Here is a 115,343-nt window from a genome sequence, read left to right on the forward strand (position 1 = left end):
ATAAGGTAGAAAGTGAAAGGGAATCATTTTTACATTCTACAAATCATGTCCATATTGAGGAACTTCATAAACTAGAACCACAATCAATGAGCAATTCTATTCATAGATATAAATTAATTAAAGAGTATATAGAAAGTTCTAAAAAGATTGGTGAGAAAGATTTAATCAATTTATTGACTTCAAAATATCCACAAGGTCTATCTTGTAATTATTATAATGATTTTTTTGGAACTTTAAAAAGTATAGTTATGGACCTAACTATGGGAAAATTTAATATTTTATGGGGTGGATTGGAAGACAATGGTTGGAATAGTTACTATTTAAATGATAACTTTAAGCATACAACACAACTTGTAAATATAAATATAGAGAAATCACCATCAGATTTTTTTAAATTAATTGAATAAGAAATACTCTGATTATCCTATGTAGTTATATATACAAAATAAAATGAAAGTGCTACATAATGTTGAATTGTTTATGATATTTTAGTATAGTAAACAAAATAGTGTTACTTAAAATATTATAATACTTGAGAATATTAAAGAGAATAGGGGTATAATCTTGGATTACTTAAAGTATTTTGAAAAAGCTATAATATATATTGAAAATAACTTAAAAGAAGATATAAGTGTAAATGATGTAGCAAAAGAATCTGGATATTCTTATTATCATTTAACACGTTTATTTAAATCTATGTTTGGTGAGAGTGTAGGAAGTTATATAAAAAAAAGAAGATTAGTTAATAGTTCTAAAGAACTTTTATACAGTGATAAAAAGGTACTAGATATAGCAATTGATAGTGGTTTTGAATCTTCAGAAGCATTTAGTAGAGCATTTAAATCTATATACAAGGTCAGTCCCATAGAATATAGAAAAAATAGAATAGATGTATTTGTTGGAAAGAAGAAAAAACTAGAATTAGATTTTATGAAACATTTAGTTGAAAATGTAACAATCAAACCAGTTATAAAAGAGATAGATTCAATAAAAGTAATTGGTATAAAAGAAAAAGTAACACTAGAAGATGAGTCATTACCTAGTTTGTGGGAAAAATTTAGAGAAGTATACAATATGGTGCCAAACACTTTGCCATCAAACAGAGCATTTGGAATTTGTGAAGCAACTCCACAAATACATCTACTTAGCGAAACTATGGAATTTAACGAAATAATAGGGCTTGAAGTTAGTAGCTATGAAAATATACCAAGTTTATTTGTTTCAAAAAATATTGATGGAGGAAAATACGCTGTATTCACTCATACTGGTAGCTTGGACAAGCTAGATAAAACTTATGAATATATATGGGGAACTTGGTTCTTAAGCACAAAGGAAAAAATTGATATAAGAGATGATTTCGAGATATATGATGAAAGATTTTTAGGACCTGATAATGTAGATTCACAGATTGATATTTGTATACCTATAAAATAACTGTAGATAAAACTAAAAATAAGCTGAAATAGAAAGTAGATGCTCAGAAAAGAGCATCTATTTTTTTATTTATAGTAGCTATCGACAATTTCGATAATAAAATAAATAAAAACAAGTTCTTAAATTTCTAAGAAAAATTTAAAATATAGTCATAATAAAATTTGTATATTTCTGAAAATTCTAATTAGTACAACTTTTTCCTTTGCAAAGTTGAAAAAAGATGTATTAATTTATCAAAAATATTATATTAAAATGATATTAATCAAAGAAAAACATTTATAATAATAGTATATCTTACAGAAAAAGGATACAATTTGTAGAATTAAAGCTAGTCAATAAAATTAAAAATTTAAAGAAATTATAGGGAGGTTATAATCTTATGGAAAACGTTATTACAGGTCTAAGTAAAGGTGCAGAGTGGTTTATTGGTTTATTTCAAAAGGGAGGAGAACAATTTGTAGGTCTTATATCAGGGACTCTTCCAACATTAATCGTTTTAATGGTAGCTATTAACTCATTGATTAAAATAGTTGGTGAAGAAAGAGTAAATAAATGGGCTTCTAAACTTGGAAGAAATGCTTTTACAAGATATACTTTGCTTCCATTAGTGTCAGTATTTTTCTTAGGAAATCCTATGTGTTATACATTTGGTAGATTTCTAAAAGAGGAACATAAAGCAGGATTTTATGATGCAGCTGTTTCATTTGTACATCCAATTACAGGACTTTTCCCACATGCAAATGCAGGAGAACTTTTTGTATGGCTAGGTATATCAGCAGGTTTAACTACATTAGGTAAGGAAACAACTACATTAGCATTATGGTATTTTATAGTTGGTCTAATTGTGATTTTTATAAGAGGTGTAGTAACAGAAAAAATGTACGCATTTTTAACAAGAAAAAATAAAGCAACAAATAAGGCTTAGGAGGGGTTTAAAATGGATGAAAATAGAGTATTAAAGATAGAAAAGGGAACTTCTGGTTGGGGAGGACCTTTATACATAAAAAAAGAAGCAACTAGAAATAAAATATTGTCAATGACTGCTGGTGGTATTCATGAAGTGACATTAAAAATAAAAGAATTATTGGATTGTGAGGTTATAGATGGATTTAAAACTGGGATTCCTGATGAAGAGGTGGCAGTAGTTATTATTGATTGTGGTGGAACAGCAAGGTGTGGGGTTTATCCAAAGAAGAAAATACCTACAATTAATGTAAATCCAGTGGGAAAAACAGGGCCTTTAGCAAAATTTATAACTGAAGAATACTATGTATCAGATGTTAATATTAATTGCATAAGTATTTTAGATGGTGAAGAAACACAAAAAAAATCTCAAGAAAATAAAAATGAAAGTCAAAGTTCTATTAGAAAGCCTGATAATTATAATGAAGTAAAATCAAAAGCTCAAGAAGAATATGCGAAGAAAAACATAATACTTTCTATTGGGCAAGGAGCAGGACAAGTAGTATCAAAGTTTTATGATGCGGGTAGAGATACCATCCAAATGATAATGAATAATGTAATACCATTTATGGCATTTGTAAGTATGCTTATGGGAATTATTTTGGCATCTGGGTTAGGTGATTGGATTGCAAAGGTAATATCGCCACTTGCAGGAAACATTGGTGGTTTGTTAGTTATATCAATAATTTGTACACTTCCATTTTTATCACCTATATTAGGCCCTGGAGCAGTTATAGCACAGGTAGTAGGTACTCTTGTAGGAACACAAATTGGTCTTGGTGCAATACCAGCATATTTAGCACTTCCTGCTTTATTTGCAATAAATGGGCAAGCTGGCTGTGACTTTGTCCCAGTAGGATTAAGTTTAGGAGAAGCAGAACCAGAAACCGTGGAATATGGCGTACCAGCATTATTTTACTCTCGTTTAATAACTGGGCCAATATCTGTAATTATTGCGTATGGCGTTGCAATATTTGCATTAAGATAGTATTTTATGTTGTTATGAGATTTAAACTTAATTAATAAAATTGTAAATGTAAACTTAAGCTAGTCAAAATTTTAGTTAATGAAAGACTAGCTTTTGTAGTATTAATTAGGAGTGATTATTGATTTGGATTAATACTAAATTTTCCTCTAGCAAAGTGAAATTTTATGTATTAATTTGGTTTCAAGTTTGTACTAGAATGAAATCAAGGAGGAGATGCAAAATGAATGTAACTGAGAAAATTCCTTCTATTGACCGTAAAATATTCAAGATATTGATTATGTGTAGTAAAAAAGAGTTTGTAAGTATTGATTCAATAGCAGACGAATTGAATGTTACAACCAGAAGTGTCAGAACATATATAAAGCAATTGAATAAAGATTTAGGAAGTAACATAGCAATAATAAAATATATAAAAGGTCAAGGCTATAAACTAGAGATAAAAGATAAGCAAATACTCAATAAGATTATTGATGTGAATAAAAAAAGTGTATTTTCATTAAATTCAAAGGAAGAGAGGGCAGAGTTTATACTAAATTATTTGATAGAACTAGATGGATTTATTACACTGGATAGTCTAGCAGATGAGATGTGTATAGGAAGAACTACGCTAGTAAATGACTTTCAATATGTAGAAAAGGTATTAAATTCTTATAATTTGAATTTAGTAAAAAAGCAAAATACAGGAATGAAATTGCATGGTAGTGAACTTGATATTAGGTTACTTATATTAAATCAGTTGTATAAAGATTCAAGAAAAGATTTAAATAATTCTAAGTACTTTAAATGTATCAAAAAAGAAGAAATTGCAAGTTTAGAAGAAGAATTATTGACTTTATTTAAAAATAATAATTTTTATGTTACAGATGAAATGCTCAGAGAAGTTTTTAATTACATAGTAGTTTTGATGTATAGAGTAAAAGAACAGAAGATAGTAAAAGAGTATGATGTAAAATTTGATTTACTTAAGTCATATGATGAGTATCTTATTGCTGGGGAAATAAAGAATATTTTATCAGAAAAATTTGAATATATTTTAAATGATGAAGAAATTATTTATTTAACTATACCATTAGTAAGTGGAAATGCACCAGCATCAGAATGTGCTTTAAATAGTAGTAGAATAAATAAAAATATTGATGATTTAATGGAAAGCATATTCAATCAGATATATGTTGATATGGGTATTTTTATAAATGAGGATGAGTTAAGGGTAGGACTTGGATATCATCTTAGTTTTACACTGAACAGGCTATTATTTAATATAAAATTAAAAAATGTATTGTTAGAAGAAATCAAACAAAACTATATACTTCCATTTAAGCTGGCACAAATAGCAGGAAAAGTAATAGAGAAAAAATATAATCTAGAAGTTTCTGAGGATGAAATTGGTTATATAGCAATTCATTTTAGTGGATACTTAGAAAGAAATAGTAGTAGATTTTATTCAATTAGGAAAATAGCAATTATATGTGGGACAGGTCTTGGAACAGCAAAACTATTAAAAATAAGAGTTGAAAAATTGATAGGAAATAATCCTAAAATTGATACTCTTTCAAGTTTTAATTTGAGAAACATTAATTTAGATGAATACGATATAGTTTTTACAACTATTGATTTAGATACATCAAATATAAATACAATAGTATTAAAAATCAATACAATATTTGATGAAAATAAATTGAGGGAACAATTAAAGACCGTATTATGTTTAAGAGAAGGCAACATAGATACTACTGATTCTCCAAATTTACTAATAAATAATTTGTTAAATGAAAATAAATTTATGATATTAAATGAAAAAACGATACTTGATTCATTAGAAAAAATGATGGACAATCTTATGGATTTGGGATGTATTGATGATAATTTTAGAAAAAATATAATCAAAAGAGAAGAAAAATCTCCTACAGTTTTTGATAAAGGTTTATTATTTCCTCATGCTGTAAATGAAAAGTCAGATAAATTTTTAATGGCAGTTGGGGTTTTAGAAGAGCCAATATTTTATGCAAATAGAAGTATAAAAATAATACTTATGACAATGTTTCCATGTGAGGATAAGGTGGATTCAGATTTATTGGTAAAGATTTATGAAGAAGTTTTAAAGATAGGACAAAATGTAAAATTAACAAATAAGATAAGTAAATGTAGAAGCTTTGTAGAATTTAAAAAAGTATTGATTGAGAATATTATATAGGTTTTGTATAGGACTAAAAAAACAAATTAATTTATGAAAGGTGTGTAAATATGAAACTACTTATAATTTTATTTGTTGTTTATGTTTTAAATACTTTGTTTGTAATGAATCAGAATAAACTATATTTCAAAGCCTTAAATAAAGCTAAAAAAATGGGCGATATAGTGTCTACAGGAAAAAAGAAAAGTTATTTTTCTAAAGGAAGTATAGCTATTATATCTTCAGATTCAGAGGGATTTATAAAGTGTGGAGAAATTTTAAAAGGTCGCACAGTGATGGCTAAGTTTAAAGAGATTGAAGATATAAAAGGATTGGACATATATAGTGCAGAGCAAAAATTTAAAGATGAAGAAAGTATTGTACAAGCTATAAAATTTATAAAAGAAAAAATAAATGTTTCTTTTAATTAATCTAATATAAATTATCAGGAGGGATATCATGAAGTATGAAGTTAAGATAAGTGGGATAGGCAGTTTAGTTGAAGAATTAATAAATGAAAGCAACTGTCTTATTATATACGATGAAACTATTAATGATGAAGATTTGAAAGATATATCTGTAATTCATTCAATATCAACATTAAAAAGTAATGTTGAAATAGGGGATACACTTACAATAGGAAATCGAGATTATTGTATAGTTTCAGTTGGTGATATTGCTCAAAATACTCTTAGAGAAATTGGTCACTGTACAATTAAATTTGATGGAGAAGATAAAGTAAATTTACCTGGAGAAATACATGTAGAAATTGGAAAACCAGATATAAAGATTGGAGATTTAATAACTATTTATTAATTTGAAAAATAAAATTATTATAACAGGAGGAATTGATATGTTAGATTTAAACAGAAAACTTGCAAAGCTAGAAGAAGAAGGTAAAAAAATAAAAGTAGCTCTTATAGGTGCTGGTCATATGGGTAATGGAATGGTAAGTCAAATGGCAAATATGAAAGGAATGGAAGCATCTATTGTTGTAGATATAAATCTAGAATTAGCTCGTAAAGCATTTACTGATGCAGGTATAGAAGAAGAAATCATAGATAATGTAACAAATGAAACAGATGCAGAATTAAAATTACAAGAAGGAAAAGTATTAACATGTAATGACTTTCTTGTGGCTTGCAAAACAAAGTCAATAGATGTAGTTATAGATGCAACAGGAGGTATTGCAATTGGTGCAGAAATAGCACTAAATGCTATTTTAAATAAAAAACATATAGTAATGTTAAACGCTGAAACTGATTGTGTTGTTGGTCCAATACTTAAAAAATTAGCAGATGACGCAGGAGTAATATTTACAGGTTCTGCAGGAGATGAACCAGGGGCAGTAATGGGTCTATTTGATTTTGCAGATGCAATGGGATTTGAAGTTAGAGTAGTAGGTAAAGGTAAAAACAATAAACTAGATTTAGACTGTAATCCTGATACTGTAAAAGAAGAAGCAGAAAGAAAAGGAGCTTCACCTCATATGATAGCTTCTTTTAAAGAAGGTACTAAAACAATGGTAGAAATGGCTTTAATGTGTAATGCAACTGGATTTGTACCTGATGTAAGAGGTGGGCATGGTATTGAAGCTACAGTTAATGAAGTACCTAAGAAATATGCATTAAAAAGCGAAGGTGGAGTATTAGATAATTATGGTGTAGTTGATTTTGTAAATGGTATAGCACCTGGTGTTTTCGTTGTAGTTGCTCATAAATTAAAAGCAGTTAATGATGAATTAAAATACTTAAGTATGGGTGATGGACCTAATTACATATTATATAGACCATATCATTTATGCAGTTTAGAAACTCCTTTATCAGCAGCAATGGCAGTTTTAGAGCATAAGGCTACAATAGTGCCTAAAGCTGGATTAGTTGCAGAAGTTATGACTATAGCTAAGAAAGACTTGAAAAAAGGTGAGTATATGGATGGATATGGTGCATATACATGCTATGGCACTATAGAAAAATATGATGTTGCAAAAGAAATGAATGCTGTACCTATTGGTTTAATCAGTAAAAAGACTAAAGTTATTAAAGATATTAAAAAGGGTGAAGTTATAACATATGATATGGTAGAGATAGAAAAAGATACTACTTTATATCATTTAAGACAATTACAAGAAAAAATATTTGGATAAAATTTATTGTATAATAATATAATATAGATGTTATTTAAAAGAGGGTTGATGGTTATTTTAAAATCAGCCCTTTTAAATTTTTTTATATTTTTTGAGAGAGTGTTTTGATAAATCTTATTTTATAGTTTGTTTACAGTTAAAAATCTTACTAGTAGGTTTAATTTAAATTAATTCTGCAATTTTATATTCATATTTAAGATAATATAATTAAAAATTTTAATATAAAATGAATTAAAATAGCCAATTATGTATTATAATATTAACTGTAATACTAATATAGTTCTATTAATTAAAGAAATATCCCCCATTAATATACAATAAATATCTTTAAGCAAAAGAACTTGGTAAAAAATATATCGTATTCAATAAAAAATCTGTTTACAGAATGGTATATATAGTTATATAATATACTATATAAGATACGAAAAGATAAAAAGTATAGCACAATGAAAGAAGGTGATTATTATTCAGCTTAATGAAAGACAACTAAAAATAATAGATATAGTTAAGGAAAATGAACCAATAACGAGTGAAAGTATTGCCTCCAGCTTGAATGTGACTCGTGCTACACTTAGATCTGATTTAGCTATATTAACAATGACAGGAATACTAGACGCAAGACCAAAAGTTGGATATTTTTATTCAGGAGTTAGTGAAATTAATTTAATTGGTAAAAGTATAAAAGAAAAAACAGTAGAAGATATAATGAGCATGCCTGTACTAGCTAAGAAAGACGAAAGTATATATGATGTAATAGTCACTATGTTTTTATCTGATGTAGGGAGTATAGTTATTATAGATGAAAATGAAGAATTATGTGGAGTTGTTTCTAGAAAGGACTTATTAAAAGCAACTATAGGAGGTTCTGATATAAATAAGATGCCAATAGGTATGATAATGACAAGAACTCCAAATGTAGTTACTTTGACTAAGGGAGCAAGTGTTTTATTGGCTTCAAAAAAAATAATAGAACATGAAGTAGATTCGATTCCAATTGTTGAATATAAAGAAGAAGACAAAAACCATATGAGAGTTGTTGGGAGAATATCAAAAACCAACATAACTAAGCTATTTTTAGAAATAGTTGACAATTAAGGAGGTATGCTGGTGAAAAACCTAATTATATATGCAGTATCAGACTCAGTAGGAGAGACTGCACAACAAGTTGCAAAAGCATGTATGTCACAATTTTATGTAAATGAAACTTATGAAATAAAAAGATTTCCATATATGATTAATAAGGGAGTATTACTTGAAACACTAGAAAATGCAAAAGCTGAAAACGCTTTGATTGTATATACATTAGTTGATGAAGAGCTATGCAGTATTGTTGAAAGATATTGCGAAAGAGAAGGTCTTAGTTGTATAGATTTGATGACAGATATATTAAGGGAAATAAGTAAAAGAACTGGAAGAAAACCAAAAAGAGAAGCTGGTATAATCAGAAAATTAGATGAATCTTACTTTAAGAGAGTTGAGGCTATAGAATTTGCAGTAAAATATGATGATGGAAAGGACCCTAGAGGAGTTCTTCAAGCAGACATAATTTTAGTGGGAATATCAAGAACATCTAAAACTCCTTTAAGTATGTATTTAGCTAATAAAAATATAAAAGTAGCTAATGTACCATTAGTTCCAGAAATACCAATTCCTAAAGAAGTATTTGAAATAGAAACTAAGAAGATAATAGGTCTTACTAATTCACCTGAAAAGTTGAATGAAATAAGAACTCAAAGATTAAAAGCTTTAGGGCTATCTAGTAAAGCTAATTATGCTAACTTAGAAAGAATACTTCAAGAATTAGACTATTCAGAAGAAATAATGAAGAAAATTGGATGCCCAGTAATAAATGTTTCAAATAAAGCAATTGAAGAAACTGCAGGTATAATTTTAGACATAATGAAGGAAAATGGTCTAAAAATATATAAAGAAATAGAAATTTAATAAAATGTTTAATAATAAAAATGATATAAATTAAAATAAAAAAGATTAATGGGGGATTTAACAATGGAAACTAAGTATGTTTATAGTTTTGGTGAAGGAAGCAAAGACATGAAATCTTTACTAGGAGGTAAAGGTGCCAATTTAGCAGAAATGACTAAGATAGGCTTACCTGTCCCTCCTGGGTTCACTATAACAACAGAGGCATGTAATGACTACTATGTTAATAATGAAAGTATAAGAGCAGAAATAATAAAAGAAATAGAAGCACATCTAGCTACTTTAGAAAAAGATTTAAACAAGACATTAGGATGCAATAAAAATCCACTACTAGTATCAGTTCGTTCTGGTGCAGTATTCTCTATGCCAGGAATGATGGATACAATACTTAACTTAGGTCTTAATGACAATAGTGTTATTGGTCTAGCAGAAGCTACACAAAATGAAAGATTTGCATATGATAGTTACAGAAGATTCATACAAATGTTTTCTGATGTTGCTATGGAAGTGCCAAAATACAAATTTGAAAATGTACTAGATAGAGTAAAAGAAGCAAAAGGATACACAGTTGATACAGAACTTACAACTGATGACTTAAAAGAAATAGTAAAAGAATTTAAAGCAATATACAAAAAAGAAATAAAAAGTGATTTTCCACAAGACCCAAAAGAGCAATTAATGCTTGCTATAGAGGCAGTGTTTAGATCATGGAATAACCCTCGTGCAATCGTATACCGTAGATTAAATGATATAGCTCATAATTTAGGAACAGCAGTAAATATTCAATCAATGGTATTTGGTAATATGGGAGAAACTAGTGGTACAGGTGTTGCATTTACTAGAAATCCAGCTACAGGAGAAAATAAATTATTTGGTGAATTCTTAATGAATGCTCAAGGTGAAGATGTTGTTGCAGGTATAAGAACTCCTCAAAATATATCAACTCTTGCTGAAGTAATGCCAGCTGTATTTGATGAATTCGTAAAAATTACTCATATACTTGAAGGTCACTATAAAGATATGCAAGATATAGAGTTTACTATAGAAAATGAAAGATTATATATATTACAAACTAGAAATGGTAAAAGAACAGCAGCAGCAGCAATAAATGTAGTAGTTGATTTAGTTGAAGCTGGAATAATAGATGAAAAAGAAGCTATAATGAGAATTGAGCCTAATCAATTAGACCAGTTATTACATCCAAAATTTGAAGATAAAGCTTTAAAAGAAGCTAAAGTTATAGCAAAAGGTTTACCAGCATCACCAGGTGCAGCAAGTGGTAGAGTTTACTTCAATGCTGATGATGTAGTAAAAGCAAATGAAAAGGGAGAAAAAGTAGTTTTAGTTAGACTAGAAACATCTCCAGAAGATATAGAAGGTATGGTTAAGGCTGAAGGAATTCTTACAGCTAGAGGTGGAATGACATCACATGCAGCAGTTGTTGCTAGAGGTATGGGTAAATGTTGTGTTGCTGGATGTGGAGAAATAAAAGTTGATGAGTTTAATAAAGAAGTAAGAGCTCTTGATGATATAGTTATAAAAGAAGGAGAGTACATTTCTATAGATGGTTCTACAGGAAATGTTTACTTAGGAGATGTTAAGAAAACAGAAGTTTCTTTAACTGGAAACTTTGAAAAATTAATGCAATGGGTAGATAAGCATAAATGTATGATGGTTAGAACTAACGCAGATAATCCTAGAGATGCTCGTGCAGCTATAGAATTTGGTGCTGAAGGTATAGGTCTATGTAGAACTGAGCATATGTTCTTTGATGAAGACAGATTACCAGCAGTTAGAGAAATGATATTGTCTAATACAGTAGAGCAAAGAGAAAAAGCTCTTGAAAAAATATTACCAATGCAAAGAGAAGATTTTGTAGAGTTATTCAAAGTTATGGATGGAAAGCCAGTTAATATAAGATTACTAGATCCACCACTACATGAATTCTTACCTCATGATGATGAAACTATAGAAGAACTTTCAAAAACTATGGGAATAAAAGTAAGTGATATTAAGAAGAGAATAGTTGATTTAGATGAATTTAACCCAATGCTTGGGCACAGAGGATGTAGACTTGCAATAACTTATCCTGAAATATGTGTAATGCAATCTAAGGCAATAATACAAGGTGCTATAGAAGCAATAAGAGCAGGTGTTAAAGTTTCTCCAGAAATAATGGTTCCATTAATTGGAGAAGTAAATGAGTTAAAGATAATAAGAAAAATGATAGTAGAAACTGTTGATGCTATAATCAAAGAAGAAGGAGTAGAAGTTCCTTATACTGTAGGTACTATGATAGAAATACCTAGAGCTTGTTTAACAGCTGATGAAATAGCACAAGAAGCAGACTTCTTCAGTTTTGGTACTAATGACTTAACTCAAATGGCATTTGGATATTCAAGAGATGATGCTGGTAAATTCTTAGGTCAATATGTAGATGAAGAAATATTAGAAAAAGACCCATTCCAAGTACTAGACCAAAATGGTGTTGGTAAGTTAGTTAAGATGGGAGTTAAATTAGGTAGAGAAGTTAAACCAGAATTAAAACTAGGAATATGTGGAGAACATGGTGGAGAACCATCTTCAGTAGAGTTCTGTTATAATGTAGGACTTAACTATGTATCTTGTTCACCATTTAGAGTGCCAATTGCTAGACTTGCAGCAGCTCAAGCATCTATAAAAAACCCTAGATAATAATATATTATAAATATATATAATTAAACTAAAATATTTATATCTCCTATACATCAATGTATCAAATAGAGTATTTGTAAATTGAGTATAGGGGATTTTTATTTTATATTATTATAAAAAAACTAATTTATATTATAGTAGGTGAAACGTATTTAATTATGTTGCATACATTATTGTAAGAGAGAAATTTCAACTAATAATTAAATTGAGTTTACTGGAGGGGATAAAGTTGACAAAGTGTCCTAAATGTGGAAAAGAAGTATCATCACGTCCAGGTAGTATATGCCCACGATGTGGATTTAAAGTAGTAGAAGAGAGTCTTAAAATGAGATGCCCAGAACCTAGCTGTAGAGCATTAGTATCTAGGAAGTTGGACTATTGTCCTAAATGTGGATGTAAGCTGAAAGGATATAATATTTCAGAATTTGTTAATATGGTCAGATGTAAAATAGATGAAACATTTGATAAAAAGTAATTAAATTAAGCTTTAGACTTTATTTTGTAGTGAAGAATATATGTGTTCTTAGAATCAATAATATTTTAGTAAATAGAAAAAGAGTTGAACTAATAATAAGCCAACTCTTTTTCTATTTTATTGAGCAAATTTATTTTAGTAAATAAATGCTTTTATACAACAGTATTATTTTTTGCCTCCATCGCTAAGTATCCATGGCTTTTCTATACCATTTTTTAATGAATTATAGTTTACAATAAGTGTATCATAGCTATTTTTAGCATCTTCATTGCTTACTACTTGTTTTTTATAGTCAGTTAGAGTAATCAATCCTAAGTCATATCTTAGCTTAGTATTTTTTAATTGCTTTTCCGATAATTCAAGCTGTTTTTTAGTTGTTCCAATTGTATCTTCTAAAGCAAGTAATTGTGCATAGCTATCAATCAAGCCTTTTTTTAGAGCTTTTTTACTATCCTCTAGTGTAACTAAGCCATTTTCAGTATTATATTTTTGTTGAAGATAATTTGCATATGTAGTAAGTCCAGATGCATAAGTCTGTCTTTCAAGATTGTATGCTTCAACTGCTTTTTCATATTGCTCATAATCTTTATCATATTTCTTCTTAAGAACTTCATATTCAGCATCAGTTAAACTACCTTGTTCTGGTTTTGTAGGAGCAACTGGTCTTGTAAGATTAGGTCTATCTGGTAAATCTGCCTTATTTTCATCATCATCATTAAAACTTTCTTCTGTACGTTCTAAAATCAATTGGTCATACTTTAAGTATTCATTAACCTTACCTTCCATGTATGAATCAACTGAACCACCTACTCTAAAAGACTCAAAACGGTATTCTTTATCTAATTGATAGTTGTCTAAATTTATATTAGTCAACAACTTAAAATAATCTTGATTATTTTTTAGTTCTTGAAGTTTAGATTTTTGAGTATTTTGTAGCGTCTGAAGTTCAAGCTCAGCTGACTCAGTTTCCAATGATGTCACTAGACCTAAATCCTTTTTTAGCTTCATATCTTTAATTTCTTTAGTTTTTATCTCAAGATTATTTTTTATTTTATCTAATTCATTTTCTCTTGATACTAAATCATTGTACTTATTAGTAATATCATTTGCTATTTGGTCTTCCATAAAATATTTTGCCTGTTCGCTTTGATTTTTAAGAAGTCCAATTTGGTCATATGGAAATGAGTTGTCACTTCCAGTAAAACTATCAAATTCATCCTGTACTTCTAGTTTTTCTTTTAACATTTTTATTTCTTCTGATTTCATTTTTAATTTTTCACTATTTTTAATTGCTGCACTGACAGCATCTCTAGCAGTTAAAAGTTCTTTTTCAGCCGTTCTTTTAGTCGAGTCACTTAAGGTAGCATTATCAACTTTATTTATAGAAGAAGTATTATCATTTGCATAGGCTGGCATTAAATTAGCTGTTATTATACCAACACCACATCCAATTGCAATTATTTTACTAACTTTTTTCTTCAATACAATCGCCCTCCATTTATATTTAAATTTTAGCTTTTAATTTTGGTTTCTTAAATATTTTTCCTTTTATATCTCCTATTTTATCTGTTATTTTACCAAATATTTTAGGCATCCTATCTGAAAACTTATTTTCCCACTTATCAAATATTAAATATATAGTAGGGATAAGTACTAGTGTTATTAGTGTAGATACAGTAAGACCACCCATTATAACTACGGCTAGTGGTTGCATTGTTTCTCCACCTTCACCAAGAGATAATGCTGTTGGTAACATACCTAGAATTGTTGTTGCAGTTGTCATTAAAACGGGTCTTAGTCTCGCAGCACAACCAATTGAAACCAATCCAATTAAATCATTACTACTATTTGCTTTTCTAAGTTGTTCTATGTAGTCAATAAGAACTATACCGTTGTTAACAACGATACCGATAAGTAAGATTATACCTAACATACCTACAGTACTTAAACTTTGACCAGTTACCAAAAGAGAAAGTACAACTCCAACAAATGCAAATGGCACACAGAACATTATTATAAATGGTTTACTAAATGATTCAAATTGAGCTACCATTACCATATAAACAAGTGCTATGGCTATAACCATTGAGAATCCAAGACTGGCCATAGATTCATTCATCATTTCTGTTTCTCCACCAACACCAATAGAGTAGTCTTTAGGGATTAACATCTTATTAGTTTTTTCTAATGCTAATTTTGTAGCTGTACCAGCATCTAAATTATCAAGTGTTGCAGTTATATTTACAGAAAAATCACCATCAGTTCTTGATATGGACTGTAAACCATCTACCATTTTTATGTCCGAGAAAGCTCCAAGAGGTACTTCATTTCCAGTTGTAGAATTTACTTTTAACTGTTTTATATCTTCTAGATTATCGATACTATCTGCTTTAAACTTTAGATTTACATCGACTTTGTAGTCATCAATAGTAGCAGTAGTAACTGAATCACCATTTATTGCAGTACGCAATAATCCTGCAATTTCTGCTGTATTTACACCGTATTCTTGAGCTCTATGTTTGTCTATTGTAAATTGAGCTTCTTGTGTTGTATCTGTAAGGGAAGTCTCTACATTTCTAAATCCTTTTATAGAACTGAATTCTTTTTCAACTTCTTTTCCTAATATCTTTAATACATCCAAATCAGGGCCCTTCATCTCTAATGTGAAGTCTGCTCCTGAAGTTCCACCCATAACACTACTATTTTGACTTACATTTATTTTACAATCCGGAACAGTAGCAACTCTATCAATTATTTCTTTCTCTATTTCATCAGTAGTTCTTTTTCTATTTTTTTGAGATTCCAATTCAATTGCTATACTTGCACTATTATTATTTGAGTCTGATGTCAAACTTGTTATCAATGTCTTGATTTCTGGAATATCTGAAACTTTTTTCTCTGTCATAGAAACATAATAATCATTAGCTTCTAAGCTAAGCCCCTTTGGAAGTTCTATAGAAATAGCCAATTCTCCTTTATCTGCTGCAGGCATAAAGTCCATACCTATAAAGCTCATTCCGAATAGAGAAGCTACAAATATAAGTAAACTTGATATTACTACTAATTTCTGATGTCTCAAGCATACACTTAGTAATCTTTTATATCCTTCACTTACCTTATCAAATATAGGGCTATCTTTTTCCTTCATTTTTTCACTACTTTTACCTCTACTTAGTTTTGCAAATACACTAGGAACAAGAGTAATTGCGCCTATAAAAGAGAAGGCTAGAGAAGCTATAAGTGTTTTACCTAAAGCCCCAAATGTTATTTTGGCTATACCTTCTGTAAACATAATAGGTAAGAATATAGCTATAGTAGTCAATGTTGATGCTAGTATTGCATTGGTGACAGTTCGTGTACCTTCAATAGCACAATCATCAATGCTCAAACGACCACTTTTCCTGTATTTAAATATGTTTTCAATTACAACTGTAGCATTATCAACGACCATACCAACTGAAATTACCAATGAACTTGCAGTGATAAGGTTTAAACTTTCGCCTGTAAAATAGAGAACAGCTATTGCTCCTATTATAGAAATTGGTATTGCCACTGCAACAACTAATGAAGCTCTTACACTTTTTAAGAAAGCAAATATTACTACAAATGCAATAACTGCACTTATAAGTAAATTGCTCATTACACTGTTTATTGATTCGCTTATGTAAGCACTTGTATCATTGGCAATTTTAATTTTAAATTGTGGATTTTCTTTATTCAATTCATCTACATATTTATATGCATCTTGCATAACTTTTACAGTATTTGCATCTTGTTGCTTAGAAATATCTATTACTAAACTGCTTTTTCCATTGTATCTATAAATACTATCTTTGTCTGCAAATCCATAATCTACACTACAAAGAGTATCTAAGTTAACAGTGTTTCCTCCTTTTACAGGAATTTGAATCTGTTTTATATCATCTAAAGATTCTAATTTATCAATTGATCTTAAGACTATCTTATCTTCACCTTGAGTAATTGAACCATAAGGGAATGTTTTATTACTAGATGATAAAATACCTTTTATAGTTGATAAACTAACTCCATAATTTGAAAGAACTGATGGGTCAGCTATTACATTAACTTGAGCTTTTTCTCCACCTTTAATGTCTGCTGATGTAGTACCATCTATAGATTCTATTTTAGGCTGAATTACATCTTCAGCGTATTTTCTTAGTGCTTGTGCATTATTATTTCCACCAGATATAACAAGCTGACCTATAGCTTGTGCATTCATATCTAATTTTAGTACTGTTGGCTTAGCTGCATCATCTGGTAAACTAGTTTGTAATGCATCTACTTTAGATCTAACATCGTTCATTATTTCATCTAGGTTGGTTCCAAATTCAAATTGAGCTACGACCATAGAAACACTTTCTTGTGAACTTGATATAGTTGAGCTTACATTTGAAACAGATGATAAACTTTCATCAACTTTTTGGCTAACTTGTTCGTCAACGTCTTGAGGACCTGCACCTGTCCAAGTAGTCATAACCATTACAACAGGTATTTCTATATCAGGCATTAGATTTATTGACATTTTTTTATATCCAATACCACCAAAAACTATTAATACTAAGAAGACCATTATGATTGTGAGAGGACGCTTAACGGAAGTATGTGTTAAATTCATAATACTATTTCTCCTTTTCTACAGGAAATATCTTAGTTCCATCAGAAATAAGACTTATCCCCCCAATAACCACTGTATCTTTTTCACTTACACCACTTTTGATTGCTATTTTATCCTCTGTTACAATTCCAGTTTGAACTAATGTTTTCTTTGCTATGTTATCTTTAGTTGCTATGTATACATATTTTTTTCCATTTTCTTCAAATATTGCTTTTTTAGGTACTGTAACAGCTCCATTTTCTTTTTCAACGCTTAAGTTTACTTGTGCAGACATTCCTGCTTTAAATTTGTTGTTAGTATTAGTAACAAGTATTTTAACAGGATATAAAGATGTCTGAGGGTCAACTACTGAAGGAACATAATCTATCTTTCCTAAAACTCTTTGGTCTTCAATAACAACATCTACATTACCATCCTTTTTAAATTTAGCTATATCTGCTTCTGCTACATTTAAGCCTACTTCTAATATATTAGGATTAGAAATCACAAAAGCTGGTTGTGATTGTGTTATCATCTCTTTTGAGTCAAAGTTTTTGGCTGTGATTGTTCCATCCACTGGAGCTTTTAATGTCAGCTTATCTAAGTTACTCATTGCTAAGTTATATGATACTTGAGCTTGGTCAAGTTGTTTTTTAGCAAGTGATTTAGCTTGAGGTATACTTTTTGAAGTTGCTGTATTGTATGCTCTTTGTGCAGAATCTAGTTGTTGTTTTGATTGTTCTAAAGCAACTTCTATTTTTTTAAATTGGTCTAAACTAATTACTTCCTGCTCATAAAGAACCTTGTTATTGTCATAATTTCTTTGGGATTCATCATATTGAAGTTTTGCGCTATCAAGAGCTGTTTTTGCTTGATTCACTTGAGCTTCTAATGCACCCCCAGTAGCACTTGCATAACTTGCTTTTGCTAAATCTAGTGATGCTTTAGACTGTTTTACACTGTTTTCTAAATCTTCACTAGTTATACTCAATAAATCATCACCTTTTCTTACATTTTGGCCAAGTTTCACATAAACTTCTTGAACTGTGCCAGCAGTTTGAGCAGTAACTGATGTCTCATCTTTAACTTTTGTAGTTCCTGAGAAAGCATTTGTATTTTCTATTTCTCCACCTACTGCCTTTTGAACAGAGACTGCTATAGGTTTTTCTGGTTCAGGTTCATCTGTTTTTCCACATCCAACTAAGAACAGTGAACTACACATTAAAAAAACTACTAAATATCTTTTCATATCTCCTCCTATTATATTTTACACTAGCTTGTTGTAGAATTTAAAGTGTCTTATAATTTAAGTTTAGTTTTAGGCTAATTAAAAAACTTCCCTTTTTTGGCATTTTATAATTCTCTAATTTGATTATAAATTTATAATTATTATGAGTCAATAACTTTTTCTTGTTTTAAATTTATTAATAGTTTATAATTTATACTATAATAAGTAATGAATATTTTATTACAGTATTTATTGAAGGGATGTTACAAATATGGATAACGATAATATACTTAAAATAGCAGACTCTTTTTTAGACTTTTTATTTGTACTTCAAAATAATATATTCAAAGAAAACGATTTGTTAAAAAAATTTCAAAACAACTCAGATATGATGAAAGAGTATTTTGGAGAGTGTCCAATGGCTCCATCACATGCAAAGGTAATTCTTTATCTTATGACATCAAACTCATCATCAATTTCTCAAATAGCTTCTAATTTAGGAATACTAAAATCAAATATGACACCAATTATTGATAGATTAGTAGAGCATAATTTAGTAAATAAATTTCCTGACCCAAAAGACAGAAGAGTTCTTAGAGTTGAATTGACAGATAAAGCATTTGAATTATTTGATATTGTACAATCTATTCTTAAAGAGTCTATAGTAAAGAAACTATCAAATCTTTCTGATGAGGAACTAACTTTATTAGATGAACATACACTTAAACTATCAGAAATAGTAAAAAAATTAGTTTAAATGTACATATGAGAAGTTATTATATAAAGTTAAATTTTTACACAAAGCAGAAATAGCAGTAGTATAATATATTTAATATTATACTACTGCTATTTCTGCTTTTATGAATATTATTTAATTCTCAAATTCTATTTTCCAGTTGAAGTAGCCAGTATCTGGATTTTTATTATATTTTAATGTAGCATCAAACTTGTTTCCATTTTTAGAAGTTAAAGATTTTACTTTTGTCTCACCTTTTTTTAAAATATTTTTGACCATAGTTTTATTAACTTTCTTTTTGTAGAGGCTTAAGTATTTGTCATTTTTCCAAATAACGAACTTACACTCTTTATGATTTTTACAAGCAAATCCTTTATCAAACTCAAGAACATCACCTTGACAAATAGGACATTTACCAAGAGACGTATTTTCATTATTGGTTTTATTTTCTTTTTTAATATCTGTATCTTTTGATACAGCAATTTCCTTTTCAGAATCAGTTAAACTTTTTTTGGAACTATTTTTTGAATCCTTTGCTTTTACCTTAGTAAATTTTTTAGTTTTTGAATCAAAAGTATAAGCCTCTGTATTTATATTTTTTGAAGCATCCTGTTTTATAATATTAACATTTTGATATATAAAACTAATAATATGAGTAAGATATTCTTTTCTAGTGTATTTACCTTTTTGAATATCACTTAAACTTTTTTCAAGTTTACCAGTGTAATCTACATCAAATAAGTCCTTAACAGGAAAAATTTCAACTAAATTTTTTCCAAGGTCTGTTATAAAGTAAGATTTGCCTTTTTTCTTTACATAGCCCACTTGACTTATTTTTTTTAGTACATCAGCACGTGTGGCTGATGTTCCTATTGAATACCCTGAAAGTACAGTTGTGTCTTCTTCAGGTACATTTTTACCACAATTTTTCATAGCTTTTAAAAGTGTATCTTCAGTATATGATTTAGGTGGTGTTGTTTGTTTGGTTAATGGCTTTATCTCTAAGACATCAACAATATCATCCTTGTTTACAAATGGAAGTAAATCGTTTTTTTCTTCCTTATTATACACCTCAAGGTATCCCTTTGATTTAAGTACTTTTCCTTTTGTTAAAAAAGTGCAATCATCTACTTTAGTCTTAATTTCTGTATTCTCATATTCAGCAGGAGGCATAAAATTTGCTACAAATCTATCTTTTATAGCATCATAAACCAATTGTTCATCTTTAGATAAATTTTTTGGTATTATGTAAGTAGGAATTATAGCACTATGTGAATCTACTTTGGATGAATCAAAGACCCTTTTTGTTTTGGAGAATTTAATTTTATTTTCATATTCAAGACCGACTTTTAATTTTTCTAAAGTTTGAGAAGCCTTTGAAGTTAAACTTTCTTCTAAAAAAATAGAATCGGTTCTTGGATAAGTTATATACCCACCTTTACCATTACCCTCATAAAGAGATTGACATACATTTAAAACTTTATCAGAGGTAAAATTAGAGTACTTAGAAGTTATATATCCTTGAAGTGATGTTAAACTAAAAAGTTTTGGTGCATACTCTTTTGACATAGTAACTTTTTTATCTAGTATTTTACCAGTTTGAGATGTAATTGAAGCTATGATTTTATTTGCATCTTCAAGTGTGTCAAATTTACTTTCTTTACCTTTAATATATTTACCTTTATATTCACCATTTTCAGCTTTAAAATGACCTTCTACTTCATAATAAGTTTTGGGAACAAAATTCAGTATTTCCATATCCCTATCATAGACTAATTTGACTGTTGGAAGAATTACTCTACCTATATTTAATAATTTTCCATTTCCATATTTTAATGTAGCAACGGAAGTGAAGTTTATTCCAATTAACCAATCAGTAATAAGTCTTGTATATCCAGCAGCTTGAAGATTTCTCATTTCATCTTCATCTTTTAAGTTTTTTATACCTCTCGTAATGTCTTCTGGAGTCCATTCATTTACCAAAATTCTTTTTACTGGTTTCTTATTTTTTGCAAGTAAAAATATTAAAAATGCTATAAGTTCTCCCTCTCTGTCATTATCAGTGGCATTTATTACATATTCCACATCTTTTCTGTTTAAAAGTTTTTTTACAGTATTGAATTGTTTGGTTTTAGAACTATCAATTTTGAATTTAAACTTATTTTCAGGCACAAATGGAAAGTTATTCATTTTCCAAGAGCCAGAATACTTATCTTTATCATAATCTTTCATATCATATAATGATACTAAGTGTCCAACTGCATAAGTAATTATATAGTCATTTCCTTCAAAGTAACCATCTTGTCTAGTCTTTGCACCTAAAAACGATGCTATAGTTTTTGCAACAGATGGTTTCTCAGCAAGTACAAGTTTCATAAAAAATCCTCCTTTAAAACACTAATAATTATATTACCACAAAAAAATAAAAAACTTCAAGAGGCTGAAATTTAAGTTATAATATTTATAGGAAATTGAAAGGAGATAAAAAATGTACAATTTAAAAGTAAAAAAATTAAATGACGACGCTATAATACCTAATTTTGCTCACAAAGGTGATGCTGGTATGGATTTGTATTCTATAGAGGAGGTTGTAATACCTTCTGGAGAGACTAAACTTATTAAAACTGGAATATGTATAGAACTTCCTGTTATGACAGAAGCGCAAGTAAGACCTAGAAGTGGACTTGCTTTAAAACATTCAATTACTGTGTTAAATACACCAGGAACTATTGATGAGGGATATAGAGGAGAGCTTAAAATCATATTAATAAATCATGGAAAAAATGATTTTAAAGTTGAAAAACATATGAAGATTGCTCAAATGGTAGTAAAACCTATATATGAGATTAATATAGAAGAAGTTAAAGAATTAAGTGATTCCGAAAGAGGAAAAGGTGGATTTGGTTCAACAGGGTTATAAAAGTTACAAAAAAGTTAAAAAATATAAAATTGTTTAATAAGATATAGTTTGGCTATATAACTGAGTTTTAACCTCTCTACGATTAAAAAATATTTATGGTAATTTATGGTATAGAATTATTACTATAGACAAATAGTTACAAATTTGTAATAATATTAATATAAAAGAAATAATTGATATTTAAAAATAGTGTCAATTATTTCTTTTATGTTAGAAATAAAAAATAAATCTACTAGAAAAGAGGAGATGAGTGGAAAGTTATGAATTTTAATCAAAAGAGAGTAGCAGCCAGTATAATGGCCACAGCGATAATAATGCCTACAATGGGGAATTTAGCATATGCTAATGAGTCTGAAATAGAAAGTTCAACTGTAGAAAGTAGAACAATAACAGGGAATGCAGTAAATTTTAGAAAAGGACCAGGTACAAATAATGCATCTATAGGAAAGTTCTACAAAGGTGATAAAGTTGAGTACATAGGAAAAGATGGTTCTTGGGTAAAAGTTAAATATAATGGGAATACAGGTTATGTACATGAAAAATATTTATCAATAAATAGCCTAGGAAATAGTAATGAAAGTAATGATGTTTCAGTAAAATCAACAAAAGTTGTTACAGCAAAGGGATTAAATTTTAGAACAGGTCCAAGTACAGGAAGTTCTAAAATATCTACTTTGGGATATGGTACTGAAGTTGGATACATATCTGAATCAAATGGATGGTCAAAAATAAGTTCTAATGGTAGAGTTGGTTATGTTTCAAGTAAATACTTAGGAACTAACTTAAGTGATTCTGCAAATGGAAATGATGGAAGCAGTTCAAGTGATATTGTAAAGGATACAAAAGTTGTAACAGCAAAATCATTAAACCTTAGAACAGGACCAGGAACAGGACACTCTAAAGTGGCTACGTTAAGTTATGGTACTGAAGTTGGAAGTATCTCAGAAGATGGTGGATGGACAAAAGTAAATCATGATGACCAAACAGGATATGTATCAAGTCAATATCTTGCAGAAAAAGGTTCTGTTGATACTTCAACTCCATCCGATTCAACTAATTCTCCAAGTCAGGGAGCTGATAGTGTAATAGGCTTTGCAAAGACACTACTTGGAAAACCATATGTATGGGGAGCAGAAGGTCCAAATAGTTTTGACTGTTCTGGATTCACACAATACGTTATGAAAAAATCTGCTGGAGTTAGTATACCAAGAGTATCTAGAGACCAAAGTAAGTATGGAGCATATGTAAATAGAGGAGACCTTAGAAGCGGAGATTTAATATTCTTTGATACACAAGGTTCAAATAATGGCTCTGTAAGTCATGTTGGAATATATATGGGAAATGGAGAGATGATACACGCATCTTCAGGTTCATCAAAAAAGGTAACAATATCTAATATAAATAGTAGTTACTATTCAAGTAGATATGTAAATGCAAGAAGAGTTTTATAATCATTTAAATTTAATGATAAAACTTTATAAATAGATATTTCTTTATTGCTTATAAAATAAAAGCAGGTATGGTGTCAATAGTATTGTAGATTACTATCTATTATTACTGTTGATTCAGTACCTGCTTTTTGTTGTTTATTTGTTCTATCTGCGTATAGAAAATGGACAGTTCTTTATAGTTTTTTATATTTTTAAGCTAATTTAAGCGAAAAAGTAAGTTAGTAAATTAGTAAATAATTGTAGTTTTATATATAAAGAAGAATTTTAGAATATTTTTTGACATTCCTCTAATTCATAAGCATCCATTAAAGCTTCACCAAATCTTTGATAGTGAATTATTTCTCTTTGACCTAAGAATTTTAGTACGTTTATAACATCAACATCATCTGTTAAGTTTATAAGTTGATAATATGTTGCAAGTGCTTTTTGTTCAGCAGCCATATCTTCATGTAAATCAGTTACAGGATTTGACATAACTGCGATAGGTCTTACATCAAATGGAACCCCATTTGAATCTGTTGGATAAATTCCATATCCATTTTGTGCATAGTTTGAGCCAAGACCAGCAGCTTTTAATTCTTCTGGGCTTACATCAGAAGTTAACTGATAAACCATAGTACATATAAGCTCAACGTGAGCTAGTTCTTCTGTACCAATATCTGTTAAAAGTGCACGCATATTACCAGTAGGCATTGTATATCTTTGACTTAAATATCTTAAAGATGCAGCAAGCTCTCCATTTGGTCCTCCAAATTGAGTTATAAGAAACTTAGCCATTCTTGGGTCACAAGTTTTTATATTAACTGGGTGTTGTAAAGTTTTTTGATATATCCACATGAATTTTCAATCCTCCAATACTTGATGTCTAATAATTAAATTCTCTGTCCCAAGGCCAAGGTTGCTCAGCCCATTGCCAAGGGCATCTACTTGGAGCATACCCAAAGTTAGTTAAAGGACCATATTTATTTTCGTAAGCATATCTAGCCTGTGCAAATTGGTTACATAATGAATTGTAAGTGTTGATAGCATTTTTATCATCAGGATGAGTGTCTAAATATAAGTTCATATCAACACATGCAAAAGATGTTTCCTGAATTTTTCTCATAAGTTCAGCTCTAGATGAATCTTTCATTATCTTCTACCTCCTCTTAATTTTTTTGGCTTAGCATATAATTCTTTGTTGTACATTTCAGATTCTAATAAATTTAGTTCTGGAAATATAGTTCCAAATTTTAATGCATCAGAAAGGCAGTACATTTCTGTGAAAATTTGATTATTAATATATGGTCTAGCCAAAGATGAACCACAATTTTTTTTAATATCTCTAGTTTTATTTTCCAAGATGAAAACCTCCTTGTTGTAAATAGATAGGTAAGTCTATCTAGTGTATAATATTCATACATTTAAAAATCGTTACTCATAATAAAATATTAAATGAGAAAAATAAAAAAGATAATAAAAGAAAGGCTTTATTTATGTTATTATAAGTTTATGTGTTATTGTAAACTATAAAGTATTTATTAAAATTAAAGTAAAACTATAGTATTTTATAGAAGTATGTAGACTTTTTTGTAAAATATTATTAACATAAATATACGAGGTGATTAAATGAGTGAGCTATCAGGAAAAGGCTGTGAAATTATAGTTCCTTTTGAGGAAAGACTTTCACTAAGGGATATAGAAAAAAGTATTATAAAAAAATATAGAAAACATTTATGGTCTAAGTTTATAAAGGCAATAAGAGATTATAAACTAGTTGAAGAAGGGGATAAAATAGCTGTAGCAATATCTGGAGGAAAAGATAGTATTCTTATGGCTAAAATGTTTCAAGAATTAAAGAGACATGGACAAGTTAATTTTGATGTTGAATTTATTGCTATGGACCCTGGATATCATGCAAATATAAGGCAATTACTTATAGATAATTGTGAGTATTTAAATATTCCAATACATTTATTTGATTCAAGAATATTTGAAATAGCTGATGAAATTGCAAAAGATTATCCATGTTATATGTGTGCAAGAATGAGAAGAGGAGCATTATATTCAAAAGCAGAAGAATTGGGGTGTAATAAACTTGCATTAGGTCATCATTATGATGATGTAATAGAAACAACTATGCTTAATTTGTTGTGTGCAGGAAATTTTAAAACTATGCTTCCTAAGCTTAATTCTACTAATTTTGAAGGAATAAAAATTATAAGACCACTTTACTATATAAGAGAAGAACACATTATAAGATTTATCCAAAATAGTGGTATATGGCCTTTAAATTGTGCGTGCATGGTTGCTGCTAAAAAAACTGGAAATAAAAGATATGAAATAAAAGATTTAATAAAAAGTTTAGAGCCAAATTTTAAAAATGTAGAAAAATCCATATTTAAAGCAGCAGAAAACGTAAATCTTGATTCGGTACTAGGGTGGCAAAAAGATGGGGAGAAACATTCTTTCTTAGAAAATTATGAATAAAAGTAATTAAAAGAATCACTATAAACAATTGGAAAGGGTGTTTATATTGAAGAGAGTATATATAGATTTTGAGATGAATATGCCAAATTCTAAATCAAAGAGAGATATATTAAATTCAGATATAATTGCAATTGGAGCAGTTATGTATGATGAAAAGACAAAAAATATTGATAAGTTTAAATCTTTAATAAAGCCAGTAAGTAATGCCCAGTTGTATCCTCATATACAAGAGTTGACTCATATATCTTCAGAAGAATTAAAGTATGCACCAAGCTATGAAGAGGTCATGAGAAAGTTTAAAAAGTGGTTAGGCATATTTTCTGAGATTGAAGGAATATATACTTTTGGTAATTTAGATTTAACATGTTTCAATAACACTGATATGAGAAGTTCTAAAAAAAACAATCATCCAAGGTTCGTAAACAACATTAGAGAGTTATTTGTGGATATAAAAGAGAAATATATAGAGTGTGGTATAAAATGTATGAACTATATATCACTAAAAAATTTACTTGAATTTGCTAACTTAGAGTTTAGTGGAGATGCACATGACCCATTAAATGATGCATATAATTTATTTATTTTGGATGAGGCAATTACAAATAATGTAGATATACAAAATCTTTTAATAATGCTAGATATAATAAGACCTCCATTTAATAACATAAATCCAGATTTAAATGATTGTTTTGATAAATTTAAAGAATCACTTTATAAAAAAGAAGGAAATTATGATATTGTAGATTTTTCTATTGAGATAATAAAAACTGTGAGAATGTACTTATTGACAATTATAAATATAAACATACAAAACATAGAAGTTATAAAAGATATAGATAAAAAATTGGATACTATAGATAAATTAAAGAATATAGAAGATGGATATTTTTATTTATTAGAAGATGTGTATTTTGATATAAAAGATTTATTAGAAGATTTAATGCTTTATAGAGTACATGAAGATGAATACAAAAACGAAATAGAAAATATAATAAAGATGTTTGATGAAGATTTAGATAGTGAGAAAATATATATTGATAAGAATAATAACTTAAATGTTATTAATAAAGTATAAAAAGTTACAATTAATAGAACAAAATTTGGTGATTATGATAGTTTTTGAACAAAACTAGATTTAAATGGAACTAAACTACTATAAAAATATATAAAATAGTAATAAGTGTAGAAAGTGTATATACTTTCTACATTTTTAATATTATAGTATTCTAAATTTAATAAATGTATTATATATTTTATAATTAATATATTTTATTGACATTTTATGATTAAAAAATATAAAAACTACTTCTTGCGAAAGTAATTGATTTGTTGTATTATAATTTACATGAATATGGAAAATAATCTTGAAAGCTGTATTATAAAAGTGCATATATTTAAATTTTTAACAAATGACTTATTTATTAAAAGATGAAGGGTAGGATGATGTTATGGGATTTAAAGAAGTAAAAATTGAAGAACTACAGTTTAATCCATTCACTAAAATTGGTAAAGAGTGGTTACTTATAACAGCAGGAAACTCAGCTAAATTTAACACAATGACTGCAAGCTGGGGTGGTGTTGGAGTGTATTGGAGTAAAAATGTTGTAACAACTTACATAAGACCACAGAGATATACAAAAGAGTTTGTAGATAATAATGACACATTTACAATTGCATTTTTTGATGAAAAATACAGAGAAGCTTTAAATATTTGTGGTACTATTTCTGGTAGAGATACAAATAAAGTAGAAAAAGCAGGACTTACACCATATTTTATAGATGATACAGTAGCCTTTGAAGAAGCTAATATGATTATGGTTTGTAAAAAATTATATCATGATACAATGCCACCAGAAAACTTTGATGCTAAAGAAAATGATGAAAAGTGGTATCCAAAGAAAGATTATCATACTATGTATATATCAGAAGTTGTAAAAGTTCTTATAAAAGAATAGATAAAATAAATTAAAAAATATTTTTAATAGTAAATAGGTATTTTCTTTTAATTACTATTAAATAGATATTTTTTTATTAAAAGATGAACTCTGTTTTTTGGGGTTCATCTTTTTTATTTCTTTGTATAGAAATATTTATATGAAGTATTCAAGGATATTTCATACGTATCTATTAATTATCTGTGTTTATTGTACTTAGTTTATTTTAAGAGAGATTCTTTTAAAGTGAGATTTACTTAATATATAGTCTTAAAAGTATAAATGCCAACTAATAAAAATATATATTATATTAGGTATTTTAAATAAATTTTTATAGTAAAAGGGTGATTTTTATGGAAAATATAACTAGTTATTTTAGAACAATAGTATGTGTGTTTATATGTTTATCATCTGCATTTATATTTATTCAATTAGCTAGAGTTTTTATTAATAAGAAAAAAACTAGTATAAAAAATAAGTCAAAAAAAGGTTTTCGTTATGATAGAGATTTAATTGAGACAAGGAGAGAAAAAACATATACACAAGATAGAAATAGCGATAAAAATAAGAATATTGATAAGAAATTAAAGGGAGAAAAAGTATTCAAATATGATAATGGAGACTTATATAAAGGAGAGTTTATTGATGGGAAGAAAAATGGATTTGGAACATATATTTTTTCAAGTAAGGAAAGGTATGAAGGGTTATGGAAAGATGATAAGATGCATGGAATAGGTAAATATACTTATAAAGATGGTTCAATATATACAGGGGAATTTAAAGATGGTTTTAAAAATGGTCTAGGAAAATTAACTTATCCAAATAATGATATATATAAAGGTTATTTCTTAGATAATAAGAAAAATGGCAAAGGTGTATTATATAAAAGTGATGGAAATAAGCAGGCAGGAATATGGGAAAATGATGAACAATGTAAAAGTTTAGATTTTAAAGAATTAAGCAATAAAAAATTAAATAATGATGTTTATCAAAATAGATTAAATGATAATAAGATAAAAATTTAATTATTATAGTAAAATAATCTTTATTTATAATGGAATATCTGCTGTATATTTAGTAAAATTTGTAAAAATTTCATATATCATATAAAATTAAGTATTGATTAGTATATTGCATAAATATAGAATATAAATATATCCATTTGATAATAAGGAGAAGAGACATGAGAGAATATGTAGTTGTAGATTTAGAAACTACAGGATTAGATCCATATAAAGGTTGTGAAATAATAGAGATAGGTGTAACAGAAATAAAAAATGACGAAATTGTAAAAAACTATTCAAGGTTAATAAAACCTAAGGGTATAATCTCTTCATTTATAACGGAATTGACACACATAAGTAATGAAATGGTAGAAAAAGAGGAGTCTTTAGAGTTGGTTTTACCTAGATTTAGAAAATACATAGGTGATAGAACTATAATTGCACATAATGCAAAATTTGATTTAAAGTTTTTAAATTACTATCTTAGAAAGTTGGATTTAGAGCCAATAAATAATTATATATGTACACTAGAATTATTAAAAAAATGTAAAAGTTATAAAGGAAAAAATAAGAAGCTTGAAACAGCTTGTGCTTATTATAATATAGAGAATATAAATGCTCATAGAGCTGATAGTGACACTTTAGCAACTGCAAAGCTATTTTTAAAAATAAAAGATGAATATTAATCGCAAATATAGAGAAAATTAGTGAAAATATCCTTTATAAAATTGACCCTTAAACTTACAATTTTGTTCTTTGATTTATTTTGTGGAACAATGTATAATGTACCTTATATAAAGAAGGGAGACTAAAATGGGTTATTACAATGATGATGATAATAATAAAATAAGACGTAAAAAAGTTAGTAATAATAAAGATAGTAATAAAAAATCTAAACATTCTTATACTTCAACAAGTAAAAAAAATAAAAATTCTCAGACAGCCTCTAGTAAAAGAATGAGTGAAAAGGTAGATTCACAAAATATTATAAAAAGAGATAGTTTTACAAGAGATAATGTAAGACCTTTAAATACAGATTATAGTCAGAGAGATAGACGAAGAGTTGAGTACAAGCAAAGAGATAGAAAATTAAAAAGCAAAAAAAGAAGAAAGCAAAAGAGAATTAAAATAGCTAGAGCATTATTATCTGTTATGTTAGTGGCACTTATTATATTTTCAGTGGCAGGTGCAATTTTTACAGTTTCAGCTATAAAAGGTTCACCTGAAGTCACTAAAAAATTAATTAAGTCTAAATATATAAGTAGTGAGGTTGTCAGTATAAAACAAATGCCAAAGGACTTAAAACAGGCTATAGTTTCAATAGAAGATGAGAGATTTTATAAGCATAAAGGAGTAGATGTTATTTCTTTAGCTAGGTCAGTACTTAATAATGTGTTTACAGACACAACACAAGGTGGAAGTACTATAGATATGCAAGTTTCAAAAAATCTGCTTACAAGTGATGATAAAACTATGAAGAGAAAAATAAGGGATATGTATAATGCAAAGCAGATGAATAAGATTATGAGTAAAGATGAAATCCTTGAAGCGTATCTAAATAATATGTACCTAGGAAAAAATGCATATGGAGCTGCAAAAGGAGCTGAAGTGTATTTTGGTAAAAAAGTTGGAGAGTTAAACCTAGCTGAGTGTGCTATGCTTGCGGGGATGACCAATAATCCTGCGAGGTATATTGACCATGGAGAGGCTAAAAAGAGACAGTTGACTGTGTTGTACAAAATGCATGAACTTGGTTATATAACTGATAAAGAATACAGAATAGCAAAAGCTGATGACACTCCATTTAAGTCAGAAATTGATTAAAAAATAAAAAAACTAGTGTTTCCAATATATAGAATATAACAAAAGTTTGATTTGTCACCATATTGCTACTAGTAAGTTGTAATTTGGTGGCAAATTATTTTATATATTCTTGAAAATATTTATAGTTTTATATTCTACAGTCAATCTATTAATAAGAAATGAACTGGAGAAATGAGGGAATTTTTATTTAGAGTGTTATTTTAAGAGCTAGATTTATATACATTTATTCTTTCTTAAGAAATATATATTATTTCTCAAAAAGTAAAAAGTCACTCTGTGAAAGAGCGATTTTTAGCTTGATATAAAAATTGAGTGTTATAAAAAATAACTTACTATGATTGATTATGAAAATTCACTCTAGAGCAATAGATTGTAGTTTCTTTTTTTGTTTTTGATATTATTTTGTATTTTTATCCTATTGGATTTTATAAAAAATAAAACCATAACGATTATAATACAAAAAAGAAATATATTTGAATTAAATTCGTATCATTTATTATAAGATTATTTAAAAGTAGATAAAACTAAAAAGGATTTTCTAGAAAATAAAATCTATCTAATTATACTTATTTACCAAGACCATCACTTGATATAAATATGATTCTACTACATTTTCTCCGTACTCTAGCATAAAATCATCTAGCTGTGTATCTATAAAATTACAATAATCATGTGAACTACTAATATAAGCAGTTAATACATGTGTACACGTATCTATTTTCTCTATAAACATTTTACATCCCCCTAAAAAACTTTCATAAAAACAAAAAGAAAATATCTTTTTGGCAACTGGCTGACATAACTCATAAGATACTTTATAAGTCTTAGTCCCTATAGCTTTGCGTCACTAAATTTCTCTAGTTTTGCCGATTTAGTTTTATTCTACACCTATATAATACTAGAATATAATCCATTATTCAATATTATTATGAGAAAATAAAAAAGATTTTAAATTATGAAATAAATTTTGCTTAAAAAAATAAAACGAATGCATAAATTATATGGAAATACTTCTATGTGGTTGTTTGTTAAAAGGTGCCTATTATTGACTTAGGCTAGAAAAAGCTTTAGGAAACGATAGGATATGAAAAAAGAAGAATTTTAAAAAACTTATATGGTAAAAATTGGATGAAAAGGTTTGCTTTAATTCTCTTGCATATAAGACTCTATTGAGATAGAATTTATTTATGCATAAATTGACTTACACTATAGTGTGGTAATAAAACAAAGAAAGTATTTTAGCTTTGAAACAAAAGCTTTTTAAAAAATATACATAAAAATTTAATATCAAAAGCGATTTAAAGATTAGTCTAGTTTATTTCCCCAAAAAGTATTATAATGTTCTTTGCATGTAAAAAAGAATATTCATAATTAGGTACTACTCAAGATAAAAAATATTAATATATTGTCGTTATTAATAATATAATAAAAAATTTAATGAATTGTATTATTAAATCTAACTTATAATATTTTAAAAAAGATTAGAAAATTAACATAAAATGTAAAAATTCACAATTTTTTCATAAAGTATTTGACTAAAAAATTCTCTTGTTGTAGAATTATGTTAGAAAGAGTTTTGGGGGAGGTGTAAATCATGATAAAAAAAATACCACAAGCAGAACTAAAAGTAATGAAATTTATTTGGAGAGTAGATGCTACAGTGACATCAAAAGATGTTATTGAAGCAATGGAGCAAGAATATGGATGGAAACAAACCACAACACTGACACTTTTATCAAGACTAGTAAAAAAAGAATTCTTATATGCTCAAAAAATAGATAGATATACACATTACACAATAGTGGTTAAGCAACAGGAATACTTAAACTTTGAGACAAAGGATTTCCTAAGTAATATACATAATGATTCTTTGGTAAGTTTAATTTCAGCTTTACATGAGGATGAAGCTATAGATAAAAATAAGCTGGATTTTCTAGAAAATTACTTTGATAATTTAAAGGATGAATAGTTATATGATACAAGTTTTTGAAAATCTTATACAGACAACTATTGTATGTAGTCTTGGTATTTGTCTATTATTATTTTTGAAAAGATATTTATTTAAGAATTTTAGTAAAAAGTTCAATTATTATATTTGGTTAGTAATAGTCTTTAGAATGTTGCTTTTTCTTTTTAATTATACAATAGTGTATGAAGTAAAAGAATCAAAAAGTAATAATGTAGTAGGAAATAATATTACAGAAATCACTGTTCCTACAGATAATAATTTTATGTTGTATTTAGCTTGTTTATGGATATTTGTCGCTATAGTTATTGCAGTATATACTTTTGTAAAATATACAAAATTTAAAAATCTTGTTGTTGATGTATCTTATGATATAGAAGATGATGATGTTAACTGTATGTATAAGGATTTACTGAAAGAATTAAAAATAAGAAAGAAAATTGAATTAAGAGGTTCTGATGAACTGATAAGTCCAGCAGGTATGGGATTATTTAAATCGTACATATTTTTACCAGATTATCCTTATAGTAAGGATGAGTTAAATTGGATTTTAAGACATGAATTGATGCACTTTAAAAACAAAGATCTTTTAATAAAGTTTGCAGTGTTATTTGTGAAAATAATATATTGGTTTAATCCACTTGTTTATATAATGAGCAATAGAGTAAATATCGATTGTGAATTATGTTGTGATGAAAGTGTTTTGAATGACTGTTCTTTAAAAGAGAAGAAAGAATATGCATTAGCACTTATAAAGTCAATTAAGTTAAGTAAAAATTATCAGAGTGGAATTTTGACAACAGAGTTTAGTAAGACAAATTTAGAAAAAAGACTAAATAGTATTGTTAAGAAGAAAGGTAGAAGTGGAATACTAATTGCTATTTTGGTATTTATGACTTCGATAACATCTTTTATTGAAGTTGATGCTCAGATTAAAATTGATGAGAGTAATAATGGAATGAATAACAAGATTAATGAATTTTTATTGAATAAGAAGACTGATAAAATTATAGATATTTATTATAAAGATGCGCCAAGTAAAATTAGAAAATTTTATGAAGATAAATGCAAATTACAAGGTAAAATACCTAGAGACTATGACATAATAGAAATGAATATAAAAGATTACAATCAATTAATAAAATAATTACAAGGAGGATTTTATGTTAAAAAAATCAAAAAAAACATTAGCGATTATGTGTTGTTTAATGCTTACTTTTACAAGTGTAGCATTTGCTGACACAGGTAAAGGAGGAAGTAAGGAAGTTGTTTCAGAGAAAAATATAGATTCTTTTACTCTTTCTGGATACATATATACATATGAAAATGCGCCACAAGAAATAAGAGATGAACATAAACAGAATTGTGAAGATGCAAATATAGAACCTAAGCCAGATGATGAGATATTTGTTCCAGAATCGGCTAATCTAATGAATGATGATAATAGTAAAGGTGTTTATGCACGTTATACTGTTTCTTATAACATAGATGCTAAAACTATAACAATTATGGGTAATGAATATCTGACTATAAGTACAACAAAAGTTATACGTAAAGATGATAGTGGAAAAGAAGTTAAAGCTGCACAAATTATGTTATCTTTACTTGGTTATGGTTTAAGTATAGATAGTGTTTTTGGAAGCGATACATATAATACAATTGTACGTTTCCAAAAAAAATACGGTTTATCTGCAGATGGAGTAGTTGGACCAGCTACTTGGGATAAGTTGGGTAGACTAACTGACCCTACTCTTTCATAGGATTAAAATCTAAAAAACATATTAAATAGTGTCTCAATGTAATTTTTTAATTTAAATGAGACACTATTTTTACATGTGAAATAATATACTATTTAAATATATATGCTATAAAACTATTTTACAATCACTTCCATATAACCCTACCATCAATATCCTTAACCTCTTGACAACCAGTCAAAATCATAGTCTCACATAACTCATTCCTAACCTTATCTATAAAAAACTCAACACCATCAAGACCTCCACCAAAAGAAGCAGTAACAAAAGGTCTTCCCATCAAAACAGCATCAGCACCCAAACCTAACATCTTAACCACATCAACACCAGTTCTAACACCACCATCAGCAAGTATAGTTATCTTTCCTTTTACAACCTTAGCTATATCTGGAAGCACCTCACAAGTACCAGGCGTGTAATCAAGCACTCTTCCACCATGATTTGAAACAACAATAGCACTAGCTCCAGACTCTACAGCCATCAAAGCATCATCCACAGTCATAATCCCTTTTATTATAAAAGGCAATTTAGTCGCTTCAACCAACTCTCTAATCTCTTCAACTGTCTTAGGTGAAAAAGGATTTTCTTGAAGCTGATTATTAATTAATCCACAAGCATCAAGGTCTACACCAACTGCAAAAGCACCAGCCTCTTCAGATAATCTAATTTTTTCTATTATCTTTGAATTTTTCCAAGGCTTTATAAATACAATTCCATCTCCAGCATTATCTTTTAAAACGTCTAAATTATCCAATAAAAAAGTATCTACATTGGTATCTCCAACCATGGCATAGATTCCAGAGTTAGAGCAACCTCTAACAACAGGTTCTATGTATTCTTTTTCAGAAATCTTACCACCCATATTTAACATAGTACCTGATACAGGTGCAGCAAATATAGGAGCACTCATTTTTTTACCAAATAACTCGATAGTAGTATCTGGATTTGAAACATTATGTATTACTCTCATATTTATTTTTACTCTTTCCAAGCTTCTTCTATTTTCTATAAAAGAAGAGCCACTTCCTTTTCCTCCCATGCCAGGAACATTTCCAGCACAAGCTAATCCATTACAAATCTTACAGACTTTACATTTTCCATTAAAGTTATCTCTAGCAGATTCTAATAATTCATTATAGTTCATATCAAATTCTCCTTTTCATTATATTAAAATTGAGTATTACTATATTGAAAATATCTTAATTGTAAATGAAGAGATGATATTGTGATTAGTTAAACTGAATAATACATATTAGATATTTTTATTATTGTAGGTAAGTAAATTATAGCATATTAGATAAATAAACTTAAATTGTTTTTGTTGATATAGTATATATATAGGATATTTATTAAAATTCAAAAAGGCCATATATAGATTTTTTTAATCTATATATAGCCTTTAAATTTATGTCAATTTCTTTTTTATCAATGAATAAATAATATAGAATACAATATACAAAAAAGTTGCTCGAAATGTTAGGCTAATCCCCATTTACAAAGCAACATCATTATGCTATGTAAATTTGAATCAACAATGTTTTCACCATACTTCACCATAAAGTCATCTAATTGTGTGTCTATAAATGAATAATATCCACTTATGCTATCAATATATGCAGTCATTAAGTGTATACATTCATCACTTTTATCTTTATACATCTGTATCTCCCCCTATACAATATATAAAATTTGATACTAAATCGTATCTTATAAAATAGTTAAGTGTGTTACATCTATATCCAATCTCTGTATTCATATACTTATATTAATAGGTAAAGTGAATTTTGACAATAGGTTTTGAAAAACTGGATGTTCAAAACGTAAAGTTGGGTTTTAAGATAATTAAGTAAATTATATGTATACAATATATGTATATAACTTACTTAATAAGAAATATTATAAAATTATATAACAATTACTTTTATTAAGAATGTTTAAGTGGTAGAATAACTTGGGAGATTAATAATTATTAGGAGGATATAATATGAGTTTGTACAAGTTTATATATGAAGACAAGGAATATTTATTAAAAGAAGATAATTGCAGTGCTTTAATAAATGATGAAGAAAGTCCAATTCAAGAAATAAGCATTCCAAAAATAATTGAGATACTTAATGAATCAGAAGATGTTGATTTTGATATAGAATACTATCAAGAAGCATGCCCATTATGCTTGGAGGGTGTAAAAGAAAAGAAAAAATTCTTTCCGTTTTTAGAATATCATTTTTATATTTTTAGTAAGGATGGAAAATATGTAATAAGTAATATATCTAGTGATTATAAAGGGATGTCTTTTAATAAATTATCAAGAGCAAATAAAGTTGATAATAGTTACATTGTAAGTGTGATAATTTGCGAAAATTGTCAAGATTATATAATTCAAATAGAAAATTGTATAGTTTAGTGTAATTTATGTCTTAATTTAGGAGAAATTTCTAAATTAAGACACCGACTTTTTTTAAAAATAGTATGGAAAATTACTAAATTTATGAGATAATGAAAGTCGGAGGTGGGTTACAATATATAATAAATATTTGGAAGATATAGATAGTATAATTTTAGATTCAATGTTTAAGCTGACCTTGAATGAAAAACTATTAAATAATGATAACTTTTTTGAAAAAAGAATTGATGAAATTAACAATTCAATTAATTCCTACAAAACTGAACAAAGTAGTTTAATGTTATTAAAATTAAATTTTTTGCTAGCTTTACTGTATGGTATTCAAGGATTTAGTGAAAAAATGAAAAAGTATATTTTGATTTCCTGTAAATATATTGAACAATACTTACCTAAAGATTATGTGTTTTTAGCACGATTTTATTCACAAATAGCCATTTTAAGTTTAAAGAATGAAGATGTAAATAGAGCAGATCTATATATAGATAAATTTAATCTTATTTGTAAGGGGAGCAATTTTTTAGTGGAAGAAATTATCTTTGAATCTCAATTGATTTATATTAAAGCAAGTAAATGTATTGATTCTTCTATAATAATTAAGGAAATAGAAGACTTATATATAAAAGTAAAAGAAACTAATGATTTTAATTGTAAAAAAATATATTTTTTTATAATTGGTAAGATATATTTTTTGTTTTTAGATGATGCATTAATTGCTAAAATGAATTTCTTAAAAGCAAGAAAATATGCAGAGTTATCAAAAGATATAGAAGTATGCTCACTATGCGATATAAAGCTAGGGGAATGTGAATGTTCATTTGAAAATTATGAAGGAGCAAGAGGATACTTTAATGAAGTAATAAAGAATAAGAAATATACAAACGTAAATATAATTCAAAAGTATAGAGCATCAAATAACATAACTAAATTATTAATAAAAACTAAAGACTATTCAGGTGCTATAAATAATTTAGCAAAATCTGAAGTATATTTGGAAAAATTTAAGAATCAAGATTTAAAAGAAGTAGAAAAATTAGACTTATGTATAAATCTAGCTATGTACTATGCAGAAAGTAATGAAAAATCATTTGAGAAATCAACTTGTTATTTAAATCGGGCTAAAAGTTTATTAAATAACATAAATAATGTAGAAGAGTATATAATATATGATTTAGAAGTGATTTATCATCAGATTAATATATATTATATATTTGAAGATTATGAAAAGTCCTTGATTACAAGCAAAAAACTTCTTGAAAAGGCTAAAGAAGCTAAAAATTATAATTATGTGAAAGAAGCATATAAAACTATACACATGTGTTTTGAGAAGATACAAGATTATGAAATGAGTATGAGATACTTTAAAATGTACTATGAGTTAAAACAGATGTATATGAAAGCTAGGAATAGAAATTATATAGACTCCTTAAATTATAGACATGAACATATCGAAAAAGAAATAAATAATATGAAAAAAATAAAACTCGATTTAGATAAGAAAAAATACATCGACCCTTTGACAAATGCTTATAATAGAGCATATTTAAATAATTTCTTAGAAAAACAAGAGATTAGTGAGTACAGTTCTGCATTTATGATAGATGTAGATTATTTTAAGGAATACAATGACACTCATGGTCATTATAATGGAGATATTGCTCTTAAAAATATAACTATGATAATAAAAAAATATTTAAAAGAGGACATGTCTGTTATAAGGTATGGAGGAGAGGAATTTTTAATATTGTCTATATGCAAAGATTATAGAAAAAGCAAAGTATTTGGAAAAAAGTTATGTAAGGTTGTAAAAAAATTCTTAAATGATGATTTGACGATTAGTATTGGTATTGATACTTGTAAAAATAGTAGTATAGATATAAGTGAAATAATTGAAAATGCGGATAAAGCCTTATACAAAGCAAAACAAACTGGAAGAAATAGATGTTTGCATTATTATGATTTTAAGAATTTTTAACTCTTGAAATAGGATTGGTGATTTACTTGAAAGGGAGTTTAATAGAAGATTTAAAGAGAAATATAAAAAAGATAGAATATGATATGTTGACTAAGTTCTATCTGAATTTGACCGATTTAAACTACATCTTGGATTATCACAAAGACCTTTTAAATACAAAAATAGATGCTAAAGATAGAGTCTATATTTTATATTTAATTAGTCTAATAAACTATGTAAAAAAAGATAGAGAAGCATCGTATAATTATTTGATAGTTTCACTAAAAGATATTAAACAATTATCACTAAAAGATGATGCAGATATAATATCTAAGATTTATATTTATCTTACTCTATCTGCTATTTCTATAAAAAAATACGATAAAGCAAATCATTTTTATTTTTTAGCCAAAAAAATTATAAAACAACAACGTTTGAATGAATTATTGGTTTTGTTTAATATGAGTTTATGTGTAGAAATAAGTGCACTATATAAAACTAAATCTGAAGTAGTACTATTAGTAGAGGAAGTATCCTTTTTTAAAAAATTAAAAAATAAAGTTCTTGTAAGTAGAGCAAATTATATATTTGGTAGGGTATATCTATACTTATTTAACAACTTTATAAAAAGTATGGAGTATTTGATTGAATGTCTAAGATTAGCCCAGGAAAATAATCTATATTCTATAGAAGCTTTTTGCAAATGTATAATAAGCCTTTGTTATTTAGAAAGTGGGAATAACAGAGAAGCCATAAAGTATATAAAAAATGCACTAGATGTTGCACATAATAATAATTCAGTATGTTCAACTGAAAGAGTAGCAATAAAAATAGACCTTATATGGGCATATTTAAAAGAAGATATGAATAAAGAAGCAGAAGTTGTTTTAGAAAAAACTATAGAACTGATGGATGTTGTTGAAGGCGTATATAAAGATTATTTGTACTCATTCATATTTTTATATTCAGCCGAAATAGAGTTAAAGAAAGATACTTGTAATTTTGAAAGAGTAAATGCATATTTGATTTTATCAAAAAACATATATAAAAGTTTTGGAGATGTTTTTATATATAATTCTAAATTAGATTATATTTATAAGTTATATGGAGATTTATATATAAAATTTAACAATGTAGATGAAGGAATAAGATATTATTTGAAAGGTTTAAACTTAGTTAAAAAAAGTTCATTAAATCCTAAAAAACTGTCGATATTTTATGGCCTAATAGCAAAAGGATATGAATTGAAAAAAGAGTTCAAACTAGCAATTGAATATTATAAAAGTATGGATTGGTATTCAGATAAGTGGGAAAAAAACAATTCTTATAAAACATCACAAGGTATTCATAAACAATATGAATTAAGACAAAAACAAGAAAGTTTAAGATTACTTGTAGATAATAATAAGAAATTGGAAAATGATATTCTAACTGATGGACTAACTCGACTATATAATAGAAGATACTTAGAACAACAATTGAATTTATTCAATGAAGATAGAGATAAAAATATGATGGCAATATTGATTGATATAGATTATTTTAAAAGCTATAATGATAACTATGGTCATCCAGCAGGAGATAAAGTTATAATTAAAGTAACTGACATTATAAAAAATGTATTTATAGATATTACTGAACACATAATTAGATATGGAGGAGAGGAAATCTTAATACTAGTAGATTCTATAAAATCAATAAATGTTGAAGAGATTGATAAGATAGAAATATATATTAAAAGAATTTTTAAACTTCTTGAATTTGAAGGAATTGAACATATATACTCTAAAGTAGAAAACTATGTGACTATAAGTGCTGGAGTAAGTATAAAAAGATGTCGTAGTAGAAAAGATGTCGAGATATTAATTGAAGATGCAGACAAAAACCTATATAAATCAAAAAAAGCAGGTAGAAATCAGTATATACTATAATTTAAAATTGAGGTGATTTTATTGCAAAAGAAGATAGGAATTATAGCCTCTGATATTGAATTAAAAGAAAGAATAGAAGAATTATATAGAGAAGATGTAGAAAATGGAACTATAATAATCGACATACTTAATCTTGATTTAATGGAAAATCAAGGACGTATACTTGTTGAGAAAGGTGCTCAAGCTATAATCGGTAGAGGAGGAGGTTATAGTTTAGTAATAGACACAGTAAGTGTACCTGTAATACCCATGAATATGAAATCAACCGACCTTCTAAGAGCAATAGAAATGGCAAAGCGATATTCTAAAAAAGTAGTATTAATACTTGGAGATAATGAAGTTTCTTTTGATTATGTTGGTTGGAGAAATGTCATAAGTACTGAAATAACTGAAGAATGGTTTGAATCTAAATACGAAATAAGAAGTAAGGTTGTAAAGTATATAGACCAAAAAGATGAAGTTGTAATAGTTGGTGGAGGTCTAGCGTGTTCTTTTGCGAGACAATATGGTATTGATAGTGTATTTGCAACTGCCAGTGACGAATCTATAAGAGAAGCTGTTGAGTATTGTAAGAAATTATTAGATACATTAGGCGAGGAAAAATTTAATAATGAAGTATTAAGAAATATATTAGATGGCATAAAAGATGGAGTAATTGCTATAGATAGTAATGGAAGTATAATTTTGTACAATGAAAGTGCAAAAAACATGCTTAAAGTAGAAAGAAAATGCGCGCTTAATAAATATATTCTAGATATATTTCCAAAAATGGGATGGCTATTAGATTGTCTACATGAGAAAGATGATGTAGAAGATAGGAAGATAAGAAATATAAACAACTTGATTGTTAATACTAGAACAACATTAATAAAAGTAGATGATAGCACTTATGGAGTTTTAGGAATAATACAAGATATAACTAAGCTACAAAATTTAGAAAGAAAAATAAGGTTTGATTTAAATCAAAAAGGTCTATATGCTAGATATACTTTTGATGATTTTTTATTTAAAGATAAATTAACAAAGGAATTTATTGAAGAAGCTAAAAAAATTGGGAAAAGTGATTACACAACACTACTTTATGGAGAAAGTGGGTCTGGTAAAGAAATTATAGCCCATAGTATACATAATATAAGCAAAAGAAAAGACAGGCCTTTTGTGGCTATAAACTGTGCTACTATAGCAGAAAATTTACTTGAAAGTGAGCTTTTTGGATATGAAGAAGGTGCATTTACAGGTGCTAGGAAAGGTGGAAAAAGAGGGTTATTTGAACTTGCTCATGGAGGAACTCTTTTTCTTGATGAAATAAACAGTGTCTCATTTAATATTCAGACAAAACTATTAAGAGTAATAGAGGAGCGACAAATAATGAGAATTGGCTCTGACTACATAATACCTTTGGATATTAGAATCATAGCAGCTACCAATGAATCTTTAACAGAAAAAATAGTTATGGGTACATTTAGAGCTGACTTATTTTATAGATTAAGTAGTTTAGAGATAAATATCCCTCCTTTAAGAGATAGAAGAGAAGATATAATACCATTGTTTAATAATTTTGTAAATGAAGTTTTAAAGGATGATGGTTTACATGGAATAAACAGTATAGATGAAAATTTTGCTCTAACTAAGGATGAGATAAATGCGCTATATAATTATAGTTGGCCTGGAAATGTTAGAGAGCTAAAAACAATAGCTCAAAAGTATGTTGTGACAGGGAAAATTAAATTAAGAAAAGAGCAAAACTTTAAGGCTAAAGAAGTAGTACCTAGTTCTAGTGTAGAAGAATTTAATGTTGAAACAACAGCAAGTATGGAAACTACAGATAAAGTCATAGATATAAGTAAGATAAATGATGGTAAGGTAAGTATAGATATAAAAGAAGTAAATAAGTATGTTGAAGAAAAAATAATAAGCATGCTTTTTGCTCAGGGGCTTTCCAAAAATGAAGTTGCACAAGTTCTTGGAATAAGTAGAACATCTCTATGGAAAAAGTATAATAAAAATATTTGACATAATTACATATAAATTATTTTGAAGTGATGTTAATTTTTCAAAACGAATGTTAAGAAAAATTAACATTATTTTTTTGTAGAATTTTATTTTTTCAGACAAGCACATAGATTTGTAAGAAAAATAACTTAAACACTTAATTTTAGTAGTGAAAAAAATCAGAATTCTAAACAAAAGTAGTTTTACATAAAGTTAAATTTGTTGGCATGCTAATTGCTTAATATAAATGTGAGAGTAAATACAATTTTAGGGGTGATGGTATGAGTCAAAGTATGGTTGGTAAGCATGCAATGTGGCCAAAAGAAAATGATGTTATATTTAGCTTATCTGGAAGAGCTCAAGCAGCAGAAAAAGCTTTAGGTATGGATAATGTAATAAATGCAACAATAGGCGCTCTAATGGATGACTCAGGAAAATTAATAACAATGAAAACTGTATATGATGAATATAAAGCATTAGATAACTGTGATATAGGTGCATATGCAGCCCTTGAAGGTCAGCCAGACTACTTAGAAGCAGTTAAAAAAGTATTTTTTAGAGATTACTTACCAGAAGGACATATAAGAGTATTAGCTTCACCAGGAGGAAGTGGTGCAATAAAACTAGCTGTATGGAATTATACAAATGAAGGTGACGAAGTTTTAACATCTGATTGGTTTTGGAGTCCATATGTTAGTATAGCTGAAGAAGCTAATAGAAAAGTAGTAAACTACCAATTGTTTGATGAAAATAGAAAATTTAATTTTGATTCATTCAAAGAAAATTTTGTGAATATAGCAGAAAAACAAGGAAGAGTTTTTACAATTATAAATACACCAGCTCACAATCCAACAGGATATAGTGTTGCAGATGATGAGTGGGATAAAATATTAGACTTATCAAAAGAAGTTGCACAAGATAAAGACAAAAAGATAATATTTTTCGTAGATTCAGCATATATTGACTTTGCAGGTGATGATGATGTATGTAGAAAATTCTTTAAGAAATTTTCTAACTTGCCTGAAAACGTTCTTATATTAGTTGGTTTTAGTATGTCAAAAGGATTTACAGCTTATGGAATGAGAATGGGAGCTATAATTTGTATATCTTCAAATGAAGATGTAGCAGAAGAGTTCCATTATTCATGTGTTCATTCATGTAGAGCAAACTGGTCAAATTGCAATAGAAGTGCTATGGCAGTTCTATCTAATATTGTAAATGACCCTAAAAAATTCAAAGAATATGAGGAGGAAAAAGAAGTATACAAAAAAATGCTGACTAGAAGAGCAGATGTATTTGTAAAAGAAGCTGAAAGAGTAGGATTAGAAATTCTTCCATATATAGCAGGTTTCTTTGTAAGTATACCATGTGATAATCCAAGAGAAGTATGTGAAGAATTAACTAAACACAATGTATTTGCAATTCCATTGAAGATGGGATTAAGATTTGCAGTTTGTGCAGTTTCAGAAGAAAAATGTAAGAAAGCACCAAGTATTATAAAAGAAGCACTTGAAAGTTTAGAAGTAAAAATAAATAATTAATTTCATTGAACAAATTGGGTGGACTATGAATTTAATAATTGTAGATGGAGGGAATTTTATATGAAACAATTGATGACAGGTAATGAGGCAATTGCACGTGGAGCCTATGAGGCTGGTGTTAAATATGCATCTGCATATCCAGGTACTCCAAGTACAGAAATACTAGAAAATTTAGCAACATATAAAGATGCAATAGTTGCAGAATGGGCTCCAAACGAAAAGGTAGCACTTGAGGCTGCTATAGGGGGTTCAATTGCAGGAGCAAGAACTATGGCTTCTATGAAACATGTTGGTGTAAATGTTGCAGCGGATCCAATATTTACTTATGCATATACAGGCGTAAATGGTGGTATGGTACTTATTACTGCAGATGAACCTGGAATGCATTCATCTCAAAATGAACAAGACAATAGAATGTATGCAAAGTTTGCAAAGATACCTTTATTTGAACCATCAACTAGCCAAGAAGCTAAAGATATGATAAAAGAAGCTTTTGAAGTAAGTGAAAAATATGATACACCAGTTTTATATAGAGTTACAACAAGACTCTGTCACTCAAAAGGTTTAGTAGAGTGTTATGATAGAGAAGAAGTTGAAATTAAAGAGTATGTGAAAAATGCTAAAAAAATGGTTACTGTTCCAGCAAATGCTCAAATAAGAAGAGGCGTTGTTGAAGAGAGAATGGAAACTCTTAAAAAATTCTCAAATGAAACTGACTTAAACTACTATGAAATAAATGATACAAAAATAGGTGTTATAGCTTCAGGTATGTGTTGTAATTTTGCTAAAGAAGTATTTGAAAAAAATGCATCATATATGAAGTTAGGATTTACAAATCCATTACCTTATGAAAAAATAAAAGAATTTGCAGACAAAGTAGATAAAATATATGTAATAGAAGAAAACGACCCATTTATAGAAGAACAAATAAAAGCGTATGGAATAGATTGTATTGGAAAAGATGTAATACCTCCATATGGAGAAATGACACCAGATGTTTTAAGAAAAGCTATATTTGGAAAAACAAATGACACTATAGAATATAAAACTGAATTAGTAACACCAAGACCACCAAGTTTCTGTGCAGGATGTCCACATAGAGGATTCTTCTATGAACTTGGAAAGAGAAAAAATTTAATAGTTGGTGGAGATATAGGATGTTATACTCTTGGATTTGCTCCTCCATATAATGGAATAGATTATGTTGTTTGTATGGGTTCTGCCTTTGGAACTGCACATGGTGCTCAAAAAGTTCTTAACATGAAAGAAGGAAATGAAAAGAGATTAGTAGGTGTACTTGGAGATTCAACTTTCTTCCATACAGGAATAAATGGTCTTTTAGATGTAGTTTACAATAGAGGTAATTCTATATCAGTAATATTAGACAATAGAATAACTGGAATGACAGGACATCAAGAAAATCCAGGTTCAGGATATACTTTACAAGGTGATAAAACTAAAGATGTTGACATAGAAGGATTAGTCAAAGCTTGTGGAATAGAACATGTAAGAGTTATAGACCCTAATAATCTAAAAGAAGTAAATGAAGCATTAGATTGGGCTTTGGCTATAGAAGATGAACCATCTGTAATAATCACAAGATGGCCATGTGTACTTAAAAAATTCTCTAAAGAAGATATAGAAGAGTTTAATAATCCATTTAAAACTAAGTGTAAGGTTGACCATGATAAGTGTATAGGATGTAAATTATGTTTAAAAACTGGATGTCCAGCACTATCATTTGATAAAGAAAATAAATTATCAAATATAGATAGAAATCAGTGTGTAGGATGTGGAGTATGTTCACAAGTTTGTCCAAAACAAGCAATAGTTAAGGAGGAAAAATAATATGACTAAAAGTATACTTTTGGTAGGTGTAGGAGGTCAAGGAACTATACTTGCTAGTAAATTATTAACTATGGGATTGATGGAAGCTGGATATGATGTAAAAATGAGTGAGATACATGGTATGAGCCAAAGAGGAGGTTCAGTTTCTTCACAAGTTAGATATGGAGATTGTGTTCATTCTCCAGTTATAGAAATTGGAGGAGCAGACATTTTAGTATCTTTTGAAAAGATGGAAGCTTTAAGATGGTTTAATTATCTAAAGCCAGAAGGAAAAGCTTTAGTAAATAATCATAGAATAGACTCTATGACTGTTTTAATCGGAGGAGCTGAATATCAAGAAAATGATATAGATGCAGAATTAAATAGATTAAATGCAAAAGTGATAAATGCAGCAGATAAAGCTGAAGAATTAGGAAATGCAAAGATAATGAATGTTATTTTATTAGGATGTCTAGTTAAATCTATGGAACTAGAGTCTATTGACTGGGAAAAAATTATAAGTGAAAATGTTAAACCAAAATTTGTCGAGTTAAATATAAAAGCTTTCCATGAAGGTATGGAAATGGTTGGCAAATAGTTTATAATATATATAAGATAAACTATAGAAATTAATGCGAAAGGAAGAAAAGTATGACTTATAGAATATTAGCCATAAATCCAGGTTCTACTTCTACAAAAATAGGAGTATATGATGGAGAAGAACAAATTTTTGTGAAGACGATAGACCATCCAGCAGAGGAGATTGCAAAATATAATACAATTCAAGACCAATTTGAAATGCGTAAAGAGGCAGTTTTAAGTATTCTTGAAGAAAACAATATAGATTTAAAATCTCTTAGTGCAATAGTTGGAAGAGGTGGAGTTTTACCACCAGTAAAATCAGGGGCATATTTAGTAAATGAAGAAATGATTGATGTACTTAAACATAGACCAGTACTTGAGCATGCTTCAAATTTAGGAGCAGTTGTTGCACATGCAATATCAGAACCACTTGGAATAAATTCATATATCTATGATTCTGTTGCAGTAGACGAACTCATAGATATAGCAAGAGTATCTGGGCTTTGTGGAATGGATAGATCAAGTGCAGGGCATGCACTAAATACTAGAGCAATGGCTTTAAAATATGCTAAAGATAGAGGTAAAGATTACAAGAGTTTAAACTTAATAGTAGCTCATATTGGTGGAGGAGTAAGTATTTATCTTCATGAAAAAGGAAGAATGGTTGATATGTTATCTGATGATGAAGGGCCATTTTCACCAGAAAGATCAGGAAGAGTTCCTGCTACAAAATTAGTAGCTGCTTGTTATTCAGGTCAATGCTCAGAAAGAGAAATGACTAAAAAGATAAGAGGTAAAGGTGGTATAGTTTCATATTTAAATACTGTAGATGCTAGAGAAGTTGAAAAGATGATAGCAGAAGGAAACGAAGAAGCCAAAATTATTTATGAGGCAATGGCATATCAATTGGCAAAAGGAATTGGAGAATTAGCAACTGTAGTAGATGGAAAAGTTGATGCTATAATTATAACAGGTGGAATTGCATATTCTGAAATGTTTACTTCAATGGTTAAAAAGAGAGTTGAATTTATAGCGCCAGTAGAAATTATGGCAGGAGAAAATGAGTTAGAATCACTTGCTTTTGGAACTCTTAGAGTGCTAAATGGAGAAGAAGAAGCTAGAATTTATAGTGAAAATTAATTAAATTAACTAAAAATGTTTAAATATTAGAAAAGTGGTATATCTATTTTTACACTAAAGCTTAGAATATAGGTGAAGACGTGTAAAATATGGATTGCCACTTTTTTTATAATTGAAATTCTATATTAAAATGATGAAAAATTTTGTAAAACTTTGTACTTATATATATATTTTATTGGTATTTATTGTTATTATTATTATGAGGAGTGATTTTTAATGGGAAAAATTAATTTAAAAAGTATGATAAGGTTGTTTTCAGGTTTTTTTATATTTGCAATTTCTTCTGTGCTTATGGTTAATGCACATGTTGGTCTTATGCCTTGGGATGTGCTTCATCAAGGTTTATCTATAAAATTAGGTATAACTATAGGTCAGGCGTCCATATTGGTAGGTGTTATAATCGTTATATTGGATGCAGTTTTTGGTGAAAATATAGGATGGGGTACATTGCTAAATATGACATTTATAGGAATTTTCATTGATTTAGTAATATTTTCAGGTGTGATACCTCATGCAAGTAATACTTATATAGGAGTATTCATGGTTGTTATAGGAATCATCTTAGCTGCTATAGCTAGTTTTTTGTATTTAGGAGTTTGCCTTGGAAGTGGGCCAAGAGATGGTCTTATGATTGCTCTTCAGAAAAAAACTAATAGGTCTGTACGTCTTGTTAGAACAGTTCTTGAAATATTAGCACTCGTTGCTGGTTGGTTATTAGGTGGTTCTGTAGGAATTGGTACACTTGTAAGTGCTTTAGGTTTAGGGTATGTATTACAAATAGTGTTTAGAATGTTTAAATTTGATACAAAATCTCTTAAACATAGATTCATTATAGATGATATAAAAGAGTGGAAAGAAAAGAAAAATGATGAACATAAATGTAAATCAAGCATTGTAATAAAAAATGAACAAAATTAATTATACTAAAATGTATCTATATTTTAGTTAACTTTATAAGGAAAGTAAGGAGATTTGAAAGTGGAATTATGGGATTTGTATAATGCTGATGGAATTAAAACAGGAAATGTTATAGAGCGAGATAATTCTATTGAAGAAGGATATTATCATTTAGCAGTTGAAGTGTGGATTGTAAATAGTAATTTTCAGGTTTTAATTCAGAAAAGGTCTGAAAATAAAAAGACACTGCCAAATATATGGGGGATGACAACTGGATGTATTGTTTCTGGAGAAGAAAGTTTAGATGGTGCAATTCGTGAGGCTAAGGAAGAAATAGGAATTGATATATCCAAAGATGAGATAAAGATTTTTAGAAGTATGATTCATGGAGATACTTTATGGGATGTATATTTAGTTAAAAAAGAGTATGATGTATCAAATGCAATTTTACAAAAAGAAGAAGTAAGTGATATAAAATGGGTAAGTACAGGTGAAATAAGACAATTATTAAAAAAGGGCTTATTTTTTGAATATCCAGAGATATATGATTTACTATCTGATATAGATAATAATGATTTAAATATATAATGTAGGCAGAATTAGATATAAGTATGTATTATCTAAAATTATCTTCTCTAAAATTTAATGTTGTATTAGGAAGAATTAATGCATTATTTTTAATGTTCTCCTAATTAGATTTTAGAATTAGAGTAATAAGTTTGATTGTTAAGTAGTAAAAATCTGGGGAGGATTACGCTGTGGAGAATAATAAAGAATTGACACCCGATAGTTCAAAATATAAGATTGTTTCTATATCTGTGGTAGTGATTATTTTAATTACATTTTGGTATATGTTAAATATGGTGCTTTTAACATTTATAATGACTTTTGTTTTTTATAATTTATTAGTTTCCATAAGAAAAAGAATTAGGAAATTATTTTCTTTCTATGTTCCTGATTCATTAATAATTATAGTATTATATTCGTTATTTGCTATATTATTAGTACTAATTAGTTATGCAGTTGTGCCAATAATTATAGTTCAACTTACAGAGTTAAGCAGGATTTTAAGTAATTTTGATGTAAATCAATTTGCTCAATCTTTAGGGCCAAAGATTTATCCTATTGTTTCAAAGTTGGATTTTAATAAATATATTTCACAGGCAGGATTGTTAATAGCATCAGCAGCAACTAAAGTTGGAAGTTTTGGGATAAATATATTACTAGCTTTTTTACTTAGTTTACTGCTTTTACTTGAAAAAAATGATATTAAAAAATTTGGAAATAAACTTGCAGAAAGTAAAATTTCTTTCATCTATAATTCTCTTGTATTTTTTGGAAAAAGTTTTGTGAAAAATTTTGGTGATGTAATGAAAGTACAAGTAATGATTGCATTTATAAATTCTATTGTTTCTATGATTTTTTTAGGATTTATGGGTTTTCCTCAAATATGGGCTTTAGGGCTTATGATTTTTGTTTTGGGTCTTATTCCAGTAGCTGGAGTTATAGTGTCTTTAATTCCATTAACAGTAATAGCCCTTAATATAGGAGGAATAGCAAAAGTATTTGGCGTTTTGGCCATGATTTGTATAGTGCATGCAGTGGAAACATATATATTAAATCCTAAGTTGATGTCAAATAGAACAAAACTTCCAGTTTGTTTTGTTTTCATTATTTTACTTGTAGGAGAGCATTATTTAGGTGTATGGGGATTATTAATTGGAGTTCCAATATTTATGTTTCTTATGGATATATTTGGTGTAAAATTTAGTTCAAGATGATAACTTATAATTACATTTACTTCCTAATACATAATGCTTTAATTGTAAAAAAGAACCTATAATAGATATCTTTTAAAAGGTATCTGTTTTATAGGTTCCATTTTATTTTTTATAAATACTAAATAGTTAAGTATCAATGAAATTATTTCATTTCAAAAGTTTCACAGCTTGCATTTCCTGAGTTTATATGAACTTTTTCAGCCTTGCAAAGTTCATTTTTGTTGTATTTACATTTTACAGCTTCACAATGAATATTATCTGTATCAACTTGGTTAGTGTCATTAGAACGACTAGTTATACCAGATGTATATTTGTCTTCAAAAGAAGCACAGTAAGTATTTCCTGTAGTAGTTGCTTGCATTCCATCTACTTTTATGCTACCAGCATAACAATATCCACTAGTATTATAAGCACAGTTAGTAGCATCACAATTTAAATTATTATTTTTCATAAATAACCTCCTAAGTTTTTTATTTAAACTTATTATGTGAAGTTATTTGAATTTTATACACTTATTTACAATTACATTTCTTACATTTAACAATTATATCTTCAGAAGTTTCTCTTCCTAAATTTTTATTAATATGATACACATCAATATTTTCAGTTGAACCACATATAGAACATTTAAAGTTGTTCTCTAGTAAAGTTCTTTCTCTAAACAACTTCCAGTACATAGAATTAATATAATCATTATAGTTTACCTTAAGGCATGTCTCAAGAAAGTTTATGTATAGATTGTCTAAATCTCCTGTATTTAAGTCTGTATATTCTGGCTCAAAATATTCACAACATCCTCTAAAATCAGGTTTGGTATCTGAAATAACACATTTAATATCATATCTGTAATCTAGGCTAGGCCCCTTCAATGAAAGGTGTGTACAAAAAGAACAAGATGTTTCTGGTAAATTTTTTTCTAGTTCATGTAATTTATTATTCATAAGTATTCCTCCAAAAAATTATTTTGAGTATATAAACAATGTAGATTATTTTAAATCTTTTATTTATTTATATTAAATATATAGGATAAATATTCCAATAAAAGGTGGATGTTTATTTATTAATGTATTTAATAAGAAAGAGGCTAATCTCTATTTTGAGACAGCCTCTTTTTATTGAGTTATTTAAAATTAAAAGTTTTAATAAAAATCTAATAATATTTATATTTAGCTAGCTAGATTTGTATCCGTTTTGCTTTTTAGTTTTCTGCCATAGTATACAGTTAAAACAGCATACAAAACAGTAAAAATGGTAGCTAAAATATATGATATATTTATACTTAAGTTAAATCCAATTTGAGCATTGAATATATAACTAGAAATTACAAAAGAATAAAACATACCTGGGATTAAGCTTATGATATAATTTTTTTCTTTTATTATAAGATAAACTGTAATCATAGCAAAGGCGAATATAGCAATAGTTTGGTTACTCCAAGAGAAATATCTCCATAATATATTAAATCCAGAAGTGCTAAGTTTTGCAAATATAAGGATGGCTATAACAGGAATAAATATACAGATTGATAATATAACACGATGTTTCTTTTCTTTTTGGTCATAATGGAAATAATCTGCAAGCATTAATCTTAAAGATCTTAAAGCTGTATCTCCAGAAGTTATTGGTAAAACAATAACACCTATTATAGCTATAATACCACCAACAGAACCAAGTAAGTCTCTAGCAACTAAACCTATTACATCAGGAGAACCTATTAATTCACTAGGTATTCCTTTATTGTAAATACCCATAGCAGCTGCCGCCCAAATCATGGCAATTAAACCTTCCAAAATCATCATATTATAAAAAGTGCTTCTACCTTCTTTTTCATTTGAAACTGATCTTGCTATAAGAGTAGCTTGAGTTGAGTGGAATCCAGAAACAATACCACAAGCAACTGTAACAAAGAATGTAGGGATAAGAGGAATTCCATTAGGATGGATACCTTTCCAATTTGCTAGGCTTAAATTGGCTAAGTCATAACCCTGTGTAAATATTCCAATTCCAACACCAGCAGCAGATAAAAGTAGAATGGCTCCAAATATTGGATATATTTTTCCTATTATTTTATCAATTGGAAATAGTGTTGCACATAAATAATATACAAAGATGATTCCATAAACTATCCAAACGACTGGATTATTGATAGTTGATTTCATATTTAGAATTTGAGTAACTACCAAATCTCCAGGTGTATAAATAAAAACTGCACCAACCAAAAGCATTAATAAGCAAAGGAAGATATTATAAACTTGAAAGACCTTATTACCTAAAAATCTGCTGATAAGAGAAGGCATCTGTGCTCCTTTTTCTCTTATACTAATCATTCCACTCATATAGTCATGTAAAGCTCCTCCTAATACACAACCAATAGGAATTAGTATAAACGCAATTGGACCAAATAAAATACCTTGTATAGGTCCTAAAATCGGTCCTGTACCAGCTATATTAAGCAACTCAATAAGACTATTTTTCCATTTTTTCATTGGAACATAGTCTACTCCATCACTCTGAGCAAGTGCAGGTGTTTTTCTGTCATCTGGGCCAAATACTTTTTCACAATAAGCGCCGTATAAAGCACCTCCTATTAGTAAAATAGCCAAACCAATTAAGAATGTTGTCATAACATCACCCCATTTATAATTTTTTTTGGATTCTGTATACATATTGTCTGAATGTGTAAGTTTTTATAAGATTTTATACTTAAAACACTTACAAATTCTATAAAGTATTAAAACTAATATAATTTCAGAAATAAATACATATACATAATCATGCACTTAGTATACAGGTATTTGGAAAAAAATTCAATATTATAACAAGAAAGAATATAAAAAATATTCTGATAATATTCTACAAAAAATTAAAAAATACAAAAAAAATAATTTAAATAGAGGTAAAAAAATGATAAATTAATTGATAGTGTAAGTGTCTATATCTTAACAATATTAAGAGGTCTAAAATTCTTGAAGAAAAAATAGTCAAGTGATATAATGAATTTACAGGTGTATATACACTAGTACATATAGAAAGCGGTGCAATTATGGATAAAGATTTAACATATCAAATCAAAGAGCTAAAGAAAGAAAAAAATGCAATAATACTTGCTCATTTTTATCAACCACCAGAAATACAAGAATTAGCAGATGCAGTTGGAGATTCGTATTACTTAAGTGAAATTGCTAGAGATTGTAAAGAAGAAGTGGTTGTATTTTGTGGTGTGAGATTTATGGGAGAAAGTGCTAAGATATTATCACCTGAAAAAACTGTATTGATGCCAGTAAGTAACGCTGGATGTGCTATGGCAGATATGGTAGATGAAGAAGGCGTGATAAAACTAAAACAACAGTATCCAAATGCTTTGGTTGTATGTTATATAAACTCTACAGCTAAAGTTAAAGCACATTGTGATGTTTCAGTTACATCATCTAGTGCAATTAAAATATTAGAAAACATAGATAATAAAGAAATTATATTCCTCCCAGACAAGAACCTAGGAGGATATATTGCAGAAAAATTCCCTAATAAAGAATTTATATTTTGGGATGGATATTGTAAATATCACAACAATATAAAAGTTGCAGAAATAATTGAATTAAAAGAAAAGTATAAAGATGCAGAAGTATTGGTACATCCAGAATGTAAAAAAGAAATAAGAGACTTAGGTGATTATGTAGGTAGTACATCAGGAATAATAAAATATGCTACTGACAGCAAAAATACAGATTTTATAATAGCAACTGAAGAGGGTATCTTACATGAATTAAAGAAAAACAATCCTAATAAAAATTTTTATATTCCTGGTGGAAGAATACTATGTACAGATATGAAAAAAACAACATTAGAGAATTTGTATAGTACTCTTAAAAATATGGAAAACGAAGTTATTGTAGAAGATGAAATTATGGAAAAGGCTTTAAATTCACTGCTTAATATGCACAGATTAGCAGAAGGATAGAGGGATAGACTTATGAATTTAGAACAGGATGTTTTAATAATTGGAAGTGGTGTTTCGGGACTATATTGTGCATTAAATTTGGATAAAAATTTAAATGTGTTAGTAGTATCAAAATCTACAATTGAAAACAACAATACATATCTTGCACAAGGAGGAATTTCAACTGCTAGAAATATTGATGATATAGAATCTTTTGTAGAAGATACAATGAAGGCTGGTCAGTATAAAAATAGGGTTGAAGCAGTCAAAGTTCTTGCAGATGAATCTATAGAAAATGTAGGTCAAATAGTAGACTATGGTATGCCTTTAGACAAAGAAAATGGAGAGATAGACTATACAAGAGAGGGAGCTCATAGCGTAAATAGAATAGTTCATAGCAAAGATAATACAGGAGAAGTTGTTTTTAAGACTCTATTAAAAGAAGCTAAAACTAGGGAAAATATAACTCTTATAGAAGATGCTTATCTTTTAGATATATTAAAAGATGGTAATAAGTGTATAGGAGCTAGAATTTTTAAATCTCAAAAAGAAATTCATATCTTTTCAAAGGTAGTAGTTTTAGCTACAGGAGGAATTGGTGGACTTTTTAAAAATTCTACGAATCAAAGACACCTTACAGGAGATGGAATTGCTATAGCATTAAGAAATAATATTAAAATAGAAAATTTAGAATATATTCAAATACACCCAACAGCTTTCTATGAAGAAAATAGTGAAGGTAGAAGGATGCTTATATCTGAATCTTTGAGAGGAGAAGGGGCTAAACTTTTAAACAAAAACAAAGAAAGATTTGTAGATGAACTTCTTCCAAGAGATGTAGTTTCAAAAGCTATTTTTGAACAAATGGAAAAAGATGATTTGCCTTATGTATATTTAGATGCAACACACTTAGATAGTGAATATTTAATTAATAGATTTTCTTTTATATACAATGAATGTTTAAATAGAGGAACAGATATAACCAAAGAATATATAAAAGTATCTCCTGCACAACATTATTTTATGGGAGGGATACATGTTGATTTAGATTCAAAAACATCTATGGAGAACCTATATGCAGTGGGTGAAATTAGTTGTACAGGTGTTCATGGAGCTAATCGACTAGCAAGTAATTCACTACTTGAAGGTCTTGTATTTTCAAAAAGAGCAGCTAAAAATATAAACTCAGTTATAGGTAGTATAGAAGTGAAGTTTATAGAGGTAGCAAATATAGAGGTGGATGTAGAAAAAATAAAGGAAGAGAATAAAATATTAGTTATAAAAGAAATAGAAAGAACAAGTGAGGATTTTGGCGATGAATTATTTGATTATTGATAAAATGATACAAGATGCTTTAATAGAAGATGTTCCAAGTGAGGATATAACAACTAATTCTATTGTAGATGAAAATTCTAAGTCTACTGTAGATTTAATTTGTAAACAAGATGGTATAATAGCGGGTTTAGGTGTGTTTAAAAGGGTTTTTGAAATACTTGGAGATGTAGAGGTAGAGTTGTATAAAAATGATGGCGATAGGGTAAATAATGCAGAAAAGATAGCTGTATTAACTGGAAATACTAGAAACTTACTTGTGGGAGAACGTGTAGCGTTAAATTATTTACAAAGAATGAGCGGAATAGCTACTGCTACAAGTATGTATGTGGAAAAACTTGAAGGTACAAATACTAAACTATTGGATAGTAGAAAAACAATACCTAATCTTAGAATTTTAGACAAATATTCTGTAAAAGTAGGTGGAGGATGCAATCATAGATTTAATTTATCTGATGGAATATTACTTAAAGATAATCATATTGGAGCTGCAGGTGGTGTTAAAAACGCAGTTGAATTAGCTAGAAAAAACACATCTTTTGTCAGAAAAATAGAGGTAGAAGTGGAAACTCTAGAAATGGTAAAAGAAGCTATAGAAGCTAAAGCAGATATAATAATGTTAGATAATATGAATTTGGAGACAGCAAAAAAGGCTATAGAAATGATAAATGGGAGAGCAGTTGTAGAGTTTTCTGGAAATGTAAATTTAGATACAATAGAATCTATAGGAAAAATTGGTGTTGATGTTGTCTCTGTGGGAGCGCTTACACACTCAGTGAAAGCACTTGATATAAGTATGAAAAACTTAAGAAATATATAAGACAGGACTAAAATAAATTTAATAAAAAAGTATTGAATAGATTTAATTTAATAATGTGATAAATAATTAAAATAGATTACTTAAATAAGCTAGATAAATTTAAGTAATCTATTTTTTATTTATTAAAGTTAACCAAAATGATGAAATAATCAAAAAATAATTAAATAAATATAGAAAAACACTATATTTCTATTGGATAATATTGTTATTATCTATTTTACAGATAAATACGAATAAACTTATAATATAATTACATATGTAAAATTTTGTATAAAATTTAGATAAAAAAGTATAGGGGGAATAAAAATGAAAGTAGCTTATATTTTTAGTAGTACTAACGCACATAAAATTCTAGACAAAATGATAATACCACAATTAGAACAAGGAACTCATGGAGTAGATGTCCTAGGTATGTTTTTCTTTATGGATAATACCTTATTTTTGTCTAAAGGTAACCCAGTGGGAGAAAGATTAAGTAAATTACATGAAAAGACAGATATGATAATAATGGCTTGTGACCAGTGTGCTATGGAAAGAGGGATAGAGGATAATTTGGTCGATGGAGCTACAATTGGATGTTTCCCAAATTTATATGCTTGTTTAGGTGGTGCAGGTGTAGACCAAGTTATAACATTATAAAATCTTGCGGAATACAATCCATAGAAAAAATTTTTCTGTGGATTATTTTAAGTAAAAGATAAATTATTTTAAGTAAAAGATAAATTGTTTTAAGTAGGTGATGAACAAATGTCTAAAATTTTAGTTGAATTCATAAATACTTGACCATCTTGTGATGAGCATGGAGTGTTTATAAAAAAAATTTCTGAGAAGTATACTAACAAGTTAGAAGTAAAACTTTACCAAGCAGGTAAAGATTTCTCATATGTCAAGAAGTATGGAATCATAACAAAAGGAACCTTAATAATAAACCAAAAAAAGAAGTATGATAGATTAAACAAAGATACCATTGAAAAAGCAATAGTAGAAGCTATAAATAATAGTTAAAAGTTTAAAAATTAGGAGCAGTAAAAATGAATATATTAGAAATTGTTTTAAGTGGAGTGAAAAACACTGTGGTAGCTTCTATAGTTACACTAAATGGAGCATCAGGATGGCTTATGATAAGTTTTATATTGGCAGGAGTTCTTCACAATGTTTTAACACCAAAAAGGTTTCAAAAGCAACTTGGAAATAAGAAGTTTTCTTCTCTGATTAAAAGCACTATTTCAGGAATGTTTTTACCAATTTGTAGTTGTGGCGTAATACCATTGGGCATAAGTATGTATTATTCTGGAGCATACTTAGGGCCAGTACTTGCCTTTATGACATCAACTCCAATAATAAATCCAATAGCTGTAGTTCTTTGTTTAGGTCTTTTGGGACCTAAAATTACAATCATTTATCTTATATCTGGATTTTTAGTACCATTTTTAGTAGGAGTTTTGGGGAATACCTTTGGAAAAGAAGAATTATTTTTGCAAAATGACTCAGATGAAGAAGTTATAGAATTAGAAGAAGAAAAGAGAAGCTTTATAGAAAATATGGTTGATGGGCTTAAATGGTCCTTTGGAGAGTTAGCACTTACTATTAGTAAATATGTAATAATGGGAATGCTTTTTGCGGGATTTATAACAACAATTTTTCCAAATAGTATAATTCAAAAATACTTAGGAAATCCAGGTTTACTATCTCTTGGAAGTATATCAATACTTGCATGTGTTATGTATGTATGTGCTGTAGGACATATTCCATTTATAGCAGCCCTTGTTGCAAGTGGAGCATCTCCTGGGATAGCGATAACATTTTTGATAGCTGGTGCAGCGACAAACTTACCAGAACTTATAAGTATGTGTAAACTTATTGGAAAAAGAACTGTTGTTATATATTCAGTTACACTAACACTCTGTTCAATAATAATAGGTTATATAACCAATTTACTTTTGGCAAACAACAATACTGTGAATTTAGAGACAACAAATTCTTCAATACAATTAGCAAATAAACTAATGTTAAATATACCAGATAGTTTTGAATATATATGCACTATTTTGATTATTTTATTTGCACTTAAAGCAGTAATACCAAAGATGAAAGAGGTCATAGGAAATCATGCTTAAAAAGGTAGTTATAATATCATGTGTAGTAATTGCATTAATAGTCTTATCAAGGGTAGTAGATGATAACCTTAAACAAAATGACTCTATTCCAAATGTAAATCAAGAAACATTAACATATTTCAAGAAAAATCATAAGGAAGATATAATAAGCTGTGCTGAAGAAGACTTAAATAATGATGGAAAAAAAGATTTAGTAGTTATATATATAAAAGGTAATAATTCAAATGAAATGGCAGTGGTAGTTTCTGATGAGGAGAGCCATTATATAACAAAACCAATACCAGCACCTATAGAGAATCAAACTATAACTTTTAAAAATATTGATGAGAAGCCACCAATAGAAGTAATAGTGTCAGGTTCTAAAAATGGCAATGTAGGATACGCTATTTATAGAGTAGAGGGTAAAAAACTTGTCGATTTATTTGGAGAAGATATGGACAAGTGTTGCTAAAAATAAAAATAATACATAAAAGAGGGGAAATTGAAATGAAAGTATCTAAAAAGATTCAAGCATTAATCTTAGTTAGTGCAGTGGGGGCATCTATATTAACTGGATGTAGTAGTAAACCAAAGGAAGAGGGGAAAAAAGCTGGAAAAGATGATTATGCGATAACAGTAGGGTATTATAATTGTGACCATATGACAGCTGGACCAGTAGCAGAAGCAGCAGGAATATATAAAGATTTAGGTCTTAATGTAAAAACTGTTGGGAATGGTAAAGTTCCTGAAGCAATGGCAGCAGGTAAGATGGATGCTGGTTATATAGGAACAAAGGGTCTAGTAGGAGCTATACCTAAAGGTTCACCAATAACAATAGCAGCAAATAATCACACTGGTGGGTCTGAATATTTAATAGTTTCAAATGATATAAAAGAACCTAAGGATTTAGTGGGCAAAAAAATTGCAACAGATATGAGTGATTTCTTATGGATAAGTGATTATGGTCCAGAAACAGGTTTACCAACTGACCCATCAAAATATGAAGTTGTAAATATGGATTCAGATAAAGATAAATATTTAGCTCTTAAAACTGGAAAGATACAAGCATTTACATCTTGTGACCCTTGGGGTTCTGTAGCTGAAAATGATGGAGTAGGAAAAATAATAGCATCAACTCAATATAAAGAAAAAGCTAATAATAAAGAATACAACTGTTGTTCATTCTCATTAAATAAAAACTTTATAAAAGAGCACCCAGACTTAGCAAAAAAATTGGTTTTAGCTCATACTAAAGCAATAGAATATATATATACAAATCCAGCAGAAGCAGCTAAAATATTTGCAAAATATTATAATGTAGAAGAAGAAGTTGCACTTAGAACTATTTATAAAAAGACAGTTGGAGAAGGTAGAACGCTTACTTGGAAAGTTACAGGAGAAGAATACAAAAACAATTTACAAATGTATAAAGATTTAAAGGCATTAGATGAGATACCTAAATATGAAGATACAATTGATACAAGCTTATTAGATTCTTGTGGGGCAGACGACTTTGATAAGTTTATAAAAGAAAAAGTTAATCTCAAATTTCCAGAAGGTATGAGTTATGAAGATTGGAAAGCAAAGGTATTATAAATAAATGGAGAGAATAAAAAATATAATAATACTTTTTGTCATTATTTTAGGAAGTATATTTATAATATTTTTTAATTTTGAAGATAAAGAAGAAATAAAAGGAAAATTAAGAATAGGGGTATCTGATGATACCTCTGGTTTTGTAATAAATTATATGATAAACAAAGATTACTTTGAAAGCATAAAAGTAAGTGATGTAATGGAGACTTTTACAATTAATGATTGCTGAGCAAGTACAATGCAATGGGCTCTGAGTTCAGAGGAAATAGATATAGCAATCATATGTAAAGATGCAGCAAAACAGTATATAAATGCAACTAGTGAGTTTGAAATTGTTGGTACAGTAGTTCAAAATTCAGATATATTTTTATTAAAGAAGAACAATCCTCAAAAAATAGGAATAATTCAAAATAGAAATTATCAATCTGAATTAGTAAAAAAATACTATGAAAATATAAAAGTTTCTCCATTATTAGGGACAGCACTAGCATATGGGCTAGAAAGTAATTTAGTAGATGGTGTTGTAATAGACTGTATAAAAGCAATTGGATTAGAAGGCGAAAAAAAATCTACAGCTAAATTAGGTGACTATGATACCTATGTATTAGTTGTGAATAAGGAGTTTGAGAAAAGCAAGTCGTATAGTGATTTTATAAAACTATACAATAAAAGTGTTGATAATTTAAGGAAAGAAACTATATTTAAAAAAGCATTAAAAGAGTATAAGAATATAAGAAATATAGATATGGAGGAAATAAGAAGTTGGAAATTAAAATTTCTAAAGATAGAGGAGATACAATAGCTAAGAAAAAATCTAAAAGTAGTATGGACATTTTATATAAAATAATACTTTTAGTTAGTATATTTTTAGTCTGGCATTTTGCAGCAAAAGATATAGGGAGTTCTTTATTGCTCCCAATGCCAGTAGATGTAATAAAAGGTTTCTTTTACTGTGTGACAGATGTAGAGACAGTGACTAATCTGTTTATAACATTGCAAAGAGTGCTTAAAGGATTTATGTATGCATTATTGTTTGGACTTCCAATAGGATTTATTATGGGATTTTCTAAGACTTTTGAAAAGCTTTTATCTCCAGTAGTAGATTCTGTAAGACAAGTTCCTATAATGGCATGGGTTCCTCTTACAATAGTATGGTTTGGTATAGGGGATGGTCCAACAATATTTTTAATAGCTTTTTCAGGAATTTTTCCTATAATTTTAAATACTATTCAAGGTGTAAGAGCAATATCAAAGGATTATTATAATGCAGCTAGAAGTATGGGGGCATCGCCAATTGTAATATTTGCAAATGTAATAGTACCAGCATCTCTTCCAGATATATTGACTGGTTCAAGAATTGCCATAAGTACAGGATGGATGTCTGTTATATGAGCCGAGTTCATAGCTACGAGTGCCGGTCTCGGTTACTCCATGGTACAAGCTCAGACATTGATGCATACAGATGTATTAATTGGGCTTATGATATTTGCAGCTTTAATAGGATTTATAATAGATAGAGTACTAAAATTTATAAATAAAATCCTTTGTAGATGGAGGTTTGCAGATTAATGAAATTAAGTGTGAGAGATATAAATAAAACATTTGTAAATAGCAAAATACATACAAAGGTTTTGGAAGATATAAGTATAGATATAGAAAATGGTCAATTTGTTTGTCTTTTAGGACCATCAGGATGTGGAAAAACAACTTTACTTACTATAATAGGTGGATTTCAAAAGGCAGAAAGTGGAGATGTCTTTATAAATGAAAAAATAGTTAAAAAACCAGGTATAGATAGAGCTTTCATATTTCAAAACTACGCTCTATTTCCTTGGAAGACTATAAGGGGCAATGTTTTATTTCCTATGAAACAGCAGAAAATACCAAAAGAAAAGAGAGAAGAAATGTTGGAAGAGCTTTTGGTTATGTCTGATTTAAAAGGGAAAGAAAATCTGTATCCTCATCAATTGTCTGGAGGAATGAAACAAAGAGTTGCTATGATAAGAGCTTTAGCATGTAATCCTGAAGTATTATTAATGGATGAACCACTAGGAGCAGTTGATTTTCAAATGAGACAAAACTTACAAGAAGAACTTGAAAGAATATGGACAAAAAAGAAAATAACTGCATTAATGGTAACTCATGATGTTGATGAAGCTGTATATATGAGTGATAGAGTTATAGTAATGTCAAGGGATAAGGGAAGAATTCTTGACGATATAAATATAGACATTCCAAGACCTAGGGCTAGAGGGAGCCAAGAATATGAAGAATATAAGAATAAATTAACTGACATTTTGTCAAAATGTTATGATGTTTAAAGAGGAGTAGAAATGAGTCAAATAGAAAAATACAATAGTTTAAATGACACACAACGAAAGATAAGAATATCTATTATGGATATGATAATAGATAATTGTTCTAGTGTTACACTTAAAGAAGTAATTGAACATATAAGTATAAATTTAAGCTTAGAAAAAGAATATCTAGAAACTACACTAAACCATTTTATTGATAAAAATATAATGGTTGTTGATGGAGATAGCATAAATTTTATATATCCAGTATCAGCATTACCTACTAATCATAAAGTTACATTAAGTGATAATAGAAGCTTCAGTGCAATGTGTGCTATAGATGCAATAGGAACTTCTTGCACATTTAATCAAGATGTAAGAATAAATTCTATTTGTAGTGCCACAGGTAAAGAAATAGAAATATTTATAAAAGATGAAAAAATTGAATATGTAAACAATCCAGATTTAAGAGTGCTTCATATAAACCTTGATAAGCATTCAAATTGGGCAGCAAGTTGCTGAAATGTAATGAATTTCTTCTGGACGAAGAATGATTTTGATGCATGGACAAAAGAAGCTGGATTATCAGATGATGAAGATATATATTGCTTGGACATTAATGAAGCAATAGTAGAATCGTATAAAATATTTAAACTTGAACAAAAAGTATTAGTATAGGAATGTAACTATCAAAAACTAAAAATATCCTTTAGACAAAATATCCATACAATATACACTATTAGTATTTAACATATATATGAGATGGATTTAAATCTAAAGGGATATTTTTAGTTTTTATAGATATTTAGATAGCTTTATTAAGTATATATTTGTTTATAACCTTTGCAACTCCATTTTCATTGTTGGTATCAGTAACATAATCAGCAATTTCTTTTATGCTACTACGTGCATTTCCCATAGCCACACCAAGCCCTGCATATTTTATCATATGTTGGTCATTTTCTTCATCACCAACAGCAATAGCATTTTCTATAGGTATATTTAGATTATTACATAATGTTTGAAGTGCAGTACCCTTATTAGTAGTTTTACCTAAAAATTCTAAATAAAAGGGAGCAGACCTTACTATAGTATATCTATTGAATAAATTCTTAGGAAGTTGTTTTATAATTTCTTCTAATCTTTCTGGTTCATCAACTATCATAACCTTACAGATTTTAATAGATTTATCAATTTTATCTTTATGTATATATTTAACTTCTATATCATTCAATTTAGCTTCATGAAGTGTGTACTTACCAGGAATTTCGTTTGGAGTAACTAAATTTGTCATGGTATTTATGTGTATTTTGGTATTATATTTTTTGCAAACATTGTTGTATATAAAATCAAAGTCGTCTAAAGTCATCTCTACATTATGTATTATTTTTTCACTTTTAACCTCTTGAATCATAGCTCCATTGAAGCATATAACATAATCACCTTCATCTGTTAGATTTAATTGATTTAAAAGTCCTTTGACACCAGGAAGGGGTCTACCTGTTGTTATAACTACTTTAGCTCCAGCTTTCTTTGCTTCTTGAATAGATTCAAATACTTCAGGAGTAACTTTTCTTTTTGTATTTAATATTGTTCCATCAATATCTAGTGCGATTAATTTGTACATATCAACCTCCAGTAATTTATATCCTCAATTTCCTAATGAAAACGTTGACACAACTAGTGTTGAACAAAATTTCAGTAGAAAATTTAATGTGTATATTATTATACCAAGAGATAAGCAATTTAGAAAGTTTAATAGTATTAATTTTTTGATAAAATTATTACTTATATAACATACTTATGTAAAATTGTATCTTTTATGAGTGTATAAAAGTTAACTATAAAAAATGGCATCGTTTGCATTTTGATGTAGAGATAAGCTTATACTATAAAGGTTAATAGTTTTATATGAAAGCTTTATTAAAGTTTGTATAGTAATTAGTTTTATTCTATAAAATATTGTAATTACAATAATCATATGTTATTATTCAACATGATTATAATGTAAATATTACTCAAAATAATAATTTATAAAGTCATAGTAGTATGTAATACATGTAAATAATAGCATGTAATGCATATAAAACTATATTTATAAATAAAGAACAAATTTATAAAGGAGAGTTTTAAATGAAGTTTTCAGAGTTTAAGTATGAAAGACCAAATTATGATAGTATAAAAAAAGAGTTTTTAAAGTGTGTAGAGGAAATAGATAATTCTTGTTGTTATGATGAACAACAAGAAAATATACATAAAATTAATTTTTTGAGAAATAAAATAGAAACGTTGTCAAACATAGCATCTATAAGATACAGTATAAATACTCTTAATAAACTCTATCAAGAGGAAAAAAAATATTGGGACGAATACATGCCTTTATATGAAGAATTAAATTCATATTTTTATAATGTTATAGTAAATTCTAAATTTAAATCTAATTTAAAAAAAGAATTTGGAGAACAATTTTTTACAATAGTGGATTATTCTTTAAAAAGTTTTTCTAAAGAGATAATAAAGGAATTACAAGAAGAAAATAAATTGTGTTCAGAGTATACTAAACTTTTAGCATCTGCACAGATAATGTTTGAAGGAGAAGAAAGAAACTTATCTGGAATGGGAATGTTTATGTGTTCTAAGTCTAGAAAAACAAGGGAATTAGCGAATAAGGCATATTATAATTTCTTTGAAGAAAATGAACCTAAATTTGATGATATATTTGATAAATTAGTTAAACTGAGAGATAAAATAGCAAAAAAACTAGGTTTTAAAAACTTTGTAGAGCTTGGATATATTAGAATGATGAGAAGTAACTACAGAGAAGATAGGATTGAAAATTTTAGAAAACAAGTATTAAAATATATTGTACCACTGGCTGATGAACTTTATGAAAAGCAAGCTAAGAGAACCGGTCTAGAATCTTTGAGTTACATAGATGAAGGCTTAGAATTTTTAACAGGAAATCCAACGTTAAAGGGCAATTCAGAATACATAATTGAAAATGGAAAAAGAATGTATGCTGAATTATCTAAAGAAACTGGTGAATTTTTTAATTTTATGTTAGAAAACGAACTTATGGATTTAGAAACAAAGAAAGGAAAAGGGGCTGGTGGGTACTGTACTTATATACCAGACTACAAGGCGCCATTTATTTTTTCTAACTTTAATCAAACATCTGATGATATAGATGTATTGACACATGAGGCAGGTCATGCATTTCAATTGTATATGTCCAGATGGATTGAAATGCCAGAGATTAATTTTCCTACACTGGATAGTTGCGAAATTCATTCAATGAGTATGGAATTTATAACATGGCCATGGATGGAGTTATTTTTTAAGGAAGACACAGATAAATACAAGTTTACTCATTTATCATCTGCAATTAAATTTATACCTTATGGAGTAGTTGTTGATGAATTTCAGCATTATATTTATAAAAATCCTAATATTGACAAATCAAAAAGAAAAGAAATATGGAGGTTTTTAGAGAAAAAATACTTACCACATAGAAAGTATGATGATAATTCTTTTTTAGAACGAGGTTGCTGGTGGTTTAAACAAGGTCACATATTTAAAAATCCTTTTTACTATATAGATTATGCATTAGCTCAAATTTGTGCATTACAATTTTGGAAAAAAATGATTAAAGACAAAGACTCTGGATGGAATGACTATATAAACATCTGTAAAGTAGGTGGAACAAAGTCATTTTTAGATATTGTAAGTATAGGAAATCTATATTCTCCATTTGACAATGATTGTATAAAATCTGTTATAGGTGATGTGAAATCATGGTTTGATGAAATAAATGACATCAATTTGTAAAAAATTATGAGAAATTTGTTCTCCCAGCTTAAGAATTAAAAACATATATCTTTCTTACAAAAATGATTATGTTTTTAATCAATATGAAATAATAAACCAAAAAAGATTTGTACTTAAAAAAAAAAGAAAATACAGGAAATATGTAATATCAACATTTGGAAAAAAAAGTAAAAATGTATACAAAATACATATAAAAAAACTATTGCAAATTTTATAGAATGTTTATATACTTAAGTCAACAGAGATAGAAAAAAGCTATTTATAAAAATAAAAAGATAAATTGCTAACTTTTCAATTTTCTGAAAATATAATAATCCGGGGGAAGAGTATGGGAGACTGCTTTATAAAAAGCGACCGAAGGGACAAATTTAATCTTACATACCCAGAAGATTAAATGAAATTCTCAGGTAAAGATGACTGTACTTGGACGGGTCTCTGAAAATGATTTTAACAGGGAAGACAAATTGGGAGATTTGTTTTTCCTGTTTTTTATTTATCGAGCAATAAATAAAAATTTGAAAGAGAGTAAAAAAATGATAATAATCACAAATAATCCAAAAGTAAAAGAAGAAGTTCAAGACAGAGAAGTTTTATTTAAAGATACAACTTATATTGGAATCTTAGAAACAAGTAGAGATTTGATACATGAAGGATATGAACTTTTATCTCATCCACTATATGGGAGTGTAAAACCAAATGAGACACCTTATAGAACAGTTATACTAAAACAAGGAAATCGTTTGGATATAAACTCTTTAACCTTAATTGAAGAAGCAATCATAACTGCAAGTAAATTTCAGAATAATAAAAAGACTCCAGCATGGACAGAAAGCGTTCAAGATGATTTTAGAGTAATCGATTATGACATATTTTATAATACAATACAAAGAATGCAGTATGAATAAATGAATTTGTTAAAAAGTTATTAAAATAGCATAAATATTAAATCTGATTTAATATTAAATAAAAATTAAGAAATTTAATTGGGGAGGATAAGTCAAAATGGAAAATGTGTATGACTTAGTAATAATTGGTTCAGGACCAGCAGGGCTTGCAGCAGGTCTTTATGGAGCAAGAGCAAAGTTGAAAACTCTAATCCTAGAAAAAGATAAGACTGGTGGGCAAATTGTAATAACACATGAAATTGCAAATTATCCAGGGTCAGTTCCAAATGCAACAGGACCAAGTCTAATAGCTAGAATGGTTGAGCAATGTAAAGAGTTCGGAGCAGAAATGTTAAGAGACAACATTGTAGATACTGAACTAGATGGAGATATAAAAGTTTTAAAAGGACAAAAGGCAGAATATAGAGCAAAAGCAGTAATAATAGGAACAGGAGCAACACCAAGAAAAATTGGTTGCCCAGGAGAAAAAGAACTTACTGGTAAAGGGGTTTCATATTGTGCAACTTGTGATGCAGATTTCTTTGAAGACTTTGAAGTCTTTGTTGTAGGTGGAGGAGACAGTGCATTAGAGGAAGCAATGTATTTAACTAAGTTTGCTAGAAAAGTAACAATTGTACATAGAAGACAAGGATTTAGATGCGCTAAAAGTGTTGAAGAAAAAGCAAAGGCTAATCCAAAGATAGAGTTTTTACTAGATACAGTAATAGAAGAAATAAAAGGTGATGGAATATTAGAATCAGTTGTATTTAAGAATAAAGTTACTGGAGAAACTCATGAATACTTTGCAGATGAAGAGGATGGAACAATGGGAGTATTTGTTTTCGTTGGATTAGATGCTCAAACTGATTTATTCAAAGGCAAAGTTGATATGGATGAAAAAGGTTACATAATAACTGATGAAGACATGAGAACTAATATACCAGGTGTATTTGCAGCAGGTGATTGCAGATCTAAGACTCTAAGACAGGTTGTAACTGCAACTAACGATGGAGCAATTGCATCTATAGTAGCTGAAAAATATATTGATGAAAAGTTTGAAAACTAAAAAGCTATAAAGTAAAGTTAATGAATAATATTTAAAATATTAAAATAAAATAAAAATTTCAAGGGGGAACATGAAAATGTTAGATTTAGATAAAAGTACTTTTGATGAAGAAGTTTTAAACGCAGAAGGTTTTGTATTTGTTGATTTCTGGAGTGAAGGTTGTGAACCTTGTAAAGCTTTAATGCCAGATGTTCATAAATTAGCTGAAACTTATGGGGATAAAATAAAATTCTGTAAAATGGATACAACAAAAGCTAGAAGATTAGCGATAAAACAAAAAGTATTAGGACTTCCAACTATGGCTATATACAAAGATGGAGAAAAAGTAGACGAAGTTACTAAGGATGATGCTACAATTACTAATATAGAAGATATGATTAAAAAATATCTTTAATATATTGATACAATATTAACAAAAATAAAGAAAAAATCGATTTAAGTCTAGAAGTAAAATAAAAAGGATTTTTATGTCTTAGTTTGTTAAAAAAATAATTTTGGATAAAATATTTTTTTTACGATAAAGAATTTTTAGTAATAAAACAAATATCAAGACATAAAAACACAATATGAAAACATCTTTAAAATAAGTTAGAAAATATTGATATAACTTTGAGAAAAACTCAAATGCATATATACAAAATTAAATAACAGGAGGTGCAAGTATGCGTCTTGAATTAGGGAAAATCTTTATAAAAGATATTCAATTTGGTGATGTAACAGAAGTGAAAGATGGAGTATTATACATCAATAAGCAAGAGATGCTACAAGAAATTGGTGGAGATGAGCATATTAAGTCTATAGATATAGAATTAGCTCGTCCAGGTGAAAGCATAAGAATAACACCTGTAAAAGATGTTATTGAGCCAAGAGTAAAAGTTGAAGGTAATGGGGGAATATTCCCAGGTATCATGTCTAAGGTTGACACTGTAGGAGAAGGAAAAACTCATGCTTTAAAAGGTGTAGCTGTTGTAACTACTGGAAAGATAGTAGGTTTCCAAGAAGGTATAGTAGATATGACTGGAGAAGGGGCTAAATACACTCCATTTTCTAAATTAAATAATGTAGTAGTAGTAGCTGAACCTATTGATGGTTTAAAACAATACGCTCATGAGAAAGCTGTTAGAATGATAGGATTCAAAGCAGCAATGTATTTAGGAGAAGCAGCAAGAAATCTTACTCCAGACGAAGTTTCAGTGTATGAAACTAAACCTCTTCTTGAGTCAATAAAAGAGTATCCAGAACTTCCAAAAGTAGGATATGTTTACATGCTTCAAACTCAAGGATTATTACATGACACTTATGTATATGGTGTAGATGCAAAACAAATAGTACCAACTTTATTATATCCAACAGAATTAATGGACGGAGCAATTGTAAGTGGTAACTGTGTTTCTGCATGTGATAAAAATCCAAGTTATGTTCATATAAACAATGGAGTTGTTGAAGACTTATATGCAAGACATGGTAAAGATATAAATTTTGTAGGTGTAATTATAACTAATGAAAATGTTTACCTAGCAGATAAAGAAAGATCTTCAAACTGGACTTCTAAGTTATGTAAATACTTAGGATTAGACGCAGTTATAGTTTCACAAGAAGGTTTTGGAAATCCAGATACTGACCTTATAATGAACTGCAAAAAAATAGAAATGCAAGGTGTAAAAACAGTTATAGTTACAGATGAATATGCTGGACGTGATGGAGGTTCTCAATCACTTGCAGATGCAGATGTAAGAGCAGATGCTGTTGTAACAGGTGGAAATGCTAACCAAGTTGTAGTACTTCCTAAGTTAGATAAGGTAATTGGACACTTAGAAGTAGTAGATGTAATAGCTGGTGGTTCTGATGGAAGTTTAAAAGCTGATGGAACTATTGAAGTTGAAATACAAGCTATAACAGGTGCAACTAATGAAACAGGATTTGGTCATTTAACTGCTAAAGGATATTAAGAGTTATTTCATTAAACGATTTAGTAATATCATGATTGAGTAATATCAATTAAAAAGATTGTAAATAAATCTATCAAAACATAATGAATGTTATGGATATATAAATAATTAGAAATATAATGAGGAGGATTATTATGAGTTTACTTAGTAATAAAAAGGTTCTTATAATAGGTGACCGTGATGGTATACCAGGACCTGCAATAGAAGAATGTGTAAAAACAGTAGAAGGAGCAGAGGTTGTTTTCTCATCTACAGAATGCTTTGTCTGAACAGCTGCTGGGGCTATGGACTTAGAAAATCAAAACAGAGTTAAAGAAGCTGCTGATAAATTCGGAGCTGAAAATGTTGTGATTTTACTAGGTGCTGCTGAAGCCGAAGCTGCAGGTCTTGCAGCCGAAACAGTAACTGCGGGGGATCCAACTTTCGCTGGACCACTTGCTGGAGTTGCTTTAGGATTAAGTGTTTACCATGTTGTAGAGGAACAAATGAAAGAATTATTTGATGAAACTGTATATGAAGATCAAATAAGTATGATGGAAATGGTTTTAGAAGTTGAAGAAATAGCAGAAGAAATGTCTGGTATAAGAGAAGAATTTTGCAAATTTTAATGCCTAAAAGCAAAAGGGGTGAAACTAAGAGATGGGAAAACTAAGAGTAGTACATTATATTAATCAGTTCTTTGCTGGTATAGGTGGAGAAGAAAAAGCTGATACTAAGCCACATGTGGCAGAAACTTTACCTCCAATAAGTTTACAACTTGATAAATTATTAGGTGAAGATATTGAAGTAGTTGGTACAGTAGTGTGCGGAGACAGTTATTTCAATGAAAATATAGATAGCGCAAGTGAAGAAGTTTTAGCGATGATAAAAGGTTTTGAACCACAACTTTTTATAGCTGGGCCTGCCTTTAATGCTGGTAGATATGGGGTTGCTGCTGGAACAATAACTAAAGTTGTAAAAGATGCTTTAAGTATACCAGCTTTAACAGGTATGTACATTGAAAATCCAGGTGCAGATATGTTCAAAAAGGATGTTTATGTAGTAGAAACTTCTGATTCTGCAGCAGGTATGAGAAAAGCACTTCCTAAAATAGCTAAACTTGCAATAAAACTTGCTAAAGGTGAAGAAATTGGAACTCCTAAAGAAGAAGGATACATAGCTAGAGGAATAAGAGTTAACTACTTCCATGAAGACAGAGGTTCTAAGAGAGCTGTTGACATGTTAATTAAGAAAATAAAAGGCGAGTCATTTGAAACTGAATATCCAATGCCAAATTTTGATAGAGTTGACCCAAGTAATCCTGTAAAAGACTTATCAAAATGCAAAATAGCTTTAGTTACTTCTGGTGGTATAGTTCCTAAAGGAAATCCAGATAGAATAGAATCTTCTTCAGCTTCTAAATATGGAACTTATTCTATAGCAGGAGTTATGGATTTAACAGAAGAAACTTATGAAACTGCACATGGTGGATATGACCCAGTATATGCAAATTTAGATGCAGATAGAGTATTACCTGTTGATGTTCTTAGAGACTTAGAAAAAGAAGGTGTAATAGGAAAATTACATGAAACTTTCTACACAACTGTAGGTAATGGTACATCTGTTGCAAACTCTAAAAAATATGCTTCTGAAATTGGAGCAGCGTTGGTAGCTGATGGTGTAGATGCAGTAATCTTAACTTCTACATGAGGTACTTGTACTCGTTGCGGTGCAACGATGGTAAAAGAAATAGAAAAAACTGGACTTCCAGTAGTTCATATGTGTACAGTAGTACCTATTTCGTTAACAGTAGGGGCTAACAGAATAGTTCCAACTATAGCAATACCTCATCCACTTGGAAATCCAGCACTTGATCCTACAGAAGAAAAAGCCCTAAGAAGAGGCCTTGTAGAAAAAGCATTAAACGCTTTAACTACAGAAGTAGATGGTCAAACAGTATTTGAAAAATAAAAATAACACACACATATATTATATAGATAAAAATATAAACACACACTAAAAATAAAAAATAACTATACACAAAAAAATAATATAGATTTCATGAATGGGTAAATGTGAGTTATTCATTCATGAAATCTTAAAAAATACCAAAATACATAAAAAAAGAATAAAATATACAATAAAATAAAAATATAATAATTGAAGTCTTTAATGAAATTAAAATTAGGTGTTCATAAAATTTATGGAGGTGCACAAAATGACTTATCCAGTTTTAAAAGGGGCAGGCTATGTACTTATTCATACTCCAGATATGATAGTGCAAAATGGAAGTACTTGTACAGTTGAAAGAGCAACAAATCCAGATTCAGAATTTTTACAAGAAGTAGGTAATCATATAAGAAGTTATGAGGATGTAGTTAACTACATGCCAAATCAAGTTTACATAGGAAACAGAAGACCAGAAGAATTAAGAGATTTGCCAATGCCATGGTGTGAACAAAAAGTTGAGGGAACTAGAAATGGTAAATTTGGTGAAATAATGCCTCAAGATGAGTTTATAGCTTTAATGCAAATAAGTGATGCATTTGACTTAGTAAAGTTATCGCAAGAATTTATTGATGAAGTAAAACCAAAAATCGAAAATAACTACCCTGAAATTGCACCATTTGTAGGAAAATTAAAGGGTGATGATATAGAAGAAGGTAAGGAATTAGTAGCAACACACATAGCAGAAGGATTATACCATGATGGAAAATTCGTTGGCTATGTAAAAAGAGCACATGACGTAGATGTTAACTTAAATGCTCATACAATGTTTGAAAATTTAGTAGTAAAAGCATCTGGAGTTTTATCTGCTATTCAAATGCTAAGACATAGTAAAATAGACCCTGCTGAAATAGATTATGTTATTGAGTGTTCAGAAGAAGCTTGTGGAGATATAAACCAAAGAGGTGGAGGAAACTTTGCTAAATCAATAGCTGAAATAGCTGGACTTCAAAACGCAACTGGTTCTGATACAAGAGGATTTTGTGCAGCACCAACACATGCATTAATTCAAGCTGCAGCTTTAGTAAAATCTGGAATACACAAAAATGTAATGGTAGTAGCAGGTGGAGCAAGTGCTAAACTTGGAATGAATGCTAAAGACCATGTTAAAAAAGGCCTTCCTGTACTTGAAGATGTTGTTGGAGGATTTGCAGTACTTGTATCTGAAAATGATGGTGTAAACCCAGTTATAAGAACTGATTTAACAGGTAAGCATACAGTGGGAACTGGTTCTTCACCTCAAGCAGTTATGACAGCACTTATAACTTCAGGTCTTGATAGAGCTAATTTAAAAATAACAGATGTTGATGTATATTCAGTTGAAATGCAAAATCCAGATATAACTAAGCCAGCAGGAGCAGGAGATGTTCCAGAAGCAAACTACAAAATGATAGGTGCACTTGCTGTTAAGCGTGGAGACTTAGAGAAGAAAGAATTAAAAGATTTTGTGACTAATAAAGGATTACCAGGATGGGCACCAACTCAAGGACATATACCATCAGGAGCTCCTTATATAGGATTTTTAATAGATGATTTAACTACAGGAGATAGAAATAGAGCTATGATAGTTGGAAAAGGTAGTTTATTCTTAGGAAGAATGACTAATTTATTTGATGGAGTATCTTTTATAGCTGAAAGAAATACAGGTGTTACTGAAGAGACTTCAGGAATATCTAAAGATGAAATTAAGAAGATAATAGCTGAATCTATGAAAAAACTAGCATTAGATATGTTAGAAGAATAGGGGTGAGGATATGTCAAAAAAAGTAATCGCAGATGTATTCTTAGAAGTAGCTAATGCAATAGAAAGCGGCGAATTTGGCAAAAAAATAAGAATTGGTGTGACTACACTTGGAAGTGAACATGGTGTAGAGAACATGGTTAATGGTGCACACTTAGCAAAATCTAACTTATTTGATATAGTACTTATTGGTCCAAAAGTGGAAACTGACCTTGAAGTAGTTGAAGTTAATGATGAAAAAGAAATGCATGGAAAAATGGAAGAATTATTAGATTCAGGATATATAGATGCTTGTGTTACTATGCATTATAATTTTCCAATAGGAGTATCTACAGTAGGTAGAGTAATAACTCCAGCAAAAGGAAAAGAAATGATACTTGCAACAACAACAGGAACAAGTGCTACTAATAGAATAGAAGCAATGGTAAGAAATGCTATTTATGGTATTGCTACAGCTAAATCAATGGGAAATAAACATCCAAAAGTTGGAATACTTAATGTTGATGGAGCTAGACAAGTTGAAAAATGTTTAAAAGAGTTAAAAGATAATGGATATGATATAGAATTTGCAGATTCAATTAGAGCAGATGGTGGATGTGTTATGAGAGGTAATGATTTACTTGTAGGTGCACCTGATGTTATGGTTACTGATACATTATCTGGAAATATATTTATGAAAGTATTTTCTTCATATACTACAGGTGGAGACTATGAAGCTCAAGGCTTTGGGTATGGTCCTGGAGTAGGAGAAGACTATGATAGAAGAGTACTCATAGTATCAAGAGCATCAGGTTCTCCAGTAGTAGCTAATGCATTAAAATATGCTTATGATGTTGTAAAAGGAGAAATAAATAATATTGCAAGAAGTGAATTTACAAAAGTTAAAAGTGCAAAATTTGATGATATTATAGTTTCTCTTACTAAAAAAGAAGTTAAAGCTGAAAAAGTAGAAGTTAAAATGCCAGATAAAGAGGTTGTTACTCGTCAAATAGCTGGTGTTGATATAATGGACTTAGAAGATGCAGTATCTGAATTATGGAAAAATGGAATCTATGCTGAAAGTGGTATGGGTTGTACAGGGCCAATAGTTCTTGTAAATGATGCTAAAGGTGATTTAGCTGTTGAAACTTTAATCAAGGCTGGATACACTGCAAAATAAATATAAATTATACATGTAAATGAATAACATATAGTTATAGCCTTCTACGCTATAACTATATGTTATTTTTGTTACTCAACTTATATTATTTTTATTATCAAAGTAAGTATATAAAGATAATTAAATTTTTATAACTGATAAAACAGAAATAGCATGGGCTTTTATCATAGTAATATTTTTTTACTTATTTGTTGTTACTTATACTAAGTAAAAAATTAGTGGAAATGTATAAACAATATTAATAACATATGAAAAAATTTTAGAAATAAAGCATCTATAAGATAAAAAATAACATTATTAGTGGTATAATATAACTAAAGCAAAAATTATTTTTTGGAGGCAAAATCATGAGTAAAGTAGAAAAAGTAGTAGAATTGTTAGAAGCTAAAGGACTTGATGCATTATACTTAACAAAAAAAACAAATGTAAATTACATAAGTGGCTTTCCTGATGAAGAAGCATATGCAGTTATTTGTAAAGAGGGAAATTTTTTAGTTACTGATAGTAGATATATGGAGCTTGCTGAAAATGTTTGCAAAGGTTTTGAAATTATAAACTGGCATAATTTTGATAGAAGTGTGGCAAAAGCTGTAAAAAGTGTGTGTGATAAAGTAGGTATAAAAAAGCTTGGATTTGAAAGAACAAATATAATATTTGATAAATATGAAGAACTTAAAAATTTAGTTGAACAAGATGGAGGGGAATTGATACCTACAGAAAATATTGTAGAGACTCTTAGATATGTAAAGGATGAAGAAGAAATTAAAAATACAAGAAAAGCTTGTGAAATAGCTGATAAAGCATTAGAAGAGTTAGTTCCACATATAAAAGCTGGAGTTACTGAAATAGAATTAGCTACAAAACTAGAATATTTTATGAAAATGAATGGAGCTCAAAATATAGGATTTGAAACTATATTGATATCAGGAGCAAAAACTTCATTGCTTCATGGTAAACCAAGTGACAAGGTTATAGAAAATGGTGACTTTGTACTTGTAGATTATGGAGCTATGTACAATGGATATATTTCTGATACAACTAGAACTTTTATAGTTGGAGAAGCATCTGAAAAACAATTAGAGATTTATAATTTAGTTAAAGAAGCACAAGATGTTGGAGTTGAAAACATGAAGGCTGGTGTACATGCTACAATTCCAGATGCAGAAATAAGAAAAGTTGTTAAGAAATATGAAGATTACTATTATCAAGGGATAGGACATGGGGTTGGAAGAGATGTTCATGAAGAACCTTTTATTGGTAATTATGGTGATAAAACAATAGAAGAAGGATGTATAATAACAATGGAACCAGGTATTTATTTCCCAGGATGGGGAGGAGTTAGAATAGAAGATACTGTTTTAATTACAAAAAATGGACCTGAAAGATTAACTAAATTCCCTAAAGATTTGATGATTTTAGACAAATAATTTAATTTTTATATAATTTTTTACACAAAATAATATTGTAATCTCACCATTAAGCTCTCTCTACATATCTTAGTAAAGAGGGCTTAATTTTATTATGTGAGGTGATAATATCTATGAATAAAAAACATAAGTTTATGAAAAACATAAAAAAAGCCTGGTACAAAATTAAATTGATAGATAGATGTCTTATAATTGTTATGGCAATACTCATGTTTGAATCTATATACACATTGTTTGTCAATGAAGTTAACTCACAAGATACTACTACTATTGATGTAGTGATAAGAACTACTTCAGCAGCAATATTTGGATACTTTTTAAGTGCTAATTTTATAAGTAGAACTTCAAGAAAAGTTACAAATACTGATGCATATTCAAATATTTTTATAGATGATAATTCTTCTAATAACGGTCAAGTACCAAGTCAAAATAATATAATGAATGTGAAAAATACTATTGGATTTGAGTTAGAAAGTGACAATTATCAAAATAATGATAAAAAAGTGACTGTTAATAATGATGAAGAGATTGAAAAAGGAGAAACTAGTGAATTGCAAATTGTTATAGCTACTGTGATTTGTATAGTAGCATTAATAGTACTTTTTATTGTAAGAAATTTTACAACACCAGCAACAGCATCTATAGGAACTATTTCACAGATGAGAGATTTTGTCTCTGGATGCGTGGGTTTCTTGCTAGGTTGTCCAAGTAAACCCAATTAAAAATATGAGTATTAAAATAGGTAAAATTAATATTAAAGGTATCAGTATAATAATATTTAAGTTATGAATGTATATCATTGTAATTCTTTTGAGATAATATATTTTATTGTTATACTGATACTCAAAAATATTTATAATATTTATCAAAATATATATAATGCTGTATTTACATAATATGTAGAAATATTAATTTATATGAATAGAAGCCATATATTCAATAAAAAGTTTCATACTATGAGATATATATTGATGTTTTCTCCAAAGAACACCAATATTGGCAGTAATTGCACGTTCTAAAGGAATTGAACAGAGATTTTCGGTATTCTGGAATATTTCTTTATATAGTATCGTTGAAGCTAAATCATTTTCTAATAAATAACGAATAGTAGAAAGTTGATTTGAGTGTAAAATTATATTTGGTTTAACCTTCTCAAGTCTTTTTGTAATAATTTTGTAGTGATAAGAACCTTCAGATAGTATGACAAAAGGAATATTTTTCAACATATAGTTTGAAATAATGGACTGTTTTGCTAATTCATTTTTAGGATTTGTAACTAAATATAATTCTGTTTTATATATTGTTTTTGAATCTATATCATCATAAATATCACTATCAATTATACCAATGCAAAAATCAAGTGTAGATTCTTCAATCATTTTGGCACCCACAAAGGTTGGGACTTCAAAAATTTTAAGCTCAATATCTGGATAAATTACATTAAATCTAGGTAGTATTTTTGAAAGTAAAAAAGTACCTAAAACTGTAGGAATTCCTATTTTTAGAGATGCTTTTCTTTTTTTTCCTAAATCTAGTGCATCACTTTGAAAATCCTCAAATTGTCTCGTGAAATTTATTGCCTTATCTAAGAAAATCTTACCTTCAGGAGTTAAATCTATTTTATTACCTATTCTAAAAAAAAGTTCAAAACCGAGTTCCTTTTCCAATTCTTTAATAGCTAAGGTTATAGATGGTTGAGAAATATGAATACTTTCTGCTGCTTTAGTCATGTTTTTATATTTACAAACAGTTTGGAAATAATATAGATAATTTATGTTCATTGGTTAATAGTTCCTTTCATTTATGTAATTAGTGACAAGTATATAATTAACAACAATATAAGTTTTGTATATTATTGTAGAAAAATAGAATAGTTTTAAACTATCATATCATAAGTTTTTGATATTTTCAATCTATTAAGAATAGTGCTATTATTAAATTAACAAAAGATAATAGCTGACATAATTTAGGTAACAACTATTTAAAACCTAGTTATATCAATGAATATTAAAAATTTAACTATCTAAAAATAATTAGTATTTATGTAATTTAACTGTTAACTAAATTGTAACATAAAAAACTAATGTTAGAGGGATGAAATTTTTTTAATTAGAAATGTTAATTTAATAACAAGATATAATTTTGCAAAGTTTGCAAAGAGGGGAGAGATATATTTTTTAATAAATATCGTTAATTTAATAACAAAATATGAAAGGGAGTGGTTTGGTGAAATTTGAGTTAATGGATTTTTTAATGAACCCTTTTGTCCTTATGTTCGCTGCTGTAATTACAGGAATATTATTTGGAAAAATTAAATTTGGGAAGTTTAATTTTGGAGTGTCAGGAGCGTTATTTACAGGATTATTTATTGGATGGCTTGTGTATAGCTTAGGAAATTCAGTAATAGCAAAAGGAGAGACAGCAGCAGGGTATAAGGCAGCAACTATCATGATGGGCAATGGAATTATTTCTTCTGATTTCTTTGATTTTTTTCTAATTATATTTGTTGCAGCAGTTGGTTTATTGGCTGCTAAGGATATGAAAGCTGTACTTAAGAAGTATGGAGCTAGATTTGTAGTTTTAGGAGTGCTTATAACTTTTATAGGAGGCTCTATGACTTATGCAATGACTTTGCTATCAAGTAATAAAGGAAGTAGTGCATATGAGGTTTCTGGTGTTTATACAGGAGCACTAACAAGTTCTCCTGGTCTAGCTGCTGCTCTAGAAACAGCTGGTAAACATGCAGAAGATGTATCAAAAGAGTTTGAGAAAGCATCAATAAAAGATAAAAAAGAAATATTAAAAGTAGTTGATCCAGAGGGAAAATTGGATGTAGCTACAACTACATCACTAACTCAAGAGCAAATAGATAAGTATATCGCATATGCTGAAGCAGGTGTTGGTATAGGGCATGCAGTTGCCTATCCTTTTGGAGTATTAATAGTGATTTTAGGAGTAAATTTCCTTCCTAAAATATTTAGAATGGACCTTAGAGAAGAAAGAAGAAAATATGAAAAAGAAATGAAAGAAGCTAGAGATAGTGTTGGTGGTAAAACGATACCAGAAGTTCCATTTAATATAATAACATTTTTCTTAACATGTCTTGCCGGATATTTAGTTGGAGGAATACACGTGTTCATGGGACCATTAGGATACTTTACATTAGGGGCAACTGGTGGTTCTTTAATTGTATCTCTAATACTTGGATATATAGGCAAGATAGGTATAGTAAATTTCAGAATGGAAGAAAAAGTATTAAATATTCTAAAACAAATAGGGCTAGTATTTTTCTTAGCAATAGTTGGATTAAGATATGGTGGTAAAGTTGTTGATTCAATTATGACATCTGGGATGCATCTAGCTTTAGTAGCTACAGTAGTAGGAATTACAGCTATGATGATTGGATTTTTAGTTGGTAAGTATGTATTCAAACTAAATTGGATTTTATTATCTGGAGCTGTCTGTGGTGGTATGACATCAACACCAGGTCTTGGAGCTGCTGTTGATGCTCTTGATAGTGATGACCCAGCAGCAGGGTATGGTGCTACCTATCCATTTGCACTGTTAACTAAAGTTATATTGGTTATAGTTTTACACAAACTTCCAATGTAAATAAGATTTTATATGGGGGGATATTTATGAATAATGAAGGAGTATTTGAAGAATTAAGCGAAAGATTAAGAAATAAAAAGTTATGTGATTTAATTATGAATGCAGATGAAGCTGCTAAACTTATAAATAATGGGATGGTTGTTGGACTTAGTGGATTCACACCTTCAGGTTACCCAAAAGCAGTACCATTAGCGGTTTCAGAAAGGGTAAAAAGTGGAGAGAAGATAAAATTGACTGTATATTCAGGAGCATCTTTAGGACCAGAAGTAGATGGAGCATGGGCAGAAGCAGGAATAATTGAAAGAAGACTTCCTTATCAAACTAATTCAATACTTAGAAACAGTATTAATAAAGGTGATGTCAATTATATAGATATGCATCTAAGTCATTCTACTCAATTTTTAAACTATAAAACTATACCTAAAGTGGATGTAGCGATAATAGAAGCACTTGCCATAACTGAAAATGGAGATATTGTACCAACTAGTGGGATAGGAAATTCACCATCTTTTGTAAAAAGTGCAGACAAAGTAATTGTTGAAATAAATCTGGCAAAACCAATGGAGATGGAAGGTATGGCAGATATATATATTACAGAAAATCCGCCAAACAGGAAACCAATAGAAATAAATCATCCTAAAGATAGAATCGGAACGACATATATACCTTGTGGTTTAGATAAGATTGCAGGAATAGTAATCACTAATATGCAAGATAAAACACGTCCATTGGGTGTTGTAGATGAAGCTTCAAAAAAAATATCAAATAATATTATTGCATTTCTTAGAGAAGAAGTAAAATCAGGTAGATTGTCAAAAAATTTACTTCCTCTTCAATCTGGTGTAGGAAGTGTAGCAAATGCAGTTTTATATGGACTATGTGAATCTGAATTTGAGAATTTAACTTGTTATACAGAGGTTGTGCAGGACTCTATGTTGGACTTAATAAGAATAGGTAAAGTTACAATGGCATCAACTACATCTGTAAGCCCATCACCAGAAGGATTAATAAAATTTGAAAATGATATAGATTTCTTTAAAGATAAGATTATATTGAGACCTCAAGAGATTAGTAACAACCCAGAAATAGCTAGAAGAATTGGTGTAATTGCAATGAATACTGCAATTGAGGTTGATATTTATGGAAATGTAAACTCAACTCATATCATGGGTTCAAAGATGATGAATGGAATCGGTGGTTCTGGTGATTTTGCTAGAAATGGAGCCATAACTATATTTAGTACTGAATCAATTGCAAAAAATGGTGATATATCATCAATAGTACCTATGGTATCTCATGTAGACCACACTGAACATGATGTAATGGTAATTGTAACAGAACAAGGATATGCTGATTTAAGAGGTCTTGCACCTAGAGAAAGAGCTATTAAGATAATAGAAAATTGTGTTCATCCAGATTATAAAGATCAACTTATGGATTACCTAAATAGAGCATGTCAAAATGGAGCAAAACAAACTCCTCATATATTAGACGAAGCTTTATCATGGCATAGTAAATTTATGAGTACAGGTACAATGAAGAAGTCAGAAACTTTTGAAAGTGCATTATAAAAATATTTAATAAATTGGAGGAATATTAAAAATGGAAAAAGCAGTAGAAAACTTTGAAGATTTAAGCAAAGAATATATTAATGGATACATTGAGAGGGCTAGAAAAGCTCAAAGGGAGTTTGAATGTTATACTCAAGAACAAGTGGATAAAATAGTGAAGATAGTTGGAAAGGTAGTATACTATAACGCCGAATATTTAGCTAAACTTGCAGTAGAAGAAACTGGAATGGGTGTATATGAAGATAAAGTAGCTAAAAATAAAAGTAAAGCGAAAGTTATATATAATAATTTAAAAGATAAGAAATCAGTTGGTATAATTGATATAGATAGAGAAACAGGAATAACAAAAGTAGCTAAACCAATTGGAGTTGTAGCAGCAATAACTCCTTGTACAAATCCAATAGTTACACCTATGAGTAATGCCATGTTTGCATTAAAGGGAAGAAATGCAATTATTATAACACCACATCATAAAGCAATTGGATGTAGTACTAAGACTGTTGATATGATTAATGAAGAATTAGAAAAAATAGGAGCACCAGAAAATCTAATACAAATACTTGACCAACAATCAAGAGAAAATACGAGAAATTTAATTTCATCAGCAGATGTAGTAATTGCTACTGGTGGAATGGGAATGGTAAGAGCTGCATATTCAAGTGGAAAACCAGCTCTTGGTGTAGGAGCAGGAAATGTCCAATGTATTATAGACAGAGATGTAGATATTAAAGAAGCAGTACCTAAAATCATAGCTGGAAGAATATTTGATAATGGTATAATTTGCTCAGGTGAGCAATCAGTGATAGTGGCAGAAGAAATGTTTGATAAAATAATGGATGAATTTGAAAGTAACAAAGGATTTATAGTTAGAGATAATGCACAAAAAGAAGCTTTTAGAAATGCCATGTTTGTGAATAAATCTATGAATAAAGATGCAGTAGGACAATCAGTTCATGCAATCGCAAACATTGCAGGAGTTGAAATACCAAAAGATACAAAAATAATAGTAATAGAAGCAGATGGACCAGGTGAAGAAGACATACTTGCAAAAGAAAAAATGTGTCCAGTTATATCTGCATATAAGTATAAAGACTTTGAAGAAGGAGTAGCTATTGCAAAAGCAAATCTAAATGTAGAAGGAAAAGGACATAGTGTATCTATACATTCAAATACAATTAAGAACATAGAATATGCAGGAGAAAATATAGAAGTATCAAGATTTGTAATTAATCAATGTTGTGCTACAAGTGCTGGAGGAAGCTTCTTTAATGGTCTTGCACCTACAAATACCTTAGGTTGTGGTTCTTGGGGAAATAATAGTATTTCTGAAAATCTTGATTACAAACATTTAATTAATATTTCTAGAATTGCTTATTATATGCCAGAAAATGAAGTACCTACAGATGAAGAACTTTGGGGATAAAATTCAAATATAAAAAAGTATTCATTCTAAATTAAAATAGAAATATATTTTAATTTAGAATGAATCTAAACTAAAAATGAATTTAATTTAAAATATTGAAGTGAATTTAGAAGATTGAAAGACGAACAAAAGAAGGAAGTATTATAAATTAACATAAATAAAAATTATTATAAAAGAGAAGGAGTGGTTTTATTATGGCATTAATGACAGGAGCTCAATATATTGAAAGTTTGAGAAAATTAAATACTAAAGTTTATATGTTTGGTGAAGAGGTTAAAAATTGGGTTGACCATCCAATGATTAGACCATCTATAAATTGTGTAGCAGCTACTTATGATTTGGCACATGACCCAGAATATGCAGATTTAATGACAGTTACTTCAAATATTACAGGAGAAAAAATAAATAGATTTGGTCATCTTCATCAAAGTACTGATGATTTGATAAAAAAAGTTAAAATGCAAAGACTATGTGGCCAAAAAACAGCTTCTTGTTTCCAAAGATGTGTAGGTATGGATGCTTTTAATGCGGTATATTCAACAACATTTGAGTGCGACAAAGCGCATGGAACTAATTATCATGATAATTTTGTAAAATACTTAACTTATATACAAGAAAACGATTTAGTAGTTGATGGAGCTATGACTGACCCTAAGGGAGATAGAGCATTATCACCTAGTGCTCAACCTGACCCAGATATGTTCCTTCACATAGTTGAAAGAAGAGAAGATGGAATAGTGGTAAGAGGAGCAAAAGCACATCAAACTGGTTCAATAAATTCACATGAACATCTTATAATGCCTACTATAAGCATGACTGAAGCAGATAAAGACTATGCTGTATCATTTGCAGTTCCTTCAGATGCTGAAGGTGTGTTTATGATTTATGGAAGACAATCTTGTGATACTAGAAAATTAGAAGAGGGAGCAGATGTTGACTTAGGAAATAAAGAGTTTGGAGGTCAAGAAGCTCTAGTAGTATTTGATAATGTATTTGTTCCAAATGATAGAATCTTCTTATGCGGAGAGTGGGATTTCTCTGGTATGTTGGTAGAAAGATTTGCTGGATATCATAGACAAAGTTATGGTGGATGTAAAGTTGGAGTAGGTGATGTAATAATAGGAGCAGCAGCTTTAGCAGCTGATTACAATGGAGCAAACAAAGCTTCTCATATAAAAGATAAATTAATAGAAATGACTCACCTTAATGAAAGCTTATATTGTTGTGGTATAGCATGTTCATCAGAAGGACATAAGACAGAGGCTGGAAACTATCAAATAGATTTACTTCTTGCAAATGTATGTAAACAAAATGTAACTAGATTCCCTTATGAAATAGTGAGACTTGCAGAAGATATAGCTGGTGGGCTTATGGTTACTATGCCTTCAGAAAAAGACTTCAAGTCAGATTTAAAAGTTGGAACAAGTGGAATGACAATAGGTGAAGTATGTAATAAATATTTTAAAGCTTCTTCAGTAGCTTCAACAGAAGAAAGAATGAGAATATTAAGATTCTTAGAAAATATATGTCTTGGCTCATCTGCTGTTGGTTATAGAACTGAGTCAATGCATGGAGCAGGTTCACCACAGGCACAAAGAATAATGATTTCAAGACAAGGAAATATAAATCAGAAGAAAGAATTAGCTAAGACAATTGCAGGAATAAAAAAAGAAAAAGCTCTAAATTTATAAAAAGTTAATATATAAAAAAGTTGATATATAAATGGGAAAATATATTGACTTATACTAATTAATGAAAAAATATATCGTATAAGAATGATTATAAAGTAGTAGTTTGAGTTATAAAAAGAGATTTTAGAAGGAGAATTTACACATGACCTGTGGAGTTAGATTTTGTGGGGGCTGTAACCCTAGATACGAAAGAGGGAAGGCTCTAGCAATAATCAAAGAGCACTTTAATGGTAGAGTAGATTTTAGCGTAGCAGAAGAAGATGTAGAATATGATTTATTACTTATAATTGGAGGATGCACAACTTTATGTGCATCCTACCAACAATATAAAGTTAAGAAATCATATATTAAAATTTGGGATTTTAGTCATATAGAAAGAGCTATAAATATAATAGAATCAGCGATTTGTGAGGCTTAAATAAGAGTTAGATGGGGTGATTTCATTGAATTGGCGAGAATTGTATCAAAGTAAGTTATGTACTGCTATAGAGGCTGTAAAGCATATTAAAGATGGGGATACAGTAGTATTTGCACATTGTGTAGGTGAGCCTCCTGCACTAGTAGAGGCAATGATTGAAAATGCAAAACAGTATAAAAATGTTGAGATTAAGCATATGGTAAGTCTAGGCAGTGGTGGATATACTGGTGAGGGAATGGAAACTCACTTTAGAGTAAATCCAATGTTTGTAAGTGGAAATGTAAGAAAGGCAATTGAAAATGGAGATGGAGATTTTACTCCTGCATTCTTTCATGAAGTACCAAAATTAATTAGAGAGAAAAGATTAAAATGTGATGTTGTTTTAGCTCAGGTAACTCCACCAGATGAACATGGGTATTGTAGCCTAGGAACATCAGTTGATTATACTTATGAGGCTATTAAAACTGCTAAAACAGTAATTGTTCAAGTAAATGACCAATTTCCTAGAACTTATGGTGAAGTAGTTCATGTATCAGAGTTTGACTATATAGTTGAAAAGTCACAACCTTTATATGAACTGCAACCTGCTAAGATTGGAGAAGTAGAAGAAGCAATAGGTAAAAACTGTGCTTCTCTAATTGAAGATGGTTCTACTTTACAACTTGGAATTGGTGGAATTCCAGATGCAGTTATGCTATTTTTAACAGATAAAAAAGATTTAGGAATTCATTCAGAAATGATTTCAGATGGAACCCTAGCTCTCTATGAAAAAGGTGTTATAAATGGTAAATATAAAAATTTTGATAAAGAAAAAATGACAGTTACATTTTTAATGGGAACTAAAAAATTATATGATTTTGCTAATAATAACCCAGTAGTTGAAGTGAAACCTGTAGACTATGTAAATCATCCAGCAGTTATAATGAAACAACATAAAATGGTGTCTATAAATTCTGCTATACAAGTTGATTTGATGGGACAGGTAGTTGCAGAGGCAATGGGTCTTAGACAATTTAGTGGAGTTGGAGGTCAAGTTGACTTCATACGTGGAGTATCTATGGGAGAAGATGGAAAGGCAATTATAGCAATGCCTTCAATAACTACAAAAAAAGATGGGACAGTAATTTCAAAAATTGTCTCTATTGTGGATGAAGGTGCTCCTATAACAACATCTAGAAATGATATTGACTATGTTGTAACTGAGTATGGTATAGCAGAACTAAAAGGGAAATCTCTTAGAGAAAGGGCAAGAAATTTAATCAATATTGCTCATCCAAGTGTAAGAGAAAATCTAGCATTAGAGTTTGAAAAACGATTTAAGGAGAAATATTAATAGTAGAGGGGTGTTAAGTATGGAAGCACTTAGAGTAGTTCCAAAAATATTTTATTTTGATACATTTAAAGAATTCAATGAAGAATTTAAAATAGGAAAAAATGATTTAGTAATTACAAATGAATTTATATATGAACCATATATGAAGCCTCTTGGAATAGATACCAATCTAATTTTCCAAGAAAAATTTGGAACAGGTGAACCATCCGATGAAATGATAGATTCTATGACAAAAGAAATGAAGAAATACAATTTCGATAGAATTATCGCTTTTGGAGGAGGTACAATAGTTGATATATGCAAGATATTAGCACTTGATGTTCCAGAGAAGTCTATTGACTTATTTGAAGGAGAAGTAGCACCTAAAAAAGTAAAAGAATTGGTGGTAGTTCCTACAACATGTGGTACAGGAAGTGAAGTAACAAATGTAGCCATTGCAGAGTTAAAATCTAAGCATACTAAAAAGGGTCTTGCAGTAGAAGAAACTTATGCAGATTATGCAGTATTAATTCCAGAGTCAGTAAAAGGATTGCCTTATAAATTTTTTGTAACAAGTTCAGTGGACGCTCTTATACATGCTATTGAGTCTTATCTATCTCCAAAAGCAAGTCCATTTACAGAAATATATTCTTTACAGGCTATAAAAATGATTATGGATGGATATAAAAAGATTGTGGATAAAGGAGAAGAAGAGAGATTCAATCATCTTAAGGACTTTGTACTTGCATCAAACTATGCAGGAATTGCTTTTGGAAATGCTGGTTGTGCAGCAGTGCATGCTTTATCTTATTCGATAGGTGCAGCTTTCCATGTTGCACATGGGGAAGCAAATTATCAGTTCTTTACTGAAGTATTTAAGATGTACTCTAGAAAAAATCCTAATGGAAAGATTACGCAATGTACAAAAATTTTAGCAGATGCTCTTGAATGTGACTCTAATTGTGACGTTTATGGAGAATTAGAGAAATTCTTAAACAAATTAATAACTAAGAAAGCTCTAAGAGAGTATGGAATGGTAGAAAGTCAGATAGATGAATTTACTGATAGTACGATAGCCAATCAACAGAGATTACTTGCCAATAATTATGTAGAACTTAGTAGAGAAGAAATAAGAGAGATATTTGCAAATCTTTATTAATATAATTTTTTATTTGGATTAAGTATAGATGAGATAAATAATGATAATTATATAAATATAAAAAATGAGAGGGCTTAAATTTACTTAAAATTAAGTTCTCTTATTTTTGTATAGCATTAAATGTAAGTACATTTTTAGTTAGAAAATGTACTTACATTTAAGTCTATTACTTTATTTGAAATAATTTGTAGAATTTCAAATTCCTTGACAGTAATAAGTAAGTAATTGTATAATCAAACTGAAATATAATAATAATATTAGTAAAAATGAAAGGATATAAATCATGTATAAACCAGAGAATTTTTCTAAAAAATCTGTATTAATAAATTCGTTTTTAAGTAAGTTTTTGAAGATCGTTGGATGGGGTCTAGTAGGCTTATTTACACTATCAGCCTTAGTATTGTCAACTATTTCAATTATAATTGGATGGGCAGTTATACTTCCTATTCAAGTATGTGCTTTATTCTTAATAATAGGTGGAGTTTGTATTTTTAAAGGTAAAAGATTAGGAGACCAAATTTCTCGTTATAAAAAATACTGTACAATCATAAGTAATAAAAATATTATTCCAGTAGAACTTATTGCAGAAAGTACATCTAAATCACTAAAATTTATAATAAAAGATGTGCAAAAGATGATAGATAAAAATTACTTTATAAATACTTATATTGATAAAAGAAATAATCAAATTGTATTGACAAATGAAGATGGAGTTCCACCAACATATGAAGATGTAGTATATGAAGTTGAAGAAGATGAAGTTGAGAATAGCAATGAAGCTGATATGATTATTAAAAAGGGAATGGACTATCTGAGACAAATAAAAGAGGCTAATGAAAATATTAAATCAGAATCAATGTGCAAGAAAATTATACAAGTAGAAGATGTTACAAGTAAAATATTTGATGTTGTAAAACATGACCCATCAAAACTTATTCAGATACAAAAATTTATGGATTATTATATTCCAACTACTTTAAAGCTTTTAAATTCATATCATATATTGGAAGAACAAGGAATAGACAGAGAAAATATAACAACAACTATGGAAAGCATTGAAAGTACAATGAGTACAATTGTAGTGGCTTTTGAAAACCAACTGGATTCTCTATTTGAGGATGAAGCTATTGACATATCTACAGATATTACTGTTTTAGAAAATATGTTAGTTCAAGAGGGATTAACAGGTGGAAAGTTTTAACTGTAATATAAAAAATATTCTGTTATTTTTGAACAGTTAAGTAGTTATGAAGGATAAAAATATGTAAGATATAAGTATATAATTAGTACTTTATGAAGGAAGAGGAGAGAACTATAGAATGAATAATTTAGATGATATACCAGTTATGCCAACACTAACACTTGACCCATTTGGTGAAGAAACAAAAACAAATGATATAAATAATTCTGACCTATTAATGAAAAAGAATGAAAAAGACCCAGAAGAAGAAAAACTATCAGAAGCTGAGCGTAAAATGGTAAAAGAGTTTGCAGAAAAAATAGATATTACAAATACAAATATGATTTTGCAATATGGAGCTGGGGCTCAAAAAAAGGTAGCGGGATTTTCGGAAACCGCTTTAAAGAGTGTTAAAACTAGAGATTTAGGCGAAGTTGGTGATATGCTTACAAATCTAGTTACTGATTTAAAATCATTCTCAGCTGACGAAAAAGAACAAGGTGGTTTTTTAGGAATTTTTAAAAAGGCAAATAATAAAATTTCAAATTTAAAAACTAAGTATGATAGCGCAGAAGTAAATGTAGACAAAGTAAGTAAAGAACTTCAAAAGCATCAAGTTAAAATATTGAAAGATATAGCAATGCTTGATAAAATGTATGAATTAAACTTAGCTTATTCAAAAGAGCTTACAATGTATATTATAGCAGGGAAACAAAAGCTAAAAGATATGAAAGAAATTGAGATGCCAAAATTAAGAGAAAGAGCAAGTCTGTCTGGTTCAACAGAAGATGCTCAATCTGTAAACGATATGGTTTCACTTTGTGACAGATTTGAAAAGAAGATTCATGACTTAGAATTAACTAGAATGGTATCACTTCAAATGGCTCCACAGATAAGATTGGTTCAAAATAGCAATAATCTAATGGCAGAAAAAATTCAATCTACTATAGTAAATACTATTCCATTGTGGAAAAATCAAATAGTACTTGCTCTTGGAATATCTCATTTGAATCAAGCTATGAAAGCACAGCGTGAAGTTAGTAATATGACAAATGAACTTCTACTAAAGAATGCAGAGACATTGAAAATGGGAACAATAGAAACAGCCAAAGAATCAGAAAGAGGAATTGTAGATATAGATACAATTAAGAAAACTAATCAATCTTTAATATCAACTATTGATGAAGTAGTTAAGATACAAAATGATGGTAGAATAAAGAGACAGGAAGCAGAAGTTGAATTATCAAAAATAGAAAATGAACTTAAAAGTAAGCTTCTTGAATTTACAGTTAAATAATAACTCATAAATAATAGCTTATATTAAAATAAAAAGTGTAGTTGATTTTACAATTAACTACACTTTTGTTTATATTATAAGTTTCTGTTATCTTTTAGCATAACATCATGAGCTCCACCTTCAACGATACTAGTAGAAGATACAAGTGTTAGCTTAGCATTTTTTTGAAGTTCAGGGATACTAAGAGCACCACAGTTGCACATAGTAGAACGAACCTTACTTAGAGAAAGTGTCACATTGTCTTTTAAAGAACCAGCATAAGGAACATAAGAGTCAACACCTTCTTCAAAAGAAAGTTTCTTATCTCCACCAAGGTCATATCTTTGCCAGTTTCTAGCACGTGCAGAACCTTCTCCCCAATACTCTTTCATGTAACTACCATTTATATTAACCTTATTAGTTGGACTCTCATCAAAACGAGAGAAATATCTACCAAGCATTATAAAATCAGCACCCATAGCTAAGGCTAAAGTTATATGATGGTCATAAACAATACCACCATCAGAACAAATTGGAATGTAAATACCTGTTTTTTCAAAGTATTCATCTCTAGCTTGAGCAACTTCAATTATAGAAGTAGCTTGTCCACGTCCTATACCTTTTTGTTCACGAGTGATACATATAGAACCACCACCAATACCAACTTTAACGAAGTCAGCACCAGCTTCAGCAAGGTAAAGGAATCCTTCACGGTCAACTACATTCCCAGCTCCAACCTTAACTGTATCACCGTATTTTTCACGAATAAAATCAAGAGTTATTTTTTGCCACTCAGAAAAACCTTCTGAAGAGTCTATACATAAAACATCAGCACCAGCTTCAACTAAAGCAGGAACACGCTCAGCAAAGTCTCTAGTATTGATACCAGCTCCAACTACATATCTTTTAGAAGAATCTAAAAGTTCAAGTGGATTTTCTTTATGAGAAGAGTAATCTTTACGGAATACCATATATACAAGATTACCATTGTCATCAAGTACAGGAAGAGAATTAAGCTTATGGTCCCATATAATATTGTTTGCTTCTTTTAAAGTAACATCTTTGTTAGCATAAACTATGGACGACATAGGAGTCATAAACTCACTAACTTTAGTGTCTAAGTCCATACGACTTATACGATAATCACGACTTGCAACAATACCTAATAATTTACCAGTTGAAGTACCATCTTCAGTAACTGCAACCGTAGAATGACCAGTTCTCTCTTTTAGTTCAAGTATGTCTTTTAATGTATTGTCAGGTTTAATATTTGAATCACTCACAACAAATCCAGCTTTATGAGATTTAACACGTGCTACCATAGCAGCTTCACTTTCAATAGATTGAGAACCATATATAAATGAGATGCCACCTTCTTTAGCAAGTGCAATAGCCATCTTGTCATCAGAAACAGATTGCATAATAGCAGAAGTTAAAGGTATATTCATATGAATATCTGCTTCCTCGCCCTTTTTAAATTTAGTAACAGGTGTTTTTAAACTTACATTAGCAGGTATACAGTCAGTAGAAGAGAAACCTGGTACAAGTAGGTATTCACTGAAAGTATGTGATGGTGTATCAAAATAAAACGCCATTTTTTAATCACTCCTTATATTTTTATACTTTATTATAATTGATAGTATTAATTATAACTTATTCTTTAATTTTATTAAAGTATTTTGTCAGATATTGAGATTTTTGAAAAATTTAAACTATTTTAACTGAATCTGTTTAATATATGTTGCTTTATACAATCAAACTGTATATTAAATAATGTTTTATTTAAGGTGGTAGCTAATTTGAAGTTAATTCTTATTATATAATATCTTACATTATGTCTATATACTCCTGTTGTTAATATTAAGTATATAGTATTTTTTATTGAAAGTATAAGTCAATTAAATCTATATTAGTATGTCCAAAAGTGTCTCTAAAAAATTTATTTCATTAAATTCTTAATTTAAAATACTACATAAATAAAATTAAACAAAAACTAAAGTGACAAATGTCATTATCTTAAGTGACATAGAAACGATTTCTTAAAGTTGTTACTATAAAATATAAACTCTATAATAAAAGTATAACAAAAGGGAATCATATCGATATAGAATATAATTCAAATGGAGGTAAAATTATGAGCAGTTCTAATCAATCGACAATAAAGACATCTATACAGCGAGTAGGAAAGTTTTTAAGTGGGATGGTAATGCCAAATATAGGAGCTTTTATAGCATGGGGTCTTATAACAGCATTATTTATACCAACAGGGTGGATGCCAAATGAAAAATTAAGTACTATAGGCGATCCGATGATAAAATATCTTTTACCACTATTGATAGCATATACGGGTGGTAAAGCTATAGCAGGGCAAAGAGGCGGAGTAATAGGTGCAGCAGCAGCGATGGGAGTAATCGTTGGAGCTGATATACCAATGTTTATTGGAGCAATGATAATGGGACCATTTGCAGGATGGGTAATCAAGAAGTTTGATAAACTTGTAGATGGTAAAATACCAACAGGATTTGAGATGTTAGTAAATAACTTTTCAATAGGTATAATAGGTATGCTTCTTGCAATATTAGGTTTTTATGCAATTGGACCAGCTATAGTAGCAGGTACAGCTCTTATAGAATCAGGAGTGCAATTTATAGTTAGCAAAAGTTTATTACCTTTAGTTTCGGTATTTATAGAGCCTGGAAAGGTACTGTTCTTAAACAATGCAATAAATCATGGTATATTAGGTCCTATAGGTATAGCTGAAGCAAAAGAAGCAGGTAAATCTATAATGTTCTTATTAGAAAGTAACCCTGGACCAGGTTTAGGTGTTCTATTAGCATATTGGATGTTTAGTAGAGGAAGTGTAAAACAATCAGCACCAGGAGCAGTAATAATACATTTCCTTGGTGGTATCCATGAAATTTACTTCCCATATATATTAATGAATCCAGTTTTAATATTAGCTACAATGGCAGGTGGAGCAGCAGGAATATTAACTTTTTCAATATTAGGAGCTGGACTTGTAGCAGCACCATCACCAGGAAGTATATTTGCACTTATGGCACTAGCACCAAAAGGAGGATTACTTCCAGTATTAGCAGGGGTTGCAGTTGCGACAGTTGTATCATTCTTAGTGGCAGCACCATTTGTTAAGAGAGCTTCAGCAAACCAAAGTGAAGAAGATGGTACTTTAGAAGAAGCTAAAGCAAAGATGAGTGATATGAAATCTGCAAGCAAAAGTTCAGAACAAAAAGTTAAAGAAAAGCAACTTGAATTAAATGAAATTAAGAAGATTGTATTTGCATGTGATGCAGGAATGGGTTCTAGTGCAATGGGAGCTTCTAGATTTAAAAATAGAATAAAAAACTTGAATTTAGATATAGAAATTACAAATTCATCTGTTGATAATCTTCCAGATGATACACAAATAGTAGTAACTCACAACACATTAGTTGAAAGAGTTGCCAAAAACAATTCAAATGTTGAGATAGTATCAATAAATAACTTTTTAAATGACCCCAATTTAGATATACTGTTTAAAAGATTAGAATCTAAATAAAAAATAAAAAGTACCACTGATTAGGAGTGGATAATTTGAAAAAAAAGAAGATTACATCTAGACAAAAAAAGATAATACTCATGATAGTAGAAAATTCTAAAAAAAATATTCCAATAACTGTTTCTGAAATTGCAGGAGAGTTAGAGTTAAGTTCAAGAACTGTACTTAGAGATATGTCAGGAATTGAAAAATGGTTTGATGAAAATGATTTTAATTTTGTAAAAAAACCAGGTGTAGGTTTGATTTTAGAAGAGAATACAGAAAATCAAAATTTTATAATTGAGTTGTTAGAAGAGGAAAAAATAGAAAAAGAATATAACAAAGAAGAAAGAAACTTAATTATATTATCAAAGCTACTAGTTTCTAATGAGCCAGTAAAATCTTACTACTTTGCAAAAATATTAAAGGTATCTGAAGGAGTACTAAATAATGATTTTGCACTAGCAAGTGAATGGTTAGAAAGATTTGATATTGAGCTTATTAGAAAACCAGGGCTTGGTGTGTATCTCAAAGGTCAGGAAAAAAACTTTAGAGAAGCATATGTAAACCTTATATATGACTCATTTAATGAAAAAGAAATATTGGATATGGTCAGAAATATAAGTGAGAATATACAAACTGATAAAGCAATAGAGATTTTAAGTGAAAATAGACTTTTAAATTTAATGGACAAGTGCATAATAAGAAAAGTTGAAAGTACATTAACAAAGAAGCTTTCAGAGTTAGATGTAAATTTAGCTGATAGTGCATATATAGGGCTTGTAGTTCATATTTCATTAGCTTTACAGAGGATAAAAAATGGTGAAAATATAACTATGGAGAAAGATTTTCTAAAGGAATTATCTTTAACCGAAGAGTTTAAATTAGCTCAGGAAATCGTAAAAGGTATGGCAGTTGATTTTAGTATGGATATACCATTAGATGAAGTTGGATATATAACTATGCACATTAGAGGTGCAAAGCAAAGGTCATCTTCAAGTCATAAAGAGTTAAACTTAGATGACATAGAAGTAATGGACATTACAAATAAAATGATAGATTTGGCAGAAGATGAATTTAAGATAAGTCTTAAAAATGATGAAAGATTATTTAAAGACCTAGCAAACCATCTGGGACCTTCCATAAACAGATTGAATATGGGACTAGAAATAAGAAATCCCCTTTTAGATGAAATAAAAACTAAGTATTCATATGCTTATAATGGAGTCGAAAAGGTTTCTAAAGTCATAAAAGATAAGCTAAATATAAATTCAATACCTGAATCTGAAATAGGATATATTGCAATGCATTTTGCATCAGCCATAGAAAAAAATCTAATGATGCATGCTAATATAAATATTGTTGTAGCATGTCCTACTGGAATAGGAACTTCAAGGTTTTTATCGACTAAAATTGAAAATAAATTTCCAAATCTAAATATACTTGAAACTATTTCAGCTATAAACATAGATGAGGAATATTTAAAAGAAAAAGAAGTCGATTTAATTGTATCTACAGTAGAATTAAATACAAACTTAGATTATATATGTGTAGGTCCATTTATGAGTTCAGATGATGAGCTGATAATCAAAGAAAAAATAAAGTCTATAGCTCAAAACAAATTAATGGATTTAAAAGTAAAAGATGATACTAAAAATAAAAATAAAGTATATGAACAGATAACAGAAAGTATGAACATAGGAAGAGATATTCTTCAGTTTTTAGATGAAATTCAATTTAAAAAATTTAAAAGTAAAAACTTAGATGAACTTATTATGGATTCATCAAAAATATTTGTAAAATCTAGTGAAGATGTAATATCTATAAAAGAATCATTAGAAGAAAGATTAAAAATATCAATTCCATATATAGAAGAATCAAGGATTTTATTATTACACTGTATGAGTGAAAGAATAGATATTATGAAGTTAGCAATAATAAGATTAGAAAATAACATAAAGCTAAATTCTAAGGAAGAAATTGAGAATGTGGTTTTTATGTTACTTCCTAAAGATTCACCAAATTATCAAAGACAAATAATGAGTGAAGTAAGTGGCTCATTAATAGATAATTTTGTTTTTACTAATAAAATAAACAAATTTTCTATACAAGAGATGACATTAGAAATAAAAGATATAGTTTTTAATTTTTATACAAATAAATTAAAAACATTAATAGATAAATAAAATTTACATTAAAAAAAGGAAGGTTGATATTATGAGTAAAGTATTAAATGAGAATAATATATTTTTAGGATTAGATAGTGTTTCAAAGGAAGAAGCTATAACTTTAGCAGGAAGAAAACTATTTGAAAATGGATATGTAAAAGAAGAATATATACCAGCAATGTTGGAAAGAGAAAAGGTAATGACTACATACATGGGCATGGGTGTTGCTATTCCACATGGTGTAAATGAAGCGAAAAAAGAAATATTATCTTCTGGAATAGTTATACTACAATTCCCTAATGGTATAGATTTTGATGGAGAAAAGGCATATTTATTAATAGGAATAGCTGGTGTTGGAGATGAGCATTTAGAGATACTATCTAATATAGCAATAGTTTTAGATGATGATTTAACAGAGAGACTAAAAAATTCAAATGACAAACAAGCTTTTATGGAAGCTTTTGCCAACTAATCTTAGGAGGAACTTAAAATGAAAAAGGCAATCCAATTTGGAGCAGGAAATATTGGAAGAGGATTTATTGGAGGTTTGTTAGTTAAGTCAGGTTATCATGTTGTATTTGCTGATGTTAATGAAGAAATATTAAATTCAATAAATAAAGATAAAAAATATACTATACACATAAGAGATGTAGAATGTGTAGATGAGATAATTGACAATATAAGTGCAGTTTCATCTATAAAAGAAGAAATAATAGATGAGATTGTAGAAGCTGAAATAATAACTACAGCAGTTGGCCCTTTGGTTTTAACTAAAATAGCCCCTACAATTGCTAGAGGTATAAAAACTAGAAAAGAAAAAGGATTAACAAATAATTTAAATATAATAGCTTGTGAAAATGCAATATATGCAAGTTCTTCTTTAAAAGAGGAAATACTTAAGTGTCTAAATAAAGAAGAAGAAGACTATTTAGAGAACTATATTGGTTTCCCTAACTGTTCAGTTGACAGAATAGTTCCTCCTGGTAAAAATGAGAATCCTCTTGATGTAACTGTTGAAAATTTTTATGAGTGGAATGTTGAAAAGCAAGGATTTAAAGGAGAAATACCTAATATAGTTGGAATGAATTTAGCTGATAACCTTATGGCTTATATAGAACGTAAGTTATTTACACTAAATACAGGCCATGCTATAACTGCTTATATAGGGTACTTAAAGGGATACAAAACAATAGAAGAAAGTATAAATGATGAATATATTTGCAATATAGTGAAAAATGCAATGACAGAAAGTGGAGAAGGATTAATTAAAAAATATAATTTTGATTCAGAAGCACATTATAAATATATTGATAAGATTTTAAATAGATTTAAAAATCCATATCTTAATGATGATGTAGTCAGAGTTGGAAGAGAGCCACTTAGAAAATTAAGCGATAAGGATAGATTGATTAAACCTCTAATGACTGCAAAATCATATGGCTTAACAGTTGATAACTTAATTCTTGGAATAGGTGCAGCACTTCATTATAACAATAGTGAAGATGCTCAAAGTGTAGAATTACAAGAACTAATAAAGTCTAATGGAGTAAAAAAAGCTATTGCTAAAATAGCTAATATAAACAAGGATGAAGTACTTCTAGATAATATAGAAAAAAGTTATATCTTTATGGAAAATCTATAAGTTTACTTAAAAAGGTTGAATTTTGTCAAGTAACTAGTGAATGTTTTATTCTACACAGTTTGAATTATTTGTTGAATAATAGAGAATTATAATATATAATTAAAAAGAATAAATTAATATGTTTACCTGTATACTTTTGATAATATGGTTCAAATGTTTCTACTAAGCTACCAATAATAGCTTAACTACAGGAGTGAAGATGATATAGTTTATACTTATTTTAAATTATATATTAAGTTGGTTACTTTGAATTTTAAGCTCCTGTCTATGATATAGACAGGAGCTTTTTTAGTATTCTAAGATAAAATACAAGCAATGTAGAGAGTAAAATTAAAGAGAATATAATTTTTTTTATTAAGATTAATATAATTTAGAAAGGTTTAGGTGGGAGTACAATGAAGGCTTTAGAGGAAAAGATATTAAGAGAAGGTAGTGTTTCAGGAAATGATATACTAAAAGTCGATAGTTTTTTAAATCATCAAATTGATGTAGCTTTTTTAAATGAAATAGGAAAAGAATTTAAAGAGAGATTTAGTGGAGAAAAGGTAGATAAAATATTTACAATAGAGGCTTCAGGAATAGCTATAGCATCAATTGTTTCACAATACTTTGACAATGCACCTGTAGTTTTTGCGAAAAAATCAGAATCTAAAAACTTAGATACTGATGTGTATGAAACTAATGTATATTCATTTACTAAGGCAAAAGAATATGCAGTAAAAGTTTCTAAAAAGTATATAAACGAAGGTGAAAACATATTGGTAGTAGATGATTTTTTAGCTAATGGAAGAGCCGCTCTTGGTCTTAAAGATTTAATTGAACAAGCAAATGCAAACTTAGTTGGAGTAGGGATTGTTATTGAAAAAGGATTCCAAGCTGGAGGAGCACTTTTAAAGGCCAATGATGTAAGATTAGAATCTTTAGCAGTAGTTGAATCTATAGATAATGGAACTGTAAAATTTAGATAATTTATGATATTATATACTTGTGTTTAGCACATATTCTAATTATGGAGGATTTTTTAAATGAGATTTTTTATAGACACAGCTAATATTGAAGAAATAAAGGAAGCAAATGATTTAGGTGTAATATGTGGAGTTACTACAAATCCATCTCTAATAGCTAAAGAAGGTAGAGATTTTATAGAAGTAGTTAAGGAAATCAGTGAGATAGTAGATGGACCAATAAGTGCAGAAGTAATAAGTTTAGAGCACAAGGGTATGATAGAAGAAGCAGAAAAATTATCTAAGATACATAAAAATATAGTTATAAAAATACCTATGACAGCAGAAGGTTTAAAGGCAGTAAAAGTATTATCTAGTAAAGGTATAAAAACTAATGTTACACTTATATTCTCTGCTGGGCAAGCTCTTTTAGCTGCTAGAGCTGGAGCTACATATGTAAGTCCTTTTGTTGGAAGATTAGACGATATATCACAAAATGGTCTTGATTTAATTGAAGAAATTGTTGACATCTTCAGTGTAAATAGTATTGAGTCTCAAATAATAGTTGCTAGTGTTAGAAATCCAATACATGTTTTACAAGCTGCTAGAATGGGAGCTGATATAGCAACAGTTCCTCTTAAAGTTATAAACCAAATGATTAAGCATCCTTTGACAGACAAAGGAATAGATAGCTTTATGAAGGATTGGGAAGGTGCTTCTTTAAAATTATAATCATATAGTTATGGTTATAATTTTAATAGAAGTTCTTATGGAAATTCTAAGTAATAAGGCTAGGCTATTTTGCCTAGTCTTATTTTGGTGTATAATATATTGAAATAAACTAAAATTTAAAGTAAGGAGGCGAAATATGGATAAAATATTAAGAGAGATACAAAGAGAAGACAAGAAAAATCCATACACTGACCAAGAACTTGCTGAAATATTAAATGTAGCTAGGTCTGAAGTAATAGCGGTTAGAAAAAAGAATAATATTTTAGATTCAAGAGAAAGAAGAAAACAAATATTAATAAAGGATATATCTAAGATTGTAAATGAGAATCCTCAAATGTCTGAAAGAAAAATAACTGAAATTTTAACCGAAAATGGCTATAATATATCAAGAAGTGCAGTATCAAAATTACTAAAAGAAGAAAACTTAAGTCAATCGAAAGCTGAAATAAAAGATAAAGAACTAGTATCATCTGGAAAACATGTAAAAGTTAGTAAAGCTGTAGAAGAAGATGGGTTTGAAGAATTAATAGGTATAAAAGGCAGTTTGAAAGAAAAAGTAAACCTAGCTAAATCAGCAATAATGTATCCTCCTAATGGTCTTCATACTATAATATATGGAGAAACAGGTGTAGGTAAGAGTGAGTTAGCTACATGTATGTACAAATATGCTGTGAAAAATAATATCAAAGAAGAAAATAGTCCATTCATAGTATTTAACTGTGCAGATTATGCAGAAAATCCTAATCTATTGATAGCTCAGCTATTTGGAGTAGTAAAAGGTGCATACACAGGTGCAGATGCAAATAGAGAGGGTCTTGTAGAGCAAGCCAATAATGGAATTTTGTTTTTGGATGAAATTCATAGATTACCTGCTGCTGGTCAAGAAATATTATTTTCTTTAATAGATAGAGGTGAATTTAGGAGGTTAGGAGAGAGTAGTTCTAATAGAAAGGCAAATGTTCTCATAATAAGTGCTACAACAGAAAATCCAGATTCTAATTTACTTCAAACATTTAGAAGACGTATACCAATGGTAATAAACTTACCAAATATGAGTGAAAGACCAAAATCTGAAAGATATGAAATAATAATAAAATTCTTTGAAAGAGAAGCAAAAAGAGTAAATAAAAACTTTATAATAACTAAAGAAGTGATGTGTGCACTTATGAATTATAAATGTACTGGGAATATAGGACAGTTAAAGAGTGATATACAAGTAACTTGTGCTAGAGCTTTTAGTAAGGCAATATTTTCTAGTGACAAGGTAATTATAGATTTAGATAGCTTGAGAGATTATATAAAAAGTGGATATTATGATTGTAATTGTGAAGATGAAAAGTATTCTGAGTTTTCAGTTGAAGATATATATATAGATATTAGTGAATTAGTAAGTGGGAAAAATAGAATTTTGTCTGATAATGAGATAAGTGAAATATACAATTATGCAGAAAAAGAATTAAAGGTTCTAGAAAGTAAGTGTTTTTCAGAAGAAGAGTTAAAAAATGCATTTATAGAAAAGTTAGACAATAAATTTAATGCTATTAAAAACAATAAAAACTTGTCTGATAGAAGAAGTCGAATAGACTGGGGTGGACAGTTAAAAGAATCCACACTAGAGATAATGGACAAAGTAATTGTATTTATTAAAGAGCAGTTTAAGCATGTAAATCAGGGGCTGTATTTAGCTTTAGCAATTCATATTGAGCATGCTATAGATAGAATAAGAGATGGAAAAACTATAATAAATCCAAGTTTGGATAAGATAAAAGCATCAATGCCAATGGAATATGAATTATCCAGATATGTAATGGGAATAGTGGAAGATTTAACACAAGTTACATTCCCAGAGGATGAACTTGGATATTTAGCATATTATATAAATAAATTTTGTTACAATGAAGAAAGTATAAAAGATAAAGTAAAAGTAGTTATAGTTACGCATGGTAAAGTTGGAATTGAAATGTCTAATGTTGTAAATCACATTCTTGGTATAGAATGTACACTGGGTATAGAGATAGCACTTACAGATTCACCAGCAGAAGGAATAGAACATGTATTGGATGAACTTAAAAAGATAGAAGCACAGAAAGGAATTTTGGTTCTAATTGATATGGGTTCTCTAGTAATCCTTGGTGATGAGGTTGAAAAAAGACTTGGTATTAGATGTAAGACTGTAAACAGGGTGGATACATTATTAGCAATGGAAGCAGGAAAATTGGCGACAATTGAAGGAAAAAGTTTAGATGGTATAATAGCAGATTTAAAGAAAAATAAAAATTATGCTATGGTAAATACGAATAAATTTAGTTATAGAAAAAATGAATATGGAAAGAAAAATGTAATTATTACATTATGTTTAAGTGGGGTAGGTACAGCTTTAAACTTAAAGGAACATATAGAAAAGCAAATTGAGGAATATGATGCTTCAATTGAAGTAAAGCCAATTGCTTTTTTAAATAATAATTTAGAAGATGAATTAAATGACATTGAAGCTGAATATAATATTATTGCTATTTGTGGCACAATTGATATAGATTATAAAAATGTACCTTTTATTTCTTATAATGAGGTACTTGGAAAAAATGGAATTAACAAGGTATTAGAACATTTAAATAATAAACAACCATCTTTGAGTAGCGATAATCAATTGGATAATTTAATACATGAAGATTTGATTTTATATGATTTTGAAGGAATCTCAAAGGAGTATATAATCGACACTCTTGTATCAAAGCTTGAAGAAGGTGGGTATGTAGACTCAAAATATATATTAAGTGTGTATAAAAGGGAAGCTATGGGAAGTGTTGTAATGGCTTCAAAAGTTGCTGTACCACATGGGCTTCCAGAAAATGTTATAAAACCAGCAATAGCTATAGCAAGATTAAATAAGCCTATAGTGTGGGATAATAAATTTATGGTAGATTTAGTGGTTTTATTAGCACTTAAAGAGAATAATAAAAAAGAAATACGAAGCTTATTTTCAAAGATTAATGACCAGCATACTTTGGAAATTTTATTAAATACTGAAGATAAAAATGAAATAAAAAAGATATTAAGTTAATTTTAAACGTGAAAAATAATATAAAAAATTAAATAGAAAAATTTATTTTAGCACAAGTTTTAAGGTAAGTTTAATTGATAGATAGTTAATTGTTTAATATAAGGTTAATACCATAAGATTGATTTATTTAATTTTATAGAGTTAGCCTTTTTATTTGTAGATAGCAAACATACAAAATAATAATAATTAGTGATTTTATTTTTTATAGACTTGTTATAAATTATTAAAAAGCAAATATATTGCTAAAATACAGGGCTTTTTTTATATTAATTTATGAAATTTTAGAATCATAAAGATTTGTATATGCAGATACTAAGAAAGAGCAGTAATAAAAGATGGAATATGTATTATAATAATTTATACATATACCAAATAAATAGAAATATCTAGTAGAATATAAGAAATTAAAAACAGTAGTCAGGAAAATATCAAATATGTTGGTGTTATAGTGATTTTCTAATATCAAAGCAGGTGTTATAGAAACATAAAAGTTGACACCTGCTTTTTATATTAAAATTAAGGAAAATAATAACCCTGCAAGTAAAAATAATAGATTTATTTTCCTTGCAAGATTTGTATTAATTAAAATTGATATTTTATTTTAAAGTAAGTTTTTTATTGAATTTTATAGCATCTATACATACTTTCACCACTCTTAAAGGAGAATCTGAAATAAACTTTATCATTAGAGAAATCTTTTTCTATAGCTACTAAATCTTGCTTTTCTCCAGCCTTTCCACCAGTTCCAACTAAGAATACATCTTTTTCACTATCTATTTCTTGAACTGAACCCATATATTTGTAATAGTCATTTATGTCATATGAGCGATATTCAGTAACTTTTTTATTTTCTTCATCCAATTTTATTTTAATAACTCTTGTAGATTTATTTTTTACACCATTATCATATAAGGTTATATATCCATCATCTGTAATTCTAGCATTATGCTGTCTTGAGAACTTTTGATTATCTGTTAAATTGAACTCATCACCCAATCCTCCTAGGGTCCAAATAATTTCTCCTGTTTTTCTATCTAATTTAATAACTTCATCTAAATTTCTAAATGAGCAGATTAGATTTCCGTCCTTGGGGTCAATAGTCATAGAATTAAAATGTACATAGTCTAAAGATGTATCACTTTTTTCGCTAAAATTATTTTGTTCAACACTTTCTTTATATAGTTTTTCATGGTCAATACTTTCCCACTGCCATACAACTTTACCATCTTTTATTTCTTGTAGTACACTATTTACCACATAAGGTGAATTTCCTTTATTCAAGTTTGAAGGAATGTTTGTTGCCTTAAATTTTTGATAACTAGAAACAATATAGTGATTATCATTTATGTATATAAAGTCATGGTTTTCTAACTCAGTACCAGATTCTATGTTTTTATTTTTTTCCATAGTAATTTTATTTATTTCATTATAATTTTCATCTAATATAACAAGATATGTTGGTGAGTATCCAACAGAACTTATTCGTTTTGTTGAGTCTTTATCTTGAAGTAAATATCCATATCTAACTTTACCATCATCTGTAGTGATTTTTTTAAAATCAAAAGGATTTGATTCGACTTCCTTGTAAAAAACTATATTTCCTTTGTTATTTAATTTAAATACAAAATTATATTCTTCATTGTGTGTAGTAAGATAATAATCACCATCATAAGGGCTATTTGCAGTAACAGTATACTTTGGAAAATCTTTTGAAAGAGAATTTATGTAATAATTTCTATATGAATTCTCACCACTATACATTACAGATATTTTTATTTTAGAAGAGCTACTGATTTCTTTCAATTTAAAGGTTGATTTATCATTTACATTAATTTCTTTATCATCTATTTTGACACTGTTTACACTTTTAGAGTTTTTTATTGTTATACTATTTTGATTTGTTGAATTAAGTTGCTTTACGTTTTGACTATTAAAAATTCCCTCTTTAGATAGTGTTACATCATAACCATTTACAGTTATAGTAAGTGTTTTTTTCGACTTACTTTGAGATGCAAAGACTTGCTTTGCGAAAACACCAGAAACAAATAAAATACTACATAAAAATACTATCTTTAATAAATTTTTTCTTTTCATTCTTATCTCCTTTTCATATTAAGTTTTATATATTTTCATATTGATTTTATTATATAAATAAAAACATACTATGAATTTAATTATGCGTAACGTGAATTTTGATAGACAATTATATGAAAATTCATTCACACTGAAATAATTAAACAATAAATACGAAAATTAATGTTGTTTAGATTGAATAATTTTATAAAATAGCTAAGAAACAGAAAAAACCACCCATAAAAAATAAAAAAACCATTTCTATAACAAAAAAAACCACGAAAATATAAAAATATATGGATAGTTAAGTGCTTAACAAGTGAAAATTAAAATAAAAATTAAAAAAAATTTATCTATGAAAGTCGGCTAAAATCCTGCGATTGAACATTATTTCAAGGAAAACATTTTCTTTTATTTCACAAAAAAAGCCACTTTTTGGCACGGCATATGCTTTATATAAAGACAAGAAAAACAAGATATGAGATAAGAGCAATTAGGAGGTGCAAATATGGAGTTTATAAATTTTGTAAGTGATAAAGTTATAAACCTTAAAATGGATTGTAAAACAAAAGAAGATTTCTTTAAGGAAATACATAATAAAGTTTTTGAATTAGGCTTTGTAAAAGAAGAATTTGGAGAAAAAATACTAGGGAGAGAAAATGTATTTCCAACAGGTTTAAACTTAGGTGATTATGGAGTAGCTATACCACATACAGATGCAGAATATATTAAAGAACAATTTATAGCAGTCTGTACTTTTAATGAACCAGTAGTATTTAGTTCTATGGAAGACCAAAATGAAAAAGTACCTGTAAATTTAGCTTTCGTTTTGGGGCTTAATCAACCACACAGTCAATTGTCTGTATTAACAGAATTGATGGGGATTATGCAAAATAAAGAATTAGTTGAGAAGCTAATGGATTCTACTGACAAAGAAGAAGTTTTAAAGACAATAAAGTCTTTATAAAAAATAAAAGAATAAAAGATACTAACAATAAAAATAAGAAAATAAAAATTATTAGGAGGAAATAAAAATGAAAAAAATATTAGTAGCATGTGGAGCAGGAATAGCAACATCAACAGTAGTTTGTGATAAGGTAGAAAGATTAGTTAAAGAAAATAATATACAAGCAGAAGTTATACAATGCAAAATAGCTGAATGTGCAACAAAGCAAGATGGAGCAGATTTAATAGTATCAACAACTATATTACCAACAACTTATAATATACCAGCAATAAAAGCAACAGCATATATAACTGGAGTTAATACAGCAGCATTAGATAAAAAAATATTAGATGCTTTAAAATAATCCTATCATAAATAAATTGAAATCATATTAAAAAAACAGAAAAAGGAGGATTTATAAATGGATAAATTATTAGCAGTAGTACAGTACATTTTAAACATGGGACCAACAGTAATACTACCAATAACAATTGTAGTCTTAGGAATGATATTTAGAATTAAATTTACAAAAGCTTTAAAATCAGGTCTTACAATTGGTATAGGGTTTGTGGGTATAAACTTAGTTGTAAACCTATTAACTTCAACACTAGGGCCAGCAGCTCAAGGAATGGTTGAGAGATTTGGACTTAATTTAACAGTAATAGATGTTGGTTGGCCAACAACAGCATCAGCAACATGGGCTTCACCAGTTGCACCAATATTAATACCAGTTTGTTTATTAGTAAACTTACTATTATTATACTTCAATAAAACAAAGATATTAAACGTTGATATATGGAATTATTGGCACTTTATAGTAGCAGGTGCAGTTGGATATATAGTAACAGGAAGTTATATCTGGGCTATATTCTGTGCAATATTAATGGAATTGTTAGTACTATTTATTGCAGAAAAAACAGCCAAGAATGTTCAGGAGTTTTATGATTTAGAAGGTATAGCATTACCAACTGGTTCAACAGCCTCATTTGCTCCACTTGGATATTTAGTGGGTAAATTTGTTGAAAAAATACCAGGAATAAATAAAATACAAGCAGACCCAGATTCTATACAAAAAAAATTCGGTATATTTGGTGAACCAATGATGATGGGTATTATACTAGGGATAATACTTGGAGCTCTTGCTGGATACGATGTAGCAGGAATATTCAATGTAGGTATATCAATGGGTGCAGTAATGTTACTTATGCCTAGAATGGTTAGAATATTAATGGAAGGTTTAATTCCAATTTCAGAATCAATAAGAGATTTCTTACAAGCAAAATATGGAGATAGAGAACTTTATATAGGGCTAGATGCAGCAGTAGCAACTGGACATCCAGCAGTTATATCAACAGCTCTTATACTTGTTCCTATAACTCTATTCTTAGCAGTTATATTACCAGGAAATAAAGTTTTACCATTTGGTGACTTAGCAACAATACCATTCTATATGGCATTTATAGTATGTTTTAGAAAAGGTAATATAGTTCAATCAGTTATAACAGGAACTATAGTAATAGCTATATCACTTTATATGGCTACAAATTTTGCAGATGTTCATACGCAATTATTACAACAAGCAAATATGATGCCAAAAGGAACAACAATGGTTACAAGTATAGATACAGGTGGTAACTTACTAAAATGGGGAATATTGAAATTATCTCAATTAGTTTCTTCACTTGGAATATTCTAATATTTAGTTAATAGAGATTACTCTTTTTTAGTAAAGTATGCGAAAATTTAACATTTAGCAGCTACTAGAAAAGAGTAATATTTTTTATAAATTTTTAAAAAATACAAAATACAAAAGGAGGAGATTTATCGTGAAAGCAGCAGTATTACATGGCACAAATGATATGAGATTTGAAGATATAGAAATAAAACCATGTGAAAGTGATGAAGTAAAAATAAAAGTTATGGCAGCAGGAATATGTGGGTCAGATCCTCCAAGAGTATTAAAACATTGGAAATATCCAGTTCCAGCTATACCAGGACATGAATTTTCTGGAGTAATTGCAGAAGTTGGTAAGGATGTAAAAAATGTAAAAGTTGGAGATAGAGTAGTTGCGATTCCTTTTATACCTTGCAATGAGTGTGAATATTGTAAGAGAGGGTTATTTTCATTATGTGATGACCATGGTATGTTAGGAGCTAAAACTTTTGGAGCTTTTGCAGAATATGCAAACATAAAAGCTACAAATGTTTTACCAATAGGAGACATGGATTTTGAAGATGCCGCTATGATAGAACCACTTGCAGTTGCTATGCATGGAGTACTTAATATAGGTATCCAAGTTGGAGATACTGTAGCTGTAATGGGTAGTGGAACAATGGGTCAACTAGTAATACAAGGACTTAAGATAGCAGGAGCTGGAACAATTATAGCAGTTGATATATCTGATAATAAATTAAGAGAATCAAAAGAATTAGGTGCTGATATAATAATTAATGCTAAAGATGTAAACCCAGTAGAAAAAATAAAAGAACTTACTGGTGGAAAAGGTGTTGATATAGCACTTGAATGTGCAGGCTCTAAAATAACTCAAGAACAATGTTTACTTATAACTAAAAAGAAAAGTAAAATAGGATTTTTAGGAATAGCATATTCAGATATAACTTTATCTGAAGAAGCATTTGAAAATATATTTAGAAAAGAACTAGAGTTAAAAGGTTTCTGGAATTCTTATTCTGCACCATTCCCAGGACAAGAGTGGACTAAAGGAATCACTCTAGTTAATGAAGGAAAAATAAAATTAAAAGAAATGGTATCTCATAGATTTTCACTTGAAGATACTTATAAAGCATTTGAAATGATAAGAGATAGAAAAGAAGAATTTAATAAGATATTAATTTTACCACAAGGGGTTGAAAAATAAATGAAGGCAGTAGTTAAAACTAAACCAGGTTATGATAATGTAGAAGTATTAGAGGTAGAAGAGCCAAAAGCTACAGGAGATAAAGTTAAAATAAAAGTAGAGTACAGTGGTATATGTGGTTCAGATATACATTCATTTAAAGGAGAATATGCAAATATAAAAGCTCCAGTAACTTTAGGTCATGAATTTTCTGGAATTGTTGTAGAAATTGGTGAAGATGTTAAAAATATAAAAGTAGGAGATAGAGTTACATCAGAAACTACTTTTGCAACTTGTGAAAAATGTATATATTGTGCAACTAAAGACTACAATTTATGCCCAACTAGAAAAGGTATTGGTACTCAAGCAGATGGAAGTTTTGCTGAATATGTATTATCAAGAGAGGAAAGCATACATGTACTTCCTGAAAATGTATCTTTATTATCAGCAGCTCTTACAGAGCCACTAGCTTGTTGTGTTCATGCAGCTCTTGAAAAAACTACTATAGAAAGTGATGATACAGTATTAATAATAGGACCAGGACCAATAGGATTACTATTAGCTCAAGTTGTTAAATCTCAAGGTGCTACAGTTATAATGTCTGGTGTTACAAAAGATAAAGAAAGATTAGAAATAGCTAAAAATCTTGGAGTAGATAGAACTGTAAACGTAATGGAAGAAAGTCTAGCAGATGTAGTAAATGAAATGACTGATGGAAATGGAGTAAATAAAGGATTTGATTGTTCTGGATTTATGCCAGCAGTTAATGAAGCTTTAAGATTACTTAGAAAGAAAGGAACTTTCGTACAAGTTGGGATATTTGCCAAAAAACTAAATGAAATGGATCAAGAAGCAATAATTCAAAGAGAGTTACAATATATTGGAAGTAGATCACAAAAACCAAGTTCTTGGATTATAGCATTAGATTTAATGGCTAGTGGAAAAGTAAATACAGAAGCATTAGTTACAAGAACTGTTGGTTTAGACGAATTTAAAGAGGGTATTACAGCTTTAATGAACGGAGAAGAAATAAAAGTTGCAGTAAAATCTTAAAAAAACATTTGTATTATTTTAAAAAAAATTGTAAAATCTACTGTAGGATAAGAAAATGTAAGGTCTTAAAAAATAACAGGAGGAAAAAAGTATGAGCACTCTTAGAGATCATTCTAATAATATTAGAAAAAACATAATAAAAATGGTTGCAGAAGCTAAAAGCGGGCATCCAGGTGGTTCATTATCAATAGCTGACATGTTAACAGTGTTATATTTTGATAAAATGAACATATGTGTAGAAAATCCAAAAATGGATGATAGAGATAGATTTGTTCTATCAAAAGGTCATGCAGCACCAGCTTTATATGCTACATTAGCAGAAAAAGGATTTTTCCCAGAAGAAGAATTATTGACACTTAGAAAGTTTGGTTCTAAGTTACAAGGACATCCAGACATGAAAAAAGTAGCAGGAGTAGATATGTCTACTGGTTCTCTTGGACAAGGTTTATCTGCTGCAAATGGTATGGCACTAGCTGGAAAATTAGATAATAAAGACTATACAGTGTATACTATATTAGGTGATGGAGAAATCCAAGAAGGTCAAATATGGGAAGCTGCAATGACAGCATCACATTATAAATTAGACAACTTAATTGCATTTGTTGACTTAAATGGATTACAAATAGATGGTTCTAATGAAGAGGTAATGAATGTTAGTCCAGTAGATGACAAATTTAAATCTTTTGGATGGAATGTAATAGTAATAAATGGACATTGTTTTGATGAAATAGGAAATGCAATAGATGAAGCTAAAAAAGTTACAGGAAAACCAACAGTAATAATAGCTAAAACTGTAAAAGGTAAGGGTGTTTCATTTATGGAAAATAATGCTGCATGGCATGGAACAGCTCCAAATGCAGAACAAGCAGAACAAGCATTGAAAGATTTAGAAGGAGGTCTATAGGAATGGGAATAGCAACTAGAGAAGCTTACGGACAAGTGTTAAAAGAACTTGCAGAAAATAAAGATATAGTAGTATTGGATGCAGACTTAGGAAAAGCTACAAAAAGTATATCATTTAAAGAAGTTGCTCCAGATAGATTTTTTGATATGGGGATAGCAGAAGGTGACATGATTGGTACAGCAGCAGGTCTTGCTACTTGTGGAAAAATACCTTTTGCAAGTACTTTTGCAATATTTGCAGCAGGAAGAGGCTATGAGCAAATAAGAAACTCTGTAGCATATCCAAACTTAAATGTTAAAATAGCAGCTACTCATGCAGGAGTAACAGTAGGAGAAGATGGAGGAAGCCATCAAGCTATAGAAGATATATCTTTAATGAGAGGTATACCAAATATGGTTGTATTAAATCCTGCAGATGCCTTAGAAGCAAGACAAGCAATATTTGCATCTATTGATTATAATGGACCTGTATATATAAGATTAGGTAGAGCTGCAACTCCAGATGTAAACAGTGAAAACTATAAATTTGAAATAGGAAAAGGAACTGTTTTAAGAGAAGGTTCTGATATAACAGTGATAGCTACAGGAATAATGGTAGCAAAAGCATTAGAAGCAGCAGAAGAACTTGCTAAAGAAGGTATAAATGTAGAAGTTGTTAATATATCTACAATAAAACCTTTAGATGAAACATTAATAAAAGAAAGTGCTAAGAAGACTGGAAAAGTAGTTACAGCAGAAGAGCATAGTATAATTGGTGGTTTAGGTTCAGCTGTATGTGAAGCTTTAGCAGAAACTAAAGATGTAGTAGTTAGAAGAATTGGTGTTAAGGATGTATTTGGTCAATCAGGTACACCAGCAGACTTATTAAAACATTATGGATTAACTACTGAAGATATAGTAAAAAATATAAAAGAATTATTATAGATGTAAATATCATTGAATAATAAATTGGTTTGATATAAATCAATTAAAGCTGTCTTAAAAATAGAAAGAAATTTCTACAATGGGACAGCTTTATTTTTACGATAATTATAAAATTTTATATAAAGAGGGGTGCTTTTTAATGAAAATATCTATTGGATGTGACCATGGTGGTTACGAGTTAAAGGAATTTATAAAAGAAAACTTAATAAATAAAGGTATAGAAGTTGAAGATGTAGGAACAACTTCAAAAGAAAGTGTAGATTTTCCAATATATGCAAAAAAAGTAAGTCAAAATGTTCAAAGTAAAAAATCAGATTTAGGTATACTTTGTTGTGGTACAGGAATAGGCATGTCTATTGCTGCAAATAAATTTAAAGGAATTAGAGCAGCAGTTGTGTCAGATTGTTTTTCAGCTAAAGCCACGAGAGAACACAATAATACAAATGTACTTTGTTTAGGGGAAAGAGTTATTGGAAAAGGATTAGCAATGAGAATTGTTGAAGAATGGTTAAATTCAAGTTATAATGGAGAAAGACATGCAAGAAGATTACAAATGATTGATGATATAGAAAATGAAAACTTATAAATAATGAAAATTTATATCTAAGGAGGAGAGTTATGTCTATTATTTGTGCTTCAATAATGTGTGCAGACCAAATGAATTTAAAAAAAGAACTAGAATCTCTTGAAGAAGCTGATGTAAAATTGCTTCACTGTGATGTTATGGATGGAATATTTGTCAAAAACTTAGCTATGGGACCAGAACTATTAAAATCAATAAGTGAAAATACAACTATACCTTTAGATATTCATTTAGCTACAGAAACTCCAAATAAGTATATTGATATGATGTCTTATATAAAACCAAAGTATATTTCTTTTCATGTGGAATCAAGCACAGATGTAAAAGCTGATATACAAAAGTTGAGAGAATATGGAATAGGGCCAGTATTAGCGATAAGTCCTCAAACTAGTGTAGATAAAATAGAAGAATATATAGGTTTAGTTGAGGGTATCTTAGTAATGACAGTAAATCCAGGATTTGCAGGTCAAAAATTTAATCTATCTGTTTTGGATAAGTTAGATAAGCTTACGGAGATATTAAAAGATTATGATAATCCTCCATTTATAGAAGTTGATGGAAATATAAATAAAGAGACCATTAGACTTATGAGTGGCAAAAAAGTCGATATATATGTTGTAGGTACTTCAGCTTTATTTAATGACAAGCCTCCAATTTCATATAAAGAGAAGATAAAAGAATTAAAAGAAAGTATAAAATAATTAATAATAAAATTATAAAATATGCATATTTAAATAATGTAAACTTTAAATAAGTTAGGAATTTTATAATCTTTAATAAAAATTTTAATTGAGTAAGGAGAATGTTTATGGGTGACATATACAAGCTGCAAAATGGAACGGATATTAGAGGAATAGCATATAAAAATGATTCTAAGGAAGTTAATTTAACTGTAGAAGAAGTAAAAAAAATAGCTAAAGCATTTCATATTTGGTTAAAAGAAAAAACTAAAAAAGATAAAGTAACTGTTGCAATAGGAACTGATTCTAGAATAACAGGGAGTCAATTTAGAAATACTGTTATTGAAACTTTGATTAATGATAATTGTGATGTAATTGATTGTGAGATTGCTACAACACCAGCAATGTTTATGACAACTATCATGGATGGATACCACTCTGATGGCTCAATTATGATTACAGCTAGCCATTTACCTTATTACTATAATGGGTTAAAGTTTTTTACAGAAAATGGTGGTCTAGAAAAAACAGATATAAAAGAAATGTTAGATATAGCTGTTAAAAATGATAGTGTACAGTCTGAAGGAGTAGATAAAAAAGGAACAGCTGTAGTAAAAAATTTAATAGAAGATTATTCTAATTTATTGATAGATAAAATTAGAATAGGTGTAAATTCAAGTAAAAACTATGAAAAGCCTTTTTCTGGACTTAAAATACTAGTTGATGCAGGAAATGGAGCTGGAGGGTTCTTTGCTGAAAAAGTTTTACACATACTGGGAGCAGATACAACAGGTAGTCAGTTTTTGAACCCAGACGGTATGTTTCCAAATCATATACCAAATCCTGAGAATAAAGAAGCAATGGAAAGCATCTGTAAAGCCGTATTAGATAATAAGAGTGATTTAGGAATAATATTTGATACAGATGTAGATAGAGCTGCTATTGTAGGTAAAAATGGGAAACCAATAAATAAAAATGCTCTTATAGCTGTTATATCATCAATAATATTAGAAGAACATCCAAATACAGCCATAGTAACTGATTCTATTACCTCAGAAGGTCTTGCTAAATTCATAAGCGAATTAGGAGGAAGACATCATAGATTTAAAAGAGGATATAAAAATGTAATAAATGAAGCTATAAGATTAAATAGTGAAGGTGAAGAGTGCCATTTAGCTATAGAGACATCTGGACATGCTGCTCTAAAAGAAAATTATTTTTTAGACGATGGAGCATATTTAATAGCTAAAATTTTAATAAAAGTTGCAAGACTGTCTTTAGAGGGAAAGACTATAGAAGAATTGATAGAAAACCTTGAAGAAGCAAAGGAAGAAAAAGAAGTTAGAATAGGAATCAATAAAGAAGATTTTAGACCATATGCAGAAGGTATACTAAAAGAATTAGATTCTCATGTTAATAATGTTGATGGATGGTCTGTTGCACCAAATAACTTTGAAGGTATAAGAGTCAATTGTAATGAAGCAAATGGAGATGGTTGGTTTTTACTTAGAATATCATTACATGAGCCATTGTTAGCTTTAAATATTGAATCAAATAAAGTTGGTGGAGCAGAAGAAATTTACTCTGAATTAAAACTTTTCCTAGAAAAATATGACTTAAAAGGTCTTTAGTGTTAATAAAAAACATATACTATATTAAAGAATGGATGTAAATTTATACCTAAGATTACAAATATTACAAAATTGTAATCTTAGGTAACAGAGATGTAACTGATTATGGAAACTCTATGTGATATTATAAATACAGAGAGATGAAATACATGATGATTTATAGAGAAATATAATTTAAAATGTATTAATATCGCACTAAAAGGTATAATCAAATAAATATGTAAATATAAACCCCAACATTTAGAAAGAGACCTCCAAGGAGGTTTTTTTCTTGTTTACTTCTAAAAAAGCATAAAAAATATATTATGTATAGATATAAATTTTTTTCTTTAAACAAATACACAATGTCATGATATAATAACTTTATTAGAACGATAAGGGGATAATAATATTATGTTTAAGAACAAATATGTTGAACGTGTTGAGCAGTTTATAAATGCATATTTTGTAGAGAGGGATGTGAAAAAATGTATGTCTTTTTTTCACAAAAATATATGTTGGATTGGTACTGGAAAGTTTGAAGTAGGGAATAGTATTGAAGAGGTAGAGTATTTATTAGAAGAGTATGTAAAACAATCACCAGATAGTTTTATTTTAGAAAAGTTATGGCTAGATAGTAAAGAATATTCAAAAAATTCACATACTGTATTTGGAGAGTATCTAGTTTGTAAGAAAACTAAAAAAGGCTATAATTTTCAAGTAGAAATAAGAATAACATACTTATGTGTTGAATATGAGGGAGAAATATTAATAAGTAGTGTTCATAATTCTGTTGCAAATGATTTACAAAAAATAGGTGAGTATTTTCCGATAAGTTTAATGGAAGCTGAAAATAATAGACTAGAGGCCATTATTAATGAAAAAACAAAAGAAATAGAAGAGCAAAGAGTTATGTTGTTAGAGGCAAACAGAAAACTTCAGCAACTGGCTATTACGGATGAATTAACTGGTTTATTAAATCAAAGAGCCATTATGGGAAATATAAAATATACTGTTAAAGATAATTCTAAAAATTATGCAATAATGATAATCGACATAGATAATTTTAAACATGTAAATGATAATTATGGGCATCTAGTGGGAGAT

At 28.8% G+C, this 115,343-nt stretch carries 102 protein-coding genes and 3 riboswitches (2 of these 105 cut by a window edge); of the genes, 85 read left to right on the top strand and 17 right to left on the bottom strand.

The genetic code is table 11. The annotated features are described in order from the left end of the window. From IR151_RS01460 to IR151_RS01515, 12 genes are all read left to right on the top strand, one after another. Positions 1-407, top strand: the 3' portion of a protein-coding gene (locus tag IR151_RS01460; protein WP_227432618.1) for a C45 family peptidase. Its footprint begins 712 nt before the window's first position; only the last 407 of its 1,119 coding nucleotides appear in the window; its start codon lies off the left edge, out of view; the stop codon is at positions 405-407. Between the two features lie 157 nt (positions 408-564). Beyond that, positions 565-1,434 carry an AraC family transcriptional regulator gene (locus IR151_RS01465; protein WP_227432619.1) on the top strand — a complete coding sequence of 290 codons (870 nt, stop codon included), beginning with the start codon at positions 565-567 and terminating at the stop codon, positions 1,432-1,434. Positions 1,435-1,813: 379 nt separating this feature from the next. Then, positions 1,814-2,359 (top strand): PTS glucitol/sorbitol transporter subunit IIC, encoded by a 546-nt coding sequence (locus IR151_RS01470; RefSeq protein WP_227432620.1) that lies wholly within the window; start codon positions 1,814-1,816, stop codon positions 2,357-2,359. Positions 2,360-2,371: 12 nt separating this feature from the next. Next, entirely contained in the window at positions 2,372-3,385 is a 1,014-nt protein-coding gene (locus tag IR151_RS01475) for a PTS glucitol/sorbitol transporter subunit IIB (RefSeq protein ID WP_227432621.1), read from the top strand. Positions 3,386-3,605: 220 nt separating this feature from the next. Further along, the gene (locus tag IR151_RS01480) at positions 3,606-5,579 is read left to right on the top strand and encodes a BglG family transcription antiterminator (RefSeq protein ID WP_227432622.1); all 1,974 of its coding nucleotides are present in this window, start codon (positions 3,606-3,608) and stop codon (positions 5,577-5,579) included. A gap of 50 nt (positions 5,580-5,629) precedes the next feature. After that, positions 5,630-5,989: a transcriptional regulator GutM gene (locus IR151_RS01485; protein ID WP_227432623.1), complete on the top strand. Its 360-nt coding sequence runs from the start codon at positions 5,630-5,632 to the stop codon at positions 5,987-5,989. Positions 5,990-6,017: 28 nt separating this feature from the next. Next, positions 6,018-6,374, top strand: coding sequence for a PTS glucitol/sorbitol transporter subunit IIA (locus IR151_RS01490; protein ID WP_227432624.1), 357 nt, complete (start codon positions 6,018-6,020; stop codon positions 6,372-6,374). A gap of 37 nt (positions 6,375-6,411) precedes the next feature. After that, positions 6,412-7,704, top strand: coding sequence for an NAD(P)H-dependent oxidoreductase (locus IR151_RS01495; RefSeq protein WP_227432625.1), 1,293 nt, complete (start codon positions 6,412-6,414; stop codon positions 7,702-7,704). 456 nt (positions 7,705-8,160) lie between these two features. Continuing rightward, positions 8,161-8,799 carry a helix-turn-helix transcriptional regulator gene (locus IR151_RS01500; RefSeq protein ID WP_227432626.1) on the top strand — a complete coding sequence of 213 codons (639 nt, stop codon included), beginning with the start codon at positions 8,161-8,163 and terminating at the stop codon, positions 8,797-8,799. A 6-nt stretch (positions 8,800-8,805) separates the two neighbouring features. Beyond that, complete coding sequence (locus IR151_RS01505; RefSeq protein ID WP_227432627.1) at positions 8,806-9,648, top strand: pyruvate, water dikinase regulatory protein; 843 nt, start codon at positions 8,806-8,808, stop codon at positions 9,646-9,648. Positions 9,649-9,711: 63 nt separating this feature from the next. Continuing rightward, on the top strand, positions 9,712-12,339 hold the full coding sequence (ppdK, locus tag IR151_RS01510; RefSeq protein WP_227432628.1) for a pyruvate, phosphate dikinase: 2,628 nt from the start codon (positions 9,712-9,714) through the stop codon (positions 12,337-12,339). A 229-nt stretch (positions 12,340-12,568) separates the two neighbouring features. Further along, positions 12,569-12,814, top strand: coding sequence for a hypothetical protein (locus IR151_RS01515; RefSeq protein ID WP_227432629.1), 246 nt, complete (start codon positions 12,569-12,571; stop codon positions 12,812-12,814). 165 nt (positions 12,815-12,979) lie between these two features. On the opposite strand, the gene IR151_RS01520 is transcribed toward IR151_RS01515, so the two are convergent. Genes IR151_RS01520 through IR151_RS01530 form a run of 3 tightly spaced genes read right to left on the bottom strand, consistent with a single transcriptional unit; the run spans position 12,980 to position 18,678 of the window. Next, the gene (locus IR151_RS01520; protein ID WP_227432630.1) at positions 12,980-14,296 is read right to left on the bottom strand and encodes a TolC family protein; all 1,317 of its coding nucleotides are present in this window, start codon (positions 14,294-14,296) and stop codon (positions 12,980-12,982) included. A 22-nt stretch (positions 14,297-14,318) separates the two neighbouring features. Then, the gene (locus tag IR151_RS01525; RefSeq protein ID WP_227432631.1) at positions 14,319-17,450 is read right to left on the bottom strand and encodes an efflux RND transporter permease subunit; all 3,132 of its coding nucleotides are present in this window, start codon (positions 17,448-17,450) and stop codon (positions 14,319-14,321) included. 4 nt (positions 17,451-17,454) lie between these two features. Further along, a complete protein-coding gene (locus IR151_RS01530; protein WP_227432632.1) occupies positions 17,455-18,678 on the bottom strand; it encodes an efflux RND transporter periplasmic adaptor subunit in 1,224 nt (407 codons plus the stop codon). A gap of 250 nt (positions 18,679-18,928) precedes the next feature. Here IR151_RS01530 and IR151_RS01535 point away from each other — a divergent pair, with 250 nt between their 5' ends. Continuing rightward, positions 18,929-19,414, top strand: a complete 486-nt coding sequence (locus IR151_RS01535; RefSeq protein WP_227432633.1) for a MarR family winged helix-turn-helix transcriptional regulator — start codon at positions 18,929-18,931, stop codon at positions 19,412-19,414. 114 nt (positions 19,415-19,528) lie between these two features. Here the strand turns inward: IR151_RS01535 and IR151_RS01540 are convergent, their stop codons facing one another. Continuing rightward, positions 19,529-21,769, bottom strand: coding sequence for a type IA DNA topoisomerase (locus IR151_RS01540; protein WP_227432634.1), 2,241 nt, complete (start codon positions 21,767-21,769; stop codon positions 19,529-19,531). 112 nt (positions 21,770-21,881) lie between these two features. Between IR151_RS01540 and dut the strand changes: the two genes are divergently transcribed. Further along, positions 21,882-22,313: a dUTP diphosphatase gene (dut, locus tag IR151_RS01545; protein WP_227432635.1), complete on the top strand. Its 432-nt coding sequence runs from the start codon at positions 21,882-21,884 to the stop codon at positions 22,311-22,313. Positions 22,314-22,573: 260 nt separating this feature from the next. Next, entirely contained in the window at positions 22,574-23,764 is a 1,191-nt protein-coding gene (locus IR151_RS01550; RefSeq protein WP_227432636.1) for a C40 family peptidase, read from the top strand. A gap of 264 nt (positions 23,765-24,028) precedes the next feature. Here the strand turns inward: IR151_RS01550 and IR151_RS01555 are convergent, their stop codons facing one another. Genes IR151_RS01555 through IR151_RS01565 form a run of 3 tightly spaced genes read right to left on the bottom strand, consistent with a single transcriptional unit; the run spans position 24,029 to position 25,105 of the window. Further along, positions 24,029-24,601, bottom strand: a complete 573-nt coding sequence (locus IR151_RS01555; protein ID WP_227432637.1) for a manganese catalase family protein — start codon at positions 24,599-24,601, stop codon at positions 24,029-24,031. Positions 24,602-24,629: 28 nt separating this feature from the next. Continuing rightward, positions 24,630-24,896 (bottom strand): spore coat protein CotJB, encoded by a 267-nt coding sequence (locus tag IR151_RS01560; protein WP_021385274.1) that lies wholly within the window; start codon positions 24,894-24,896, stop codon positions 24,630-24,632. Further along, positions 24,896-25,105, bottom strand: a complete 210-nt coding sequence (locus IR151_RS01565) for a spore coat associated protein CotJA (protein ID WP_227432638.1) — start codon at positions 25,103-25,105, stop codon at positions 24,896-24,898. Before IR151_RS01565 ends, IR151_RS01560 begins: the two co-directional genes overlap by 1 nt. Before the next feature lie 267 nt (positions 25,106-25,372). Here IR151_RS01565 and IR151_RS01570 point away from each other — a divergent pair, with 267 nt between their 5' ends. The 6 genes from IR151_RS01570 to IR151_RS01595 all read left to right on the top strand — a co-directional run bounded on the left by IR151_RS01570 (position 25,373) and on the right by IR151_RS01595 (position 30,995). Then, positions 25,373-26,233 (top strand): tRNA 2-thiocytidine biosynthesis TtcA family protein, encoded by an 861-nt coding sequence (locus tag IR151_RS01570; RefSeq protein WP_227432639.1) that lies wholly within the window; start codon positions 25,373-25,375, stop codon positions 26,231-26,233. Positions 26,234-26,279: 46 nt separating this feature from the next. Then, entirely contained in the window at positions 26,280-27,308 is a 1,029-nt protein-coding gene (locus IR151_RS01575; protein WP_255619340.1) for a 3'-5' exonuclease, read from the top strand. A 373-nt stretch (positions 27,309-27,681) separates the two neighbouring features. After that, complete coding sequence (locus IR151_RS01580; protein WP_227432641.1) at positions 27,682-28,188, top strand: flavin reductase; 507 nt, start codon at positions 27,682-27,684, stop codon at positions 28,186-28,188. A gap of 332 nt (positions 28,189-28,520) precedes the next feature. After that, entirely contained in the window at positions 28,521-29,192 is a 672-nt protein-coding gene (locus IR151_RS01585) for a hypothetical protein (protein WP_227432642.1), read from the top strand. 158 nt (positions 29,193-29,350) lie between these two features. After that, entirely contained in the window at positions 29,351-29,857 is a 507-nt protein-coding gene (locus IR151_RS01590; protein WP_227432643.1) for a PolC-type DNA polymerase III, read from the top strand. Positions 29,858-29,984: 127 nt separating this feature from the next. Next, complete coding sequence (locus IR151_RS01595; RefSeq protein WP_227432644.1) at positions 29,985-30,995, top strand: biosynthetic peptidoglycan transglycosylase; 1,011 nt, start codon at positions 29,985-29,987, stop codon at positions 30,993-30,995. Positions 30,996-31,551: 556 nt separating this feature from the next. Here the strand turns inward: IR151_RS01595 and IR151_RS01600 are convergent. Continuing rightward, a complete protein-coding gene (locus IR151_RS01600; protein WP_227432645.1) occupies positions 31,552-31,728 on the bottom strand; it encodes a hypothetical protein in 177 nt (58 codons plus the stop codon). 48 nt (positions 31,729-31,776) lie between these two features. After that, positions 31,777-31,873: riboswitch (cyclic di-GMP riboswitch) on the bottom strand. 716 nt (positions 31,874-32,589) lie between these two features. Between IR151_RS01600 and IR151_RS01605 the strand changes: the two genes are divergently transcribed. The 3 genes from IR151_RS01605 to IR151_RS01615 are packed head-to-tail and all read left to right on the top strand — an operon-like array spanning position 32,590 to position 34,721. Then, entirely contained in the window at positions 32,590-32,964 is a 375-nt protein-coding gene (locus tag IR151_RS01605) for a BlaI/MecI/CopY family transcriptional regulator (RefSeq protein WP_255612849.1), read from the top strand. Then, positions 32,957-34,108, top strand: a complete 1,152-nt coding sequence (locus IR151_RS01610; RefSeq protein WP_227432646.1) for a M56 family metallopeptidase — start codon at positions 32,957-32,959, stop codon at positions 34,106-34,108. The genes IR151_RS01605 and IR151_RS01610 overlap by 8 nt, the downstream gene beginning before the upstream one ends. Before the next feature lie 16 nt (positions 34,109-34,124). Next, positions 34,125-34,721, top strand: a complete 597-nt coding sequence (locus IR151_RS01615) for a peptidoglycan-binding protein (RefSeq protein WP_227432647.1) — start codon at positions 34,125-34,127, stop codon at positions 34,719-34,721. A gap of 124 nt (positions 34,722-34,845) precedes the next feature. Here IR151_RS01615 and IR151_RS01620 read toward each other — a convergent pair whose 3' ends face one another. Next, positions 34,846-35,862 (bottom strand): alpha-hydroxy-acid oxidizing protein, encoded by a 1,017-nt coding sequence (locus IR151_RS01620; RefSeq protein WP_227432648.1) that lies wholly within the window; start codon positions 35,860-35,862, stop codon positions 34,846-34,848. Positions 35,863-36,194: 332 nt separating this feature from the next. Next, the gene (locus IR151_RS01625; RefSeq protein WP_227432649.1) at positions 36,195-36,377 is read right to left on the bottom strand and encodes a hypothetical protein; all 183 of its coding nucleotides are present in this window, start codon (positions 36,375-36,377) and stop codon (positions 36,195-36,197) included. Positions 36,378-36,702: 325 nt separating this feature from the next. On the opposite strand from IR151_RS01625, the gene IR151_RS01630 reads away from it, so the two are divergent. From IR151_RS01630 to IR151_RS01680, 11 genes are all read left to right on the top strand, one after another. Continuing rightward, positions 36,703-37,122, top strand: coding sequence for a DUF3785 domain-containing protein (locus IR151_RS01630; RefSeq protein WP_227432650.1), 420 nt, complete (start codon positions 36,703-36,705; stop codon positions 37,120-37,122). 340 nt (positions 37,123-37,462) lie between these two features. Further along, positions 37,463-39,094: a GGDEF domain-containing protein gene (locus IR151_RS01635; protein ID WP_227432651.1), complete on the top strand. Its 1,632-nt coding sequence runs from the start codon at positions 37,463-37,465 to the stop codon at positions 39,092-39,094. 83 nt (positions 39,095-39,177) lie between these two features. Further along, positions 39,178-41,004 (top strand): diguanylate cyclase domain-containing protein, encoded by a 1,827-nt coding sequence (locus tag IR151_RS01640; RefSeq protein ID WP_413927128.1) that lies wholly within the window; start codon positions 39,178-39,180, stop codon positions 41,002-41,004. Between the two features lie 21 nt (positions 41,005-41,025). Continuing rightward, the gene (locus IR151_RS01645) at positions 41,026-43,017 is read left to right on the top strand and encodes a sigma 54-interacting transcriptional regulator (protein ID WP_255621444.1); all 1,992 of its coding nucleotides are present in this window, start codon (positions 41,026-41,028) and stop codon (positions 43,015-43,017) included. Positions 43,018-43,277: 260 nt separating this feature from the next. Further along, positions 43,278-44,537, top strand: coding sequence for an aminotransferase class I/II-fold pyridoxal phosphate-dependent enzyme (locus IR151_RS01650; protein WP_227432654.1), 1,260 nt, complete (start codon positions 43,278-43,280; stop codon positions 44,535-44,537). Positions 44,538-44,597: 60 nt separating this feature from the next. Continuing rightward, the gene (gene iorA, locus IR151_RS01655; protein ID WP_227432655.1) at positions 44,598-46,385 is read left to right on the top strand and encodes an indolepyruvate ferredoxin oxidoreductase subunit alpha; all 1,788 of its coding nucleotides are present in this window, start codon (positions 44,598-44,600) and stop codon (positions 46,383-46,385) included. A gap of 1 nt (position 46,386) precedes the next feature. Further along, the gene (locus IR151_RS01660; protein ID WP_227432656.1) at positions 46,387-46,962 is read left to right on the top strand and encodes an indolepyruvate oxidoreductase subunit beta; all 576 of its coding nucleotides are present in this window, start codon (positions 46,387-46,389) and stop codon (positions 46,960-46,962) included. 53 nt (positions 46,963-47,015) lie between these two features. Next, positions 47,016-48,086: a butyrate kinase gene (gene buk, locus IR151_RS01665; RefSeq protein ID WP_227432657.1), complete on the top strand. Its 1,071-nt coding sequence runs from the start codon at positions 47,016-47,018 to the stop codon at positions 48,084-48,086. A 216-nt stretch (positions 48,087-48,302) separates the two neighbouring features. Then, entirely contained in the window at positions 48,303-49,004 is a 702-nt protein-coding gene (locus IR151_RS01670) for a YczE/YyaS/YitT family protein (RefSeq protein ID WP_227432658.1), read from the top strand. 60 nt (positions 49,005-49,064) lie between these two features. Continuing rightward, the gene (locus IR151_RS01675) at positions 49,065-49,571 is read left to right on the top strand and encodes an NUDIX hydrolase (protein WP_227432659.1); all 507 of its coding nucleotides are present in this window, start codon (positions 49,065-49,067) and stop codon (positions 49,569-49,571) included. A 170-nt stretch (positions 49,572-49,741) separates the two neighbouring features. After that, complete coding sequence (locus IR151_RS01680; RefSeq protein ID WP_227432660.1) at positions 49,742-50,764, top strand: AI-2E family transporter; 1,023 nt, start codon at positions 49,742-49,744, stop codon at positions 50,762-50,764. Positions 50,765-50,906: 142 nt separating this feature from the next. Here the strand turns inward: IR151_RS01680 and IR151_RS01685 are convergent, their stop codons facing one another. From IR151_RS01685 to IR151_RS01695, 3 genes are all read right to left on the bottom strand, one after another. Then, on the bottom strand, positions 50,907-51,215 hold the full coding sequence (locus tag IR151_RS01685) for a DUF1540 domain-containing protein (RefSeq protein WP_021385244.1): 309 nt from the start codon (positions 51,213-51,215) through the stop codon (positions 50,907-50,909). A 61-nt stretch (positions 51,216-51,276) separates the two neighbouring features. After that, complete coding sequence (locus tag IR151_RS01690; RefSeq protein WP_227432661.1) at positions 51,277-51,705, bottom strand: hypothetical protein; 429 nt, start codon at positions 51,703-51,705, stop codon at positions 51,277-51,279. A 225-nt stretch (positions 51,706-51,930) separates the two neighbouring features. After that, on the bottom strand, positions 51,931-53,388 hold the full coding sequence (locus IR151_RS01695) for a carbon starvation protein A (protein ID WP_227432662.1): 1,458 nt from the start codon (positions 53,386-53,388) through the stop codon (positions 51,931-51,933). A gap of 419 nt (positions 53,389-53,807) precedes the next feature. On the opposite strand from IR151_RS01695, the gene nadA reads away from it, so the two are divergent. The 12 genes from nadA (at position 53,808) to saoL (ending at position 63,520) form a co-directional block, all read left to right on the top strand. Continuing rightward, positions 53,808-54,722 carry a quinolinate synthase NadA gene (gene nadA, locus IR151_RS01700; RefSeq protein WP_227432663.1) on the top strand — a complete coding sequence of 305 codons (915 nt, stop codon included), beginning with the start codon at positions 53,808-53,810 and terminating at the stop codon, positions 54,720-54,722. A 12-nt stretch (positions 54,723-54,734) separates the two neighbouring features. Beyond that, the gene (locus IR151_RS01705; RefSeq protein ID WP_227432664.1) at positions 54,735-56,036 is read left to right on the top strand and encodes an L-aspartate oxidase; all 1,302 of its coding nucleotides are present in this window, start codon (positions 54,735-54,737) and stop codon (positions 56,034-56,036) included. Continuing rightward, positions 56,017-56,853 carry a carboxylating nicotinate-nucleotide diphosphorylase gene (nadC, locus tag IR151_RS01710; protein ID WP_227432665.1) on the top strand — a complete coding sequence of 279 codons (837 nt, stop codon included), beginning with the start codon at positions 56,017-56,019 and terminating at the stop codon, positions 56,851-56,853. Before IR151_RS01705 ends, nadC begins: the two co-directional genes overlap by 20 nt. A gap of 306 nt (positions 56,854-57,159) precedes the next feature. Further along, a complete protein-coding gene (saoD, locus tag IR151_RS01715) occupies positions 57,160-57,492 on the top strand; it encodes a DsrE-related protein SaoD (protein ID WP_227432666.1) in 333 nt (110 codons plus the stop codon). A gap of 108 nt (positions 57,493-57,600) precedes the next feature. Further along, complete coding sequence (gene saoT / locus IR151_RS01720; RefSeq protein ID WP_255606495.1) at positions 57,601-57,858, top strand: thioredoxin-like (seleno)protein SaoT; 258 nt, start codon at positions 57,601-57,603, stop codon at positions 57,856-57,858. Between the two features lie 26 nt (positions 57,859-57,884). Next, a complete protein-coding gene (saoE, locus tag IR151_RS01725) occupies positions 57,885-58,970 on the top strand; it encodes an efflux transporter SaoE (RefSeq protein WP_227432668.1) in 1,086 nt (361 codons plus the stop codon). Next, entirely contained in the window at positions 58,963-59,421 is a 459-nt protein-coding gene (gene saoC / locus IR151_RS01730) for a Cys-Cys-COOH (seleno)protein SaoC (RefSeq protein WP_227432669.1), read from the top strand. The genes saoE and saoC overlap by 8 nt, the downstream gene beginning before the upstream one ends. Positions 59,422-59,456: 35 nt before the next feature. After that, positions 59,457-60,545: an ABC transporter substrate-binding subunit SaoX gene (gene saoX, locus IR151_RS01735; RefSeq protein ID WP_227432670.1), complete on the top strand. Its 1,089-nt coding sequence runs from the start codon at positions 59,457-59,459 to the stop codon at positions 60,543-60,545. Positions 60,546-60,549: 4 nt separating this feature from the next. Continuing rightward, positions 60,550-61,347 carry an ABC transporter substrate-binding (seleno)protein SaoB gene (gene saoB / locus IR151_RS01745; protein ID WP_255612854.1) on the top strand — a complete coding sequence of 266 codons (798 nt, stop codon included), beginning with the start codon at positions 60,550-60,552 and terminating at the stop codon, positions 61,345-61,347. Continuing rightward, the gene (gene saoP, locus IR151_RS01750) at positions 61,308-62,114 is read left to right on the top strand and encodes an ABC transporter permease subunit SaoP (protein WP_255619343.1); all 807 of its coding nucleotides are present in this window, start codon (positions 61,308-61,310) and stop codon (positions 62,112-62,114) included. The genes saoB and saoP overlap by 40 nt, the downstream gene beginning before the upstream one ends. Continuing rightward, positions 62,114-62,866, top strand: a complete 753-nt coding sequence (gene saoA / locus IR151_RS01760) for an ABC transporter ATP-binding protein SaoA (RefSeq protein ID WP_227432674.1) — start codon at positions 62,114-62,116, stop codon at positions 62,864-62,866. The genes saoP and saoA overlap by 1 nt, the downstream gene beginning before the upstream one ends. 12 nt (positions 62,867-62,878) lie before the next feature. Further along, the gene (gene saoL, locus IR151_RS01765) at positions 62,879-63,520 is read left to right on the top strand and encodes a MerB-like organometallic lyase SaoL (RefSeq protein ID WP_255606497.1); all 642 of its coding nucleotides are present in this window, start codon (positions 62,879-62,881) and stop codon (positions 63,518-63,520) included. Between the two features lie 127 nt (positions 63,521-63,647). Here the strand turns inward: saoL and yidA are convergent, their stop codons facing one another. Continuing rightward, positions 63,648-64,469: a sugar-phosphatase gene (gene yidA / locus IR151_RS01775; protein ID WP_227432677.1), complete on the bottom strand. Its 822-nt coding sequence runs from the start codon at positions 64,467-64,469 to the stop codon at positions 63,648-63,650. Positions 64,470-64,975: 506 nt separating this feature from the next. Between yidA and IR151_RS01780 the strand changes: the two genes are divergently transcribed. From IR151_RS01780 to IR151_RS01830, 11 genes are all read left to right on the top strand, one after another. Next, complete coding sequence (locus IR151_RS01780) at positions 64,976-66,670, top strand: M3 family oligoendopeptidase (protein ID WP_227432678.1); 1,695 nt, start codon at positions 64,976-64,978, stop codon at positions 66,668-66,670. A gap of 319 nt (positions 66,671-66,989) precedes the next feature. Then, positions 66,990-67,100, top strand: a riboswitch (glycine riboswitch). A 103-nt stretch (positions 67,101-67,203) separates the two neighbouring features. Next, the gene (locus tag IR151_RS01785; RefSeq protein ID WP_227432679.1) at positions 67,204-67,575 is read left to right on the top strand and encodes a GrdX family protein; all 372 of its coding nucleotides are present in this window, start codon (positions 67,204-67,206) and stop codon (positions 67,573-67,575) included. 97 nt (positions 67,576-67,672) lie between these two features. After that, positions 67,673-68,620 carry a thioredoxin-disulfide reductase gene (trxB, locus tag IR151_RS01790; RefSeq protein WP_227432680.1) on the top strand — a complete coding sequence of 316 codons (948 nt, stop codon included), beginning with the start codon at positions 67,673-67,675 and terminating at the stop codon, positions 68,618-68,620. A 76-nt stretch (positions 68,621-68,696) separates the two neighbouring features. Then, positions 68,697-69,014 (top strand): thioredoxin TrxA, encoded by a 318-nt coding sequence (gene trxA / locus IR151_RS01795; protein WP_227432681.1) that lies wholly within the window; start codon positions 68,697-68,699, stop codon positions 69,012-69,014. A 268-nt stretch (positions 69,015-69,282) separates the two neighbouring features. After that, positions 69,283-70,569: a glycine/sarcosine/betaine reductase component B subunit gene (locus tag IR151_RS01800; RefSeq protein ID WP_227432682.1), complete on the top strand. Its 1,287-nt coding sequence runs from the start codon at positions 69,283-69,285 to the stop codon at positions 70,567-70,569. Positions 70,570-70,703: 134 nt separating this feature from the next. Next, positions 70,704-71,177, top strand: coding sequence for a glycine/sarcosine/betaine reductase complex selenoprotein A (grdA, locus tag IR151_RS01805; RefSeq protein WP_227432683.1), 474 nt, complete (start codon positions 70,704-70,706; stop codon positions 71,175-71,177). Positions 71,178-71,208: 31 nt separating this feature from the next. Continuing rightward, on the top strand, positions 71,209-72,519 hold the full coding sequence (gene grdB / locus IR151_RS01810; protein WP_227432684.1) for a glycine reductase complex selenoprotein B: 1,311 nt from the start codon (positions 71,209-71,211) through the stop codon (positions 72,517-72,519). A gap of 247 nt (positions 72,520-72,766) precedes the next feature. Beyond that, complete coding sequence (gene grdC / locus IR151_RS01815) at positions 72,767-74,299, top strand: glycine/sarcosine/betaine reductase complex component C subunit beta (protein ID WP_227432685.1); 1,533 nt, start codon at positions 72,767-72,769, stop codon at positions 74,297-74,299. Positions 74,300-74,309: 10 nt separating this feature from the next. Continuing rightward, positions 74,310-75,455, top strand: a complete 1,146-nt coding sequence (grdD, locus tag IR151_RS01820; protein WP_227432686.1) for a glycine/sarcosine/betaine reductase complex component C subunit alpha — start codon at positions 74,310-74,312, stop codon at positions 75,453-75,455. A gap of 347 nt (positions 75,456-75,802) precedes the next feature. After that, the gene (locus IR151_RS01825; protein WP_227432687.1) at positions 75,803-76,882 is read left to right on the top strand and encodes a M24 family metallopeptidase; all 1,080 of its coding nucleotides are present in this window, start codon (positions 75,803-75,805) and stop codon (positions 76,880-76,882) included. A gap of 113 nt (positions 76,883-76,995) precedes the next feature. Next, a complete protein-coding gene (locus tag IR151_RS01830; protein ID WP_227432688.1) occupies positions 76,996-77,604 on the top strand; it encodes a hypothetical protein in 609 nt (202 codons plus the stop codon). A gap of 186 nt (positions 77,605-77,790) precedes the next feature. On the opposite strand, the gene IR151_RS01835 is transcribed toward IR151_RS01830, so the two are convergent. Beyond that, positions 77,791-78,663 (bottom strand): LysR family transcriptional regulator, encoded by an 873-nt coding sequence (locus IR151_RS01835; RefSeq protein ID WP_227432689.1) that lies wholly within the window; start codon positions 78,661-78,663, stop codon positions 77,791-77,793. Positions 78,664-79,090: 427 nt separating this feature from the next. On the opposite strand from IR151_RS01835, the gene IR151_RS01840 reads away from it, so the two are divergent. The 9 genes from IR151_RS01840 to IR151_RS01880 all read left to right on the top strand — a co-directional run bounded on the left by IR151_RS01840 (position 79,091) and on the right by IR151_RS01880 (position 90,545). Continuing rightward, a complete protein-coding gene (locus IR151_RS01840; RefSeq protein WP_227432690.1) occupies positions 79,091-80,494 on the top strand; it encodes a hypothetical protein in 1,404 nt (467 codons plus the stop codon). 26 nt (positions 80,495-80,520) lie between these two features. Further along, entirely contained in the window at positions 80,521-82,065 is a 1,545-nt protein-coding gene (locus IR151_RS01845) for an acetyl-CoA hydrolase/transferase family protein (protein ID WP_227432691.1), read from the top strand. Positions 82,066-82,096: 31 nt separating this feature from the next. Beyond that, positions 82,097-83,488: an aldehyde dehydrogenase family protein gene (locus tag IR151_RS01850; protein WP_227432692.1), complete on the top strand. Its 1,392-nt coding sequence runs from the start codon at positions 82,097-82,099 to the stop codon at positions 83,486-83,488. Between the two features lie 194 nt (positions 83,489-83,682). Further along, the gene (gene abfD, locus IR151_RS01855; RefSeq protein ID WP_227432693.1) at positions 83,683-85,179 is read left to right on the top strand and encodes a 4-hydroxyphenylacetate 3-hydroxylase family protein; all 1,497 of its coding nucleotides are present in this window, start codon (positions 83,683-83,685) and stop codon (positions 85,177-85,179) included. A 142-nt stretch (positions 85,180-85,321) separates the two neighbouring features. Continuing rightward, a complete protein-coding gene (locus IR151_RS01860; RefSeq protein ID WP_227432694.1) occupies positions 85,322-85,597 on the top strand; it encodes a hypothetical protein in 276 nt (91 codons plus the stop codon). A 16-nt stretch (positions 85,598-85,613) separates the two neighbouring features. Beyond that, entirely contained in the window at positions 85,614-86,930 is a 1,317-nt protein-coding gene (locus IR151_RS01865; RefSeq protein ID WP_413926662.1) for an acetyl-CoA hydrolase/transferase family protein, read from the top strand. A gap of 19 nt (positions 86,931-86,949) precedes the next feature. After that, the gene (locus IR151_RS01870; RefSeq protein WP_227432696.1) at positions 86,950-88,068 is read left to right on the top strand and encodes a 4-hydroxybutyrate dehydrogenase; all 1,119 of its coding nucleotides are present in this window, start codon (positions 86,950-86,952) and stop codon (positions 88,066-88,068) included. A gap of 283 nt (positions 88,069-88,351) precedes the next feature. Next, positions 88,352-89,269 carry a 5-bromo-4-chloroindolyl phosphate hydrolysis family protein gene (locus IR151_RS01875; protein ID WP_227432697.1) on the top strand — a complete coding sequence of 306 codons (918 nt, stop codon included), beginning with the start codon at positions 88,352-88,354 and terminating at the stop codon, positions 89,267-89,269. A 118-nt stretch (positions 89,270-89,387) separates the two neighbouring features. Beyond that, on the top strand, positions 89,388-90,545 hold the full coding sequence (locus IR151_RS01880) for a toxic anion resistance protein (protein ID WP_227432698.1): 1,158 nt from the start codon (positions 89,388-89,390) through the stop codon (positions 90,543-90,545). A 74-nt stretch (positions 90,546-90,619) separates the two neighbouring features. On the opposite strand, the gene IR151_RS01885 is transcribed toward IR151_RS01880, so the two are convergent. Beyond that, positions 90,620-92,119 carry an IMP dehydrogenase gene (locus IR151_RS01885; RefSeq protein WP_227432699.1) on the bottom strand — a complete coding sequence of 500 codons (1,500 nt, stop codon included), beginning with the start codon at positions 92,117-92,119 and terminating at the stop codon, positions 90,620-90,622. 539 nt (positions 92,120-92,658) lie between these two features. Between IR151_RS01885 and IR151_RS01890 the strand changes: the two genes are divergently transcribed. The 7 genes from IR151_RS01890 (at position 92,659) to IR151_RS01920 (ending at position 102,606) form a co-directional block, all read left to right on the top strand. Beyond that, a complete protein-coding gene (locus tag IR151_RS01890) occupies positions 92,659-94,080 on the top strand; it encodes a PTS mannitol transporter subunit IICB (protein WP_227432700.1) in 1,422 nt (473 codons plus the stop codon). 26 nt (positions 94,081-94,106) lie between these two features. Beyond that, positions 94,107-96,245, top strand: coding sequence for a BglG family transcription antiterminator (locus IR151_RS01895; RefSeq protein ID WP_227432701.1), 2,139 nt, complete (start codon positions 94,107-94,109; stop codon positions 96,243-96,245). 31 nt (positions 96,246-96,276) lie between these two features. Continuing rightward, complete coding sequence (locus tag IR151_RS01900) at positions 96,277-96,699, top strand: PTS sugar transporter subunit IIA (protein ID WP_227432702.1); 423 nt, start codon at positions 96,277-96,279, stop codon at positions 96,697-96,699. An 18-nt stretch (positions 96,700-96,717) separates the two neighbouring features. Beyond that, positions 96,718-97,869: a mannitol-1-phosphate 5-dehydrogenase gene (locus tag IR151_RS01905; RefSeq protein ID WP_227432703.1), complete on the top strand. Its 1,152-nt coding sequence runs from the start codon at positions 96,718-96,720 to the stop codon at positions 97,867-97,869. Positions 97,870-97,975: 106 nt separating this feature from the next. Beyond that, a riboswitch (purine riboswitch) is annotated at positions 97,976-98,077 on the top strand. 187 nt (positions 98,078-98,264) lie between these two features. Next, entirely contained in the window at positions 98,265-98,837 is a 573-nt protein-coding gene (locus tag IR151_RS01910) for a xanthine phosphoribosyltransferase (RefSeq protein ID WP_227432704.1), read from the top strand. Positions 98,838-98,894: 57 nt separating this feature from the next. After that, complete coding sequence (gene fsa, locus IR151_RS01915; protein WP_227432705.1) at positions 98,895-99,545, top strand: fructose-6-phosphate aldolase; 651 nt, start codon at positions 98,895-98,897, stop codon at positions 99,543-99,545. Positions 99,546-99,681: 136 nt separating this feature from the next. Next, complete coding sequence (locus IR151_RS01920; RefSeq protein WP_227432706.1) at positions 99,682-102,606, top strand: sigma 54-interacting transcriptional regulator; 2,925 nt, start codon at positions 99,682-99,684, stop codon at positions 102,604-102,606. A 615-nt stretch (positions 102,607-103,221) separates the two neighbouring features. Here IR151_RS01920 and IR151_RS01925 read toward each other — a convergent pair. After that, on the bottom strand, positions 103,222-104,700 hold the full coding sequence (locus tag IR151_RS01925; RefSeq protein ID WP_227432707.1) for an arylsulfotransferase family protein: 1,479 nt from the start codon (positions 104,698-104,700) through the stop codon (positions 103,222-103,224). Positions 104,701-105,187: 487 nt separating this feature from the next. On the opposite strand from IR151_RS01925, the gene IR151_RS01930 reads away from it, so the two are divergent. The 11 genes from IR151_RS01930 to IR151_RS01980 form a co-directional block, all read left to right on the top strand. After that, positions 105,188-105,646, top strand: coding sequence for a PTS sugar transporter subunit IIA (locus IR151_RS01930; protein WP_227432708.1), 459 nt, complete (start codon positions 105,188-105,190; stop codon positions 105,644-105,646). A 67-nt stretch (positions 105,647-105,713) separates the two neighbouring features. Further along, complete coding sequence (locus IR151_RS01935) at positions 105,714-105,989, top strand: PTS sugar transporter subunit IIB (RefSeq protein ID WP_021385190.1); 276 nt, start codon at positions 105,714-105,716, stop codon at positions 105,987-105,989. A gap of 57 nt (positions 105,990-106,046) precedes the next feature. Next, positions 106,047-107,321: a PTS galactitol transporter subunit IIC gene (locus IR151_RS01940; RefSeq protein WP_227432709.1), complete on the top strand. Its 1,275-nt coding sequence runs from the start codon at positions 106,047-106,049 to the stop codon at positions 107,319-107,321. A 130-nt stretch (positions 107,322-107,451) separates the two neighbouring features. Continuing rightward, positions 107,452-108,504 (top strand): galactitol-1-phosphate 5-dehydrogenase, encoded by a 1,053-nt coding sequence (locus IR151_RS01945; RefSeq protein WP_227432710.1) that lies wholly within the window; start codon positions 107,452-107,454, stop codon positions 108,502-108,504. After that, positions 108,505-109,536, top strand: coding sequence for a zinc-binding dehydrogenase (locus IR151_RS01950; RefSeq protein ID WP_227432711.1), 1,032 nt, complete (start codon positions 108,505-108,507; stop codon positions 109,534-109,536). It abuts the gene before it with no gap. A 91-nt stretch (positions 109,537-109,627) separates the two neighbouring features. Further along, positions 109,628-110,440, top strand: a complete 813-nt coding sequence (locus IR151_RS01955) for a transketolase (protein WP_227432712.1) — start codon at positions 109,628-109,630, stop codon at positions 110,438-110,440. Positions 110,441-110,442: 2 nt separating this feature from the next. Continuing rightward, positions 110,443-111,363 (top strand): transketolase family protein, encoded by a 921-nt coding sequence (locus IR151_RS01960; RefSeq protein WP_227432713.1) that lies wholly within the window; start codon positions 110,443-110,445, stop codon positions 111,361-111,363. A 139-nt stretch (positions 111,364-111,502) separates the two neighbouring features. Then, positions 111,503-111,949 (top strand): ribose 5-phosphate isomerase B, encoded by a 447-nt coding sequence (rpiB, locus tag IR151_RS01965; RefSeq protein WP_227432714.1) that lies wholly within the window; start codon positions 111,503-111,505, stop codon positions 111,947-111,949. Positions 111,950-111,981: 32 nt separating this feature from the next. Next, positions 111,982-112,647, top strand: coding sequence for a ribulose-phosphate 3-epimerase (locus IR151_RS01970; protein WP_227432715.1), 666 nt, complete (start codon positions 111,982-111,984; stop codon positions 112,645-112,647). A gap of 107 nt (positions 112,648-112,754) precedes the next feature. Further along, the gene (locus IR151_RS01975; RefSeq protein WP_227432716.1) at positions 112,755-114,257 is read left to right on the top strand and encodes a phosphomannomutase/phosphoglucomutase; all 1,503 of its coding nucleotides are present in this window, start codon (positions 112,755-112,757) and stop codon (positions 114,255-114,257) included. 393 nt (positions 114,258-114,650) lie between these two features. Beyond that, positions 114,651-115,343, top strand: partial view of a GGDEF domain-containing protein gene (locus tag IR151_RS01980; RefSeq protein ID WP_227432717.1) — the 5' portion only. Its footprint extends 303 nt past the window's final position; only the first 693 of its 996 coding nucleotides appear in the window; its start codon is at positions 114,651-114,653; its stop codon lies off the right edge, out of view.

It is taken from the genome of Clostridioides sp. ES-S-0006-03 (assembly GCF_020662275.1).
Lineage (GTDB): Bacteria > Bacillota > Clostridia > Peptostreptococcales > Peptostreptococcaceae > Clostridioides.

Coding starts and splice junctions, on each gene's coding strand:
- IR151_RS01470 (WP_227432620.1), top strand. CDS start 1,814: ATGGAAAACGTTATTACAGGTCTAAGTAAAGGTGCAGAGTGGTTTATT.
- IR151_RS01475 (WP_227432621.1), top strand. CDS start 2,372: ATGGATGAAAATAGAGTATTAAAGATAGAAAAGGGAACTTCTGGTTGG.
- IR151_RS01480 (WP_227432622.1), top strand. CDS start 3,606: ATGAATGTAACTGAGAAAATTCCTTCTATTGACCGTAAAATATTCAAG.
- IR151_RS01485 (WP_227432623.1), top strand. CDS start 5,630: ATGAAACTACTTATAATTTTATTTGTTGTTTATGTTTTAAATACTTTG.
- IR151_RS01490 (WP_227432624.1), top strand. CDS start 6,018: ATGAAGTATGAAGTTAAGATAAGTGGGATAGGCAGTTTAGTTGAAGAA.
- IR151_RS01495 (WP_227432625.1), top strand. CDS start 6,412: ATGTTAGATTTAAACAGAAAACTTGCAAAGCTAGAAGAAGAAGGTAAA.
- IR151_RS01505 (WP_227432627.1), top strand. CDS start 8,806: ATGCTGGTGAAAAACCTAATTATATATGCAGTATCAGACTCAGTAGGA.
- ppdK (WP_227432628.1), top strand. CDS start 9,712: ATGGAAACTAAGTATGTTTATAGTTTTGGTGAAGGAAGCAAAGACATG.
- IR151_RS01525 (WP_227432631.1), bottom strand. CDS start 17,450: ATGAATTTAACACATACTTCCGTTAAGCGTCCTCTCACAATCATAATG.
- IR151_RS01530 (WP_227432632.1), bottom strand. CDS start 18,678: ATGAAAAGATATTTAGTAGTTTTTTTAATGTGTAGTTCACTGTTCTTA.
- IR151_RS01535 (WP_227432633.1), top strand. CDS start 18,929: ATGGATAACGATAATATACTTAAAATAGCAGACTCTTTTTTAGACTTT.
- IR151_RS01540 (WP_227432634.1), bottom strand. CDS start 21,769: ATGAAACTTGTACTTGCTGAGAAACCATCTGTTGCAAAAACTATAGCA.
- dut (WP_227432635.1), top strand. CDS start 21,882: ATGTACAATTTAAAAGTAAAAAAATTAAATGACGACGCTATAATACCT.
- IR151_RS01550 (WP_227432636.1), top strand. CDS start 22,574: ATGAATTTTAATCAAAAGAGAGTAGCAGCCAGTATAATGGCCACAGCG.
- IR151_RS01555 (WP_227432637.1), bottom strand. CDS start 24,601: ATGTGGATATATCAAAAAACTTTACAACACCCAGTTAATATAAAAACT.
- IR151_RS01560 (WP_021385274.1), bottom strand. CDS start 24,896: ATGAAAGATTCATCTAGAGCTGAACTTATGAGAAAAATTCAGGAAACA.
- IR151_RS01570 (WP_227432639.1), top strand. CDS start 25,373: ATGAGTGAGCTATCAGGAAAAGGCTGTGAAATTATAGTTCCTTTTGAG.
- IR151_RS01580 (WP_227432641.1), top strand. CDS start 27,682: ATGGGATTTAAAGAAGTAAAAATTGAAGAACTACAGTTTAATCCATTC.
- IR151_RS01585 (WP_227432642.1), top strand. CDS start 28,521: ATGGAAAATATAACTAGTTATTTTAGAACAATAGTATGTGTGTTTATA.
- IR151_RS01590 (WP_227432643.1), top strand. CDS start 29,351: ATGAGAGAATATGTAGTTGTAGATTTAGAAACTACAGGATTAGATCCA.
- IR151_RS01595 (WP_227432644.1), top strand. CDS start 29,985: ATGGGTTATTACAATGATGATGATAATAATAAAATAAGACGTAAAAAA.
- IR151_RS01600 (WP_227432645.1), bottom strand. CDS start 31,728: ATGTTTATAGAGAAAATAGATACGTGTACACATGTATTAACTGCTTAT.
- IR151_RS01605 (WP_255612849.1), top strand. CDS start 32,590: ATGATAAAAAAAATACCACAAGCAGAACTAAAAGTAATGAAATTTATT.
- IR151_RS01610 (WP_227432646.1), top strand. CDS start 32,957: ATGAATAGTTATATGATACAAGTTTTTGAAAATCTTATACAGACAACT.
- IR151_RS01615 (WP_227432647.1), top strand. CDS start 34,125: ATGTTAAAAAAATCAAAAAAAACATTAGCGATTATGTGTTGTTTAATG.
- IR151_RS01620 (WP_227432648.1), bottom strand. CDS start 35,862: ATGAACTATAATGAATTATTAGAATCTGCTAGAGATAACTTTAATGGA.
- IR151_RS01625 (WP_227432649.1), bottom strand. CDS start 36,377: ATGTATAAAGATAAAAGTGATGAATGTATACACTTAATGACTGCATAT.
- IR151_RS01630 (WP_227432650.1), top strand. CDS start 36,703: ATGAGTTTGTACAAGTTTATATATGAAGACAAGGAATATTTATTAAAA.
- IR151_RS01635 (WP_227432651.1), top strand. CDS start 37,463: ATGAAAAAGTATATTTTGATTTCCTGTAAATATATTGAACAATACTTA.
- IR151_RS01640 (WP_413927128.1), top strand. CDS start 39,178: ATGTTGACTAAGTTCTATCTGAATTTGACCGATTTAAACTACATCTTG.
- IR151_RS01650 (WP_227432654.1), top strand. CDS start 43,278: ATGAGTCAAAGTATGGTTGGTAAGCATGCAATGTGGCCAAAAGAAAAT.
- iorA (WP_227432655.1), top strand. CDS start 44,598: ATGAAACAATTGATGACAGGTAATGAGGCAATTGCACGTGGAGCCTAT.
- IR151_RS01660 (WP_227432656.1), top strand. CDS start 46,387: ATGACTAAAAGTATACTTTTGGTAGGTGTAGGAGGTCAAGGAACTATA.
- buk (WP_227432657.1), top strand. CDS start 47,016: ATGACTTATAGAATATTAGCCATAAATCCAGGTTCTACTTCTACAAAA.
- IR151_RS01670 (WP_227432658.1), top strand. CDS start 48,303: ATGGGAAAAATTAATTTAAAAAGTATGATAAGGTTGTTTTCAGGTTTT.
- IR151_RS01685 (WP_021385244.1), bottom strand. CDS start 51,215: ATGAAAAATAATAATTTAAATTGTGATGCTACTAACTGTGCTTATAAT.
- IR151_RS01690 (WP_227432661.1), bottom strand. CDS start 51,705: ATGAATAATAAATTACATGAACTAGAAAAAAATTTACCAGAAACATCT.
- IR151_RS01695 (WP_227432662.1), bottom strand. CDS start 53,388: ATGACAACATTCTTAATTGGTTTGGCTATTTTACTAATAGGAGGTGCT.
- nadA (WP_227432663.1), top strand. CDS start 53,808: ATGGATAAAGATTTAACATATCAAATCAAAGAGCTAAAGAAAGAAAAA.
- IR151_RS01705 (WP_227432664.1), top strand. CDS start 54,735: ATGAATTTAGAACAGGATGTTTTAATAATTGGAAGTGGTGTTTCGGGA.
- nadC (WP_227432665.1), top strand. CDS start 56,017: ATGAATTATTTGATTATTGATAAAATGATACAAGATGCTTTAATAGAA.
- saoD (WP_227432666.1), top strand. CDS start 57,160: ATGAAAGTAGCTTATATTTTTAGTAGTACTAACGCACATAAAATTCTA.
- saoE (WP_227432668.1), top strand. CDS start 57,885: ATGAATATATTAGAAATTGTTTTAAGTGGAGTGAAAAACACTGTGGTA.
- saoC (WP_227432669.1), top strand. CDS start 58,963: ATGCTTAAAAAGGTAGTTATAATATCATGTGTAGTAATTGCATTAATA.
- saoX (WP_227432670.1), top strand. CDS start 59,457: ATGAAAGTATCTAAAAAGATTCAAGCATTAATCTTAGTTAGTGCAGTG.
- saoA (WP_227432674.1), top strand. CDS start 62,114: ATGAAATTAAGTGTGAGAGATATAAATAAAACATTTGTAAATAGCAAA.
- yidA (WP_227432677.1), bottom strand. CDS start 64,469: ATGTACAAATTAATCGCACTAGATATTGATGGAACAATATTAAATACA.
- IR151_RS01780 (WP_227432678.1), top strand. CDS start 64,976: ATGAAGTTTTCAGAGTTTAAGTATGAAAGACCAAATTATGATAGTATA.
- IR151_RS01785 (WP_227432679.1), top strand. CDS start 67,204: ATGATAATAATCACAAATAATCCAAAAGTAAAAGAAGAAGTTCAAGAC.
- trxB (WP_227432680.1), top strand. CDS start 67,673: ATGGAAAATGTGTATGACTTAGTAATAATTGGTTCAGGACCAGCAGGG.
- trxA (WP_227432681.1), top strand. CDS start 68,697: ATGTTAGATTTAGATAAAAGTACTTTTGATGAAGAAGTTTTAAACGCA.
- IR151_RS01800 (WP_227432682.1), top strand. CDS start 69,283: ATGCGTCTTGAATTAGGGAAAATCTTTATAAAAGATATTCAATTTGGT.
- grdC (WP_227432685.1), top strand. CDS start 72,767: ATGACTTATCCAGTTTTAAAAGGGGCAGGCTATGTACTTATTCATACT.
- grdD (WP_227432686.1), top strand. CDS start 74,310: ATGTCAAAAAAAGTAATCGCAGATGTATTCTTAGAAGTAGCTAATGCA.
- IR151_RS01825 (WP_227432687.1), top strand. CDS start 75,803: ATGAGTAAAGTAGAAAAAGTAGTAGAATTGTTAGAAGCTAAAGGACTT.
- IR151_RS01830 (WP_227432688.1), top strand. CDS start 76,996: ATGAATAAAAAACATAAGTTTATGAAAAACATAAAAAAAGCCTGGTAC.
- IR151_RS01835 (WP_227432689.1), bottom strand. CDS start 78,663: ATGAACATAAATTATCTATATTATTTCCAAACTGTTTGTAAATATAAA.
- IR151_RS01840 (WP_227432690.1), top strand. CDS start 79,091: ATGAAAGGGAGTGGTTTGGTGAAATTTGAGTTAATGGATTTTTTAATG.
- IR151_RS01845 (WP_227432691.1), top strand. CDS start 80,521: ATGAATAATGAAGGAGTATTTGAAGAATTAAGCGAAAGATTAAGAAAT.
- IR151_RS01850 (WP_227432692.1), top strand. CDS start 82,097: ATGGAAAAAGCAGTAGAAAACTTTGAAGATTTAAGCAAAGAATATATT.
- abfD (WP_227432693.1), top strand. CDS start 83,683: ATGGCATTAATGACAGGAGCTCAATATATTGAAAGTTTGAGAAAATTA.
- IR151_RS01860 (WP_227432694.1), top strand. CDS start 85,322: ATGACCTGTGGAGTTAGATTTTGTGGGGGCTGTAACCCTAGATACGAA.
- IR151_RS01870 (WP_227432696.1), top strand. CDS start 86,950: ATGGAAGCACTTAGAGTAGTTCCAAAAATATTTTATTTTGATACATTT.
- IR151_RS01875 (WP_227432697.1), top strand. CDS start 88,352: ATGTATAAACCAGAGAATTTTTCTAAAAAATCTGTATTAATAAATTCG.
- IR151_RS01880 (WP_227432698.1), top strand. CDS start 89,388: ATGAATAATTTAGATGATATACCAGTTATGCCAACACTAACACTTGAC.
- IR151_RS01885 (WP_227432699.1), bottom strand. CDS start 92,119: ATGGCGTTTTATTTTGATACACCATCACATACTTTCAGTGAATACCTA.
- IR151_RS01890 (WP_227432700.1), top strand. CDS start 92,659: ATGAGCAGTTCTAATCAATCGACAATAAAGACATCTATACAGCGAGTA.
- IR151_RS01900 (WP_227432702.1), top strand. CDS start 96,277: ATGAGTAAAGTATTAAATGAGAATAATATATTTTTAGGATTAGATAGT.
- IR151_RS01905 (WP_227432703.1), top strand. CDS start 96,718: ATGAAAAAGGCAATCCAATTTGGAGCAGGAAATATTGGAAGAGGATTT.
- IR151_RS01910 (WP_227432704.1), top strand. CDS start 98,265: ATGAAGGCTTTAGAGGAAAAGATATTAAGAGAAGGTAGTGTTTCAGGA.
- fsa (WP_227432705.1), top strand. CDS start 98,895: ATGAGATTTTTTATAGACACAGCTAATATTGAAGAAATAAAGGAAGCA.
- IR151_RS01920 (WP_227432706.1), top strand. CDS start 99,682: ATGGATAAAATATTAAGAGAGATACAAAGAGAAGACAAGAAAAATCCA.
- IR151_RS01925 (WP_227432707.1), bottom strand. CDS start 104,700: ATGAAAAGAAAAAATTTATTAAAGATAGTATTTTTATGTAGTATTTTA.
- IR151_RS01930 (WP_227432708.1), top strand. CDS start 105,188: ATGGAGTTTATAAATTTTGTAAGTGATAAAGTTATAAACCTTAAAATG.
- IR151_RS01935 (WP_021385190.1), top strand. CDS start 105,714: ATGAAAAAAATATTAGTAGCATGTGGAGCAGGAATAGCAACATCAACA.
- IR151_RS01940 (WP_227432709.1), top strand. CDS start 106,047: ATGGATAAATTATTAGCAGTAGTACAGTACATTTTAAACATGGGACCA.
- IR151_RS01950 (WP_227432711.1), top strand. CDS start 108,505: ATGAAGGCAGTAGTTAAAACTAAACCAGGTTATGATAATGTAGAAGTA.
- IR151_RS01955 (WP_227432712.1), top strand. CDS start 109,628: ATGAGCACTCTTAGAGATCATTCTAATAATATTAGAAAAAACATAATA.
- IR151_RS01960 (WP_227432713.1), top strand. CDS start 110,443: ATGGGAATAGCAACTAGAGAAGCTTACGGACAAGTGTTAAAAGAACTT.
- rpiB (WP_227432714.1), top strand. CDS start 111,503: ATGAAAATATCTATTGGATGTGACCATGGTGGTTACGAGTTAAAGGAA.
- IR151_RS01970 (WP_227432715.1), top strand. CDS start 111,982: ATGTCTATTATTTGTGCTTCAATAATGTGTGCAGACCAAATGAATTTA.
- IR151_RS01975 (WP_227432716.1), top strand. CDS start 112,755: ATGGGTGACATATACAAGCTGCAAAATGGAACGGATATTAGAGGAATA.